The 81316-nt window shown below is 64.2% G+C and carries 66 protein-coding genes; 39 read left to right on the plus strand and 27 right to left on the minus strand.

Annotation, left to right across the window (positions count from 1 at the left end):
• The first annotated feature begins 139 nt into the window (after window positions 1–139).
• Entirely contained in the window at window positions 140–1072 is a 933-nt protein-coding gene (locus ACR65K_RS02975) for a cytochrome b/b6 domain-containing protein (protein WP_440151277.1), read from the plus strand.
• A 7-nt stretch (window positions 1073–1079) separates the two neighbouring features.
• On the opposite strand, the gene ACR65K_RS02980 is transcribed toward ACR65K_RS02975, so the two are convergent.
• From ACR65K_RS02980 to ACR65K_RS02990, 3 genes are all read right to left on the minus strand, one after another.
• Window positions 1080–2504 (minus strand): cryptochrome/photolyase family protein, encoded by a 1425-nt coding sequence (locus tag ACR65K_RS02980; protein WP_440151278.1) that lies wholly within the window; start codon window positions 2502–2504, stop codon window positions 1080–1082.
• Between the two features lie 87 nt (window positions 2505–2591).
• Window positions 2592–3380, minus strand: a complete 789-nt coding sequence (locus ACR65K_RS02985; protein ID WP_056334756.1) for a PspA/IM30 family protein — start codon at window positions 3378–3380, stop codon at window positions 2592–2594.
• A gap of 108 nt (window positions 3381–3488) precedes the next feature.
• Entirely contained in the window at window positions 3489–5540 is a 2052-nt protein-coding gene (locus ACR65K_RS02990) for a TPM domain-containing protein (RefSeq protein WP_440151279.1), read from the minus strand.
• 282 nt (window positions 5541–5822) lie between these two features.
• Here ACR65K_RS02990 and ACR65K_RS02995 point away from each other — a divergent pair, with 282 nt between their 5' ends.
• The 4 genes from ACR65K_RS02995 (at window position 5823) to ACR65K_RS03010 (ending at window position 10198) form a co-directional block, all read left to right on the plus strand.
• A complete protein-coding gene (locus ACR65K_RS02995) occupies window positions 5823–7421 on the plus strand; it encodes a S1C family serine protease (protein ID WP_440151280.1) in 1599 nt (532 codons plus the stop codon).
• Between the two features lie 240 nt (window positions 7422–7661).
• Complete coding sequence (locus ACR65K_RS03000; protein ID WP_440151281.1) at window positions 7662–8453, plus strand: electron transfer flavoprotein subunit beta/FixA family protein; 792 nt, start codon at window positions 7662–7664, stop codon at window positions 8451–8453.
• A gap of 13 nt (window positions 8454–8466) precedes the next feature.
• Window positions 8467–9414, plus strand: a complete 948-nt coding sequence (locus ACR65K_RS03005) for an electron transfer flavoprotein subunit alpha/FixB family protein (protein ID WP_440151282.1) — start codon at window positions 8467–8469, stop codon at window positions 9412–9414.
• Window positions 9415–9418: 4 nt separating this feature from the next.
• The gene (locus ACR65K_RS03010; protein ID WP_440151283.1) at window positions 9419–10198 is read left to right on the plus strand and encodes a PIG-L deacetylase family protein; all 780 of its coding nucleotides are present in this window, start codon (window positions 9419–9421) and stop codon (window positions 10196–10198) included.
• A 92-nt stretch (window positions 10199–10290) separates the two neighbouring features.
• Here the strand turns inward: ACR65K_RS03010 and ACR65K_RS03015 are convergent, their stop codons facing one another.
• The 4 genes from ACR65K_RS03015 to ACR65K_RS03030 form a co-directional block, all read right to left on the minus strand.
• Window positions 10291–11169, minus strand: coding sequence for an anti-sigma factor (locus ACR65K_RS03015; protein WP_440151463.1), 879 nt, complete (start codon window positions 11167–11169; stop codon window positions 10291–10293).
• 10 nt (window positions 11170–11179) lie between these two features.
• Window positions 11180–11788: a sigma-70 family RNA polymerase sigma factor gene (locus tag ACR65K_RS03020; protein WP_056334776.1), complete on the minus strand. Its 609-nt coding sequence runs from the start codon at window positions 11786–11788 to the stop codon at window positions 11180–11182.
• Window positions 11789–12002: 214 nt separating this feature from the next.
• On the minus strand, window positions 12003–12470 hold the full coding sequence (locus ACR65K_RS03025; protein WP_056334779.1) for a tRNA (cytidine(34)-2'-O)-methyltransferase: 468 nt from the start codon (window positions 12468–12470) through the stop codon (window positions 12003–12005).
• A gap of 23 nt (window positions 12471–12493) precedes the next feature.
• Entirely contained in the window at window positions 12494–13441 is a 948-nt protein-coding gene (locus ACR65K_RS03030; protein ID WP_440151284.1) for a J domain-containing protein, read from the minus strand.
• A 207-nt stretch (window positions 13442–13648) separates the two neighbouring features.
• Between ACR65K_RS03030 and ACR65K_RS03035 the strand changes: the two genes are divergently transcribed.
• A complete protein-coding gene (locus ACR65K_RS03035) occupies window positions 13649–14344 on the plus strand; it encodes a hypothetical protein (RefSeq protein ID WP_440151285.1) in 696 nt (231 codons plus the stop codon).
• A gap of 177 nt (window positions 14345–14521) precedes the next feature.
• Here ACR65K_RS03035 and ACR65K_RS03040 read toward each other — a convergent pair whose 3' ends face one another.
• Window positions 14522–14944, minus strand: coding sequence for a hypothetical protein (locus ACR65K_RS03040; RefSeq protein WP_056334784.1), 423 nt, complete (start codon window positions 14942–14944; stop codon window positions 14522–14524).
• Window positions 14945–15038: 94 nt separating this feature from the next.
• Here ACR65K_RS03040 and ACR65K_RS03045 point away from each other — a divergent pair, with 94 nt between their 5' ends.
• The 9 genes from ACR65K_RS03045 to ACR65K_RS03085 all read left to right on the plus strand — a co-directional run bounded on the left by ACR65K_RS03045 (window position 15039) and on the right by ACR65K_RS03085 (window position 25718).
• A complete protein-coding gene (locus tag ACR65K_RS03045; RefSeq protein ID WP_056335507.1) occupies window positions 15039–15704 on the plus strand; it encodes a helix-turn-helix transcriptional regulator in 666 nt (221 codons plus the stop codon).
• Between the two features lie 46 nt (window positions 15705–15750).
• Window positions 15751–16980: a cysteine desulfurase family protein gene (locus ACR65K_RS03050; protein WP_440151286.1), complete on the plus strand. Its 1230-nt coding sequence runs from the start codon at window positions 15751–15753 to the stop codon at window positions 16978–16980.
• A gap of 150 nt (window positions 16981–17130) precedes the next feature.
• Window positions 17131–18264: a tRNA 2-thiouridine(34) synthase MnmA gene (mnmA, locus tag ACR65K_RS03055; protein ID WP_440151287.1), complete on the plus strand. Its 1134-nt coding sequence runs from the start codon at window positions 17131–17133 to the stop codon at window positions 18262–18264.
• 268 nt (window positions 18265–18532) lie between these two features.
• Entirely contained in the window at window positions 18533–20176 is a 1644-nt protein-coding gene (locus tag ACR65K_RS03060) for an ABC transporter substrate-binding protein (protein ID WP_142117026.1), read from the plus strand.
• A gap of 127 nt (window positions 20177–20303) precedes the next feature.
• A complete protein-coding gene (locus ACR65K_RS03065; RefSeq protein WP_440151288.1) occupies window positions 20304–21395 on the plus strand; it encodes an ABC transporter permease in 1092 nt (363 codons plus the stop codon).
• Window position 21396: 1 nt separating this feature from the next.
• Window positions 21397–22413 carry an ABC transporter permease gene (locus ACR65K_RS03070; protein ID WP_056334798.1) on the plus strand — a complete coding sequence of 339 codons (1017 nt, stop codon included), beginning with the start codon at window positions 21397–21399 and terminating at the stop codon, window positions 22411–22413.
• Complete coding sequence (locus ACR65K_RS03075; RefSeq protein ID WP_056334801.1) at window positions 22410–24125, plus strand: ABC transporter ATP-binding protein; 1716 nt, start codon at window positions 22410–22412, stop codon at window positions 24123–24125. Before ACR65K_RS03070 ends, ACR65K_RS03075 begins: the two co-directional genes overlap by 4 nt.
• Before the next feature lie 103 nt (window positions 24126–24228).
• Window positions 24229–24636 carry a chorismate mutase gene (locus ACR65K_RS03080; RefSeq protein WP_056334802.1) on the plus strand — a complete coding sequence of 136 codons (408 nt, stop codon included), beginning with the start codon at window positions 24229–24231 and terminating at the stop codon, window positions 24634–24636.
• 74 nt (window positions 24637–24710) lie between these two features.
• On the plus strand, window positions 24711–25718 hold the full coding sequence (locus ACR65K_RS03085; protein ID WP_056335508.1) for a uroporphyrinogen decarboxylase/cobalamine-independent methonine synthase family protein: 1008 nt from the start codon (window positions 24711–24713) through the stop codon (window positions 25716–25718).
• A 2-nt stretch (window positions 25719–25720) separates the two neighbouring features.
• Here the strand turns inward: ACR65K_RS03085 and ACR65K_RS03090 are convergent, their stop codons facing one another.
• From ACR65K_RS03090 to ACR65K_RS03115, 6 genes are read right to left on the minus strand one after another with little or no spacing between them, the layout of a single operon-like run.
• On the minus strand, window positions 25721–26434 hold the full coding sequence (locus tag ACR65K_RS03090; protein WP_440151289.1) for a DUF4166 domain-containing protein: 714 nt from the start codon (window positions 26432–26434) through the stop codon (window positions 25721–25723).
• 42 nt (window positions 26435–26476) lie between these two features.
• Complete coding sequence (locus tag ACR65K_RS03095) at window positions 26477–27769, minus strand: DUF58 domain-containing protein (RefSeq protein ID WP_440151290.1); 1293 nt, start codon at window positions 27767–27769, stop codon at window positions 26477–26479.
• The gene (locus tag ACR65K_RS03100) at window positions 27769–28764 is read right to left on the minus strand and encodes an AAA family ATPase (protein ID WP_440151291.1); all 996 of its coding nucleotides are present in this window, start codon (window positions 28762–28764) and stop codon (window positions 27769–27771) included. Before ACR65K_RS03100 ends, ACR65K_RS03095 begins: the two co-directional genes overlap by 1 nt.
• A complete protein-coding gene (locus ACR65K_RS03105) occupies window positions 28761–29963 on the minus strand; it encodes a DUF4350 domain-containing protein (protein WP_440151292.1) in 1203 nt (400 codons plus the stop codon). Before ACR65K_RS03105 ends, ACR65K_RS03100 begins: the two co-directional genes overlap by 4 nt.
• The gene (locus tag ACR65K_RS03110) at window positions 29960–30598 is read right to left on the minus strand and encodes a DUF4129 domain-containing protein (RefSeq protein ID WP_440151293.1); all 639 of its coding nucleotides are present in this window, start codon (window positions 30596–30598) and stop codon (window positions 29960–29962) included. The genes ACR65K_RS03105 and ACR65K_RS03110 overlap by 4 nt, the downstream gene beginning before the upstream one ends.
• On the minus strand, window positions 30588–32099 hold the full coding sequence (locus ACR65K_RS03115; protein WP_440151294.1) for a DUF7847 domain-containing protein: 1512 nt from the start codon (window positions 32097–32099) through the stop codon (window positions 30588–30590). Before ACR65K_RS03115 ends, ACR65K_RS03110 begins: the two co-directional genes overlap by 11 nt.
• Before the next feature lie 179 nt (window positions 32100–32278).
• Between ACR65K_RS03115 and mtrA the strand changes: the two genes are divergently transcribed.
• The 7 genes from mtrA (at window position 32279) to secA (ending at window position 42603) form a co-directional block, all read left to right on the plus strand.
• Window positions 32279–32953, plus strand: a complete 675-nt coding sequence (mtrA, locus tag ACR65K_RS03120) for an MtrAB system response regulator MtrA (RefSeq protein ID WP_056334824.1) — start codon at window positions 32279–32281, stop codon at window positions 32951–32953.
• Window positions 32954–33080: 127 nt separating this feature from the next.
• Window positions 33081–34853 (plus strand): MtrAB system histidine kinase MtrB, encoded by a 1773-nt coding sequence (mtrB, locus tag ACR65K_RS03125; protein WP_440151464.1) that lies wholly within the window; start codon window positions 33081–33083, stop codon window positions 34851–34853.
• The gene (locus tag ACR65K_RS03130) at window positions 34850–36565 is read left to right on the plus strand and encodes an LpqB family beta-propeller domain-containing protein (protein WP_440151295.1); all 1716 of its coding nucleotides are present in this window, start codon (window positions 34850–34852) and stop codon (window positions 36563–36565) included. Before mtrB ends, ACR65K_RS03130 begins: the two co-directional genes overlap by 4 nt.
• Window positions 36566–36678: 113 nt before the next feature.
• A complete protein-coding gene (locus ACR65K_RS03135; RefSeq protein WP_440151296.1) occupies window positions 36679–37647 on the plus strand; it encodes a ComF family protein in 969 nt (322 codons plus the stop codon).
• A 144-nt stretch (window positions 37648–37791) separates the two neighbouring features.
• Window positions 37792–38517: a ribosome hibernation-promoting factor, HPF/YfiA family gene (gene hpf / locus ACR65K_RS03140; protein WP_026265659.1), complete on the plus strand. Its 726-nt coding sequence runs from the start codon at window positions 37792–37794 to the stop codon at window positions 38515–38517.
• Between the two features lie 32 nt (window positions 38518–38549).
• Window positions 38550–39761, plus strand: coding sequence for a winged helix-turn-helix domain-containing protein (locus ACR65K_RS03145; protein ID WP_440151297.1), 1212 nt, complete (start codon window positions 38550–38552; stop codon window positions 39759–39761).
• Between the two features lie 100 nt (window positions 39762–39861).
• Window positions 39862–42603, plus strand: a complete 2742-nt coding sequence (secA, locus tag ACR65K_RS03150; protein WP_440151298.1) for a preprotein translocase subunit SecA — start codon at window positions 39862–39864, stop codon at window positions 42601–42603.
• A 156-nt stretch (window positions 42604–42759) separates the two neighbouring features.
• Here secA and ACR65K_RS03155 read toward each other — a convergent pair whose 3' ends face one another.
• Window positions 42760–43263, minus strand: coding sequence for an Rv3235 family protein (locus tag ACR65K_RS03155; RefSeq protein WP_440151299.1), 504 nt, complete (start codon window positions 43261–43263; stop codon window positions 42760–42762).
• A gap of 211 nt (window positions 43264–43474) precedes the next feature.
• Window positions 43475–44383: a LysM peptidoglycan-binding domain-containing protein gene (locus ACR65K_RS03160; RefSeq protein ID WP_440151300.1), complete on the minus strand. Its 909-nt coding sequence runs from the start codon at window positions 44381–44383 to the stop codon at window positions 43475–43477.
• 138 nt (window positions 44384–44521) lie between these two features.
• Between ACR65K_RS03160 and ACR65K_RS03165 the strand changes: the two genes are divergently transcribed.
• The gene (locus ACR65K_RS03165) at window positions 44522–45100 is read left to right on the plus strand and encodes a hypothetical protein (RefSeq protein WP_440151301.1); all 579 of its coding nucleotides are present in this window, start codon (window positions 44522–44524) and stop codon (window positions 45098–45100) included.
• On the opposite strand, the gene ACR65K_RS03170 is transcribed toward ACR65K_RS03165, so the two are convergent.
• The gene (locus ACR65K_RS03170) at window positions 45097–45312 is read right to left on the minus strand and encodes a helix-turn-helix domain-containing protein (RefSeq protein WP_018768505.1); all 216 of its coding nucleotides are present in this window, start codon (window positions 45310–45312) and stop codon (window positions 45097–45099) included. The genes ACR65K_RS03165 and ACR65K_RS03170 overlap by 4 nt on opposite strands.
• A 153-nt stretch (window positions 45313–45465) precedes the next feature.
• Between ACR65K_RS03170 and ACR65K_RS03175 the strand changes: the two genes are divergently transcribed.
• Genes ACR65K_RS03175 through ACR65K_RS03190 form a run of 4 tightly spaced genes read left to right on the plus strand, consistent with a single transcriptional unit; the run spans window position 45466 to window position 53811 of the window.
• On the plus strand, window positions 45466–46107 hold the full coding sequence (locus ACR65K_RS03175; protein WP_440151302.1) for a hypothetical protein: 642 nt from the start codon (window positions 45466–45468) through the stop codon (window positions 46105–46107).
• Window positions 46104–47408, plus strand: a complete 1305-nt coding sequence (locus ACR65K_RS03180) for a CpaE/TadZ family protein (protein ID WP_440151303.1) — start codon at window positions 46104–46106, stop codon at window positions 47406–47408. Before ACR65K_RS03175 ends, ACR65K_RS03180 begins: the two co-directional genes overlap by 4 nt.
• Window positions 47409–47463: 55 nt before the next feature.
• Window positions 47464–52317: an NAD-glutamate dehydrogenase gene (locus ACR65K_RS03185; RefSeq protein ID WP_440151304.1), complete on the plus strand. Its 4854-nt coding sequence runs from the start codon at window positions 47464–47466 to the stop codon at window positions 52315–52317.
• A 27-nt stretch (window positions 52318–52344) separates the two neighbouring features.
• The gene (locus ACR65K_RS03190; RefSeq protein ID WP_440151305.1) at window positions 52345–53811 is read left to right on the plus strand and encodes a sensor histidine kinase; all 1467 of its coding nucleotides are present in this window, start codon (window positions 52345–52347) and stop codon (window positions 53809–53811) included.
• Window positions 53812–53955: 144 nt separating this feature from the next.
• Here the strand turns inward: ACR65K_RS03190 and ACR65K_RS03195 are convergent, their stop codons facing one another.
• Window positions 53956–54204: a WhiB family transcriptional regulator gene (locus ACR65K_RS03195; RefSeq protein WP_015937605.1), complete on the minus strand. Its 249-nt coding sequence runs from the start codon at window positions 54202–54204 to the stop codon at window positions 53956–53958.
• Window positions 54205–54434: 230 nt separating this feature from the next.
• Between ACR65K_RS03195 and ACR65K_RS03200 the strand changes: the two genes are divergently transcribed.
• Window positions 54435–54926, plus strand: a complete 492-nt coding sequence (locus ACR65K_RS03200; protein WP_440151306.1) for a hypothetical protein — start codon at window positions 54435–54437, stop codon at window positions 54924–54926.
• A gap of 55 nt (window positions 54927–54981) precedes the next feature.
• Here the strand turns inward: ACR65K_RS03200 and ACR65K_RS03205 are convergent, their stop codons facing one another.
• Window positions 54982–59067: an FtsK/SpoIIIE domain-containing protein gene (locus ACR65K_RS03205; RefSeq protein ID WP_440151307.1), complete on the minus strand. Its 4086-nt coding sequence runs from the start codon at window positions 59065–59067 to the stop codon at window positions 54982–54984.
• Window positions 59068–59284: 217 nt separating this feature from the next.
• Here ACR65K_RS03205 and glf point away from each other — a divergent pair, with 217 nt between their 5' ends.
• From glf to ACR65K_RS03235, 6 genes are read left to right on the plus strand one after another with little or no spacing between them, the layout of a single operon-like run.
• The gene (gene glf, locus ACR65K_RS03210; RefSeq protein WP_440151308.1) at window positions 59285–60472 is read left to right on the plus strand and encodes a UDP-galactopyranose mutase; all 1188 of its coding nucleotides are present in this window, start codon (window positions 59285–59287) and stop codon (window positions 60470–60472) included.
• Window positions 60469–62460 (plus strand): glycosyltransferase, encoded by a 1992-nt coding sequence (locus tag ACR65K_RS03215; protein ID WP_440151309.1) that lies wholly within the window; start codon window positions 60469–60471, stop codon window positions 62458–62460. Before glf ends, ACR65K_RS03215 begins: the two co-directional genes overlap by 4 nt.
• A complete protein-coding gene (locus tag ACR65K_RS03220; protein ID WP_056334871.1) occupies window positions 62461–63330 on the plus strand; it encodes an ABC transporter permease in 870 nt (289 codons plus the stop codon).
• Between the two features lies 1 nt (window position 63331).
• Window positions 63332–64084, plus strand: coding sequence for an ABC transporter ATP-binding protein (locus ACR65K_RS03225; protein ID WP_056334874.1), 753 nt, complete (start codon window positions 63332–63334; stop codon window positions 64082–64084).
• Between the two features lie 25 nt (window positions 64085–64109).
• Window positions 64110–66149: a DUF6541 family protein gene (locus tag ACR65K_RS03230; RefSeq protein WP_440151310.1), complete on the plus strand. Its 2040-nt coding sequence runs from the start codon at window positions 64110–64112 to the stop codon at window positions 66147–66149.
• A 4-nt stretch (window positions 66150–66153) separates the two neighbouring features.
• Entirely contained in the window at window positions 66154–68058 is a 1905-nt protein-coding gene (locus ACR65K_RS03235) for a DUF6541 family protein (RefSeq protein ID WP_440151311.1), read from the plus strand.
• 265 nt (window positions 68059–68323) lie between these two features.
• Here ACR65K_RS03235 and ACR65K_RS03240 read toward each other — a convergent pair whose 3' ends face one another.
• Window positions 68324–69574: a polysaccharide biosynthesis protein gene (locus ACR65K_RS03240; protein WP_440151312.1), complete on the minus strand. Its 1251-nt coding sequence runs from the start codon at window positions 69572–69574 to the stop codon at window positions 68324–68326.
• 98 nt (window positions 69575–69672) lie between these two features.
• Here ACR65K_RS03240 and ACR65K_RS03245 point away from each other — a divergent pair, with 98 nt between their 5' ends.
• Window positions 69673–70599 (plus strand): glycosyltransferase family 2 protein, encoded by a 927-nt coding sequence (locus ACR65K_RS03245; RefSeq protein ID WP_440151313.1) that lies wholly within the window; start codon window positions 69673–69675, stop codon window positions 70597–70599.
• A gap of 131 nt (window positions 70600–70730) precedes the next feature.
• Here the strand turns inward: ACR65K_RS03245 and ACR65K_RS03250 are convergent, their stop codons facing one another.
• A complete protein-coding gene (locus ACR65K_RS03250) occupies window positions 70731–71651 on the minus strand; it encodes a glycosyltransferase (RefSeq protein ID WP_440151314.1) in 921 nt (306 codons plus the stop codon).
• 128 nt (window positions 71652–71779) lie between these two features.
• Between ACR65K_RS03250 and ACR65K_RS03255 the strand changes: the two genes are divergently transcribed.
• Entirely contained in the window at window positions 71780–72664 is an 885-nt protein-coding gene (locus ACR65K_RS03255) for a glycosyltransferase family 2 protein (protein ID WP_440151315.1), read from the plus strand.
• 229 nt (window positions 72665–72893) lie between these two features.
• Here ACR65K_RS03255 and ACR65K_RS03260 read toward each other — a convergent pair whose 3' ends face one another.
• Complete coding sequence (locus ACR65K_RS03260) at window positions 72894–73637, minus strand: glycosyltransferase (protein ID WP_440151316.1); 744 nt, start codon at window positions 73635–73637, stop codon at window positions 72894–72896.
• 110 nt (window positions 73638–73747) lie between these two features.
• On the opposite strand from ACR65K_RS03260, the gene galE reads away from it, so the two are divergent.
• The gene (galE, locus tag ACR65K_RS03265) at window positions 73748–74770 is read left to right on the plus strand and encodes a UDP-glucose 4-epimerase GalE (RefSeq protein ID WP_440151317.1); all 1023 of its coding nucleotides are present in this window, start codon (window positions 73748–73750) and stop codon (window positions 74768–74770) included.
• Between the two features lie 164 nt (window positions 74771–74934).
• On the opposite strand, the gene ACR65K_RS03270 is transcribed toward galE, so the two are convergent.
• From ACR65K_RS03270 to rfbB, 4 genes are read right to left on the minus strand one after another with little or no spacing between them, the layout of a single operon-like run.
• Complete coding sequence (locus ACR65K_RS03270) at window positions 74935–75348, minus strand: DUF2304 domain-containing protein (protein WP_056334896.1); 414 nt, start codon at window positions 75346–75348, stop codon at window positions 74935–74937.
• 12 nt (window positions 75349–75360) lie between these two features.
• Window positions 75361–76026: a glycosyltransferase family 2 protein gene (locus ACR65K_RS03275; protein ID WP_235565175.1), complete on the minus strand. Its 666-nt coding sequence runs from the start codon at window positions 76024–76026 to the stop codon at window positions 75361–75363.
• A 43-nt stretch (window positions 76027–76069) separates the two neighbouring features.
• On the minus strand, window positions 76070–77497 hold the full coding sequence (locus tag ACR65K_RS03280) for a sugar nucleotide-binding protein (RefSeq protein WP_056334899.1): 1428 nt from the start codon (window positions 77495–77497) through the stop codon (window positions 76070–76072).
• A 3-nt stretch (window positions 77498–77500) separates the two neighbouring features.
• The gene (gene rfbB / locus ACR65K_RS03285) at window positions 77501–78499 is read right to left on the minus strand and encodes a dTDP-glucose 4,6-dehydratase (RefSeq protein ID WP_440151318.1); all 999 of its coding nucleotides are present in this window, start codon (window positions 78497–78499) and stop codon (window positions 77501–77503) included.
• A gap of 210 nt (window positions 78500–78709) precedes the next feature.
• On the opposite strand from rfbB, the gene ACR65K_RS03290 reads away from it, so the two are divergent.
• Window positions 78710–80002 carry a hypothetical protein gene (locus ACR65K_RS03290; RefSeq protein WP_440151319.1) on the plus strand — a complete coding sequence of 431 codons (1293 nt, stop codon included), beginning with the start codon at window positions 78710–78712 and terminating at the stop codon, window positions 80000–80002.
• Window positions 80003–80004: 2 nt separating this feature from the next.
• Window positions 80005–80874: a glucose-1-phosphate thymidylyltransferase RfbA gene (gene rfbA / locus ACR65K_RS03295; RefSeq protein WP_440151320.1), complete on the plus strand. Its 870-nt coding sequence runs from the start codon at window positions 80005–80007 to the stop codon at window positions 80872–80874.
• Window positions 80875–80950: 76 nt separating this feature from the next.
• Here rfbA and ACR65K_RS03300 read toward each other — a convergent pair.
• A partial coding sequence (locus ACR65K_RS03300) for an LGFP repeat-containing protein (RefSeq protein WP_440151321.1) occupies window positions 80951–81316 on the minus strand: 366 nt, incomplete at its 5' end.

The raw sequence follows: 81316 nt of genomic DNA on the forward strand, positions 1-81316 counted from the left end.
ACTTATGAAGGCCCTGACCGGCAGTTACGCCGGTCGGGGCCTTTCTTTTCCTTGGATGCGCACAGTTCCTAGTATTCTCTTTCGGAGAGCCCCGCGATCTGCGGGCCGCCCCAGTCATTCCTGAGAGGTATGTAGTTCGATGGCCACACCCACGAAGAAACCCGGCGCCGCGACGGGCAAGCGGTCCCGGCTTTACTGGGTGGTTCCCGCCGTCCTCGCGGCGCTGGTCCTGGTGGTGCTGGCGGCGCGGCTGCTGGTGGGACTGCCCGCCGTCGCATCCTTTCTCGCGGACTACCCCGGCCAGTCCGCACTGCCGGAGAAAGCCCCGGTGGGCTTTCCCGCCTGGCTGGCCTGGCAGCACTTCCTCAACGCCTTCTTCCTGCTCCTGATCATCCGCACAGGGTGGCAGGTACGCACCACCACACGGCCCAGCGGGCACTGGACCAGGAACAATAAGGGCCTGATCCGCACCCGGAACGCGCCCACCAAGATCACCCTCGAGCTGTGGTTCCACCTGACACTGGATGCCCTCTGGATCCTGAACGGGCTCGTCTTCGCCGTGCTGCTGTTCGCCACCGGGCAATGGATGCGCATCGTCCCCACCAGCTGGGACATCTTCCCCAATGCCCTGTCGGCCGCGCTGCAATACGCCTCGCTGGACTGGCCCACGGAAGACGGTTGGATCAACTACAACGCACTGCAGCAGCTGGCCTACTTCGTGACCGTCTTCATCGCTGCGCCGCTGGCGTTCATCACGGGCCTGAGGATGTCCTCCGTCTGGCCAAAGAAGGCTGCGGGCCTGAACAAGGCCTACCCGATCGAGTGGGCGCGCGCCGTCCACTTCCCGGTGATGATCTACTTCGTGGCCTTCATCGTGGTCCACGTCTTCCTGGTGCTCACCACCGGTGCACTGCGGAACCTGAACCACATGTACGGGGTCAGGGACGACGACGGCTGGTTCGGTTTCTGGGTGTTCCTGGCCTCCGTGGCCGTCATGGTGGCCGCCTGGTTCGCTGCCCGCCCAATCTTCCTGCGGCCCATCGCCTCCCTCATGGGCAAGGTCAGCCGCTAGGGCCGGCTCAGCTGTCCTTGAGCTGCTGGTAGGCAGCCAGCGCGCGTTCCCTGGACTCCGGCAGCTCAACAAGGGGTTCGGGATAGTCCTGAACCCCCGTCTTCCAGGGCTCGTGGATGGATGTGTTGTCCAGGTCAGCGAGCTCAGGGACGAACTCGCGCAGGTAGCGGCCGCCGGCGTCGAATTTTTTGCTTTGGGTGACCGGATTGAAGATCCGATAGTACGGCGAAGCGTCCGCGCCGGAGCCCGCCACCCACTGCCAGTTCGCCGGGTTGCTGGCGGCGTCGGCGTCCACCAGCGTGTCCCAGAACCATTCCTCTCCGACCCGCCAGTCCGTCAGCAGATTCTTGACAAGGAATGAGGCCGCGGCCATCCGCACGCGGTTGTGCATCCAGCCGGTCTGCCAAAGCTGCCGCATCCCGGCATCCACCAAGGGGTAGCCAGTACGGCCCTGCTGCCACGCTTCGAGCTCGCTCCTGCCCGGCTGCTCCCAGGCGAACCGGTCAAATTCGGGCCGGTAGTTGCGGGTGGCCAGTTCCGGGTTGTTGTACAGCAGCTGCCAGCAGAATTCGCGCCAGCCAAGCTCAGACCGGAAGATCCCGACGTCGGCAGGCACGTTTTGCGGATAGCGGCGGCGGATCGCGTACCACACCCGGAACGGGCTGACTTCGCCGAAGCGCAGGTGCGGTGACAGGCGGCTGGTCCCCTCGACCCCGGGCAGGTTCCGCCCAGTTCCGTATTCCCCGGCGGGTCCGTCCAGGAAGTCGTCCAGCCGGTGCTGTGCGCCTTCCTCCCCGGGGGTCCAGGCGGCGGCGAGGCCGCCGCTCCAGTCGGGGGAGGAGGGGAGGAGCCCCCAGCTGTCGAGATCGTCACCTGCCTGGAGGCGGCTTGGTTGCGGGGGTCCCGGGATCACAGCGGAAGGCTCCAGCGGGTCGCGGACCTCCTGGCCTGCAAGGCATGCCCGCCAGAAGGGCGTGAACACCTTGTAGGGCCCGCCGGAGCCGGTCTTCACCGTCCAGGGCTCGAACAGGAGGTTGGCCTGGAAGCTTGACGCCTCCAGACCGCCTTCCGCGGCCCACGCCTTGAGGGCGGCGTCGATGGTTCGCTCGGGCTGGCCATAGCGCCGGTTCCAGAAGAGGTGCGCAGCTCCGGCCTGCGCCGCCACGTCCTTGATCACCTGCCCGGCCGGCCCACGGCGAAGGAGCAGACGTGAGCCGCGGGCTTCAAGGGCGGAGGACAAGGCCTGCAGCGAGTGGTGCAGCCACCATCTGGTTGCGCCTCCCAGCGGCCTGATTCCGGCAGATTCTTCATCCAGGACGTAGACCACCGTCAGCGGCAGGCCCAGCGCGGCGGCGGCGTTCAGGGCCGGGTTGTCGTCCAGGCGAAGGTCGTCGCGGAGCCAGACCAGGGCGGTCTCTTCAAGGGAGGTCATGGCACCACGCTACACACTGTGGACATGGCGATGGCCGGAACCGCGGTCCCGGCCATCGCCATGTTTGCCTGTGGAAGCCAGCTGACTTTAGAGCTTGTCGAAGTCGGCTTCCTCAACGGTCGATTCGGACTGTGCGGCACCGGCGGCACCGAGGGCAGGCTTGGCTCCGCCGGACTTCAACGCGGCGAGCCGGGCCTCGATCTCGGTCTGCTCGCCCAGGTCCTCCAGCTGGTTGAACTGCGCGTCCAGGCTGGATGCTGCAAGTTCCTCCTGGCCGCGGACCTTGGCCTCTTCGCGGCGGATCTTTTCTTCGAAGCGGCCCACTTCGCTGGTGGGATCCATGATGTCGATGCTCTTGATCGCGTCGTGCACCTGGGACTGCGCCGCTGCCGTCTTTGACCGGGCCACCAGTTCGTTGCGCTTGCTGGTCAGCTGGTTGAGCTTGTTCTTCATCTGGTCCAGGCCGGTCTTCAGCTTGTCCACCACCTCGCGCTGGGAGGCGATGCTCGGCTCCGCGCCCTTGGCTTCGTTCTCGGCTGACATCTGCCGCTGCAAGGCCACCTTTGCCAGGTTGTCGAACTTCTCGGCGTCGGCAACGTCGCCGGCCGCGCGGAACTCGTCAGCCTTGCGGGAGGCGGCCAGTGCCTTGTTTCCCCAGTCGCGCGCGTTCTTGACGTCCTCGTTGTAATCGTCTTCCAGCATGCGGAGGTTGCCAATGGTCTGCGCAACGGCGGACTCTGCTTCGGCGATGTTGTTGGTATAGTCGCGGACCATCTGGTCCAGCATCTTCTGCGGATCCTCGGCGTTGTCCAGCAATGTGTTGATGTTCGCCTTTGCCAGCTGCGCGATCCGGCCGAAAATGGACTGCTTAACCATGGTGTTTGCCTTTCGTCCTGCTCTGGGTGAACCACTGGGACCGGTGCACAGTGGTGTACTGCTTCTGTCCGCCCGCCGGGGTTTTCCGGCGTGTTCCGGCGGAAGTTCTTAGAAACTGCCGGAGTCTCCGCCGCCGAAATCGCCGCCGCCGAAGCCGCCGCCGTCCCCGCCGAAGCCACCGCCTCCGCCGCCGTCACCCCAGCCACCGCCGCCACCCCAGCCGCCGTGGCCACCGTTGAGGATGGAGTTGATCAGGATGCCGCCCAGGATGGCACCGCCCAGTCCACCGCCGCCTCCGCCGCCGAACATGCCGCCGCGGCCATAGCCCTGGTTGGCGTAGCCGTCGAAGTGTTCCACGTCGGCCTGGGCCAGTTGGGCCGCCTGCGCTGCCAGGGCGTGCGCCTGCTGTGCGTAGGTGAGCGCGGTGACAGGGTCCGTGCGGGCAATGGACAGCGCATAGTCGAGGTTGCGCTGAGACTCAGCAAGCCTGGTGCGTGCCTCGGTGCCCACCCCGCCGCGGCGGGCCGTGATGTAGTCGGACGTGGCACTGATCTGCGCCTGCGCAGACATGATGGTCTGCTGCAGCGACGCCTGCGCGCGCCGGGCCTGCTCCTGCTGGTCCCGGATCCCGGTCAGGGCCTGGTCCAGGGACTGGTGGGCGGTTTCGACCCGCTGCAGGGTGGCGATGGGGTCGATCTTTCCGCCCTGGATCTCACTCTTGACCTGGGCCAATGCGGCCTCCACCGCGGCCACCGGCCCGGCCAACTCGGCGTGGGCGCCGGACTGGATCATGGCCTTTGCCTGGGCCAGGTCCTGGGAGGTGTCCACCACCGAGGCTTCGAGGCCATTACGGGCCTCGTCGAGGTTGGTGGCCACCTTGGCGATGGCATCGAGGAGAACGTTGGTCTGGTGCAGGCTTTCTTCGGCTGCGCGCACGGCCACTGCTGCAAGGCTGCTCTCGCCCTCACCGAGCTTCTGCTGCGCGGTTTCGGACGCGTTCTGCACGAAGGCCAGGCGCTCCTTGGCCTGGACGATGTTGTCCGATACCTGCGTCAGTGCACTGTCCGCGTACTTGGACCGCATGGTGGCCAGCGACTGCTCCGCGCTGGCGATCTTGGCGTCCGCTTCGCGGGCTCCGGCGTTGACTGCGGCAAGGGCCTGCGGCGCGTTCTTCTCCAGCTCACGCAGCGAGTCGAAGTCAGCCTTCTGCTCCTGGAGGGATGCCAGGGCAGCCTCAGAGCGGCGGATGATCTCGCCCAGCCAGGTCCGTTGCTGCTCCTCCGTGTCCGGAATGTGGTCGTCGAGCTGCTGCTGCAGCTTGAACGACTCCGTCATGTGGGCTTTCGCCTCAGCCAGGGCCTTGGTGAAGTTTCCGACGGCGGAATCGCCGTACTGCGCCTGGGCAAAGCCAAGTTCCTGCTCGCTGGTCTTAATGGCGTCGTCCGCCTCGATCAGCAGGGAACCGCTCTTCCGGCGGAGTTCCTCCACGCTGAGTGACGCCAGCGGGTCCAGCTCGGCGCCCTGGGGCCCGTAGCTTCCGCTGGATGCGTCCTGGCCGGCAGCCTTCTTCCGGCGGTTCCGGTAGTAGAGGTACGCGCCGCCTCCGGCCACCACCACGCCCGCACCTACCAGGACGCCTGCACCGGCGCCGTCACCGGATGACACGTTGCCGCTGCCGCCGCCGGCGGCGTCACCAATGGCGGAGGCAGTATCGATAGCTGCCTGGGCGAAATCGCGCTTGCCGCCAGCGAGGTTGGCGGTGACTGCGTTCTGGCTGATGTTGGCCTGCTTGGACCGGATAGGGCTGTTTGAATTAGTGGCGAAGTTGAACTTGCCGTCATCAACAGCAATTGCCAGGACGGCATCGGCCCTGCCCATGCTCTTCAGCTCAGCTACTTTCTGCGTCCATTGAGCTGGGTCGGTCGGGTTGGTGAAGGTTTTCACCGTGACCACGTACAGGTTGTACTTGTGGTCCTTCAACAGCTTCTGGATGGCGTCCTGGACCTCGCCCTTCCGGCTGCCCAGGACATTGGCGTCATCCACAATGTTGGTGCCCGAGGGGATAGTAACCGGGTTCTCGGCCCATGCGGCGCCGGCGGGTACCGCCAGCAGCCCGGCAAGGCCGATCACGGCGAGGATACGTTTGAACTTTGACCGCATGTGCAACCCTTCAGCACGCCTGACACCGATTCGGGACGAATCAGTCGTCGAATCCAGCAGCGCCCCCACGCTTGGTGTGAAGCCGCAGGTCGCTGTGGCAATTCATCTTGATTCTATGGTGCACCCCACAGCCAGTCCATGCGCCCGAATATGCCGCCAGCGAAACGCTATGCCGGGAGGGCGGCGACCATCGAGGCGTTCAGCAAGCTCTCAGCAAACATCCGAGCTTGTCCCAGCGGCACGGTACATAGTTAATGGCAGACGAGGATGAAAGGAAGTCCCATGACTGAGAATCAAACCCCAGGCCCGGTCCCGGAGGACAGCTCCGCGGGCAGCCGGAACCCGTGGCAGCAGCAGGATCCGCAACGGCAGGACCAGCAGCAGCCCGGAGACCGCCAGGCGGCCACTCAGTATGGGAACAGCGGCGCGGAACAGCAGAGCGGCGCGGCATACCAGAACCACACGGAGCGGCTGGACCAGCCGCAGCCGCGTGAAAACCACACCCAGGAGTTGCCGGGGGCCCCGCGTCCCGTGTACCCGCAGCGCCAGCCGTTCTACGGCCAGTCCGGATACTACGGCCAGCAGCACAACGGCCAGCCCCTGCACGGTGACGCCCACGGCACGCCCAACGGGAGCGTCGGCCTGGCGCCCAACCCCAAGGACGCCCCCCGCCGGAAGGCGAGCTTCGGCGTCGGGACCCTCGTGGCCAGCATCCTCGCAGCAGGCCTCGTCGGCGGCGGCGTGGCCACGGTGGGCTCCGGCGAACTGTTTGGCAACACCGGGTCCAGCACCTCAACCGTCGCCGGCAACAGCCAGCCCGGGACGGTCATCGTCAACAACAAGGACGACGTCAACGCCATCACCGCCGCCGCCGTGAAGGCCTCGCCCAGCGTCGTCACCATCAGTGCCACGAGCGGCAGTTCAGGGGGCACCGGTTCGGGTATCGTCCTTGACGACCAGGGGCACATTCTGACCAACACGCACGTGGTGACCCTCGACGGCCAGACCGCCAACGCCACCCTTGAAATCCGGACCAGCGACGGAAAGGTCCTGCCGGCAAAGCTGGTGGGCACCGACCCCCTGTCCGACCTCGCCGTTATTAAGGTGGACGACACCTCAAGCCTCACCCCTGCCACTCTTGGCGATTCCGGCAAGCTCAACGTGGGGGATACCGCCATCGCCATCGGATCCCCGCTCGGCCTGACCGGAACCGTTACGGACGGCATCGTCTCAACCCTCAACCGGACCATCAGTGTCGCATCGTCTGCGGCACCGGAAGGCGGTGACAACAGCCAGGGCGGCGACCAGGGCTTCCAGTTCGCGCCTCCGGGCGGCGGCCAGAGCCAGCAAAGCGCGGGGGAGGGCTCCATTGCCATCAACGTCATCCAGACTGATGCGGCCATCAACCCCGGCAACTCCGGCGGCGCCCTGGTGAACAGCAAGGGCGAGATCATCGGAGTCAATGTCGCCATCGCCTCCGCGGGATCCGGGACGTCCTCCTCGCAGAGCGGCAACATTGGCGTGGGCTTCAGCATCCCCATCAACCACGCCAAGCGCGTGGCCCAGGAGATCATCGACACCGGCAAGGCCTCGCATGGCCAGCTCGGCGTCAGCGTCAAGCCCAAGTCCACGTCGGGCGCATCCTCTGAATTCTCCGTGGGGGCCGACGTCGCCACCGTTGACCCCAACTCGGCGGCCGGCAAGGCCGGCATCAAGGTCGGTGACGTCATCACCAAGTTCAACGACCTCACCATCGGCGAACCCAACCAGCTGACCGCAGCCGTCCGCGAACAGCCGGCAGGGTCCACCGTGAAGATCACCGTCCAGCGCAGCGGCAAGGAGCAGACGTTCGACGTTACGCTCGGTGCGGCGGCCAGCTGACGTCCGGCAGCGACACAGTGCAGCAATGACGACGGCGGCGTTCCCACCCAAAGGGGGCGCCGCCGTCGTCATGCCGCGTCCCGGTGGCGGCCTGACACAGGGGTTAACGGAAGAGGGCGCGGGGGCGCGCCGATATGGTTAGCTAGGAGCTACCCGCCTGCCGGGCATTCCACGGCCATGACCCACCCGGCTGGCTGTCCACAAGCATGGAAGGCTGCTGTAAACACAGTGGAAGAGACATTGAAGATCGTAGTCCTGGTCAAACATGTACCGGACGCCCAGTTCGACCGCCACCTCAACGGTGCGGGCAACACCGTGGACCGCGACGAAAGCATTCTGTCCGAGCTTGACGAATACGCCCTCGAGGCAGCGCTGCAGCTGGCCGAGGCCAGGGGCGGAAGCAAGGCGGGCAACCAGGTCATCGCCCTCAGCATGGGCCCCTCCGGAGCCGTCAACGCCGTCAAAAAGGCGCTGCAGATGGGCGCCACCGAGGGCGTCCACCTGACCGACGACGCCCTGGAAGGCTCCGACGCCGCAGCCACCTCGCTGGCACTGGCGGCAGCGGTCCGGCACCTTGGCGGCGTGGACCTGGTCCTCACCGGCATGGCCTCCACCGACGGCGAAACGTCGCTGGTCCCCGCACAGCTGGCCGAACGGCTCGGGCTGCCCCAGGTGACCTTTGCCTCCACCCTGGAGGTCGACGGCGGCCGGCTGACCGCACGGCGCGACGCCGACACCTCCTCGGAGACCGTCGAGGCGCCGCTGCCCGCCGTCGTATCCGTGACGGACCAGGTCAACGAGCCCCGGTACCCCAACTTCAAGGGAATCATCGCGGCCAAGCGCAAGAGCATCACTACGGTGTCCCTGGCCGACATCGGCGTCGACCCCGCCCAGGTGGGCTTCGCCGGGTCCTGGACCAGCGTGGGCAGCGCCGAACAGCGGCCGCCCCGGACCGCAGGCACCATCATCACCGACGAGGGCGACGCCGGCATCAAGCTGGTTGACTTCCTGGCCGCCCAGAAGCTGCTCTAAGAGGGACATCGACATGGCAAAAGTACTGGTATTCATCGACAACCCGGGCGCCTCGCTCAAGAAGAGCAGCCTTGAACTGCTGACCCTGGCGCGCTCCCTGGGCGGAAGCACCGTGGCGCTCAATGGGGATCTTTCCGACGGCGTGGCCGCCACCTTCGCCGAGTATGGCGTGGAAAGCATCCTGCGCCCGTCGGCCCAGGACCTGGATGACTTCCTGGTAGCACCCAAGGCCGCCTACGTGGCCGCCGCGGCCGAGGCCAGCGGCGCCGGCATCGTGCTGCTGGACAACTCGCCGGAAGGCAAGGAGATCGCCGCACGCGTGGGGATCCGGTTGAACGCAGGAGTGATCACGGACGTCGTTGCCGTAGACCCCGACGGCACTGCTCACAAGTCCGTCCTGGCCGGCTCCTACAACACCGCCTGCAGGGCCACCACTGCAGTTTCCGTGCTGACCCTGAAGGCCAACAACGTCATCCCGGAACCTGCCCCTGCACCCACCACCCCGGAATCGGCCACCGTGGAGGTCCCCGCCGTGGCTGCAGCCGCCCGGATCACGGCTCGCGAGCAGAAGGTGGCCAGCGGCCGGCCCGACCTGACGGACGCACGGATCGTGGTTGCCGGCGGACGCGGCATGGATGGCGACTTCGGCCCCGTAGAGGAGCTGGCCGATGCCCTCGGGGCCGCCGTGGGCGCCTCCCGCGCCGCCACGGACGCGGGCTGGATCAGCCACGATGCCCAGGTGGGGCAGACGGGCAAGACCGTTTCCCCGCAGTTGTACATCTCCGCGGGGATCTCCGGCGCCATCCAGCAGAAAGCCGGGATGCAGACATCCCAGGTCATCGTCGCCGTCAACAAGGACGCCGAGTCCCCGGTCTTCGAAATAGCGGACTTCGGGATCATCGGTGACGTCTTCGATGTCCTTCCCCAGGCTGCGGCCGAGATCAAGAAGCGAAAAGGCTGAACCGTTGACTGCCTCCCTCGGGCAGGCAGGGAGCCCGTTCAACCCGGAAATACACCGGGTTGGGCGGGTGCTCTGTTTTGCGGCCCACCCTGACGACATCGACTTCGGCGCCGCCGGCACCATTGCCGCCTGGACGGCGGCCGGCGTGGAGGTCAGCTACTGCATCATGACCGACGGCGACGCGGGCGGCTTCGACCCCGCCCACCGCGCGGACATCATCGCCATGCGCGACGCCGAGCAGCGCCGCGCCGCGGAACTCGTGGGCGTCACCGATATCCACTACCTCCACCAGAGGGACGGGTACCTCGAGCCCTCGCACGAGGTGATGAAAGCGGTGGTGCGGCTGATCCGCGAACTCCGTCCCGACGTCGTCCTCGCCATGCATCCGGAACGGAACTGGCAGCGGATCCAAAAGAGCCATCCCGACCACCTCGCCGTAGGGGAAGCCGTAACCCGCGCCGTGTATCCGGCGCTCGAGAACCCGTTCGCCTACCCGGAGCTGGCCGAAGCCGGCCTGGCAGCCTACAAGCTGCCCTGGCTGTGGCTGTACGCCGGACCGGAGGAACGGGAAAACCACTTCGTGGACGTCACCGCCCATGTGGACGCAAAGCTGTCGGCCATCCACGTCCACGTCAGCCAGCACCCTGACGTGGACGCCATGGAAGCCACGGTCCGGCAAGGTATGCAGCTCAATGCTGCCCGGGCCGGGCTGCCGGACGGGCGCAGCGCGGAAGCCTTCCATGTGGTGGCGGTCAACGGGCCCGGGACGATCGCGGGTTTCTAGGGCAGCAAAGCGCCCCCGGTTCCTTCCATGGGAAGGGGCCGGGGGCGCTTTTTTCACTTGCCGGCCGCGTTGGTGCCGGTGTTGCCGCCGCGTCAGGCTCCCAGCGGGGCTGCCGCCACAGTGGGCAGCGTGGGCGCCGTGGACCCGCCGGCCGGCTCAACGGTGATCCCCAGTGAGGCGGCCGAATGGATTCCCTGAACCACCGCGGGCTTGGACAGGGCCTGTTCGTCCATAAGCCCCTGCGACACCGGTGCGGAGCCGTCCTTGGGGATCAGCCACATCTGGTAGACCTTGCCGGCCGGAGGAGCGGGCACGTCGCTCATCTTCACCACGGCTGCGTCCTCCGACGCTGAAATCAGGAGGGTGGCCTTGCCGCCCCCCACAACATTCACGGATGCCTCACGCAGGTCCCCGGCCCTGGCCACCTGGTTGACGGGATCGTTCTGGTCCGCCATGTAGGCGCCCACACCAACACCGCCCAGGGCGATGGCTGCGGCCGCCGCCACGCCGATGAGCCAGCGCCGGGCGCCGGACGGGCCGCGCCGTTCCTCCCGGCGCTTGCGGGCCTGCGCCAGTTCGTCACGGGCGTCCGGCCCGCCAGGGGTAATGTGAAGCGGTGTTGGAGCGCTGCTTCCGGCTGGTGCCGGCGCGCCTCCACCGGGCAGTCTGTCCTGCCCGGGGAACTGGGCAGGAAGCTGTGCGATGATCCGGTCAAACAGGTCCGACGGCGGTGCCTCCTCCACCCGGAAGGTGCGGGCCAGCGCCTCCCGGGACTGCCGGACGCGCTCGAAGAAGGCCTGGCGTTCCGCTTCCGGGGCCGCGGAGATATAGAGGTCAATGGCATCGCGTTCCTGGTCCGTGACCGCATCCAGGGCGTACAACTCGGCCAGGTCCACGGCGCGGCCTGAAGCCAGGTCCATTGCGACAGTGTCGCCGAAGGAACTCGAACCGCCGTTGCGGGCTTCATCCATTCCGCTCATCTCAACTCACCCCCAAACAGGTCTTCAATCGGATCAGTCCATCGCGGATGCGGGACTTGATGGTGGGCACCGCTGCATTCAGCCGTTCCGCGACCTCCCGGTAGGTGAGGCCGCCGTAGTAGGCCAGGCGCACGGATTCCTGCTGTGTTTCGGTCAGCGTCCCCAGGCAGCGGACCACAGCCTCAGCTTCCAGCCGGCTGCCCACTTCGTCGGACACGCTGTCGTGGTCGATGTCCTGCGTACTGGCCCCGTACCTGGCTTCCCTGTCGGTGGAAGACTGTGAGGACCGGACCTTGTCCACAGCCCGCCGGTGCGAGATGGTCATCAGCCAGGACAGCGGGCTCCCTGCCTGCGGATCGAACTTCGCCGCGTTCTGCCAGACCTGCAGGAAGACTTCCTGCGTGGTGTCCTCGCTGAGTTCGGGATCGATCAGGACGCGCCGTGCCATGCCGAAGACCCTGCGGGAGGTCAGCTGGTAAAACTCTGCAAAGGCCGCCTGGTCCCCGCGGGCAATGCCCGCCAGCAGGACCGAGAGGCGTTGGCTGAGGTCTGCAGGTGGGTCAGTCACCGCGGCGGAGCCCTCGGAATTTGGCGCGTTGGGAGTTTCCATTAATTCCAAGCATAAGTCTCCGGGCGGGGATTCCTCAGCAGTGCCGTTCCGGCTGCGGCCTGCCTGCCTGGATCCTGCCTCCAGTAGTGTCACCTGCCGCTCCTTGCTCCGCTCGAATGTCCTCAAGAGTCATTCGATGCCGGAGCGGGGGCGGATGGGACAGCGGGTGAAGAATTTGCGCGGCCGGGTGGAACCGGTCCCGGTGAGGGGTTTCCTAAAGCCTGGCCCCGGCAAAGCCCTGCTGGCGCCAGGCCTCGTAGACGGCAATCGAGGCGGCGTTGGCGAGGTTCAGCGAACGAAGGGCCGGCAGCATGGGCAGGCGCACGGTGGCGGTCACGTGGGGATCGGTTTTCAGCTCTTCCGGGAGTCCCACCGATTCACGGCCGAACATCAGGACGTCGCCGGGGCGGTAGGTGATGTCGGTGTAGCTGGTGGTGCCGTCCGAGGTGAAGGCGTAGACGCGTTCGGGCTGAAGGTGCTGCCAGGCGTCGTCGATCGACTTGTGCACGGTGACGACGGCGAGGTCATGGTAATCGAGGCCTGCCCGGCGGAGTTTTGCGTCGGAGAAGTCGAAGCCCAGGGGTTCCACGAGGTGCAGTTCTGCGCCGGTGATGGCGGCAAGGCGGATGGCATTGCCGGTATTGCCGGGGATTTCTGGGGCATGGAATAGGATGCGGAACACCTCCCCATCCTAGCCATCCATGCTCAGTGCATGCCGCGCAGCAGCCTGGCGAGGACCGGGACGTTCACCGTGTTGGGGGCCGGGCCTGATGCCAGGAATTCCTTCAAGCCGCGAACCATGCCCGCCGCGTTGACGATTTGCACAGTCTCCAGCGCGCCCGCGGGACGCCGGTGGTGGTCGATCACGGGCTCATGGAGGTTGCCGTCCGGGCTGTGCACCACAGTCCAGCCGGTGACATTCAGTTCAGGGAAGATGTCCTGCATGGCCCACACCACCCGTGCGAGCTGCGGAGGCGCCACCGCGCGGCCGCCGTGGTTGAGCGTCCGGCCGTCCCAGGCATAGGCGCCCTTGGGCAGGAGCATGGAGTTCACCAGGGCCAGCCGGTAGCCGGACAGGACCGCGTGGTCGATGTGATTGTTGTCAGCGGGCGACTGCAGGCCGTTGATGAGCCGGGCGGCCGGAATGTTCGGCAGCACCTGCCGGGTCAGCAGCTGCACGGTGCGCATTTCGCGCTGGATGCGGGCTTCGGCGCCAAAGATCCCCCGTTTCCGCGGCATGCCATGCACCTGTTGGCGCGCTTGGGCAAGGGGAATAAGCGGGACGTCGGAGTTCTCTGTCCCGTACGGCGGAACGTAGACCGGCGGGTCTCCCGCAGTGTTCCTGCCGTTGTCCGGCCTGCGGACGGTGGCAGAAGCCCGGCTTCCGGCGGCGGGCGCATCAAAGTGGGCGCCGTCGTCGGCCGGCATGTCGCGTACCGGACCGGCGCCGTAGGTGCGGTCGTAGGCTTTCCGGCGCTGTGGATCGATGAGGGTCTCGTAGGCAGCGGTCACGCGGCGGAAGGTTGCAGCATCGCCCCCGTGGTCCGGGTGGGCCGTCCTGGCAGCGCGCCGGTAAGCCACCTTGATTTCCTTGTCGGTGGCGGTGACGGCCACGCGAAGGACCTGGTAGTGGGAGCTGCTGCTCTCAGTCAAGATGTTCCTTTTCTTGATGCGCGGCTTCTTCAAATTCTCCGCAGGGGAAGGAAAGTGCCCGCCCAGTTTAGCCAGCACAGTCCGGCCGGCACGGAAGGCGGCCTGCCGTAACAACGAATGCCCTGGGCTTCCGGGTTCCCGGGGGATGCCGTCTAGACTCGTGCTGCGCGGCCGGACAGCGGCGGCGGGGGGTGCAACGGAGTGGAGATGGATATGCCGACGACGGCGGGGCGGGCCGGAAGGGCAGGGAACCGGGCGGTGCTGCTCGCCGCTGCCGGCCTGGGTTCGGTGCTGCTGGTCGCCTGCAGCGTGGACGTGCGGGATCCTTCCGTGACTGCGGCTCCTGCCGGCACGCCCGTTGTATCCACGCCCACCATCACACCGGGATACGACGCCGCGGCAGTGGCGGGACGGGACCTGCCCTTTGCCGCCGGCGGCACCCTGGCGCCCGGGGTGCCGGTAGGCATTTCGGATGGGCTGAAAGACGCACCTGGCTGGAAGCTGGTAAAGGAGAACGTGTCGGGCGCCAGCCAGTTCGCCAAAGCCGATGGGTGCCTTGTCGCCGCGAGGGTCAGTGCAGGGCAGGGTCCGCTGGTACGCGGTGGGGACCGGGAATCGTCCGTCGCACTGTTCCAGTACCTTGATGCCACCATCCAGCCCTCGTATCTGAAGACGGACACATTGCAGTGGGGCGGTACCCCTGATGCTCCCGGGAAGAACGTGGAAGTGCTGGCCCTTGAGCAGTCAGCTCCCGGCGGACGGTCCACTGCGGTGTTGGCAAGGGTTTTTGGGGCCGCGCAATCCTCGGCCTATATATCGGTGTCCTGCCCGGATCCGGCAACGCTTGCTTCCGCCCGCGGTGACGTGGTCCGCTACCTGCCATTGCTGCCGCCGTCTGCTTGAGGCTGCGCATGTTGCGGGCGGCTTCCTCGGCGCCGGGATCCCTTTGCAGAATCCCCGGTTTTCTAGGTCCGCGCGCGCAAAACCGCCGGCGGCTGGAGGGCTCAGCTGCCGGCGGGTCTTTGTGCAGTTAACGCCAGGCGCCGCATCGAGGGCAGCGCCGGGCGAATTCCCGCGAGATCACGCAGCGGCTCGGCTGTTTTCCATCGACAGGCGGTTAAGGGCCAGCGCGCCCACCAGCAGACCGAAGTCCCGCAGGGCCACGTCGTAGAAACTCCCGAGCAGCAGCAGGTTGATGATGATCCCTGCTAGCCAGGCCGCCACCAGCAGCGAGCCGTATTTCGGCCGGACCGCCACGACGATGCCGGCGATGATCTCCACAACGCCCACGATGTACATGAAGGTCTGGGGCGCCAGTGGTACGACGGCGGTGGCCTGGGGCGCCAGGTACACGGTCCAGTCAGTGAGGATGTTGGTGAACTTGTCCAAACCGAAAAGGATCGGTGCGACGGTAAAGACAGTGCGCAGCAGCAGGAACGCCTGCCTGGCCGCCGGCATGGCTGTTGCTGCGTTCCGGGCCTGCACTGCCGACGTTGATTTCATGGTGTTCTCCTTCTAAAAGTAGGTATGCCAATTTTAGAAAGGCAAGGTTCTATAATCAATAGATCCTGACTTTGGATTTGGATTGGTGGACATCATGTACCGACTTCCATGGGCTGACAGGATTGCTGCCGTAGCCTCGCTGACGGATGGCAAGAGGCTGCAGCTTTTCGAACTGGTGGCCGCAGCGCCAGGACCGCTGGGGCGGGACGAAGTGGCCGAGGCTACAGGCATGCCCCGCAGTACCGTCTCCTTTCATCTGGACAGACTGGTGCAGGACGGCTTGCTGGCCGTGGAGTTCCACAAGCCGGCCGGGAGAGCAGGGCCGGGGTCCGGCCGCCCCGCCAAGATGTACCGGCCGGTGGGAAGCGAGGTCAACGCGTCAGTACCGGACCGGAACTATGACCTCGCCGGGGAACTCATGGCGGCGGCGATCGAAACCTCCCAGGCCGGCGGCGCCCCCGTCGGTGAATCGCTCCGTGCGGCCGCCTTCCGGAAAGGCCGGGAGCTGGCAGAAGCAGCCGGCGGCCTGGAGGAATTCCTGGCCGAAGCCGGCTACCAGCCGGAGCAGGACGGTGAAGGCGGTTACCTGCTTCCCAACTGCCCGTTCCACCGGCTCTCACGGTCGCATGCGGCAGTGGTATGCGACATGAACGGCGCCTTCCTGCGTGGGGCCGCGGTGGGCTGTGGCAGTGCGGAAGAGCGCGTTGCCCCGGCTGCCGGGCCCGGTCATTGCTGCGCGAGGATCACCGCCGGGGACTGAGGGCTCCCGCCGAGGACGCAGCGGCAGGCCGCGATAGAATTGGGGGATGCCCGCGTACCTTGACCATGCCGCCACTACTCCGCTTTCGGCTGCGGCGCTCGCCGCCCTGACGCGTGAACTGGCGCGCACTGGCAACCCGTCCTCGCTGCATGGCTCCGGACGCCGGGCCCGCCGCGCCGTCGAGGATGCGCGCGAGGTCATCGCCGCGGCCGCAGGAGCCCATCCCTCGGAGGTCATTTTCACCTCCGGAGGCACAGAATCGGACAACCTTGCGGTAAAGGGCATGTACTGGTCCCGTGTGGCGGAAGACCCAAAGCGGCGCCGCATCCTCTGCTCCGCCGTCGAACATCACGCGGTGCTGGACACCGTGGAATGGCTTGAACGCCACGAAGGCGCTGAAGTGACCTGGCTGCCCGTGGACAGCGATGGCATCCTGGACCTCGACGCCCTCGAGGCCGAGCTTTCCCGGGACCCCGGCGCCGTAGCCCTGGTGACCGTGATGTGGGCCAACAACGAGGTGGGCACCATCCAGCCCATCCGCCGCGTGGTTGAACTGGCCCATGCCGCCGGCGTCCCGGTGCACTCGGACGCCGTCCAGGCTTTCGGATCGGTGCCGGTGGACTTCCGGGATTCGGGCCTGGATGCCATGTCCATCTCCGGACACAAGATCGGCGGCCCGGTGGGAGTGGGCGCACTCCTGCTGGGGCGTGCGGTCAAGCTGACACCGGTGCAGCACGGCGGCGGGCAGGAACGTGACGTCCGCTCCGGCACCCTGGACACGGCCTCCATCGCTGCCTTCGCTGCCGCCGCAGAGGCTGTCACCGCCGGATTGCAGACTGAAGCGGCACGGATCGCCGCACTTCGCGACCGCCTCATCGCGGGCGTCAGTGAACGCGTCCCGGAAGCGATCCTTCGCGGTGCACCGGGCGGCGGCCGGTTGCCGGGCAATGCGCATTTCACCTTCCCGGGCTGTGAGGGGGACTCGCTGCTGTTCCTCCTTGACCTGGCCGGCGTCGAATCTTCCACCGGTTCGGCCTGCACTGCCGGCGTGCCGCGGCCATCCCATGTGCTGCTGGCCATGGGCCTGGACGAGGAGGCAGCGCGCGGAGCCCAGCGGTTCAGCCTGGGGCACGCGTCCACCGAGGCCGATGTCGATGCCCTGCTCGGAGCGCTGCCGGAGGCTTATGCGCGGGCACGCCAGGCCGGCATGGCCGGACACGAGTCCTCGATCCAGACAGCGGGAACCGTGGCGCGGCAGGCGCTGCGCGGGGTGTGAAGGCGCCGGCCCGTTTCCTTTACGCCTGGCGCATTTGTATCCGGATCGCCGATTTGCCTGCCGCCGTAGAATAGATAGGCGAAGATCGTTTCCGTCGCCGGCATGTGAAGCCCGGCCCCGGAAGACACTGTCCCTCAACAGAAAGCCAGCATGCGAGTACTAGCAGCCATGAGCGGCGGAGTGGACTCCGCTGTTGCCGCCGCCCGCGCGGTGGAGGCCGGGCACGACGTCGTCGGCGTCCACCTTGCCCTTTCGCGCATGCCCGGCACCCTGCGCACGGGCAGCCGCGGCTGCTGCACCATCGAGGATTCCCGGGACGCCTGGCGTGCCTGCGACGTGCTGGGCATCCCGTACTACGTGTGGGATTTTTCCGAGCGCTTCAAGGAAGACGTCGTCCAGGACTTCATCGATGAATACGCAGCCGGCAGGACGCCCAACCCCTGCATGCGCTGCAACGAACGCATCAAGTTCGCCGCCCTGCTGGAGAAGGCCATTGCCCTGGGCTTTGACGCCGTATGCACCGGCCACTACGCCAAGGTGATCGAAGACTCCGACGGCAACCGGGAGCTGCACCGCGCCGCGGACTGGGCCAAGGACCAGAGCTATGTACTTGGCGTCCTAACGCACGAACAGCTCAAGCACTCCATGTTCCCGCTGGCCGATACCCCGTCCAAGGCCGAGGTGCGTGCAGAAGCGGAGCGGCGGGGCCTGTCCGTGGCCAACAAGCCTGACAGCCATGACATCTGCTTCATTCCCGACGGCGATACAGCAGGTTGGCTTGCCGAGAAGATCGACATGACCAGCGGCGACATCGTGGATGAGACCGGCGCGAAGGTGGGGGAGCACCCCGGCGCCAACGCATTCACTGTCGGGCAGCGGCGCGGGCTCAAGCTCGGAACTCCTGCTGCCGACGGCAAGCCCCGGTTCGTCCTGGAAATCCGGCCCAAGGAAAACAAGGTGGTGGTGGGTCCCGAGGCGCTGCTGGCGATCGACGAGATCCGCGGCATAAAGGTTTCCTGGGCGGGACTTCCCATCGCCGAAGTGGAAACCGGAACTGAATTCGACTGCCACGCGCAGGTGCGCGCCCATGGGGATCCGGTTCCGGCCACCGCCTGGGTGGAGTCCGCCACCGACGGCGCAGCAGGAAACCAGTTGGTGGTCCGGCTGGCGACGCCCCTGCGGGGGGTGGCCCCCGGCCAGACGGTTGTGCTGTACCAGGGCAGCCGGGTACTGGGCCAGGCCACCATCGACGCCGCCCGCTCGCTCCAGCGCGCCGCGCTTTAACCCGTAGCACCAAAGCACCGTCCCGGTTAACGCCGTGGCGGTGCTTTGGCGTGCAGCGGGTTCTTTTGAGGCGGGCTGCCTGCACCCGGCGTCCGCTCAGTGGGCGGGGGTACCAAAGAAATAAATTTTGTGTTTCAACTCACAGAATTGACCGTCCTGAGGGCTGACTCTCTGATTGAATCTAGGGATCAGCACTGCGCGCCGGAGCAGGGGCCACATATGCCCATGCGTCCGGCACGCACGTACTCATCGGACAGAAAGTTCACAGATGATCAAGAGCACAACGGCCCTGCACCGCGCCATCGCGCTGGCAGGCATCTCCGCCCTGGCCCTGACAGCCTGCACCGGGCCATCGGGCGGCGGAGGCGGCGGAACGTCCACCGGCGGCAGCGCCGGCGGCGGTGCCATCACATTCGGAACAACGGACAAGGTCGTAACCCTCGACCCCGCCGGCTCCTATGACGCAGGTTCCTTCCTGGTGATGAACCAGGTGTACCCCTTCCTGATGAACTCCAAGCCCGGTGCGGCCGAGGTCAGCCCGGACATCGCGGAATCGGCCTCCTTCACGACGCCCACAGAGTTCACCGTCAAGCTGAAACCCAACCTGAAGTTTGCCAACGGCCACGCACTGACTGCCTCGGACGTGAAGTTTTCCTACGACCGTGTGGTGAAGATCAACGACCCCAACGGACCCTCGTCCCTGCTGTCCAACCTCAAATCCGTCGAGGCCAAGGATGACACCACGGTGGTGTTCACCCTAAAGGCCGGCAACGACCAGGTGTTCCCCAGCGTCCTGGGCACCAACACGGGCCCGATCATCGATGAGGAGGTCTTCCCGGCCGACAAGGTGATGAGCGATGAGGATATCGTTTCCGGCAAGCCCTTCGCCGGCCCCTACACCATCGATTCCTACAAGAAGAACGAACTCGTCAGCCTCAAGAGCAACCCGGACTACAGCGGGCTGCTGGGCAAACCCTCCAATGACAGCGCCGTCATCAAGTACTACGCCGACTCCAACAACCTGAAGCTGGACGTCCAGGGCGGCAATATCGATGTTGCCGGCCGCAGCCTGACAGCAACCGACGCCGCCGACCTGGAGAAGGACTCCAAGGTCAAGGTCTACAAGGGCCCGGGTGGCGAGCTCCGGTACATCGTCTTCAACTTCGACACGATGCCCTTCGGCGCCAAGACGCCCGAAGCCAACCCCGCCAAGGCCCTTGCAGTGCGGCAGGCCATGGCTGACATCGTCGACCGCCAGGCCATCTCCGACCAGGTGTACAAGGGGACCTACGTGCCCGCATACTCGGTGGTCCCGGACGGCCTTCCCGGCGCAACCCAGCCGATGAAGGAAATGTACGGGGACGGCAGCGGCAAACCGAGCCTGGACAAGGCCAAGAAGGTCCTGGCAGACGCCGGAGTCACCGGTCCGGTCAACCTGAAGCTGCAGTACAACCCGGACCACTACGGCAAGTCCTCCGGTGACGAATACGCCATGGTCAAGGAACAGCTGGAGAAGTCAGGCCTGTTCACCGTGGACCTGCAGTCCACCGAATGGGTGACGTACTCCAAGGCCCGGACCGCAGACGCCTACCCGGTCTACCAGCTGGGCTGGTTCCCGGACTACTCCGACGCCGACAACTACCTCACGCCGTTCTTCATCCCCGGCAACTTCCTGAAGAACCACTACGAGAACCCGACCGTCACGGACCTGGTCCAGAAGCAGCTCACCACGCCTGACAAGACCGAACGCCAGAAACTGCTTGGCGACGTCCAGTCCGCGGTGGCCAAGGACCTTTCCACCCTGCCGCTCCTCCAGGGCTCCCAGCTGCTGGTGGCCGGGAAGGACATCAAGGGCGTCGAGAAGACCCTTGATCCCTCCTTCAAGACACGCCTTGGCGTCCTGTCCAGGTAAGCACTCCACCCCCATCGGGCTCTGACGGGCCGGAGGCGGGACGCCGCAACGGCGTCCCGCCTTTTGCCGGTCATCAGCCAGCACCGAGGGGACTGCTGGCTCCCGGTCACCACGAATCCAGGTACCGATGACAACTTTGATTGACGCGCCGCCCACTGACGCGGACGCACTCCTACCACCCAGGAAAAAGCAGGGAGGCGGAGGACTGGGCCAGTACATCCTGGTCCGTTTCCTGCTGATCTTCCCAACCATCCTCATCCTGGTCACCATGGTGTTCTTCCTCATGCGGATCACAGGCGACCCCATCACAGCCGCCATGGGCGGCCGGCTGCCTCCTGACCAGCTGCAGCAACGCATCCACGCTGCCGGCTACGACCGGCCGCTGATCGTGCAGTACTTCGAATACCTGGGCCAGCTGGCCACGGGTAACTTCGGCACCACCCTCTCGGACAACCGCAAGGTCACCGAGATGCTCACCACCTACGGTTCCGCCACGCTGGAGCTGTCCATCAACGCCCTCATCATCGCGCTGCTGGTAGGCATCCCGCTCGGCATGATCGCGGCCCAGCGCCGTGACCACCTGCCGGACGCCCTGCTCCGGGTCCTGGCCATCCTGTTCTACGCCACCCCGGTCTTCTTCGCCGGCATGCTGCTTAAACTGGTGTTCTCTGTGTGGCTGGGCTGGCTTCCGGTGGCCGGCCGCGCGGGGACAAGGACGGAACTGTCCCTCACCGCGCTGGAGGCGCCCACCGGCATCTACTGGCTGGATGCCCTGCGCAGCGGGAACATAGATGCCTTCAGCGACGTGATGTCCCACGCGGTCCTCCCGGCGGTGGCCCTGGGCTTCCTGACGGCAGGCGTCTTCCTGCGCCTGGTCCGGACCAACGTCATCGGCACCCTCGGCAAGGATTACGTCGAGGCAGGCCGTTCGCGCGGCGTCAGCGAGTTCCGGCTGGTGACCAAGCACGCCTACAAGCCGGCGCTGATCCCCATCATCACCGTGATGGGCCTGCAGATCGCCGTGATGCTCGGCGGCGCGGTGCTCACAGAGAAGACATTTGAGTGGAAGGGCCTCGGGTTCCAGCTGGCCAATTACCTCACGGCGCGCGACTTCGTGGCGGTCCAGGGCATTGTGGTGCTGCTGGCCGTCATCGTCGCCGTCACCAACTTCATCGTGGATATCATCGCCGCGCTGATCGACCCCCGCGTGAGGTACTGACATGACTGCAGAGACACCCCTGGAACCGGTCGCCAACCCGCGGGCCCCCTTCTTCCGGCGGCTGCCAGTGGTTTCCCACTTCAACAAGAGCGTCGGCCTGCAGCGCTTCATGCTGGTGGTGGGGCTCGTCCTCACCGGCATCTTCCTGCTCACCGCACTGACGGCACCGCTGCTGGCACCCTATGGCTTCGCGCAACTGTCGGATGCCGACGGGAGCTTCCCCACCCAGCAGGCACCCGGCGGCAAGCACCTCCTCGGCACCACCGTGGGCGGGTATGACGTACTGTCGCGCGTGATCTGGGGCACGCAGACAGCGCTGCTGGTCATCATCGTGGCCGTGGTCCTCTCCATCTTCGCCGGCGTCATCCTCGGCCTGGTGAGCGGCTACATCGGCGGATGGCTGGACCGGATCCTGGTCGTGGTGGCGGACGCGATCTACGCCTTCCCCTCGCTGCTCGTCGCAATCGTCATGGCAATCGTCATCAGCGGCGGTCAGTCCAGCCTGCTGGGCGGGATCCTGGCCGCCGCCATCTCCATCACGGTGGTGTTCATCCCGCAGTACTTCCGGGTGATCCGTGCCGAGACCATCCGCCTCAAAGCCGAACCCTTCGTCGAATCGGCCAAGGTGGTTGGTGCGTCCAACATCCGCATCATGACCCGGCACATCTACCGCAACGCCACCCGGACACTGCCGCTGATCTTCACGCTGAACGCGTCCGAATCCATCCTGACGCTGGCAGGCCTCGGTTTCCTCGGTTTCGGCATCGAGCCAAGTTCGGCTGCCGAATGGGGCTTTGACCTGAACAAGGCGCTCGCGGACACCACGTCAGGTATCTGGTGGACCGGCCTGTTCCCGGGCATCGCCATCGTCTGGACAGTCCTCGGGCTGACGCTGGTGGGGGAAAGCATCAACGACTTGAACGATCCGCGCCTCCGCGGCCGCAGGCGGACCGGTGGCGGCAGTTCACCAGCACCAGTGACCACCGAGGCCCTCGGCGCAGAAGTGAGGACGTCATGACCATCAACATTGATCCTTCGCCCAACCAAGGCACTGACAGCGGCCGGCGGGTTCTTGACATCAACCACCTCAAGGTCACGTTCGCCACCGACGTCGGTGATGTCCCGGCAGTGAAGGACGTCAGCCTCGACGTCAGGAAAGGCGAGGTCCTGGCCATCGTGGGCGAGTCAGGCTCGGGTAAGACGGTGACCGCCAAAACCATCCTGGGTTTGCTGCCCGAAACCGCCAGCAGCTCCGGCACGGTCCTGATCAACGGCGCCGACGTCATCAGCGTGAGCGCCGCCAGGCTGCGCCAGATCCGCGGCCGGGACGTCGCCATGGTGTTCCAGGAACCGTCCACCGCGCTGAACCCGGTGTTCACGGTGGGCTGGCAAATCGCGGAGGGCATCCGCGCCCATGCGGCCAGCGAGGGCGCTAAGCGCGTTTCGAAGAAGGAAGCCAAAGCGCGGGCCATCGACGCGCTCCGAAAAGTGGGGATCCCTGATCCCGAACACCGCGTCAACTACTACCCGCACCAGTTTTCAGGCGGGCAAAAGCAGCGTGTGGTGATCGCCGCGGCGCTGGCCCTGAACCCTGGACTCATTGTGGCCGACGAGCCCACCACCGCCCTGGACGTCACAGTCCAGGCCGAGATCCTGGAGCTGCTGCGGGACCTGCGCGACAAGTACGGAACATCGATCGTCCTGATCACTCACAACATGGGCGTGGTGGCTGACCTGGCGGACCGCGTGGTGGTGATGTACCAGGGCGACATTGTGGAGGAGGCCGCGGCGAAGACCTTGTTCGCTGAACCTCGGCAGGAGTACACCCGCAACCTCCTTGCTGCCGTGCCGCACCTGGGCCGCAACTCGGCGTCGGAGGGCCTTACCGAACGGCCCCACCAGGACGAGGAAATCCTGGTAGCTGCCGACAACCTGGTGATCGAGTATCCGGGACGGCTCGGCACGCCCGCGTTCAAAGCCGTGGATGGGGTCAGCTTCACCTTGTCCAGGGGTGAAGTGTTCGGTCTGGTCGGTGAATCGGGATCCGGCAAGACCACCATCGGGAGGGCCATCGCCGGGCTTAACCGGACTACCGGGGGGAGCCTCAAAGTGCTGGGCTATGAGATGCTCAACCTTCGGGAACGCACCTTCAAGCCGCTCCGGAAGGACATCGGCTTCGTGTTCCAGGACCCGGCCGCGTCGTTCAACCCGCAGCTGACCATTGGCGAGTGCATCGCCGAGCCGATGCTCATCCATACCAGGCCAAGCGATGCCCAGGCGCGCAAACGCGTCGGTGAGCTGCTGGAATCCGTCCAGTTGCCGGCCTCGTACGCGGGCCGGTATCCGCACGAACTGTCCGGCGGCCAACGGCAGCGGGCGTCACTGGCGCGGGCGTTGAGCCTGAACCCCCGGCTGCTGATAGCGGACGAGCCGACGTCGGCCCTGGACGTTTCGGTCCAGGCAAAGGTCCTCGAGCTGTTCCGGGACATCCAGGAGGAGTTTGGATTCGGCTGCCTGTTCATCAGCCACGATCTGGCCGTGGTGGACATCCTGTCCTCCTGGGTGGGCGTCCTGTACAAAGGCAAGATGGTGGAGCAGGGGATCGGCAGCCAGATCATGGGAAACCCGCAGCATGACTACACGCGCCGGCTGATCGCCTCCCTGCCCGTGCCTGACCCGGCCGAACAGGCCAAACGGCGGGAGGAGCACCGGGCGCTCCTGGGAATCTGACCCCGGAGGACAACTTCCCGCTGTGAAGCGCCGGAGCCGGCGAACGGCCGGCACCGGCGCTTCACACCCGCGTCGATTCCATCGGCTCCCATAGACTGGAACCATGACGCAGCACAACCCCACCTCTCCCGGCTCCGACGATTTTGATCCATCCGCCAGCTCACTGGCAGGCCACGTGGACGATTCGGTGATGGCTGAACTGCTGTCCATCCGTTCCAGCATCGACAACATCGATGCCACCCTGGTGTACCTCCTCGCCGAGCGCTTCAAGGCAACGCAAAAAGTGGGCTTCCTGAAGGCAACGCACCGCCTCCCGGCCGGTGATCCGGGACGTGAAGCGGCCCAGATTGCACGGCTGCGCCGCCTCGCCGAGGACGCCCACCTTGACCCGGCATTCGCGGAGAAGTTCCTCAACTTCATCATCGGCGAGGTCATCCGCCATCACGAGGCCATCGCCGAAGACCACCAGGCCTCGTCCGGCCAGCAGCCGCAGACCTCCGCACTGGCGTGAGCCGGGAACAGCACCAACCGGATCCTGGCCGGCGTCCGGCCGTTGCCCCTGTCAAGGAAGCCGCAGCCAAGGAAGTGACGGCCACCGGCCTGGGTCCATGGCCCGGCGATGACCCGCTCGAAGCCGCCCGGATCATCCGTGGCGAACTGGGCAGTCCGCATCTGCCATTCCTTGCCGAACTGCCTGACCGTGGCGTGGGTTCGGACGCCGTGGGCCGCACCGCCGCGCTGCTGGAAGAGCTGGCGGTGGATGTCCAGCCATACGGATGGCGGCTGGTTGACCGCCCCGGCAAGGACATGCAACGGGCAGCGTCTGCACTGTCCACCGACCTGAACGTCCTCGCCGATGTGGCCGGAGCCGAGGACGTATCCGCCGGTGAACTGAAGGTGCAGCTGGTGGGGCCGCTCAGCCTGGCCGCCGGCCTGCATCTGCATAATGGGGAGCGCGCGTTGCTGGATCACGGTGCCCGCCGGGATGTTGCGGCGTCCCTCGCCGCCGGAGTGGGCAGTTATCTTCGCCGGGTGGCTGCCGCGGTCCCGGGTGCCCGCCTGGTGGTCCAGGTGGACGAGCCCGATGTCGCCGCCGTGCTGGCCGGAACCATACCCACGTCCAGCGGATACCGTACCCTCCGCGCCGTGCCGGGATCGGAAGCACGCGAGTCCTGGCGCCTGGTCCTGGATGCCCTGCGCTCTGCCGGTGCAGCCGAGGTAGTCGTGTCATGCCCTGAAATCGAAGCGCCGATCGAGTTGGTGCTGGCAGCCGGTGCGGACGGCATCGCGCTGCCTCTTAAGGCATTGACAAACCGGCAGTGGGAGCATGTTGCCGCCGCGGTGGAGGGAGGCAAACAGTTTTGGGCGGGTGCGCTGGACGTGCCTGCCGCCGGTTCGCTGCCCCGGGTTGCCGACTGCGTTCAATCGGTATGGCGTCCATGGCGCCAGCTGGGTCTTCCGCCGTCGCTGCTTGGCGCCATCCGGGTGACCCCGGCAGCCGGACTGGCAGAGCACTCACCGGCACAGGCCACTGCCGTCCTGGGCAGGCTTAACCAGGTGGCCGACGGCCTGAACCAACAGGCGCTGGGATAGGGCTACACCCTGTTCTCCCAGCGGTCCGGCTGGGCGTAGCGGGGCAGGTAGCTTTGGGCGGAGCTTCCGCCGGTATAGGGGCGGAGCCGGTAATCAAAGGCTCCGGCGTACACCAGGACCAGTCCGATTTGGGGCTGGATGACCTTCACCTGGATGCGGTGCCGGCCGTTGCTGCCCTCAGCAGGATCCCACCACTGTTCGGCGTAGGCTTTGGCGTCCAGGGCTGCCGGAAGCGGGACCCGGAGCGGGCCAAGGAAAAGCCGCGATGCCTCTGACACGCCGCGCAGCTTACCTTCCGCAGTCACGCTCAAGTTAAGGTCGGTCACCAGCCGCCGGTAGCGTCCAACGTAGTCCACCAGCTGGGTGCTGCCACCCCGGTTGGTGGCGCTGGTGGTGTCCTGGAAAAGTCGCGTGCGTTCCGGGAAACGGATCTCCCGGCGGGCCGTGAGGCTGGATCGGCCGAACGGATCCTGGTGCGCGTGGTTCTCGATCCGGAACGGGACGTTTTCCCCATACTCGGGGAAAAAGGCCTCTTCACCCCCGGTGAGCCGCAGCAAAGGGCGCAGCCAGCGCTGGCGGCAGCCCACGACGTCGAACGTTCCTTCCCCTACGCCGTACTGCCCGGATCCCGGGACCAGCGAGAAGTACTCCTGCAGTTCCGGCTGCAGCCGGGAGAATTCCCCGCCCAGGGCCTGCTGGTAGATCGGGACGTTCATGGGTGGACCTCCTGTTGGCTGTGGAATGACTGCCTTTGGGTTTCACAATCTACCGGCAGCCTTGAGCCTGATGTACATGTCAGCAAGCCTTGGCGGCAAGTCGTGTGGCTCGGCATCCACCACTTCCACCCCGTAGCGGCGCAGCTCGGCCGTCACCGCTGCCCGCTGGAGGAGGGCCCGCTCCGCCGCAGCCGCGCGGTACACCGCAGTGGCATCGTTGCGGTCGCGCAGCATGGCGCCGAGCTGGGGATCACGGACGGCCGCCACCACCACCACGTGCTGGCTTGCCAGCCGTTCCGCCGCGGGCAGCAGGCCTTCTTCCGGCGCCCCGCTGTCCAGCGACGTCAGCAGCACCACGAGGGACCGGTGTGCCGAAACCGCGCGCACCTCCCCGGGGACCGCAGCCCAATCCATCTCAATCAGCTCGGCCTCAAGGGGCGCCATGGCCTGGACCAGCCGGCCTAGGATAGTGCCCTGCCCGGCAGAGGCGGCCCGCGCCCTGGTCCTGCGGTCGAATGCCACAAAGTCCACGCGGTCGCCACCCCGTTCGGCCAGGACTCCCAGAAGGAGCGCAGCCTCGATCCCGGTGTCTAGGCGGGTTTCGTCCAGGATCCTCGCTGCGGCGGTACGGGATGTATCCAGGACCATCACCAGGCGGCGGTCCCGTTCCGGGCGCCAGGTCCGGACCACGACGGTGGAGCGCCGGGCGGTGGCGCGCCAGTCGATGGAGCGCACGTCGTCGCCGCGGACGTAATCCCGCAGCGAATCGAACTCGGTGCCGGCGCCGCGGATCTGGACGGCCGCCTTCCCGTCGAGTTCGCGCAGCTTCCGCAGCTTTGACGGGAGGTGGCGCCGGGAGTGGAAAGGCGGCAGCACCCGCACCGAGCCCGGACACTCGATGGTCCGCTGGCGGGCTGCCAGTCGCAACGGGCCAAAGGACCGTAACGTCACATGCGGTGCGGCGAGGTCGCCCCGCCGGACCGGCCGGAGCCGGACGGCAAACCGCCTGCCTTCGCCCGCCGGGACGTCCATGTCCTGGACGGGGTTCAGGGCACCGGCGGAGGGTTGCCACCCGTCCCTGAACGTTCCCCGAAGCCGCCTGGTGCCGCCGTTATGGAACGTAAGTACCGCCTCCACCGCATTGTTGAGCGTGACGTTCTCCGGTTCGGCACGCGTCACAGTGACGTGCCGGAGGGACCCCGCGAAAAGCAGTTCGGCACTCAACAACGCCACGAGCAGGGCGATCGTAGCTACTAATGTCAGCCATCCGGGGAACAGCAGTACCGGGACAAGGCCCAGCAGCACCACCGCCACGAAGCGACCGGAAATGGCCATTAGCGCGGAACGGGGACGGAAGCGAGGATGCTGCCCAGGACGTCGTCCACACTGACCCCGTCCATCTGGGCTTCGGGCTGCAGCGCCACCCGGTGCCGCAGGCAGGGAAGGGCCAGCGCCTTGACATCGTCCGGGGTGACGAAAGGCCGGCCGGAGAGCCAGGCCCACGCCCTTGAAGTGTTGAGCAGGGCAGTGGCCCCACGGGGTGAGACGCCAAGCTGGAATGACGGAGCTGAACGGGTGGCGCGCACCAGATCAACGATGTAGCCGATGATTTCCGGTTCCACCGCTACCCGGGCCACTGCCTCCCGTGCCCGTTCCAGGTCCTCCGCGCCGGCCACCGCCCGGACGCCGGCTGCTGCCAGATCCCGTGGGTCGAACCCCGCTGCGTGGCGGCGGATGACCTCGATCTCCTCCCCGCGCCCGGGCAGCGGCATGGTGAGCTTGAGCAGGAACCGGTCCAGCTGGGCCTCCGGCAGGGGATAGGTCCCCTCGTACTCCACCGGATTCTGCGTGGCCGCCACCAGGAACGGCGCCGGCAGCCGCCGGGACACGCCGTCCACGGACACCTGCCGCTCCTCCATGGCTTCCAGGAGCGAGGCCTGGGTCTTCGGAGGGGTCCGGTTGATCTCGTCCGCCAGCAGGAGGTTGGTGAAGACCGGTCCCTCCCGGAAGCTGAACTCTGAGGTGTGCGAGTCGTAGACCAGCGAGCCGGTGACATCGCCCGGCATGAGGTCGGGGGTGAACTGCACGCGCTTGGTGTCCAGGGTCAGCGCTGAGGACAGTGCCCGGACCAGCAGGGTCTTCGCAACCCCGGGGACGCCTTCCAGCAGCACATGCCCCTGGGAAAGGAGGGCAATGAGGAGGCCGGTGACGGTGGCGTCCTGTCCCACCACCGCCTTGGCCACCTCCCGCCGGACAGCAAGCAGCGCCTGCCGTGCGCCGTCGTCGTCCATCGGGTTAAGGACCTGCTGGCCACTGCTCTGTTCGCTCATCGGGTCTTGACCTCTTTCTCGAGTTTGTCCAGTGCCTGTGACCAGGCAACCAGCCGGGCCTCGCTTGCGGGGCGTTCGTTGATCAGGGCCCGGATTTCGGCGGCATCCCGGTCCAGTAGCCGGGCCGCCGCGGAGATCGTTTCCTCAGCTGTGGCGGCCGGGCCCATCCGCAGCTTCCCGGAAAGCCGCACCAGCAGCCCGGCCCGAAGGTTGTCGCGGGCCCGATCAATTGCGCGGGAGTCCTGGTACAGCCGGGCGCGTCCCTCCGCCGTCTCAACCGCTTTGACCACCACCGGCAACGGCTCGAATACCAGGGGGCCATGGCGGCGGCCCCGCCACGCGACGGCTGTTGCGGCGACCAGGAGCAGCCAGGGGCCCAGGAAGCGGGCCCAGTCCGGGGCAAGGTCATCGAGGGTTTCGCCGGTTCCGCTGCCTGCTGCATCCGCGATCGAGGGCAGGTACCAGACCAGGTCCGGCGAGGAGCCGAGCATCCTGATTGCAAGCGCCGCGTTTCCCAGTTCGTCCAGCCTTTCATTGCCCAGCACTGCCGTGCTGCCCAGCACGGCCAGGCGGCCGTCGCTGCTGATGGCAAGCATCCCGGCGGTTCCTGCTGCCCGGAAGCAGGACATCCCGCCGTCGTACACAAATGCTCCTTGCCCGGTGACCTGCCCTGCAGCCTCTGCATCAGGGTGGGAACATCCGGGGTCAAGGACCTGGAAGGCGTCGGGGACAACGCCTGCCTGGCGGATGCCTGTGTCCATCGCCGTCAGGGTCTCCAGGCGGGGGGAAACCACCACCACGCGCTCCGCCTCCGCTTTCAGGAGGCTCAACTGCTGCGCATCCAGGATGCCGTTCCTGTCGTAGAGCAGGAGCGTGGGGGAGGAGCCGGCGCGCAGGTCCTCCAGCGCTGCGTCGAACCGGTCCGGGCTGTGGACGGAAACCCCGTGCCGGCCCAGGATCTGCCCCAAGGCCCTGGCTCCGTTTGGCCCGGCATTGTGGACCGAGAGGGAAACGGCGTCACCCTTGGGAGCCAGTTGCGTGCCCACGACCAGCGCCAGCGCCGCGGCCACCACCACTCCCGCTGCCGCCACGCCACGGTGCCGCCGCAGCCAGCCCGGGATTGTCCGGCCACCAGGCGTGGACCCGGTGGCTTCATCAGCGTTCCGGCGCTTTTCGCCGGCGGTGGGAAGCCCGGTCATGGCAGCGCCACCCCGGTGCCGGCGGTAGCGGGCTTCATGGCGTCCAGGACGGTGTCAAGCTCCACGATCTCCTGGTAGTCCCGGCCGCCCGCCACGCCGTTTCCATAGCGGATCCCGTCGAAAGTGGCCGCTGCCCGGGACAGGCGAACGGATTCGCTGCTGAAGGGAACGGACAAGGCCCGGGCGGCTTCATCAGCGGTCCTGCCTGGCTGCGGGTCCAGCACGCCCCGGTCCTCCGCCCGCCGGACCACCGCACGGAAACGGTCGACGACGGCGTCCCCCCACTTTCCGCCCGCGGCCGCGGCTTCCGCGCGTTTCCGGTAGTCCGCTGCGGCCAGGGCGGTTTCCCTTTCGAAGACGTCCTTGGCCTGCCGGACCCGCGCGTTCCGCCGGGGGCGGGCCAGGATGATGGCAGCCGCGATGATGGCGGCAACGACGAGGGCGATGACGGGGCTGGGCACCGGCGCAGCGTCCCCCGGGGAGCCGTCCAGGGACTGCAGCCAGTCCAGGAAGTTCCGCCACAGGCTGTCCAGCCATGACGGGGCGGCGTCCCGGTACTCCTGCTTGGACAGTTCCTCCGCCGCCCAGCGCCGGGCCTCCCCGGCGCCGGGGATCACGGGTGGTTCAGCGGCCATGGGGCCATGCTCCCGGCGCCGCTCCGTATCCGGGGTACGGTGTGCTCCCGCCCTGGGCATTCCGGCCCGGGATGCCGCCAGGATCCGCCCCGGTTTCCAGTTCGCGCAGCAGGGCGATGTCCAGCCCGTCCCGGCGCATCCGCAGGTCCATGTAAAGCAATGCCATGACCGAAGTTTGGAATGCGTAGCCCACCGCACCCACCAAGGCGCCGACGATCGCAGTGATGATGCCGACGGCCACGGCCAGCGAGGCCTGCTGCCCGCTGCCGCCGTGTGGCGAGACGACCCCCGACAGGACCGAGGACAGGATGCTTGCGGGGATCAGGACCACCTGCGTGATGACGGCGACCAGGATTCCAACAGTCAGGGTGATACCGAGGATGCGCCACCAGTTGGCCCTGGTCAGCCCCCACGAACGGCGAAGCCCGGCAAGAGCGCCCAGCTCTTCGATGACGACGGCGGCGGGCGCCACCATGAGCTTGACCGCCACCCAGAGGAACACGGCGACGAAGCCCATCATCAGCGGGATGACCAGCAGTGCGCCCGCGCCACGGACATTGGAGAACAGGAGCACGACGACGGCGAAGAAAAGCGCCATCGTGGCTATGGCCGCTGCAACCAGCACCGCCGCCAGCCTGACCAGCGCCCCGACCCGTGACCGCACCAGCGACAACATGCGCCGGAAGCCGGTGGGCCGGTTGAGGACTGACCGGGCCACGGGAACCACCATGGCGCCCTGGAGGACAACGGTGATGAATACGGACAGGATGGACAGCAGGACAAAGCCAGCCATCAGCCCGATCCCCAGGGACGCTATGTCGGCGTTGCTTGCGGTCTCCGCCCAGGCCTCGATGGATCCCGATGACGTCGCGAGGAATCCTGTGAGCACCGCCGCGAGGATTGCCGACAGGGACTGCGCCAGGAGGCCGGCGCCGAGCATCGCTTTGGCATTGCGCCGAATGGCCTGGAAGGAGCCGTCCAGGATCTCCCCGAACATCAACGGACGCAACGGGATGATCCCGGGCTTGGGCGGAGCTGAATACCGGGGCCGCTGGGATGGCCAGGCTCCGTAGGAACCGCCGGGATACGGGGAGCCGTTGTAGCGCGGCCCGTCATAGGGGGACCCGCCGTTGGGCTGGCCGCTGTATCCCGGGCTGCCATGGTACTGAAGGCCGGAGGGGGCACCACCGTAATACTGGCCGCCATCAGCTTGCCCGCCGGCCGCCTGCCCGCCGTAGGGGGATGAGCCGGGGTACGGGTTTCCCGGGTATGGACCACTCACATTTGGGTGCTGTCCGGACTGCTGCCACCCGGGTGGTTGCTGCCTGGCCTGTGGTTCCTGCCCCGGGATTGCCTGCCGCCCTGCGGGCGGCACCCACGGCTGTTCCCGGGCGGACGGTGCCGGCGGCGGGCCGCCCGCAGCGGCCGGCCCGCCGTCGTCGTTTCCAGCTCCTGCCGGTTCCTGCCCCGGCTCCTGGGGCTGCGACTCCTGTGGTGACACTGATTCCTCCCCCAATACCAGTCCGCCTGCCCGTGCCTGGCCGGCGGCCCCAAAGGGGCGCACCGGCCACTCGGAGCATGACCCCAAGACTATAGTTCCGGCGTCGGACGGCCTAGTGTCCCGCCATGCCGGAAGCCGCTCAACAGGACAAACCCATCCCGATAAGGGAATATATAGCTATGAAGGCACGCATTCTGGTGGTAGATGATGACGAAGCGCTGGCCGAGATGATTGGAATTGTCCTCCGTAATGACGGCTTCGAGCCGGTCTTTTGCGCTGACGGCGCCCAGGCACTGGACGTCTTCCGGTCCTCGCGGCCGGACCTGGTCCTGCTCGACCTCATGCTTCCCGGTATGGATGGCATCGAGGTCTGCCGCCAGATCCGCGCTGAGTCGGACGTGCCCATCGTCATGCTGACCGCCAAGTCCGATACCTCCGACGTCGTCCGCGGACTGGAATCCGGTGCCGATGACTACGTGCCAAAACCCTTCAAGCCCGCCGAGTTGGTGGCACGCGTGCGGGCACGCCTTCGCCCGGGGGACCAGAAGGCCCCCGAAACGCTTCGCATCGCGGACATCACCATCGACGTTGCCGGGCACACCGTCAGCCGGGGCAATGAGCGGATCTCCCTGACGCCGCTGGAGTTCGACCTCCTGGTGGCGCTGGCCCGCAAGCCCTGGCAGGTGTTCACCCGCGAACTGCTGCTGGAGCAGGTCTGGGGCTACCGCCACGCCGCCGACACCCGCTTGGTCAACGTCCATGTCCAGCGCCTGCGGTCCAAGATCGAGCAGGACCCGGAAGCCCCGGAAGTCGTATTGACGGTGCGTGGTGTCGGCTACAAAGCAGGGGTCTGACCCCGCCGCGCAGGACGGGCAACCGGATCAGCGCGCAACCCCGGAGTCCCCGGATGCCGTGCAGCAGGACGGTGCCGCCCAGGGCGCGCCGGAAGCCGCTGAGGCTGCTGCCCCCGGACTCCGGCATGTGGCCTTCCGGGCAAGGATCTGGCAGCGGCGCGCCCTCATCGTGGCGCTGCGGGTGGCGAGGCTCGTCCGGACGGGAGTCCGTCGCTTCCTCCCCGGGCTGAGGTACCTTGGGCGGGCCCTGCAGCGGCGCTGGCGCCGTTCACTGCAGTTCCGCACGGTCCTCACCACACTGATGCTGGCCGTGCTTTCCTTCGCCGTGGTGGGCGCCTATCTGTCCAACCAGATCGCCAACAACCTGTTCCAGGAGCGGCTGACGCAGGCGGAGTCCGAGACACGTTACAACGTCAAGCAGGTCCAGGAGACGTTCGACGGCGCCCAGGTCACCGACCAGTCCAGCGTCATCACCCTGGTCTACGACACCCTGAACGCGGTGGAAGGCCGGGGCTCCGTAATCCAGCGCCGGTATGTATTTGAGGCGATGCCGGAGCAGACCAAGCCCCGGAACCGTTGGGTTGAGTCGCGGGCTTCGGACCAATTGACGGTCAGCGTGATTCCGCCGGAGCTGCGCAAGGCCGTCCAGCAGTCGGGGAAGGACCAATACTGGGCTTCCACTGTCATCCCCGTGGGCACCGAGGACCGGCCGGGGATTGCCGTGGGAAACAAGGTGACCTTTAACGGCACCGTTTACGAGCTTTACCTGATTTACGACCTGAATACAGCGCAGCAGACGCTCAACGAAATCCAAAGCGTCCTCTGGGCCGGCGGCGCGGTACTGGTCCTCCTGATCGGCGCCGTCGCCTGGTACGTCACCCGGAATGTGGTGAGCCCTGTCAGCCATGCCGCCATGGTGTCGGAGAAGCTTGCGGCCGGGCAGCTGCAGGAGCGCATGGTGGTCAGGGGCGAGGACGAGGTGGCCCGTCTTGGCGCCTCCTTCAACCACATGGCCGCCAGCCTCCAGGAGCAGATCACCCAGCTGGCAACGCTCTCGCAGATGCAGCAGCGTTTTGTGTCTGATGTTTCACACGAGCTGCGGACTCCGCTGACCACTGTCCGCATGGCGGCAGAGGTCCTGTATGACGCCCGTGACGACTTCGACCCCATCAACAAGCGGTCCGCCGAGCTGCTGTACAACCAGGTGGAGCGTTTCCAGTCCCTCCTCTCCGACCTCCTGGAAATCAGCCGCTTCGACGCCGGCGTGGCCGTTCTGGATGCTGAACCTGAAGACCTCCTCCAGGTCATTGCGCACGTCATTGAAGGCGCTGCTCCGGTGGCGGCGGAATACGGGTCTGAGATCATCTACTCCGCTCCGGGGGACGCCGTGATTGTGGAAATGGACGCCCGGCGGATCGACAGGATTTTGCGCAACCTGATCCTGAACGCAGTAGAGCACGGTGAGGGCAAACCGGTGACCGTCACCGTCGCGGTGAACGAAACGGCCGTGGGCGTCGCGGTAAGGGACCACGGCATCGGAATGGACCCGGCACAGGCTGCGCGGGTTTTCGACAGGTTCTGGCGCGCCGATCCTGCCCGGGCACGCACCACAGGAGGAAGCGGGTTGGGTTTGTCCATCGCCATGGAGGACACGAAGCTGCACCACGGCTGGCTGCAGGCCTGGGGAAGGAAGGGCGACGGCGCCAACTTCCGCCTGACCCTTCCCCTGCGGCAGGACGAAGTCGTCACCGAGTCGCCACTGCAGCTGGAACCAAAGGACGTCACCAATCCGGGTGCGCCGGGAAGCGTTCCCATGGATCAGGACCACAAGAACATGCTGGTGCTGCAGGCGGGAGCGGCCCGGCCCGCTCCCTCGCCGGCACCTGAGGAGGCACCATGAGGTCCAGCGGACGCCAGGCGAAGTACCCGGCGGCACTGCTTGCCCTGCTCATCGTCCTCCTGTCAGGATGTGCACGGATCCCCACCTCCGGTCCAGTGGGAAAAAGCAGCGAAAGCAGCGCCGGCAACGTCAGCGCCCCCGTGTTCCTTCCGGCAGCGCCCCAGCCGGGCGCGTCGCCGGAGACCATCATCGACTATTTCTACCGGGCCGGCAGCGGCTACGAGGACGACTATGCGGTGGCCCGCCAGTACCTGACCCAGGCGTCGGCCGTGTCCTGGAAACCGGACAAACGCGCGCTGGTATACCGGGAGGCGCGCGTTGTCCCCACCGGGACTGAAAACGTCTTCAACTATGAACTTGATGTCTCCTACACAGTGGACGCCGACGGCATCGCCACCCAATCTCCGCCGGGAACCGTGGAACGCATCCCGGTAACGGTGACCCAGGTGGATGGAGAATGGCGGATCTCTGGCATTCCGGATGGGACTGCCATTGCCGAAGAAACGTTCAAGGTGATCTACGGTGCCTACCCCATCTACTTCTACGACCCCACCTTCACCTACGCCATTCCCGACGTCCGCTGGTTCCTGAAGAACAAGACCGTCAAAGCCATGACCAGCGCACTGCTGGCCGGGCCGGCTCCATACCTGCGTGGCGCCGTCGCCAGTGCCTTCCCCTCAGGGATCAAGCTGGCCCGCGAATCCGTGCCGGTGGTGTCCGGGGCGGCCCAGGTGGACCTGACGGCGAAGGAACTGACGGAAACCTCCGCGGAGGACCGCCTTCGCATGCAGATGCAGCTGACCCTGACATTCCGCAGCCAGCCCGACGTCGTCAACGTTGAGCTGCGGGCTAACCAGGACCTGGTACGCGTCGAGGACGACGGGTCCGTTCTTCCACCGGTGCTGGACAAGACCGTGCCGTCGCGCCAGATCGCCATCAGCGGCAACGAACTGGTGCGGTACGAAAACAACCGCGTCTCGCCGCTGCCCGACATGCAGCCGGTGTCCGCGCTCAACCCCCGCTATCCCGCGGAATCCCCGGTGTCTCAGACGGCCGCCTTCCTCAATGACGGCCGCACCACGCTGTACAGCATCAGCCCGGGCCAGCCCGCCCGAGCCCTCACCACCCGGAGTACCCTCAGCCGGCCGACCTTCAGTATCAACGACTGGGTGTGGACGGCTGGACCCGGTGCCACAGGAGCCACGGAAGTCGTGGCTTTCCATCCCGCCGGCGTCGCAGAGGGTGCCGCCGTCCCGACCGTGACGCTGGCACCTTCCTGGCTTGCCGGCCGGACAGTCAAGGAATTCCGCGTCTCGCGCGACGGCGTACGCGCCCTGGTCATCTCCGAACAAAACGGGAAGTCCAAGGTGCAGGTAACGGGTGTAATCCGCGCCGTCGACGGCACGCCGCGGGAACTGACCGCCCCCATAACCCTGGTAGCCGCCACCGACCCCGACCAAGGGGTCTGGGTCAATGGCACTACCGTTGCCGTCATGAAGGGGGCTGCCGGCTCCAATGTCACCCCTGAGCTGTTGTCGCTCACGTCCGGACAGCCGCAACAGCTTGCCCCGTGGCCAGGGCTGGTAGCCATCAGCGCGGGAAATGGCGTCGACGACATCTACGTCCAGTCAGGGGAGGGGATCTTCCAGCGCCTGGGAAATGGCTGGTCCCCGCAAATCAAGGGCCCCACCGACCCGGCGTTCCCTGGCTGACGCTCCGCCAAGGCTGCGGCGGACGGTGCTTCCGCTGTCCGCGTGGCCCCGCTTTATCCACATAGCCACGCCCGGGCCTCCTTCCCGGAACGGTACGGGACGACAGTGGGACAGTGAATAATCTATTCGGCAGGACCGGCGAAGCCGCTTCCGGGCATCAGGAGACCCGGGGGACAGATCCGGACCTTGAACCACCCCCGCCCTGGGCAGCGCTGCACCGGGGTGAACACGAGGCCCGCCTCCTGCGCCTCAACGATTGGCTGGCGGTCGCCCTGGTGGACCTGCTCGCTTTGGCTGTCCCGGTGGACTGTGTGTGTTGCGGGGCCGAGGACAGCACCTTGTGCCCACCCTGTGCCGGCCGCATCCGCCGGCTGACCAGGCAGCCGTTCCGGGCGGAAAGCGGAGCTCCCGCCCTCATGGATGTCGCCGGGACCATTATGCTTCCCGTTGTGGCAGCGGGCGTGTATCGGGACGAGCTGGCGCAGGGACTTCTGTCGTTCAAGCGGCACGGCCAGAAGCAGCTTGGCAGGAGCCTTGGCCGGGCGCTCGCGGGGGGAGTCAGGGCGGCAGTCCCGGATGGCAATGGCTTCCTGCTGATCCCCGTCCCCACCAGCACGGCGGCCTACGTCAAGCGGGGGTTCAGCCCGGTCCACCTGCTCCTGAAAGAGGCGGTTCGGCAGCTTCCAGGCGTCGGCGTCGCGGACGTGCTGGCCAAAACAGCCGCGCCGGGCCCCTTGCTGCCGGGCATTCATGGATCGGGCGGCAGGAATGGTGCTTCCGGCCAAAAGGGATTGGGGAGGGGAGCCCGCTCGCAGCGCGTCCGGGGGTCGATGCGGGTCAAGCGCGGGGCGCGCGCACGGGTCGCAGGGCGCGCGTGCATCATCGTCGACGACGTCCTGACAACCGGTGCCACGGTCGGTGAAGCAGCCCGGGCACTGCACTTTGCCGGCGCCAAGGTGAGGGGCGCCGTCGTGCTGGCCGCGACACGCCCACCCGACACCAAGGACCCGGGCGCCATGGCCGCCGGCCCGCCCGGGAACCACCATGACTTAGAAAAAAATAAACCGGGAAAGGATGAATAACAGGTGGCTATGAACTAACGTCGGTGGTGGGTACCAAGAACAGAATGTACCTTTCGATGGCGGCTCGGAGAGGGGCTCGACTGTCAGACAGCCCGGCCCAGGGAAGCGCCGCCGTCGTGTCACCGAAGTCATTTGGAGGGCACCATGGAGTTTATGATCAGCGGACGAAATCTGACAGTTTCAGACCGGTTCCGCGAATATGCCGGGGAAAAGATCGCGAAAATCGAGTCGCTGGGTGACAAGGTCCAGCGGGTCGACGCGAAAGTCTCCAAGGAGACCAATGCCCGGCAGACCGGCGACCAGCTGACAGTTGAAGTGACAGTCCTGGGCCGCGGACCCGTAATCCGTGCCGAAGCGAGCGCCGCAGACAAATTTGCCGCCTTTGACCTCGCGTATAACAAACTGCTTGAGCGGCTCCGGCGGGCCAAGGACCGCAAGAAGGTCCACCATGGCCGCCACACTCCCAAGGCCGTCCGTGAGGCCACCGCCTCACTTGAGCCCGCCAGCGCCCACGAACCGCTGTATCTTGAGGCCAACCACCGGAATGAAGCGGTGGCAGCCCCGGAAGACAAATCCCCGTACGATGTCGACAACGACATCCCGGCTGGAAACTCGCCGGTACTGATCCGGCGCAAGGTCTTTCCCGCTGCGTCCCTCTCACTTGACGATGCAGTAGACAACATGGAGCTTGTCGGCCACGACTTCTACCTCTTCGTGGACAAGGCGACCAACACGCCCTCCGTCGTATACCGCCGGCGCGGCTGGACCTACGGGGTCATCACGCTGGACCATGAATGCGAGCCGGGAGACACCGTGGTGGAGGAAAAGATCCTCGCCTACCGTTCCGATGACGCCGCCGCCAACGCCTAGGGTGGATAAAACCAACATCAGAGAGGACTGAATTGTCGGCAACGCTGAGCCTTGACCAGGCACGGCGGATCGCACTGGCAGCGCAGGGACTCCATAAAGGACGGCCCACCGGCCCCGTGACAGCACGGGCGGTGGGCCGTACTTTTGCCCGCCTCCAACTCGTCCAGATCGATTCCGTGAACGTCCTGGTCCGCAGCCACTTCCTGCCCTTCTACTCCCGCCTTGGCAATTACGACCGGGACATATTGCAGCGCATGTCCGCCAAACATCCCCGGCGCATGCTGGAGTACTGGGCACACGAGGCGAGCTACATCCGGCCGGAGCATTACCCGGACCTGCTTTTATGGCAGAAGCGGTCCTGGGTGGGCGCCTCGCGGCTGGACCCGGGGCTCCGCAACGACGTCGCAGCCCGGATCCTTGCAGTCCTGGCCAGGTCCCGACCCATGACGGCCTCCGAATTGACCGCCCATATCGGCCATGTCGAGGAAAAACAGACCACCAACTGGGGGTGGAACTGGAACGCAGTGAAACGGGTCCTGGAACACCTCTTCGAAGAGGGGCTGGTATCGGCTGCCTCCAGAACCGGGCAATTCGAGCGCAGGTACACGCTGACCTCCAAAGTCCTCCCTTATCCAGCCCCGCCGGCGGGGGAAGCGGATCCAACAACTGCGCTGCAGCGGCTGACTGAAGCGGCTGCCCGGGCGCACGGAATCGGAAGCATCCGGTGCTTCGCCGACTACTTCCGAACTCCCGTCAAGGCAACGGCGCTGGCCGTGGCTCACCTCGTGAAGCAAGGCACGCTGGAACCGGTCAACGTCGCGGGCTGGAAGCGGGAGGTCTACCGGCATGCGGAGGCAGCCCTGCCCCGGCGGGCCACCGGCCGCGCGCTGCTGAGCCCGTTCGATTCCCTGGTCTTTGAACGCCGGCGCCTCCTGGAACTGTTCGGCTTCCATTACCGGATCGAGATCTACACCCCGGAGCCGAAACGGCGGTTCGGCTACTACGTCCTGCCTTTCCTGCTGCGCGACAGGATCGTGGCGCGGGTTGACTTGAAAGCGGACCGCGCGGGCGGCCGGCTGCTCGTGAGATGCGCCTTTGCCGAGCCGGACGCACCGGCGGACACCGCCGTCGAACTCGCTGCCGAACTGAAGCTGATGGGCCAGTGGCTTGGCCTGCCTGACGTGGAAGTGGGACCGGAGGGAGACCTCGCTGCCCGGCTGGCACAGGAACTGGCGCGCCCGTAAGGAGTATCCGCTCTCAGGGAAAAGGGGGCACCGGCCGCGTGTCTCTCCCGTAGACTGAACACGCCAGAATTCGGCGGCATCAGACTGGGAGCATCTTCACGTGGCATCACTTATCGAAAAAATTCTCCGCACGGGTGACAAGAAAACACTCCGGCAGCTGAGGAACTATGCCGATTCCATCAACGCCCTCGAAGACTCATTCAAGACCTTTACAGACGCCGAGCTGCGCGAGGAGACTGACCGCCTCCGCGAACGCCACCGGGACGGCGAAAAACTCGACGACCTGCTTCCGGAGGCGTTTGCCGCTGTACGGGAAGCCTCTTCCCGGACACTGGGGATGCGTCACTTCGATGTTCAGCTGATGGGTGGCGCTGCCCTGCATCTGGGGAACATCGCTGAAATGAAGACCGGTGAAGGCAAGACCCTGGTGGCGACCGCTCCCGCCTACCTGAACGCCCTCACCGGCAAGGGCGTCCACGTGGTCACCGTCAACGATTACCTGGCCGAATACCAGTCCGAACTCATGGGCCGCGTGTACCGCTTCCTCGGCCTGACCAGCGGCGTCATCCTCGCCAACCAGGACCCGGCAGTGCGCCGCCAGCAGTACGCAGCCGACATCACGTATGGAACCAACAACGAGTTCGGGTTCGATTACCTGCGCGACAACATGGCGTGGGACCGGAACGAACTGGTCCAGCGCGGCCACAACTTCGCCATCGTCGACGAAGTGGACTCCATCCTGATCGATGAGGCGCGTACGCCGCTGATCATCTCCGGCCCTGCCCAGGGCGACACCAACCGCTGGTACAGCGAATTCGCCAAAGTGGTGCTCAGGCTGCAGCCCGAGAAGGACTACGAAGTCGACGAAAAGAAGCGCACCGTTGGCGTACTGGAGAGCGGAATCGAAAAGGTCGAGGACTACCTCGGCATCTCCAACCTGTACGAATCCGCAAACACCCCGCTGATCGGGTTCCTGAACAACGCCATCAAGGCCAAGGAGCTGTTCAAGCGGGACAAGGACTACGTCATCCTGGACGGCGAAGTCCTGATCGTTGACGAGCACACCGGCCGCATCCTTGCCGGGCGCCGCTACAACGAAGGCATGCACCAGGCGATCGAGGCCAAGGAAGGCGTCGAGATCAAGGCGGAAAACCAGACCCTGGCCACCGTCACCCTGCAGAACTACTTCCGCATGTACGACAAGCTTTCCGGCATGACCGGCACCGCCGAGACTGAGGCAGCCGAGTTCATGAGCACCTACAAGCTGGGCGTGGTGGCCATCCCCACCAACCGTGATATGCAGCGGATCGACCAGCCGGACCTTGTGTTCAAGAACGAGGTTGTAAAGTTCGACGCCGTGGTGCGGGACATCGCCGAACGGCATGAAAAGGGCCAGCCCGTCCTGGTGGGTACCACCAGCGTGGAGAAGAGCGAGTACCTGTCGAAGCTGCTGGCCAAGGAAGGCATCCGGCACGAGGTCCTGAACGCCAAGAACCACGCCCGGGAAGCTGCGATTGTTGCCCAGGCCGGCCGGAAGGGCGCAGTCACCGTGGCCACCAACATGGCCGGCCGCGGCACGGACATCATGCTGGGTGGCAACGCCGAGTTCACCGCAGTCGCCGAGCTCGCCAGGCGTGGGCTGGACCCTGAGGAGAACTCGGAAGAATACGAGGCAGCCTGGCCTGCGGCGTTTGAAGCTGCCAAGCAGTCCGTAAAGGATGAACACGAGGAAGTTCTGGACCTCGGAGGCCTCTATGTCCTGGGCACGGAACGGCACGAATCACGCCGTATCGACAACCAGCTCCGCGGGCGTTCCGGCCGACAGGGCGACCCCGGCGAGTCCCGGTTCTACCTCTCGCTCACCGATGACCTCATGCGGCTCTTCAACTCGGGGGCTGCCGAACGGCTGATGAACAGCTCGGTTCCCGATGACGTCGCACTGGAATCCAAACTTGTCTCCCGTGCCATTGCCTCCGCACAGGGACAGGTGGAAGGCCGGAACGCCGAGCAGCGCAAGAACGTGCTGAAGTACGACGACGTCCTCAACCGCCAGCGCGAAGCGATCTACAGCGACCGCCGCCGCATCCTGGAGGGTGACGACCTGCACGAGAAGGTGCAGTTCTTCATCGAAGACACCATAACGGCACTGATCGACGCTGCAACCGTGGAAGGCAACGGCGATGACTGGGACTTCCACCAGCTGTGGACGAACCTCAAGACCCTCTACCCGGTCAGCGTCACGCCTGAAGACATCATCGAGGAAGCCGGCGGCAAGTCCAGGGTCACGGTTGAGCTGCTGAAGGAAGAGATTCTCTCTGACGCGCGCCTGGTGTACCAGGCCCGCGAGGAGGTCATCGGTTCCGAGAGCATGCGGGAGCTCGAGCGCAGGGTGGTCCTTTCCGTCATTGGCCGCAAATGGCAGGAACACCTTTACGAAATGGACTACCTGAAGGAAGGCATCGGCCTGCGCGCCATGGCACAGCGCGATCCGCTGGTGGAGTACCAGCGCGAGGGTTTCGCCATGTTCCAGACCATGATGGAAGCCATCCGTGAGGAAAGCGTAGGGTTCCTCTACAACCTCGAGGTGGAAGTCACCCCTGCCCAGGATGTCGTAGTACAGGATGCTGCGGGCGGACACACCGAGCACGTTGACCCTCAGGTCCATGCCGCGGGCCTTGAAGCCCCTGAGAAGCCGGCGCAGCTGCAGTACACGGCTCCCAGTGAAAGCGGCGGAACCCAGACCCGGGTGGAAACCCGGGCAGGAGGCGGACGCTCCGGCAACCCTGCCAAGGCAGCTGCCCAGGATGCGGCCAAACGCCCCGCGAAAAAGAAGAAGCGCTAGCAGAACAGCTGTAGGTAACCCGCCGGCAGCGGCAAACAAGGCAGGGGCGCACGCGTCCCTGCCTTTTTTGCATTTCGCTGCCTGTCTGCATAGTGCCCGCTCCGCATCTGGCCTGCCACGGCTTCTAATCCGTCCGGTCTTTTTCCAAGGGGAGCGTCAGCCGATGACAAGTTCGACGATCCGCCACACCTGCTTGCTGCGTTCAAGGCGGACAGCGACGGCGCGGGCCCGCACATCATCCACCACCACGGCGCTGGCCTCAAAGATTCCGTCGGCTACCTCGCAGACACGTACGGAGCGGACTGTTGAATTCCTATGCAGCCTGGCCAGTGAGGGATTGCCGGTCCTGGTGAGTTCGCGCCTGATCAGGGCCGCCCGGTGCTGCAGCGATGCAAGGCAGCGCGGATCCAGGCGCCGCGCCAACTGGTGGATGGGACGTATTCCGGCCAGGACTTCCATGGATGCCTGGACCGTCCCCCGGATAATGGCCCTCACTTCCGCGGCTTCACTCACGGGCCGGAGGGATGGCGGGTTTGCCCCGTGAGGCTGGGCCGCAGGGGGTGCCGCCGGTACTGGCTGGGGCTTGATGGGGCTGCTCTTCGCTTGCCTGGCCTTTGCGGCCAGCCCTTCAACGGCGCGGACGGGTGTCACTGCTGTCATGGTGTTCCCCCTGGTTGGATTCGCTTGTAACTCGGCCGGCCGTTGCTTCGACTGACTTTTGCTTGGATTGTCTGTTGGATTGGTTCGATTGGTTCGATTGCTTTGGCGGGTGCCGGGGCCTCGCCGGCCGGGCAGGGTGGGCGATGTCAGGTGGCATCGGCTGCTGGTCCGGCCTTCGGAGCGGCTGCTGGCCGGCGGGGAGGGGCAGCGGCTACGGAACTGCCGGCGCGTGGAGTATCTGGCCCGGCAGCAGGACGTCCGGGCTCCCGCCGATCACTGCACGGTTCGCTGCAAACCACCGTGGCCATTCAAGGGCGACGTCGACGTCCGATGCCTCCGGTCCCAGATGGGCACCGACGATGTCCCACAGGGTGTCGCCCGCGAGTACGGTCACTTCTATCGTCTGGCCACCCCTGTCGATGGCTGCGGTGTCACTGCGACCCAACCTGGGGTTGGCCGCGGTCCTGGCATCCGGTGCGGCCAGCAGGCCCGGTTCCACCACTGGGGGAGCCGGCTGCCATCCGGGGCTGGGCCCGGTAAGGGCTGGTGGGGTGCCCGGTTCCGACCCCGGCGAAAGGCCTACGCTGCCTGCTGGCGGTACTTCATGCGGAAGTCGCTGGTTTTGGACCTGTTCGCCACCGGGGCTGTTTCTGGCGGTGGGCTGCGGAACATTGGGGCGGGCAACCGTGCTTGATGGGGCGGAGGACGCCGTTTGTGCCTGTGTTGGTGTCCACTCGGGCCCAGGCGTGCTTATTACCCCCGCATTGGCGGCGACACCTGTCACGAGGTGCAGTGAGAGTGCGGCAACCACTGCCCGCTGCATAAAAGCCGGTGAAAGGCTTCGCGCGGCCGCCGCGGCCCGGCGTCGTCCCAGGCGCTCCAACAAAACGGAAGCAGAGGCACTCAGGATTGAGACAGCCCACCAGAGCAGAAGGGCAATGCCTGCAACGGCTGTTGCCCCGCCCAGGAGGATATCCACCGATTCGCCTTGGTGCCGCGCACTGGATTGCTGCCACTGGGACAGCAGGCCCAACGCGAAGACGCAGAGCAGGATGCCAAGCATCAGCAGGGCCAGCGCCATACCTGCATCCCACCACCTGATCTTGGCCGAATGAGCCATTACTACCCCTTTGATGTCGTTTGATGTCGTTTGTTACTGCGTGCATCAGTCTGAACCCGTTCCATGGGATTTGTCCATACGCTGGAATGAAAAAGAATGCGCATTGACGGGCGTGGCCGAGGACCCTACTCTGGCGGAATGCGCTGGGATGCACTCTTCAATGACATGGAAAGCCAGCTTGCGGAGGCAGACCGGCTGACGCTCGAGACCGAGGTCAACGAGCGGACCCGGGCTGAGATGGTGAGCCTGCCCCTTGAGGACAGGCTGCGCGCGGCGGTGGGTTGCCGGATCAGCGTCCAGCTCAGTTGCGGCGATATGGTGCGTGGTGAACTGACGCATGCGGGAGCGGATGCGCTGGTACTGAATGACGATCAGAACCAGGTGCTCATTCCGTATGCGGCCGCAATGCGTTACGTGGGCCTGGGCAGGCAGACGCGGGAAGAGAACTCACAGGTGCGTCGCTCAATAGGCCTCGCGCACGCCCTGCGGGGCCTGGCCCGCGACCGGGCGGAGGTCTCGGTAACGATCTGTGGCGCTGCCGGAGCCGTGCGGCTGGCCGGCGTCATTGACCGGGTAGGCAGGGACTACATCGACTTGGCCGCGGTGGTTCCCGGCGAGCCGCGGCGGAATCGCAGCGTGGCCCAGGTTTCAGCCATACCCTTCACGGCGCTGGCAATGATCAGGTCCCAGAAAACCGATGCGGGCCAAATGGGTTAGACGCTTTTGGAGCGCGACTCCTGGATCATGCGGCTGGCCTCGGCGTAGCGCTCCTCGATGTACTGCTCCAACATCTTCTCTTCGACCCGCCATTGCCCGCGCCCGCCCACCTGGATGGCCTTCAGTTCACCACTGCGAACCAGGGCATAGGCGGCAGGGGAGTTGATCTGGAGCTGTTCCGCGACGTCCGCGAGTGTGAGGAACCTGGGCATGCATTCATTTTGCCATCAAGTGGTTCAGTTTGTTGCTCTTATCCACAGATTGGCGGCATTTAAACAAATGACTTTTGTTCCCCGGGGCTTGCAGTAACAATGAGGAAGTCCGGCCGGCGTGGGCAGGTCCGGTGTACCCAGGGGGAGAACGGTATGGTTCCTGATTCAAGTGCCACTGCAGCACGGCTAAAGCGTCCATCATGGAAGGACCCCCGGCTGCTGGTGGGAGTGCTCCTGGTCCTGGTATCAGTTGCCGGAGTCATCTTCCTTGTGGGCAGTGCAGACCGGACCACAGAGGTCTTCGCCGCGCGGGACGGTATCGCAGTGGGCGAGCGCCTGACGCCGGAGAATGTTGTCCGTGCCAAGGTCCGGCTGGGCGACACTGAACAGCAGTACATCACCGCCGAGGCCGGCTTGCCCCAGGACGTTGTCGCCGTGCAAAGGATTGGGAAGGACCAACTGGTCCCCAGGGCAAGCCTTGGGCAGGTGGATCGACTGGACCGGAAGCCTGTAGCCCTCAACCTCGAGCAGACTTTGCCCTCACAGGCAGTTGCCGGTGCCCGGGTTGATGTCTGGGTGGCACAGCCGGATGCGAAGAATGGATTCAGCGAGCCCAGGTTGATCCTTCCCGGAGCGGAAATCGCAGAGGTCACCACCGGATCCACAGCCCTTGGATCGTCAAAGACCACCGTGTTGATGGTGCTGGTGGAGGACAAGCAAATGCCTGCTTTGCTTGGCGCGCAGGCAAACGAGGCGAAAATATCCGTGGTGTGGAACCCGGGTGGCGCCCGATGAGCATCCCCGTTGTCACCGTAGGCCAGAGCCGTGAGGACCTGGTAGGTGGCCTTGAAAGACTCCACGGCCCGGTCACCGTGGTTCGACGGTGTGCGGAACTTCCCGAGCTGCTTGCCGCCTGCCAGAGTGGGCTGGCAAGGGCAGCTGTCGTGGCCGAGGGGTCCGAGGGGCTGAGCGCTTCCCTGGTCGACCGTTTGGGAGCTGTTGGCGTGGCAATCGTCGCCCTGACTGATAATGCGGAGGAGGCAGCCCGGCTCCACAGGATCGGTGTCGTCCCGGCGCTGACAGGGGTTGAGTCGGCTGAGCTTTCGGACAGGATCGCCGACGCCGTCGCCCAGTTGACGGGCAGGCTTCGTCCGGCCAGCCTCAGCTCGCCGGCCGATACCGGGGCTGCGCTGGCAACAGATCCCGTTGTGCCTGAACTGGACACGGAGGGGTCCGGAGCCGGGGAGCTGATCGTTGTCTGGGGTCCCGCCGGATCCCCGGGGCGGACAACCGTTGCGGTGAACATTGCCGGTGAGATGGCAGCTGATGGCCGGGCGGTCCTGTTGGTCGACGCCGACACGTACGGCGCCAGTGTGGCGGCAGTGTTGGGTCTCCTGGACGAGTCAGCAGGGCTTGCCCAGGCGTGCAGGCTTGCTGACCAGGGGCTGCTGGACGCGGACGCGCTGCGTAAGGTGGCCGCCACGGTCGCCACCACAGCCGGGACATTCCGGGTGCTGACTGGCATAACCCGCGCCGATCGGTGGACTGAGCTCCGTGCGCCTGCCTTGGCGCTGGTGCTTGAGCGGGCGCGGCAGATCGTGGACGTTGTGGTGGTGGATGCGGGCTTTTGTCTTGAGGCGGATGAGGAACTGAGCTTTGACACCATGGCGCCGCGGCGGAATGCGGCCACATTGCGCCCGCTGGAACTGGCTGACACCGTCTATGCCGTGGGAGCTGCTGATCCTGTGGGCGTACCGCGGATGGTCCGTGCACTTGCCGAACTGGAAGGAGCGGTCCCGCAGGTGTCGCCCACCGTCATCATGAACAAGGTGCGTTCCTCCTCCGTTGGAAGGGAGCCGGAGCGCCAACTGCGGGATGCCTGGGAAAGGTATGGCCCCGCCTCCGGACTTAAGGCGTTCCTGCCGTACGACCCCGCAGCCGCAGACGCAGCCCTCCTGGCAGGATCATTGCTGCTCGAAGCGTCCCCCGGCTCGACCCTTCGGCATGCCATCCGCGAGCTCGTTTGTGCACCCGACCAGCGAAAAGCGAAATCATCTGTATTTTCTTCCACACCGAGGCGAAGAGCAAAGGACTAGGCTCGCCATAAGAGCTGCAAAGGTGCGGCGAATATCTCTGATGGAGGCGTTGTTGATGTCGTCTGGATCCAGTGTGGAGGACCAGCCCCTTTCCATTGAAGGCCTTGAAGGTTTCATGGGGGACTACTACCAGCACCTGGCTGAGGAGGATGCCCGAAGCTACTCCCGGGACGTATTGGAGTCCCGGGCCGGTGAGCACAGGCGGACAGCGTCCGTACGGCAGCCCGGGCAGGCAAAGATCTCGATCGTGGACGAAGAGGACAGCAGCGTCATTTTCGTCGTCACCGACGACATGCCGTTCCTTGTCGACTCCGTGAATGCAGAACTTGTCCGGCAGCACGCCGCCATCAAGCTTGTGGTGCACCCTCTTTTCGTAGCAACCCGGAACCGGGAAACAGGCGAACTGGTCAAGGTCAACAGGGTCCCCGCGCACTTGGGCATTTCAAGCGGCGACACGGCGGCAATGCCAAACCTTTCCCATCTCATTGCCCAGGGCGAAAACGCCTCGCACATGGAGTCGTGGATCGCCGTCGAAATCCAACGCGTCCCGGACGACGTCAAAGTGTCGCTGCTTGAGGGACTTACCCGCGTCCTGAAAGACGTGCGGGCAGCCGTCGAGGACTGGCCCAAGATGCGCCAAAAGGCCCGAGAAATTGCGGAAAGCCTGGACCAGGTGGCCCATCCGGCGCAGATTGCCGAACTGCGGCAGGCCAAGGACCTGCTGCGGTGGCTCGACGACGGGAACTTCACGTTCCTGGGCTACCGCGAATACGACCTGCTCAACGTTGACGGCGAAGACGTCCTCGAACTGCGCGAAGACAGCGGTCTCGGGCTTTTGCGCGCCGCCGCCGACTCCCCCCACATCCAGCACCTCACCGACACCGGCCGGAAAAAGGCGCGGGAAAAGCGCGCTCTTGTCATCACCAAGGCCAACTCACGGTCCACGGTGCACCGCTCGGCCTACCTGGACTACATCGGCGTCAAAAGCTTCGACGCCGCGGGTAATGTCAACGGTGAGCGCCGCTTCATTGGACTCTTTGCCACCAGTGCCTACGCCGGCTCCGTCCTGGATATTCCCATCGTCCGCGAGAAGGTGGACGCCGTGCTGCAGAGCGCAGGGTTTCCGCCGGACTCGCACTCGGGCAAGGATCTCCTGGGAATCCTGGAGACCTACCCCCGTGACGAGCTCTTCCAGATCGAAATTCCCGACCTCGCCGCCACCGCGCTGGGAATCCAGAAGCTGCAGGAACGGCGGCGCACGCGCCTGTTCCTGAGGCCGGACATCTACGGCCGGTTCATGTCCGCCGTCGTCTACCTGCCCCGCGACCGCTACACCACCAACGTCAGGCTGCGGATCGAACAGGAACTGAGGGAAACGTTCCAGGCGGTCTCAATCGACTACGAAGCCCGCATGACGGAGTCGGCGCTCGCCCGGCTGTTCTTCCGCATCCGGCTGCCCAAGGACGCCGACGTCAGCCATGTCAACACCGACGAGCTGGAAAAGCGGCTGGTCCGGGCCGCACGGTCATGGAGTGAAGGTATTGCCCAAGTCCTGCGGGAAGGGCGGGATCCCGCCGAAGCAAAGGAACTGGCCGCTACCTGGGCCGAGGCGTTCCCTGCCAGCTACCGGGTGGACTACGAAGTAGAGGACGCGCTTGAGGATATAGCGCGTTTTGAAAAGTACGGGGCCGCCGCCGAGCGGAAGACCGGGGAGCGGCAGGACCGTCCCGGTGTGCACGTGTACCTTCCGGAAGGCGCCGGCGCTACCCTCGAAGAGGATGCCCGGGTCAAGCTCTACATGCTGGAGCCCAAGAGCCTGAGCCAGATTTTGCCGTATTTCCATAACCTCGGACTCGAGGTCCTGGATGAACGGCCCTTTGAAATCGAAACAGCAGACCGCCGCGACTTCTTCCTTTACGATCTTGGACTGAAGTACCCGGCCGGGGTGGACCCCGTCTCCACGGGAGAGCTCCTTGCCGAATCCTTCGGCGCGGCTGTCACGGGCGCTGCAGAATCGGACAGCTTTGACCGGCTGGTGCTGAGGGAGGGCCTGCAGTGGCGGCAGATCACTGTCCTGCGAGCCTACGCGCGCTACATGCGCCAGATGGGCAACAGCAGCTCGTTCGGCTTCATGGCGGACACGCTCCTCGCAAACGCCGACGTGACACGAGGTCTCACGGCACTCTTTGCCGCCCGCTTTGATCCGGCCCTGAGCGATGAAGACCGGTCCGAGGCCCAGGAGTCCGTGCGCCAGGAGCTGGCAGCGTCCATCGAGAAGGTGGCAACGCTGGATGCCGACCGCGTGCTGCGCACCTTCGTCAACCTCATTGAGGCCACCCTTCGCACCAACTTCTACCAGGACAAGCCGCACCTGAGCTTCAAGCTGAACCCCGCGCAGATCGAAGGCCTCCCCTTCCCGCGGCCCATGTTCGAAATCTGGGTCTACTCCCCGCGCGTTGAGGGTGTGCACCTCCGGTTTGGCAAGGTGGCCCGTGGCGGGCTGCGCTGGTCCGACCGGCGGGAGGATTTCCGGACAGAGGTCCTGGGCCTGGTAAAGGCGCAGACGGTCAAGAACGCCGTCATCGTGCCCACCGGCGCCAAGGGCGGGTTCTTCGCCAAGCAGCTTCCCGATCCCTCCATGGACCGCGCGGCCTGGATGGCTGAAGGCGTGGAAAGTTACAAGACATTCATTCGCGGACTGCTGGACCTTACTGACAACCTCCTCACTGAAGGCGACGGCGAGCGGCTTGTGCCGCCGTCGAACGTTGTCAGGCATGACGACGACGACTCCTACCTTGTGGTCGCGGCGGACAAGGGAACGGCTACTTTTTCCGACATTGCCAACGGCCTCTCCGCGGAGTACGGCTTCTGGCTTGGTGACGCCTTCGCCTCCGGCGGCTCCGTGGGTTACGACCACAAGGCCATGGGCATCACGGCACGCGGAGCCTGGGAATCCGTCAAGCGCCACTTCAGTGAACTGGACCTGGATACCCAGACCGAGCCGTTCACCGTGGTGGGCGTGGGGGACATGTCCGGCGACGTATTCGGCAACGGGATGCTCCTGTCCCGGCACATCCGGCTGCTCGCAGCATTCGACCACCGGCACATCTTCCTGGACCCCAACCCCGACGAGGAATCCTCGTTTGCGGAGCGGCAGAGACTGTTCGAGCTGCCCAGGTCTTCCTGGGACGATTACGACAAGTCCCTGATCAGCGAAGGCGGCGGAGTCTTCGTCCGGCAGGCAAAATCCATCCCGGTGTCCACCCAGGTGCAGGCCGCACTGGGGCTCCCGGCGGAGACTACTGAACTCAGCCCTCCGGATCTGCTGCGTGCCATCCTGCTGGCACCTGCAGACCTGCTCTACAACGGCGGGATCGGGACCTACGTCAAGGCGAGCTCCGAGTCCAACGCGTCCGTGGGCGACAAGGCCAACGACGCGATCCGCGTCAACGGCCGGGACCTGCGCGTCAAGGTGGTGGGCGAGGGCGGAAACCTGGGCATGACCCAGCGCGGCCGCATCGAGGCAGCTTTGCAGGGCGTCATTCTCAATACCGACGCCATCGACAACTCCGCCGGCGTCGACTGCTCCGACCACGAAGTGAACATCAAGATCTTCGTTGACCGGATGGTCGCTGCGGGCAAGCTGCCCGCTGAGGATCGGGCTGACTTCCTCGCCTCCATGACCGATGAGGTGGGGCGGCTGGTCCTCGAAGACAACATCGACCAGAACATCCTGCTGCTCAACGACCGGACCCGGGTGGCGGAGTGGAGCCCGAGCTACGAGCGGCTCATGGACTGGCTGGAGAAGAGCGCCGATTTGAACCGGGACCTGGAGGCGTTGCCCACCACGGCGATGCTGCGGGACCGGCTGCAGCAGGGGCAGGGTCTGACGTCACCGGAGCTTTCGGTGCTGGCCGCCTATGCCAAGATCGAGCTGGCAACGGCGCTGCGCGACAGCGACCTTGCCGATGACCCATGGTTCCGGCAGACGCTCCGTTCATACTTCCCGCACCAGCTGCGCGAACGCTTTGACGCGGAGCTGGACACCCACCCGCTGCGCCGCGAGATCATCGCCACGGTGGTGGCGAACGACATGATCAACCTTGGGGGGATCACCTTCGCCTTCCGGGTCATGGAGGAGACGTCGGCCAGCGAGGTGGCCGTCGCCAAGGCGTTCGTGGCCCTGCGCGAGGTATATGAACTGGACGCGATGGTGGGCGAGTTGAACAGCCTGCCTGCCTCGTTCCCCACGGAGCACTGGAGCACGGTCCACCTGGACATCCGCCGGCTTTTGGACCGGGCCGTCCGCTGGTTGCTGAGCCAGGAGAGCGTTTCACGTCCCATCGCCGATGTGGTGGCCGAGTTCAAGCCGCTCATGGATCCGATGCGGGCCCGGCTGCTGGACTACCTGCGCGGCGACGACCGGGAACGGGTGGCGGAGTGGCTGGCGAAGGGCCGCGAGTGGCAACTCCCCGAAGGCCTTGCCCTGCGCTGGGCCGAGTTGTTCGAAAGCTTTGTCCTGCTGGACATTGCCAAGATTGCCCGGACCCGGAAAGACCCGGTGGAGCAGATAGCCGCGGTCTACTACACGGTGTTCAACCGTTTCCACGCCGACTCGCTGTTGGAGCGGATCAGCAGCCTGCCGCGCCAGGACCGGTGGCAGGCACTGGCCCGGGCTGCCTTGCGCGACGATCTGTACTCGACCGTGTCGGACATGACGACGGCGGTGCTGGACGCTACGGCCGCCGCCGACTCGCCGGATGCACGGCTCAAGGACTGGGAAGCACAAAATGCCGAGCAGTTGGGCAGGGCAAAGAGCATGTTCGACGAGGTGAACGCACTGGAGGCCGACGACATGGCCTCACTGTCGGTAGCATTGAGGCTCTTGAGGTCAATCGTCCGACGCTAGCAATCCGGCGTCGCAAATGGAGGTGCAGTGGCAATCTTTACGGACCCCATCAGGGAACATGCTGATTTCGGGCCGGGCGATGCCGAATGGCTGCACCTCCTGGTGGGGGACTGGCAGATGGTCGCGGACCTGGCGTTCGCCGACCTGGCGCTCTGGTTCCCCCACCCGGAGCTTGGCTATATCGCACTGGCCCACGTCCGGCCTTCCACCACGCACACCGCGTTCCACAGCGACTTTGTGGGAGAGGGAATCCGCTCCGACCTGCAGCCGCTCGTGGAAAAGGCATGGAACTCGCGGTCCATCGAGCGGTCCAGTGAGACGAACTGGAACAGCGAGATGGCGTTGCGGGTGGAGGCGGTTCCCATGGTCCGCAATGGCCGGACCCTTGCGGTGGTCACCACCCACATGGACCTCTCCAGCTCCCGGATGCCGTCGCGGCTGGAGTTGACCTACCGCCAGTGCGCCTATGACCTCCTGCGGATGGGCACGTTGGGGTTGTGGCCGGACTTCGCCTCACCCACCGGGTCCCGCCGCGGTGCCCCCCGTGTGGGCGACGGCCTGATCAGGCTGGATGCCGATGGCGTGGTGCAGTATGCCAGTCCCAATGGGGTTTCGGCCTTCCGGCGACTGGGTGACGGCGAATCCCTGGAAGGCCGCTCCCTGGCCGAGGTGACCGCCGGCCTGCTCAAGGACCGGCGCATGGTCGATGAGACCCTGCCGCTCGTGGTCACCGGACGCATGCCATGGCGCAGCGAGATCGAGTCCCGCGGGGTCAGCCTGTCCCTGCGGGCCATACCGCTGCGGGACGAGCAGCAGCGGTTCGGGGCCCTGGTTCTTTGCCGCGACGTCTCCGAGCTTCGCCGGCGCGAGATGGAACTGGTGACCAAGGACGCCACCATCCGGGAGATCCACCACCGGGTCAAGAACAATCTCCAGACCGTAGCTGCCCTCCTGCGGATGCAGTCCAGGCGCATGGTCAGCGACGAAGCGAAGCAGGGCCTGGAGCAGGCGATGCGGCGTGTGGCCACGATCGCGCTGGTCCACGAAACCTTGTCTCAGGGCCTAACGCAGAGCGTTGATTTCGACGAACTGATCGGGCGCCAGTTCCGGCTTTCTGCCGAAGTGGCTTCCCCCTCCCAGCAAGTCAGGACGGAACGCTCCGGTACATTCGGCGAGCTGCCCAGTGATCTCGCCACCCCGCTGGCCCTCGTCATTAATGAACTGGTCACCAACGCGGTGGAGCATGGACTTGAGGGGCGGGCGGGAACAGTCTGGCTTGTTGCCGACCGGTCTGAGGGGGATGACGGCGAAGAGCTGACAGTGACCATCGCCGACGACGGAGTGGGGCTTCCACATACTCCGCACGTTGAGGGCCTCGGGCTTCAGATTGTGCGGACACTCGTCACCAGCGAGTTGGGCGGGACCATCACTTGGGAGCGCCGCGATGGCGGCGGGACCGACGTTAAGATCCGGCTCAGCCTGGCGGGGAAGTAGGCGGTACCGGTTGGGCCTGAGGGCCGGCCGGCCTGGGGAGTACAACAAGCAGAGGCCCCTGGACGATCCAACGTGGATCGTCCAGGGGCCTCTGTCATGGGGTTGCTTGGACCCGGGCGTGCGGCCGGGCGGTGCGGGGCCTATCTAGGAGGCGCGGCGTGCCCGGGCGGCGCGCCGCTTGAGTGCGCGGCGCTCGTCTTCGCTCATGCCGCCCCAGACGCCGGCATCCTGGCCGGACTCAAGGGCCCACTGCAGGCAGGTGTCCACTACGGGGCACCGGCGGCAGACACTCTTGGCTTCCTCGATCTGCAGGAGGGCCGGTCCCGTATTCCCGACGGGGAAGAACAGTTCCGGGTCCTTCTCGAGGCACGCTGCGCGGTTACGCCAATCCATGCTGATCAGTTGCTCCATTTCTGGGAAAAGCCCTTTGTGAAATTATTCACTAGTGGCTACAAAGGAAAAGGGCCCTCTGGGCCCCCTTGGTCATCTTCATCAAGCCTGTCATGTTAACGCGGTGTAAACAAGGGGTAATAACGCTTGATATCCGTCGAAACCTGAGCGATGCATCACAGTGGCAGCTCCCGCCCTCACCAGTGTCCGACTATGTCGGGTAGGGTGCCAGTGTGTCAAGACCCCCGGTAAACCCAGCAGGTGCCCCAGCTTCTCCTGACGAGCCCCGGAACGGTCCTGGAGAACGTTCCCCTGACGGAGGCTCGGAGACCGTTCCGGCGGCGGCCAAGGTGGTGGCGCTTATCGCTGCTGCGGAGGCGGCTGCCCTCCTGGTTGCGGCCGGCTGGTACGCCTATGAGCTGCTCAGCGGGAGCCCCGTGCTGTCGTTCTGGGGTGCCGTCTTCACCTTGGGCCTCCTGCTGGCGTTTTCCGCCTGGCTGTTTGCAGTGTCAGTCTTTCTCTACCGGGGCTATCGATGGACCCGGGCGGCTGCGCTGGTGGCCCAGTTATTCGTTGTGACCGTGGGAGTACCTCCCATCACCAGCGGACTGATGCTTGCCGGGCTTGCCATGGTGGTCCCCGCCGTCATTGCCATTGTTCTCCTGTTCTCCAACAGGGTGATCAACCATGCCTCGCGGACAGGAAGTGCACCCCCTGCTCTTTGACCTGCCCGATGCCTTGCCGGCCAGCCCGTGTACGTTCGACGCGGTCGAGGCGTGCTTACACTGAGGCCCCCGACCACGCCACCTGAAGGGGACAGGAGCGCCCGCCTGAGATGAGGACGCCACGTCCCGGCGGGGGTTGGGCCTCAACGTCAAACCTGACCCCAAACAGGTCGCCGTCAGCCATTGAACGTGGACCCAGCAGAAGCCCGGCTCCGGCAGCCCGTGCGTTCATGACCAGCGGAACGCGCTGGAAGAGCAACGGGCTGTAAGCAGCGGTGACCACCAGGGAATGGCCCAAGGCGTTCAACTGCTCCAGAGCGTTCAGCGCAGGCGGGGCAAGCTGGTCGACGTCGTCCACCAGCAGCACGGTCTTCGGCGGCAGTCTGCCGCCCTCCGCCTGCACCAGCAGGTCCTTCCAAAAATCTCCCGTGGCCTCTGCCGGCATGGGAGAGGTGCACCACTGTTGCGCCGGGTTGAGTGCCGCCAGTGCGAGCAGGGTATTGCTTTTGCCGCTTCCCGGGTTGCCAAGAATTACGGCGACGCCGCGGCCGGGCAACCGCAGGGACGCTGGAGCGGGCTCATCGCCGGCAACTCCCAGGAAGTCGTCGCTCTGCCAGCGGTGCGGTTCCGGGATTTCGGAACGCCCTGCCCCATCCGCTCCATCCTTCCCGGGAAAGCGTTGCACCGCCGGGTGCCGCAGCCCTGCCTCCTCCATGAACGCTGCCACCTGCCCCACGGTGATTTTCGCGGGGAGCGGTTCAACACGGAAGGGCGGCGATGCGGCCGGTGGATATTGGGACCCGCTTCCAGCTGCGGCAGGGCGCCGGATCGGGTTGCGGTAGAACTGGCAAGCAATCGGGCCGCCACCCGCCACAGGACCGAAGGCTGCCGCCCTGCCGCGTACGGCGGGCATGGCAGGCACCCGGGGCCACATCGCCCGGCTTTCCTCACTGGAACCGGCGGGAAAGAAGAATCGGTTGGGAATGGCGCCAAAGAACCTGGCCGTTACAAGCTCGCGCTCCCCATGGACCACAACCGTAATACCTGCCCTGGCGCCGTCCCTGACGAGGTCCTGAACCAGATCCTCCGCCCAGGCCAGCGGTCCGGACCGGAAAGCCGACACCCAGGAGCCCCAGCCGACGATCACGAGAATGAGTGGTACCTGCCCGGAGGCGGGCTGGCCCAGCCGCTGCCCCAGATCACGGACAAGCCGCTCCAGAATACGGACTCCGCGACGGAGGTCGTGGAGTCCGGCATGCGCGCCCACCCGGGCCTCACCTGCAACCGGGCAAAAACTCCCGGCGGAGTCCAGGAAATAGAAGTGGGCCTGGTCGGGGCCGGCCATCAGTTTAAGGACGGCCACTTCCAGGGCCGATCCGGCTCCGGATGCGGGGCTGCCAATGAATGCTGCGTGGCCGTGGCTGGCAGGGCTCCAAACAAGGGGCTCAAGCTTTTGTTTCTCGGGCACGTCCATCAGGCCAAGACGCACCTGCCCCGCCGGCGTTTCGGGTTCCAGGGACAGGGGCGGCGGGCCTCCTGAATTCATGGTTTGCCCGTCCCGTGAGGGCTCTTCCAGTGCATCCGGCAGGGGAGGAGCCACGGGCCTTCTCGGCACGGCCTGTTGCTGCGCAGTGCACAGGCTTTTCACCAGTGCAGCCAGCGGTTCCACTGCCTGCGCAGGGGTGGGTATGGAGGCCCGGCCACCGCCGGGGCCGCCTCCCTGGCGGGCAAGGTAATCCGTTGTCCGGTGGACGGTAACGGCGATTGGCTGTATGCCTCCGGCAGCGGACGACAGGGACGCCGTCTGGAACTCGCCGGCCGCTTCCGTTCCGCGTGCCAGGAAGGCGCGGCCGGGAGTAGCAACACTGATGGCCGCGGCGTCTTTGGAGTTGACGATGTCCACGGATTCCATGTCGGACTGCACTCGGAGGGCGATGCTTGAAGTGACGTTTGCGCGGATGTCAGCTGTTAAAGCTCCCTGCGGTCTCTGCGTGGCCATGATCAAGTGGATGCCCAGCGACCTGCCGATTGACGCTATCCGCAGCAGCTCGCGGAGAACTTCCGGCGCATCGTCAACCAGCATCCTGAACTCATCAATGACGATGACCAAGTGGGGGAGTACGAAATCTCTGGCCGCCGCAGTGGAGCGGTATGTGGAGAGATCAGGGACACGGGCCGCGGCGAGGCACCGCTCCCGGAGCCGTACTTCTGCCCGAAGCGACCTCAGTGTTCGATCCAGTTCGTCGGCGGCAAGGTCTGTTTGCAGTCCCACGCAATGAACCAGGCTGCTCAGCGGATCAAGACCTGAACCGCCCTTGAAGTCGATGAAGTAGAAGTTGACCCGGTCCGGCGGGTAGGTCAGGGCGAGCGCGAGGGCCAGGCTCCGGAGCAGTTCCGACTTCCCTGAGCCTGTTGTGCCCGCCACCAGCAGATGGGGGCCGTCGGCGAGTAGGTCCAGGACCTTCGTTCCGGAGGTGCTCACCCCCACGGGTACGGGCAGCCCCTCAATCCTGGCGCTGGAGTTCCAGCGCTCAGCGGTGGCGGCGGGCGTCAGGGGCAGGACTTCGTCCAGGCTGCATGCAGCGGGAAGGCCGCTTCGCTGTTCTTTGTCCTGGTGCCGGCAGCCTGCCAGGCGTCGGCAGAAAGCGGTGAACACCTCGGCCGGCACCAGGTCCGGGACAAACACAATCTCCCGGTGGTTCTGCACCAGCGTTGACCTGCGCTCGGACAGGAAGATATCCGGTGCGGGTGATTCCCTGTCCTCAGGCAGGAAATGAAGAACCTGCCACCCCCTCTGCAGCGCTGCTTCACGCACCGCCTGTTCAGCCGCAGCTGCGGCGCTGTCCCCCCGAATCAACAGGACGCCGCGCTCGCAGCCCTGTTGATGGCAGCTGTTCAGGACATGAAGGACGGCATTCAGCGTGGCAGCCAGCGTCACTTTGGGTAAATACCGGGCTGCGAGGGGAAGGGCTCCCGGCGGGCCATAGACGAGGACCTGCACATTGCCCGAGCGCGGGTAGCCCGCCAGTTGCATGAGACAGCAACGGAGGCTGCCATCGATGGCAAAGCTGGGGCCGCCGATTATGGTGAGCGCGCGGGCAGGGTCGAGCACGACAGGGACGGTTCCCGCCGTTGGGACTGTCCCGGCCGGGCCAGCCGGTTCCACTTTGATATTGGCTGGCTGTTCTCCCTGGCCCAGCCGCAACCATACTTCCTGGCCCGGGGAGCCCGCACTCGGCATCCCTTTGGCCTTCTGGGCTGCCAAGGCGACGATGGACAGCGGAGGGGCGCACCGCCGTCGGCGTTCCCTGTCGTCCGCAACAGCTGAGGCCACAGCGGCTGACAGTGCCCGCCTCTGCCGCCGCCCGCTGGCAGCGGGCACCAGGGCCGCAAATACCGAAGCCGCGGAAAAGGCAAGGAACATCCACGTTCCTGTGAGAACGGCCAGCAGCACTCCCAGGGCCAGTGGGAGGACTGCGGTCAGAAGGATCAGCGTTCGACTTCCTGCGTCAGGACGACCGGGAACCACGATCGGTTCAGCCACCGGCTTTCCGGCATCCGCCAGGACTTTCCCCGGCACATCTGCAAATACCAGAGACAGGTTTGACTGACCGCATCTTATGGTCGAGTCCGTCGAAACGATGGCGCTCCGTATCTTTTCACCGTCCACGTACGTGCCGTTGGCACTGTCCAGGTCAACCAACATGATTTTCGTGTCAGTAACAACAAGACGCGCATGTTCGCGGGACAGCTCCGGGTCGGAGATGACAATCCGCGTGCCGCTTCGGCCGATGGTGTAAGTGCCACGCCGTAACGGCACGACAGTTCCCGCTGCTGCCCCGCTGTCGATGGCGAGGACCAGGGGAGGGGACGCATCAGCACTGGGCTGGCGCCGCAGCCGTCGGCCCGAAGGGGCGGTGCCGCCGTCGACGAGGATCGCCGCCTCCACGAGCGGCGGCACGCCGAGGACCAGAGACCGCAGATCCTTCCCATCCACCGTGACCGCGCCCACGTCGAACTTCTGGACCAACTGCTCATGAATGACGTGGCCCGCCGCGCCGGCGGGTGCATCAATGGACAGCTCCACGGGCGGCTGGGGACGTGACCCGGGGCCGCCAACCAGCGTGCAATTAAGCGTCATGACTTGTCGATTCCTTCGTGCATGTAGCTACACGCTAGACACCGGACGCAACGCTTGGCGTTGGCTTCTACGCCTATGTGGATAACGGCTGACGCCAGCCTGTGGGCCGGGTCACAGGGGGCATGCGGATTCGACGGGTCGTACGCTCCCTCGGGTAGGGTAGAGCAGCAGACAAATGCGTAACATTGCGCTGCCCGCATTCGAACCAGGAGATTTTGTGACCGCTGACCTCGTCATCGTAGGGTCTGGCTTTTTCGGCCTGACAATCGCAGAACAGGCCGCCACTGAGCTCGGCTTGAAGGTCGTCGTCATCGACCGGCGCCACCACATCGGGGGCAACGCCTACAGCGAAAGGGAAGAGCAGACCGGGATCGAGATCCACCGGTACGGTGCCCACCTTTTCCATACCTCGAATGAGAGGGTGTGGGAGTACGTCAACAGGTTCACCACTTTCACGAACTATGTGCATAAGGTTTATGGCGTCCATAAGGGCGAGGTCTATTCGCTGCCGATTAACCTTGCCACCATCAACCAGTTCTTCCGGGCGAACCTCACACCTGGCCAGGCCAGGGAGCTCATCCAGGAGCAGGCGGGGGAACTGGCGGGAACGGACCCCCAGAACCTGAACGACAAGGGCATCCAGCTGATTGGCCGGCCACTGTACGAGGCTTTTATCAAGCACTACACCGGCAAGCAGTGGCAGACGGATCCCAAGGACCTGCCGGCCGGCATCATCTCCAGGCTTCCCGTGCGTTACAACTATGACAACCGGTACTTTAATGACAAGTACGAGGGCCTGCCCACCGACGGCTATACCGCGTGGATCGAAAAGATGGCGGAGCACCCGAATATCGAGGTCCGCCTGAATACAGACTTCTTTGACGAATCGCACGAGTACAGCAAGAACAAAGTTGTGGGCAACATTCCCGTGGTCTACACGGGGCCCGTGGACCGGTACTTCGATTACACGGAGGGCGACCTTTCCTGGCGCACCATCGACTTTGAGGAAGAAGTCCTGGACATGGAGGACTTCCAGGGCACCTCTGTCGTCAACTACAACGACGACGACGTCCCCTACACCCGTGTCATCGAACCGCGCCACTTCCACCCTGAGCGCGACTACCAGACCGAAAAGACGGTCATTATGCGCGAATTCTCACGCTTCGCGGAAAAGGGCGATGAACCTTACTACCCGGTTAACACCTCGACGGACCGGGAGCGGCTGCTCAAATACCGCGACCTCGCCGCGGCCGAAAAAGACGTTCTGTTCGGCGGCCGGTTGGGCACCTACAAGTACCTGGACATGCACATGGCGATCGGATCCGCGCTGAGCATGTTCGATAACAAGATCAAGCCGCATTTTGAAAGCGGAGTAAAGCTGGAAAGTGGAGGCGTGGACGCATGACTGCACCTGAAGAGTCATCCTCATGGAGCGCTCTTCAGAGAGTGATCCTCCCGTCCCCCGACCAGACGGACACCATCCCGCTGTACGTGGATGCAGGTCCCGCAAGCGGCATCCGTCTGCGTGAGAATGACGAGCTCGCCCGTACGCCGAAGCTGCCTGAAGAAAAGCTCCAGATGTTCAGTTCCGGAAGCCGCCAAGCACGGTTTGAGGATCTGCTTTCAAGGCAGTCCATGCGTGTTCGGTCCGGTGAACAGATTTCCTTCGGAACATACTTCAATGCGTTTCCGGCCAGCTATTGGCGGCGCTGGACCTCAGTGCGTGACATCCGGCTTGTGGTCAAGACGTCAGGGACCGGCGCCGTCACCGTCTACAAGTCGAATGCCCGCGGCTCAGTGCAGCGGGTCGATGGTCAGCACGTCGATGGAGAAGCAACCTCCGTCTTCGAACTCTCACTCAAGCCCTTCGGTGACGGTGGGTGGTACTGGTTCGATCTTGCGGCCAGTTCCACGGACCTGGTCCTGCAAAGCGGTCAGTGGGAGACCTTTGAGGCGCCCCGTGGCAGTGGCCAGGTGACATTGGAAATCACCACAATGAACAAGCCTGACTTTTGCCTGAATAATGCTCGAATCCTCGCGGAAAATCCGGAGGCCCTTGCAAACGTCAAGGAAATCCTGATCGTGGACCAGGGCACCAGCAAGGTGGAGGACCAGGAAGGATTTACCGAGGTTGAAACTTCCCTGGGAGGCAGGCTGCGCATCATTAACCAGCCGAATCTCGGCGGTTCGGGCGGTTTCGCGCGTGGCATGTACGAGTCTGTGGAGAACGGCAGCGACTACGTCCTGCTCCTTGACGACGACATTCTCATGGAGCCCGAAAGCATCGGCCGAATGCTGACCTTCGCCGACCGGTGCCGCACTCCCGCGATCATCGGCGGGCATATGTTCGACCTCTACAACCGCAGCGTGCTGCATACCTTCGGAGAGGTCGTGGACCCGTTCCGCATCGTGCCCGCACAGCCGCATGCGGACATGGAGCTCCGCCACGACTTCGGCGTCGCCAACCTTCGGCAGACAGCGTGGCTGCACCGGCGAGTGGATGTCGATTACAACGGCTGGTGGATGTGCTTGATCCCTACAAAAGTGATCAAGGAAATCGGTCTGTCTCTGCCGCTCTTCATTAAGTGGGATGACGCCGAATATGGCCTTCGCGCCAAGGAAGCCGGCTACCCTACGGTTTCCCTTCCCGGTGCGGCTGTTTGGCACGTCTCGTGGGCAGACAAGGATGACATGGTCGGCTGGCAAGCCTACTTCCACGAACGCAACCGACTGGTCACAACCCTGATCCATAGTCCTTACCCAAAGGGCGGCCGCGTTCTTCGTGAATCAGTGCAGGCGGACGTAAAGCACCTCGTGTCAATGCAGTACTTCACGCAGCATGGCAGGATTGAAGCGCTCCGGGACATTTTCAAGGGACCCGCGGAACTGCACGGGGCGCTTGCTTCGAAGCTGCCGGAAATCAATGCGCTGAAAGCCCGCTACTCCGACGCCCAGCTCAAGGAAAATGTCGATGACTTTCCGGCTCCCAAGTTGGGCCGGGGCCCCATGAGCGGGGCTCCTATCGGCATGCCCGCCAAGAAGGAGCTGGTGTCGTGGGGGATCAAGACAGTGTCCCGGCAATTGGTTAAGAGCCCGGCACCGGAGAACGCAGAGCGGCCCCAAGGCTTCCTGGCACACCGCGACAACCGCTGGTTCAGGCTTGCCCACTACGACAGTGTCATCGTCTCGAATGCTGAGGGGACCGGTGCGTCCTGGTACAAACGGGACCCCAAGAAACTCAAGTCCATGTTGGCGGAGGCCAGTCGACTGCATTTGCGGCTGTTCCGCGATTGGGACAAGCTGGCTGAGCAGTACCGGACCGCCGTCCCGGAAATCACCTCAATCGAGGCCTGGAAGAAGACCTTTGGCCTGGATGTCAGGAACGGAAACTAGATGGCCGGGATGGGTGACGGGTTCGTCAGGCCCGGAAGTGGCCGCGGCCTGCTGGATGTATACGGTGACCGCTTCCTGTTGAAGCTGCTGGTGCGCAAGGAGATCAAGATCCGCTACCGCGGGTCGGTACTTGGGCTGCTGTGGTCGTATGTAAAGCCGCTCATGCAGTTCTTGATCTACTTCATCGCGCTTGGCATCTTCCTCAATCTCGAGCACGGAACGCCCAATTATGCGATTTACCTGTTCGCCGGCATAGTTCTCGTCAACTTCTTTACCGAGGCTTTGTCCAACTCGACGCGGTCCATCGTCGACAACCGGGACCTCATCAGGAAGATCTATCTGCCGAGGGAGCTTTTCCCCGTCGCAACCGTTTGGGTCTCTGCGGCCCATTTCCTGCCGCAATTGATCGTGCTGATTGCTGCGTGTCTCATCGTGGGCTGGGCTCCGTCAGTGCTGCAGCTGGCCGCAGTTGTTCTGATCTTCATCATGGTTTCCGTGCTCGCCACTGGGCTGGGGCTGATGTTTGGTGCCGTCAACGTTTACTTCCGCGACTCGGAGAACATCGTTGACATGATCGTCATGGTGGTCACTTGGGCATCACCGGTGTTGTATGTCTGGTCGATGGTGGAGCGTGTGATGGGGCCCTGGTACTGGGTATACCAGCTGAACCCCATGACAACTGCCGTTGAGGTATTCCACTGGGCTTTTTGGGAGCCCACGCTCAAGGCCGACCAGGTTGTCAGCGGCACGCTTCCCCCTGATCTGTTTACCCTCTGGCTGCCGGTGTCGATGCTCGTGACCCTAGGGGTGCTTTTCCTGGGGCAGTTGACGTTCCGCCGGCTTTCCGTCCACTTTGCCCAGGAGCTCTGAGATGACTTCGCTCAGCCCCGTCGCCATCAGTTGTGTTGGCGTCCGTAAGCAATTCGTCCTGCGGCATACCCGCTCCCTCAAAGAGGCTTTGGTGTGGCTCGTGAAGGGCCGGAAAGGCGACCTGTCCAAAAAATTCCTGGCACTGAATGACGTGTCCCTTGAAGTGCGAAAAGGTGAAACCGTCGCACTCCTTGGGCTCAACGGCTCAGGCAAGTCCACACTGCTTAAACTGATCTCCGGGGTACTGCAGCCAGACGGCGGCAGCGTTCGAACCCGTGGAAGGGTAGCCGGGCTCATCGAAGTAGGAGCCGGCTTCCACCACGACCTCAGCGGCCGGGACAACGTCTACCTCAATGGTGCCATTCTGGGCATGTCCGAGAAGCAGATAGACGACATGTTTGACTCGATCGTGGAATTCTCCGAAATTGGAGAATTCATCGACACCGAGGTCAAATTCTACTCATCGGGTATGTACTTGCGGCTGGCCTTTTCCATCGCAGTCCATACCGATCCCGAAGTCTTCCTGATCGATGAAATTCTCGCCGTTGGTGATGAGCCGTTCCAGCGGAAGTGCATCGCCAAGATCAAAGAACTGGCTGAGAAGGGCAAGACCCTCTTCGTTGTGAGCCATGATCTCGACCTGGTGGCCACGATTTGTGAGCGCGGAGTCCTGCTCGAGCACGGCAAGGTGGTCATGGACGGCGAAGTGCACGAGGTCGTTGGGGAACTCCGCGGCCGGAGCCTGGAAGCATGACCCCATTCATGTGTGAGGAAGCCATATGTTGACGTGGCTTCCCGCAGTCCCGTCGCTCCTTGTTGCCTTCGCCATTGTTTTTGTCCCGGGTGCTCTCCTCGGATGGGGACTTCGGCTTCGGGGGATTACGCTCTATGCGTTGGCACCGCTGTTCACGACTACGATAGTGGCCGTCGGTCCTATCCTTTTCCAGTTGCTTGGCCTTCGTTGGGACAAGAACGGCTTCATGATCACCGCACTGGTCTCCGCCGCTGCGGCGGCAGTGGTGGGCCGACTGGTCGGGAGCACGCCGTCAGACTTTCGCGGCGGCTACCAGAGGCGCATACGAACAGACATTATCGGTCTGGGTTTGGGAGCAGTCGTGGCTGCCATCCAATTCATGCGCATGTTTGGACAACCACAACATATCTCGCAGACTGCGGACAACATCTTCCACTTGAACGCCATCCGCTACATCGTGGAGACAGGCTCCGGCTCGTCCTTGCAGTTGGGTGGAATGACGGGAATTCCTTTCTACCCCGCAGCCTGGCACACACTGGGTGCCTTGATTGTTGAATTTGCTGGCGTATCCGTCCCGGTTGCAGTCTCCTCCCTATGCATTGTCACGGCGGCAGCAGTCTGGCCCGCAGCCGTACTCCTCCTTGCCAGACAGGTGTGCCCCAGATCGCCGAGGGTCGGTGTCCTGGCCGGCCTGGTCGCTGCCTCCTTCCCCGCCCAGCCGATTCTTCTGGCCATGTGGGGTGTTTTGTACCCCAATCTCTACTCAACAGCCTTGTTGCCGCTCGTCCTTGCCCTGCTCGTGCGGATGCTCGGTTTCTCGTCGGACCGCAAGGGCCAATTTGAGGGAATTGCTCTCCTCTGCCTCATCGTCGGTGCACCCGGCATCGCGCTGGCTCATCCCGGTGCCGTTATGGCACTGATCGCCATGGGTTGGCCGCTGGTGATCATGGCACATCGACGTGCGGCCCAACGCTTTCTGGCCCGGATGCCCGAGCGGCGTGCGAGGGCCATCGTCGTGGTGGTCCTGGTTTTGGCCGGCGCGGCTACCGTTGCCTTATGGGGCGCGCTTCGGCCAGAGGCCGTGGACTCCATCGGCCCCCCCGTTCAATCCCTGGCACAGGCTCTGGGGCAAATATTTCTCGGGGCACCGATGGGAGGTGCTGTCGGATTATTCATCGCGGCGGGCCTTCTTGGTGGGCTTGTTATCGTGACAAGGGTGGCCAGGCTGCGTTGGCTCCTGGCCTTGTTTGGGATAACAGCGTTCCTGTTTATCGCTGTTTCCTCTTTTGATCGCGTGCCGTTCCGCGAGTACATCACAGGCGTTTGGTACAACGATGCGTTCCGCGTTGCAGCTCTCTTGCCTGTCGTCATGGCGCCGATTGTTCTCGTTGGATTCGACTGGTTCCTGGTGCGCGCAATGCGGTTGGTGGGTAAGGCCATGCACGGGGGACCAGCCGAACGCCGACTCCTGCGCGTTGCAGCACTGGCTGGCCGTCTTCAGTCCCCGCGGATGTCCCTCCAGTCCGTAGTTTTGATCGTTTTCGTATTCCTCTTCGCTGCCGAGAGCCAGCTGGGAAATATGAGGATGGCCGTATGGGATGCACAGAACGGATATAACCAGACCAACCAGTCCGAGCTCCTAAGTACCGACGAAGAACGCCTGCTCATGCGCGTTGCTGCGCACGTTCCGAAAGACGCCGTGATTGCGGCTAATCCATGGACAGGAGCTTCACTCGTCTACGCCTACACGGGTCGACGCACGCCAGAACTGCACACGTTGTCCACGGTGAACGACGACATGAGGACGGTAGACGCAAAGCTGCGTGAAGCCCGACGGGATCCACAGGTCTGCGGAGCAGTTGACCGCCTCAACGTGGGATACGTGCTCGATTTTGGAACCAGGGAGTTCCGTAATTTCAGGCACGAGAACTATGACGGTCTTCTGGGACTGGACAGAGCGGGCGTTGCGCACGTCATTGATCAGGAAGGCGGCGCGCGTCTACTGAAGCTTGACGTCTGCGGCGGCGCCGATTCGGCAATGGCGAAAAAAGAACAGGGGCAGTGAGAAAGTGGAGTGGTTGTCCGCTTCGGCGGCTGCATTAGCGGCTCTTGCCGTGCTATTTCTTCCGGGGCTCGTGATGGGCTGGACATGGAAGGTTCGCGGGCTAGGGCTGCTGGTGGCTGCTCCTTTGCTGAGCGTGTCCGTCGTCGCAGTTTCAGCGGTGGCGCTCGGTCTTTGTGGAATTCCGTGGGGTGGCCCCCAATTTTTCGGCTCCGCGCTGATTGCCTGCGTCATCGTGAGTGTTGCCCGTGTCCTGGTGCCGTCCGGTGCACTCAAGGTCCAGGGAAACTGGCCGCGACATTCAACAGCCGGTATCGGACTAGGCGCCCTCCTGGTTGCTGCCACGCTGGTGGCAGCCTGGGGACATCCCGGAGCGTTTTCCCAGACAATTGACGATGTATTTCACCTGAATGCCCTGACATGGATAAAGGAAACAGGGTCAGCTTCCAGTCTCACGCTGGGGCAGTTGAACGGATCCGCCTTCTATCCAGCGGCTTGGCACGGCGTCGTCAGTCTCACCATGGCACTCAGCGGCCAGGCTGCGCCGATTGCCATCTTTGCCGTGTCCGCCGTTATCGCCACGGCAATTTGGGTGCCAGGCTGCATATATCTCTGCCGCCATCTGCTCGGGGCATCCGGTCTTCTTCCTGTGGTCTCTGGTGTGGCTTCCGGTGCCTTCGCTGCCTTTCCGCTGCTCCTTTTGGATTTTGGCGTGTTGTACCCGAACCATCTGGCAGTAGCCATGCTGCCAGGGGCGCTGGGCCTCATGGTTCAACTGCTCCGGGTCTCCGCAGTTCCTGACTTGGTTCCCTCCTCGGCAGCCCTGTTGCTCTGCCTTGGCCTACCGGGACTGGCTCTCGCCCATCCGAGCGCGCTGCATTCCCTCGTTGCTTTCACATGGCCGGTGTTCCTGGTATTCCTGTGGAGGAAATGGATTGACGCGGCAGGAATGCGCGGCCGCGGTTATCTGGTCGTTGGTGCCGGGGCTGCCATGGCGTTCACGCTGGTGCTCTGGAGGTTCGTTCGTCCGGATCCGTCGTCATACTGGAACCCCGTTGAGATGCGCGCGCAGGCCATTGGGGAAGCCATCATGGTGGCACCACTTGGACAGGCGTCCACACCAATCATCGCGGTGTTCATGCTGATGGGGCTTTTCTACCTCATTAGGACACCGGAAAGGCGCTGGGTAGCAGGTTTGTTTGCCGTTGGGGCATACCTGTTTGTCAATGTGGCATCGATCGATGCGCTTCCATTCCGGAGAACGGTTGCAGGCCCTTGGTACGCGGACCCGTACAGGCTGGCCGCCCTGCTCCCGCTTGCAGCAGTGCCGGTAGTTTCCTGGGCGATCATCGCGCTCACCAGCAGGCTGCAGCCGGCACTCGCGTGGAAGGGCAGACGCTTCCGCAGTGCTTCGGTTGCCGGGCTTCTTGTACTCGTCTTCCTGATAGGGCAGGCATCAAACATCCTGCATCAGGTTTACTCGGCCCAGGACAAGTACTCCCTCACGGAAGCGTCACCCCTCCTGAGCCGCGATGAAAAAGAGCTTTTGGACGAGCTGCCGTCTCTGGTTCCCGACGGCGAGGTCCTTGCGGGGAATCCTTGGACTGGGACCGCCCTCGCTTACACGTTCGGCGCACGGAAGACTCTGCAACTTCATATGTTGTCGGCTACCCCCGCCGACGTGGATATCGTCAACAGGAAGCTTGACGATGCGCGGTGGGACCCGAGAGTGTGCGGCGCCGTCAACAGGCTCGGCCTCCGGTATGTCCTGGACTTTGGCAAAGACGAAATCGGCGGCGGAAGCCACCCATATGACGGCCTTTTGGGGCTCGATACGAAGGGTGTTGCAGAAGTAGTGCGGCAGTCCGGAGGGGCACGGCTGCTGCGTGTTACGGCTTGTGCTGATTCGTAGGCTTCCTGCCCAGGGCGTTACCGGCCTGCCGACCGAGACAGGACCTGGGAAGCCCACGCTTCGGGTGCAGGGTGGAGAAAGCACGCGGATGCCAGCTTGTAAGGACAACCCCTGCAAGCCCGCGGCCGTCGCGCGGCCTCTTCGGTGCAGGACCAGAGTTCCCGATTAGCAGTGTGGACCGGCAGCGACGGCGCCCGTCAGGTCAGATGGTCGCAAGCGTCCACTGCGTGCAGTTGAGCACCGAAGGGAACGATTCGTGCATCCATCACGCCGCACTGGGTGTCGTGATCTTCTGCCGGCCCAGCTGCCGGCGCAGGGCATCAGCCTGGTAAGCCAGGACGACCAACTCGGAAACAACAACTGCCCATGCCACGGTCCAGGCGTCAAGGAAGTATGCGGCTGCGAGAATGAGAGGAACTCCCGCCAGAGCGCCGAGAACAGTGGAACTGGCCAGGGCCTTTGACTGATTCATGGCGACCAAGCAGGCCAGGCCGATGATCTGCGTGCAGGCCACGACCGTGAACATGAGGCCGAATGGCAGCGCTTGGGTCATAGTCAGCTTGAGTTCGCCGTGTGAGAGCATGGCGGCTATGGTCGGCGTGGCAACCGTAATCACTGCACCGCCCAAGAGCCCAATCAAAGGCCCAATAAATGCTGCCCGCCGGGCACGATGAGCGACGGTGTCCGGTCCTCCTTCAGGGACCCAGCCTTGAATAACCTGCAGCACAGGAGAGAAGGCTACGAGGCCGAACCTGAACAGCTTGTCTCCCATGGCGTACAGAGGGGTGGCGGAGGGCGCCAGCGCAGAGACAGCGAGGAGAGGCAAGGTGACGTAGAGGCTGGTTGTCCCAGCGGTAATCACGCCATGACGCTGCGGAGCCAGGCGCGCCAACGCTGCCCTTAGCCCCAAAGGGACTTTAGTGTTGGCGGGAAGTCCCCGGAGGATTACTGCGCTGGAGAGGAGCACCCCCACGGCAGTGAGGACAGCCAATGCAATGAGGAAATGGGCGAGCTCCCCGGTGATGTTGAGCACCAGGAAACCAACCAGGACCCCGGTCATCTGGGGGAGGGCATCCAGCAGAAAGAGCCGGGCGGGACGAGCTTCGCCGATGAAGTACCAGGTTGCCCCGAGGAAGGGTAGCAGATAGGCAACAGATCCCGCGACCACCACGCCGACGCCGGCGGGTGAAATCAAGAGCATCACTACGATCATTATTGGAAGCGTGAAGATGAACAGGTAGGCCCTGGATACCAGCGATTCCAGGTACATGGCCGGCCTTGCATCCCGCGGCATGCTGGCAACTGTCGCCGCGCCAGTGGTTCCCCAACCGAAGGCAACGAGAACGCCAAAAAGGATGGCACCTGTCTGGATAACGGCTAGGCTGCCCCATGCTTGGGCGCTGGTCCGGCCGATAATCAGGGGTACAGTAACCAGGCTCACAACAGTTGACGCCCCAACCGTTGCGGCGAAGCTGATCAGGCGTCGAATGTGGGTAGATCCTGCTCTGATGGACACGGGGCTCCTGTTCGAGGGGGACCTTACGATTCTAGGCGACGGGCTGAAGGGCTCAGTCCGATAGACTGCTGGGACTGGCCCCGCACTTAGGAGATGCATTGACGTTTGCGGCCGTTGTCGTTTCTTACAACCGAATCAACCTTTTAGAAAAGTGCCTTGTCGCGCTTGAGTCCCAGACCGAACCGCTGGATGAGATCATCGTGATCGAGAACGGTTCAACTGATGGGAGTGCGGACTACGTCCGAAAAAACCATCCGAACGTGACCCTCTTCGAGACCGGCAAGAATCTGGGCGGCGCAGGCGGTTTCGCTTGGGGCCTCGACATTGCCATGGCCAAAGGCCACGAGGCGGCCTGGCTGATGGATGACGACGCCGAACCGGAGCTGGATGCCTTCGCTCCCTTGAAGGCGGCGTTCCGGGGAATTGAACCCAGCCCCTCAGTTCTCGCTTCCTTGGTGACGCACGGACGCGATGTCTTTAACACCCGCAACCCCCCGGTCATCACAGCTGATGCCAAGCGGCATATGGATGCGAACGCCGCCGGCGGCGTGGCCATCGACACCGCCACCTTTGTTGGAGTGCTGGTTAACCTGGACCTCGCGAGGGAGACGCATCTTCCCTTCGTCGACTTCTTCATCTGGATCGACGATTCCGAGTACACGCACCGACTGTCCCGTATGGGGCTTGCCATGACCGTGCCTGCGAGCATGGTCAACCATCCCGTTGCCAAGGGAACGACGGCCGATATGGGGCCCCGTCTCTACTACCACATCCGCAACAGCCTGTGGTACCTGCGCGAGAAGGACACCGACCGGAACTCGAAGATCGTCAACCTGGGAGGGTTGGCTATCCAAACTCTGGAACAGGCCGGCAAGGCCGAGCACAAGCTCGGATGGGCATCAGCGGCGGCCCGCGGCTGGTTCCACGGAGCTGCCCGGAGGCCCAGGCGAATTGCGCCGGGTGGCTTGGTGAAGACCCTCTCGCGCGACAGCCGGGAAGCCCTTGGAATCCACGCGCTCGACTAAGCGCGGTCCTTAGCGCTGCCGCGAATGGTGCCCGTGGGCAGGTGGGCCCGGATTGTACGGATGAATAGCTATAGCTCCGCACAACCGGGCCTGTCTGCGCGGGACGAAGTCCGCCGGACTGCTCAGCGTTTTCAGGAGGGTGACAGATGATCCTGTATGTCGGCCGGGATCCGTCCCTGCCGGCCCAACAGGCCATCCCGGATCCCTAGAACAATGGCCTTGAGCAGGAGCATCCGGTTCGGCCCGTAAGTGATGCGTATCAGATGGAAGATGCTTTCAAGCGCCACACGCTTCAGGATCCACGCCGGCTGGCTTAACAGGTATGTTCGTGTCAATCGAACGCTGTTGCGGGCCATGTAGTAAACGCGGAACGGGGCGTGATAGTAGACATTAAGCTCACGTCCGGCGATCTTGACGCGAAGACCAAGCACTTTCATTGGGCGCGCTTGCCCAAGGGTGTGCGAGAGGTCACAGCCGTCGCCCGTGATCAGGCTATAGCCGTGCTGGCGCAGACGGGCTGTGAATTCTGAGTCGACCGCGTCGATAAAGAGCGACTCGTCGAGGAGGCCCACGTGATCCAGCGCGCTGGTGGAAATAAGCGTGCCTGACTGCATTGGGTCGAAGCCCTGCCCGAATTCATCATTGCCGGGAAGCATGTCTATGCGCGTCCCGTTATGCGTCTCTGGTGTGACTGCGCCCACTTTGATGCCAGCCCGCTTGGCGCGTTCCGCGGTCGTCTGCGCATTGGCGATGAAGCCGTCGCCGATCTCCGAATCCTGGTCGAGCGTTAACACCCAGGCGGGATCCCATAATGCCCGGGCATGCTGTATCCCAGCGTTGAGGGCGGCCGCAATTCCTTTGTTCTCCTCCAACCTTATGACCTGGGCCATGTCCTCCAGTAGTTCAAAGGTGGCCTCGTCTGGAGAGGGTGAGCCGTCGTCGACAACGACAACCTTGTCCACCTGCCGCCGGAGCCTCCGAACCCGCTCAATGACCTCAGGGGGAGGGTTGAAAAGTGACAGTACGGCGACGACGGAGTCCTGCTGCGACAATGAATTTCCTTCCGGGAGCCTGGAACTCTGGCTGTTCGCTTCAGTCTATCGAGGGATGCGGTCCCGCTCCGTCCGGTACCATGGTCAGGCGCCGTCTGGTGCAACAACGATGGTGGGAGGATCTCTCTATGGCCGTAGTCGACGTCATGCTGCCCTATTACGGGGACGTGGGACTTATGAAGAAAGCTGCCAACAGCGTCATGGCTCAGCAATTCCAGGACTGGCGGCTACGGGTCTTCGATGACGGCTATCCGAGCACGGAGCCAGAAGAGTTTTTCGCCGGCATTGATGATCCGCGGGTGTCCTACCAAAAAAACGGTGAAAATCTCGGTGCCAACGGAAACTACCGCAAGGCACTGGCGCAGGCCGACGCCCCAATTGTGGTCATTATGGGGGCAGACGACATCATGCTGCCGAACTACCTCGATGTCGTCGTTCGCTCTTTCGAGGCCCACCCTGAAGCTGCAATCGTCCAGCCGGGTGTTCAGGTCATCGATGAGAACGGTGCGGCCGTCAACCCGCTGGTTGACCGCGTGAAGAAGGCGTGCGCACCGCAGGCGACATCGCCACTGGTCCTCGCCAATGAGGACTTGGCTGCAAGCCTGCTGCGTGCCAACTGGACCTATTTTCCGTCTCTGGCATGGCGGTCTGAGGTTGTGCAGGAGATTGGGTTCACTGAGGGCCTGGATGTCGTCCAGGACCTGGCCATGCTCCTCGACGTCGCAGCCCGCGGAGGTGCGCTTGTCGTCGATCCGGAGCTCGCGTTCCTGTACCGTCGTCATTCCGCGTCCGACTCCTCGGTAAGGGCTCTTGACGGACGTCGGTTTGAAGAAGAGCGTCGCTTCTTTCAGGATCAGGCGGAACGATTCAGGGCCCGCGGCTGGTCCAAGGCTGCCCGCGCCGCCACTACCCACCTAATGAGCAGGCTCAACGCTGCATCCCTTGTGGGTAAGGGCATTGCGTCCGGCAATAGCACTGCGGTACAAAAGCTTCTCAAGCACGTTGTAGCTTGATCTTGTAGCAGCCAAGGATGTGGAGGGGTGGTGCCGGGAGGTACCGCCCCTCCACTTTTTCTTCGCGTGGCGGCTGGATTATGAAGCTCTGCGTACCGGCCAACCTGCGGAGGGTTGACAGGACCGCGGCTGAAACCCTCTTGAAGCAGATGGCGCACGCCGCCCGACACCAGTGCCGCCCTTAGGAGCCGCCACGGGCAGTGGGAACAGGGGCGTCAGTGGGGGGTATCTAAACGGACTGCAGCGCTTTGCTCCGGCGGACTGCCTCAACAAATGCTTTGCTCAGCATCCAGCGGGACTTGAGAATGGTCGGGATGCCCCGGAAAGTCTTAGGCGTGGTGTTGTTTGCGTGGAGGCGGCGGCTGAGGGTTTCGCGTTCGAGGTGCGCCATTGTTCCTCTGACGTTGGCGAGCATAGCAAGCCATTGGTCGTGGGTTTCGTAGAGGAACGGGGGGAAGGGCAGGCTGCTTTGAATGAAGGTGCGGCGGAAGGCCATGGCGCAGCCGTAGTAGGGGATAACACCGATCCAGAGTCGGATGAGGTTCCGGATCCTGTGGCCGCCCGTGCCCTCTTTGAGTCGGAGTTGCTCAAGTTTGCGGGGCGAACCTTCGAAATAGCTGAAATTTGAGGCCACTGCTTCGGCGTTCTCAAGTGCCCGGATGAGGGCTTCTACGCGTCCGGGGAGCCAGAGGTCGTCCTGGTCAGAGAGCATGACGACCTCTCCGGTGCTGAGTTGGAGGGCTTTTTCGAAGTTGCGGACGTATCCGAGGTTTTCTTCATTGAAGTGCGCTTTGACGCGGGGGTCATGAAGGTTGGTAAGCCACTCCCGGGTGCCGTCGGTGGATCCGTCGTCGACGATGATCACTTCGTCATGGTCGGTTAGTTGCGCGAGGATGGAATCCAGTTGTTCGTGAATGTGCTGGGCGCCATTGTAGGCGGCCATGCAAACGGATACGACCGGTCGTGTGGGCATGCATATTCTCCGAACGGCTTGGATGCGGGGCGTCACCCATCATAGCAACGGCCCAGTCGGCGGTCGTGCCGGATTGAACGTGTGCGGCTTTGTGCCGATAGCCTGAAGGTATGAAGATTATGGTTACCGGCGGGGCGGGCTTCATCGGCTCGCATACTGTTTTGCAGTTACTTGAGCACGGGCACGAGGTCATGGTTTATGACAACTTGAGTAACGCCAGCCCGGTGTCCCTCGAAAGGGTGCAGGAGCTTGGCGGCGCACCAGTACAAATGCGCACAGCAGATCTTCTGGACGCGCGTGCGCTCGAAGCGGCTGTGGGGGAGTTCCGGCCTGACGCGGTAATCCATTTCGCTGGGTTGAAGGCCGTGGGGGAGTCCGCCCAGATGCCGTACGAGTACTACATGAACAATGTGGTGGGCACCCTTAATCTGGTGGCTGCCCTGAAGAAGCATGGTGTCGAACGGCTGGTGTTCAGTTCGTCGGCGACTGTCTACGACCCTCAGAACCCATTGCCGTTGCTGGAAGACATGCGCCGTTGCGCAACGAACCCCTACGGGCGCACGAAGCAGCAGATCGAAGAAATCCTGGAGGACATATCAGCTGCGGACCCATCGCTGCGCATCGCGGTCCTACGGTACTTTAATCCGGCTGGCGCACACGCTTCAGGACGGATTGGCGAGGATCCCGTGGGGACACCGAACAATCTCCTGCCATTCGTAGCGCAGGTCGCTGTGGGGATGCGGCCGGTGGTGCGAGTGTTCGGCGATGACTACGACACGCCGGATGGGACAGGGGTACGGGACTACATCCACGTGGTTGACCTTGCCGGTGGGCACCTGGCCGCGCTGCGGTATCTGGACAGCAACGCAGGGTTGTTCACCTGGAACCTGGGTACAGGCCAGGGGACATCCGTACTGGAGGTCATTGATGCCTTCTCCCAGGTCACAGGCCGTCCAGTGCCGTATGAGATCGTCGGCCGTCGGCCGGGCGATGTTGCGGTAAGCCTGGCCGACCCCTCCAAAGCCCTCCGGGATCTTGGGTGGAAGGCTGAACGCTCCTTTGAATCCATGTGTGCAGACCATTGGCGGTGGCAGGAATCCAATCCCTCCGGCTACACCGCCCGGTCCTTGTAGCCGGTCATGGGGTCCTTCCCCCAGTTGGGACGCCGTTTAGGGTTGGAGTCTGTGTGACTGCTTCCAAGGGCAACAACACCAGATAACCCAACTAAAGCCCGAGGGCCTGAGCCCGGTGCGATACCGTGCTCAGGCCCTCGGGGTGGGAAGGTCCTTGTTGGCCTTCAGCGCTCAGTGCTGGTGGCTCCGGTCGGCTGCTGATGAGTGACTGGCGCCTGCAGGCGCGGACGGTCGTCCTCCAGCCAAGGGCGCGCGGCTTCGTCAAGCGCCATGCGCCTCGCCAGCAGCGTCAGCGCGAACTCTGACTGCCGGAACCGCTGGTACGTCGTTGACATGAACACGAAGAAACAGAAAATCAAGGCATAGAGCACCAAGTCCGTGCCGCGACCAATCCCAAGGAACTGTGCCACGCGAGTGAGCAGGTCGGGGAGGAAGATCGAGATCGCGGCCGCGAACGCGAACACCACAAGCAATAGCCGCCGGATTGCCAGGTGCCGTGAGTTCGAGCCTCCCCGCATCAGGGCGAGCGACACAAAAATCACTGCGATAACCAGAACAAGCTGGACTATGAAGATCAAGGGTTTGCCCTCCTATTTAAAGAACAGGTCGGCGACAATATTCACCGAATTAAGCAGGGACTGGCCTTTCGCCTTGGAGTAGTCCGTGTAGATGATGTGTACGGGATGCTCTACGTATCGGACCTTGAACGCCGCCAACTGGTGGACCAGCTCTGACGCGTGGGCCATGCGGTTCTGTTTGAGACTGATGCGGCTGGCCACATCCCGGCCCAGCACCCGCAGGCCGTTGTGGGCGTCGGTCAGGTCCAGCCCGGTTGAAAGCTTCATCTGCAACGCAGCCACCTTCAACACGATCCGCTTCATGGCAGTCAGCTTCGTCCTGGAGTCCAAGAACCTCGAACCAAGCACAACATCCAGCGATTCCGTGCGCAAACGCTCTACCATCGCAGCCGCATCTTCAACGCGGTGTTGCCCATCGGCGTCGAACGTGACGATGGAGTCGGTTTGAGGGTCCTGCAGGGCGTACTCGATACCTGTTTGAAGTGACGCACCCTGGCCAAGGTTCACAGGATGCTCCACCACTACAGCGCCCGCGTTCCGGGCCACAACCACAGAACCATCACGGCTGCCGTCGTCAACACACACTACGTTCGGGAATGTTCCCAAAAGACCTTCGATGACCTTGCCAACAACGGTTGCCTCGTTGTACATCGGAATGACAACCCACGTCTTACTCACCGCACTATCCTCTCACAATCAGACACACACGGACGCGCCACAGTCACCGGACACTTGATGAAGACAGCGGCAGCGAACGCAGCCGCTGTAGCTGGTCAGCCGGAGAGAAACCTGCTGATTTGATTCGTGAGAGGTCGAGGACACTGTTGAGGGGACGCGGCGCTGCAGCCTTACCTGAGAAGTATTCCTCTGTGCTCACGCCGGTTATGGCGTCCCGCGGAGCACCGCAGGCTTCGTACACAGCGGCCGCAATGGCTGCCCAGGACATGGGTTCGCCATCGTTGGACAGGTTGTAGGTGCCGTACGGCGCGCCAGTGGCCAGGAGGTGCTTGATTCCTGCGGCGATGTCCTCAGTAAAGCTGAGCCGGCCGATCTGGTCGTTCACCACCGAAGGTTCTACGCCGCGCCCTGCGAGTGTTGCCATTGTGCGCACAAAGTTATTGCCCTCTCCGATCACCCAGCTGGTACGGACGATGTAGTGCCTCGGCACGACGCTCACGGCCGCGTCGCCTGCTGCCTTCGTCTGGCCATAGACACCGAGCGGGCAGACGGGATCTTCCTCGGTGTAGGCGGATGATTTTGTGCCGTCGAAAACGTAGTCCGAGGAGACGTGGACGAGAGTCAGATTATTTTCGACGGCGATACGCGCCAGGCGCCCCACTCCTGTGACGTTCGCGTCCCATGCCGCCTTGCGGCCCTCAGGTGTTTCCGCGCTGTCAACGGCGGTATACGCCGCAGCATTGATGATGGTGGAGTAGTTCTTCCAGTTGACTTGCGCGCCGGCGTCCTCGGAAGCGAGGTCAAACATGTCCCGGGTAGCGAACTCCACTGACGCGTCGCCATCGTAGGCTTCCTGCAGCGCCTTGCCGAGTTGGCCATTTGCACCGAGGACGAGGGTCTTCCTTTGCGGCATCGGCCTCACATCTGCCAGGCGGGGGTGTGCCTTGTCCTTGTCGGACAGCTCCGCCTGATCCAGCGGGACAGGCCACGGAATGGAAACAGTCTCGTCGGCAAGGTTCAGGAAGGTGTACTGCCCCTGCGCGTCAGCTGACCAGTGATCGTTGACGAGGTACGTATAGGCGGTGTTGTCCTCGAGGGTCTGAAAGGCGTTGCCGACGCCGCGGGGGATAAATATGGCTTGGCTGGCATCGAGTTCCGCCGTGAAGACCGCACCGAACGAGGGTCCTTCCCGAAGGTCAACCCAGGCGCCGAAGATCCGGCCTGTCGCCACCGAGATGAACTTGTCCCACGGCTCAGCGTGGATGCCGCGCGTAGTGCCTGCCTTCTCGTTGAACGAGATGTTGTTCTGGACGGGTCTAAAGTCGGGCAGGCCGAGGGCTGCCATCTTTTCGCGCTGCCAGTTTTCCTTGAACCACCCCCGGTTGTCGCCGTGGACCGGGAGGTCGTAAAGCACCACGCCCGGGATCGGGGTTTGCCGGGAGGACAGCGGCTTTGAGAACTGTATGGACATGTTCTACTGGCCCTGTTCCCTGTACTTTGCTTCCGTCAGTGCCTTTTGGGGCCTCCACCAGTCTTCGTTGTCCCGATACCAGGCAATGGTGTCCTCTATCCCGGCATCGAAGTTGGAGAACTGTGGTTCCCAGCCGAGTTCCTGGCGGAGCTTGGTGGAGTCGATGGCATACCGCAGGTCGTGGCCAGCCCGGTCCACTACGTGGTCGTACGCATCGGGCGACTGGCCCATGTGCTTGAGGATCAGTTCGACGACGTCCTTGTTGTTCTTCTCCCCGTCAGCACCGATCAGGTACGTCTCCCCAATCCTGCCCTTGGCAATAATGGCCAGGACGGCGGAGGAGTGGTCGTTTGCGTGGATCCAGTCGCGGACGTTCTCACCTTTGCCATAAAGCTTGGGGCGGATCCCGTCGATCACGTTGGTGATCTGGCGCGGGATGAATTTCTCGACGTGTTGGTACGGACCGTAATTGTTGGAGCAGTTGCTGATAGTGGCCCGCAGACCGAAGGACCGCACCCAGGCGCGGACCAACAGGTCAGAGCCGGCTTTAGTCGACGAGTAGGGGCTGGAGGGGTTGTACGGCGTCTGCTCGGTGAACCGTTCGGGGTCATCCAGCTCCAGATCGCCGTAGACCTCGTCGGTGGAGATGTGGTGGAAGCGCTTGTTGTGTTTCCGGGCTGCCTCAATCAGCGTATACGTGCCGATGATGTTGGTATCGAGGAACGGGCGCGGGTCATGCAGGGAGTTGTCGTTGTGGGATTCAGCTGCGTAGTGCACCACAACATCAGTGTCAGCTACCAGTCGGTCCACCAGGTCAGCGTCGGCGATATCGCCTTGGACAAAGTTGAAGCGCTCCTCCGGCAGCCCCTTGAGGGATTCAAGGTTTCCGGCGTAGGTCAGCTTGTCCAGAACGGTGACATTGTCATCAGTGTTTTCAAGAACGTAGTGGACAAAATTGGAACCAATGAAGCCGGCGCCGCCGGTAACGAGGAGTCGTTGCATGATTCAAGATCGTAGCCGATAGGGTTTGAACATTGTTTGAATGAAGGGATCTCCGACGTGAACTTGCCGGCTGGCCAACTGCGTCCACCGCGGATTGTCGATGACTCGGAGCCCCCCAGCGTGCCACGGACGCTCCTTCAATTACTCGCTTCATCCCGGAAAAGACTTTTCGCGTGCGCTGCAGCTGTTTTCGGAGCTGCAGCTCTGGCCTTGGCCGCCTGGATCAGGCTTCCCGGGCTCACCAACGGGACCCTCTGGGCCGAGGACGGCGGGATTTTCCTGCGTCAGGCGATGGACAGCCGCTTCCTGAATGGCGTCATGGACCCGTATGACGGATATCTCCACCTTCTTCCCAGGCTTCTGGCACATCTGGCACTGCGAACCGGACCCCTTGAAGCGTACGCCGAGCGGATCTCCTGGTTGTCCTGCGCTTGCGTCGGGCTTGTGGGTGTCGCGGTGTTTTTCCTCAGCCGGCCTTATGTGTCACGTGTTGGCGGACGCCTGCTGCTGGCCGTGATTCCGGCACTCTTGCCCATCGGACCGCTCGAGGTACTTGGTAACACAGCCAACCTGCATTGGTACATGCTGTGGCTGGTGCCGTGGCTTTTGATCCATCCTGCCCGCACCCTTGCCTTCAACGCAGGCCTTGCCGCTTTGGCCTTCGTGGCCGCGTCGACGGAGATCCAAACAGTTCTTTTCGTTCCGCTGGTCGTTCTGGCGGTTCGCACGCATCGTCAATGGGGCGGCTCCGTCGGACTGCTTCTCGGTTTGGCCATGCAGTTCATTACCTACGCAAGCTTCCCGAGGTCTGTCTCGAAAGATGCGGTGCCATGGGACCTTGGCATGGTCCTCATCGGCTGGCTTACGCAGGGAGGCATGTCGAATATTGAAAGTTCAGCATCCAGCGTAGGGGTGGCCTGGACCTACTTTGGCGGGGCCCTGCTGATAATTCCCGTCGCACTCTTGCTCACACCTGTGGTCGCTGGCGCCGCGAAAGGCCGCGAGACCCTGCTGGCCGTCGTGGCGTTCGTCGGGGTTTCCGCGGCGCTTTGGTTTGCCGCTCAAGTTTTTAACAACCGTCCGTTCATGGCATATTCGTCCTTTACGGATGAAGAGTGGCTGAAGTTTGATTTCCTGCGCTACGCCGCTGCGCCGGCCATGTTTGCTCTTGGAGCACTGGCCATCGCTACGGGCGGTTTTCGATGGAGCCAGGAGACGCAAGGTATCCCCGGCACGATTGGGTCCACGCGACGCGTCCTCCGCTGGGAGACGATCTGCTCAACTGTCATTATCACAATTCTTGCTTTCGGCTACTTCCCACCCACCAGTGCCCGCGCTGACGGTCCGTCCTGGCGAGAACAGATCACAGGTGGGCGGGCGGCGTGCGCGGCCGACCCGCGGCTCGCTGAAGTACCGGCGTTCGTGGCACCTCGTGGCTGGGGATTGGAGCGAGTAGCGATATCGTGTAACCGGTTGCGAACCAACGACAACGAAAGAAGGTGAGCGTGCGAGGAATTATTCTCGCCGGCGGTACGGGATCGAGGCTCCACCCGATCACGCTTGGTGTCAGCAAACAACTTGTTCCGGTTTACGACAAGCCGATGATCTACTACCCGCTTTCGACCCTGATTCTTGCGGGTATACGGGATATCCTGATAATTACCACTCCGCACGACGCCGAACAGTTCCAGCGCCTCTTGGGAGATGGTTCGCAGTTCGGTGTAAACCTGAGTTACATCCAGCAGCCCTCTCCTGATGGCTTGGCGCAGGCATTCATTCTGGGTGCGGAGCACATAGGAAGTGAGCCCGTTGCGCTGGTTCTCGGCGACAACATCTTTTATGGTCCGGGCATGGGTACCCAGCTGCGCCGCTTCGAAAACATCGACGGAGGGGCCGTCTTCGGCTACTGGGTCGCCGACCCCACGGCCTACGGCGTTGTCGAGTTCGACGCCGAGGGCAAGGCAATTTCCCTCGAGGAGAAGCCTGAAAGCCCGAAGAGCCACTACGCCGTTCCCGGTCTGTACTTCTACGACAACGATGTTGTCGACATCGCCAAGAATCTCAAGCCCTCACCGCGCGGGGAGCTCGAGATCACCGACGTTAACCGGACCTACCTGGAGCGAGGCAAGCTGCAGGTGGAAATCCTGCCCCGCGGCACTGCTTGGCTTGACACTGGAACGTTCAACGATCTTAACGACGCTTCGAATTTCGTTCGCACCACGGAAAACCGCCAGGGCCTGAAGATCGGCGCCCCGGAAGAAATTGCATGGAGATTGGGCTTTCTCACCGATGATGAGTTGCGCGAGCGCGCCACTCCTCTGATCAAGAGCGGCTATGGCCAGTATTTGATCGACTTGCTCGAGCACGGCGCATAGGCACCTGTGCGCACAAGCCGACGGCGGGTCCGCTTCACTTGCGGGACCCGCCGTCGGCGTTTTCTTTCCACTTGCCTTACTGACGAATGATCCTGGCGCCAGCAGCTGCGGTCCAGTCAATCCGACCTCCCTGGAAGGGCTGGGAGCAGCTCTGACGGTCCGCAGCGCAGGTAACGGGTCCGGTCGGGTAGCCGAGGATACCGCCTTCGAAGCCGGTGGTTTTCCAGGCGTCGCGGATGGGTCCGTTGGGTGAGATCTGGGCGCCTGTGGCGGTGGACCAGAGGATGGCTCCGTTTTGGAAGTTCTGGTAGCAGCCGCCGTTTTTCAGGCCGCAGGTGAGCGGTCCGGTCGGGTATGCGAGGGTGCCGCCTTCGAAGCCGGTGGTTTTCCAGGCGTCGCGGATGGGTCCGTTGGGTGAGATCTGGGCGCCTGTGGCGGTGGA

It is taken from the genome of Arthrobacter sp. SAFR-179 (assembly GCF_059414945.1).

What these genes read in the sequence shown, in the direction of transcription:
- ACR65K_RS03195 (WP_015937605.1), bottom strand. Translation starts at nt 54,204, where the DNA reads ATGGATTGGCGTAACCGCGCAGCGTGCCTCGAGAAGGACCCGGAACTG.
- rfbB (WP_440151318.1), bottom strand. Translation starts at nt 78,499, where the DNA reads ATGCAACGACTCCTCGTTACCGGCGGCGCCGGCTTCATTGGTTCCAAT.
- ACR65K_RS03215 (WP_440151309.1), top strand. Translation starts at nt 60,469, where the DNA reads ATGACTGCACCTGAAGAGTCATCCTCATGGAGCGCTCTTCAGAGAGTG.
- hpf (WP_026265659.1), top strand. Translation starts at nt 37,792, where the DNA reads ATGGAGTTTATGATCAGCGGACGAAATCTGACAGTTTCAGACCGGTTC.
- ACR65K_RS02975 (WP_440151277.1), top strand. Translation starts at nt 140, where the DNA reads ATGGCCACACCCACGAAGAAACCCGGCGCCGCGACGGGCAAGCGGTCC.
- ACR65K_RS03185 (WP_440151304.1), top strand. Translation starts at nt 47,464, where the DNA reads ATGTCGTCTGGATCCAGTGTGGAGGACCAGCCCCTTTCCATTGAAGGC.
- ACR65K_RS03180 (WP_440151303.1), top strand. Translation starts at nt 46,104, where the DNA reads ATGAGCATCCCCGTTGTCACCGTAGGCCAGAGCCGTGAGGACCTGGTA.
- ACR65K_RS03080 (WP_056334802.1), top strand. Translation starts at nt 24,229, where the DNA reads ATGACGCAGCACAACCCCACCTCTCCCGGCTCCGACGATTTTGATCCA.
- mnmA (WP_440151287.1), top strand. Translation starts at nt 17,131, where the DNA reads ATGCGAGTACTAGCAGCCATGAGCGGCGGAGTGGACTCCGCTGTTGCC.
- ACR65K_RS03220 (WP_056334871.1), top strand. Translation starts at nt 62,461, where the DNA reads ATGGCCGGGATGGGTGACGGGTTCGTCAGGCCCGGAAGTGGCCGCGGC.
- ACR65K_RS03015 (WP_440151463.1), bottom strand. Translation starts at nt 11,169, where the DNA reads ATGGATGAAGCCCGCAACGGCGGTTCGAGTTCCTTCGGCGACACTGTC.
- ACR65K_RS03075 (WP_056334801.1), top strand. Translation starts at nt 22,410, where the DNA reads ATGACCATCAACATTGATCCTTCGCCCAACCAAGGCACTGACAGCGGC.
- ACR65K_RS03280 (WP_056334899.1), bottom strand. Translation starts at nt 77,497, where the DNA reads ATGTCCATACAGTTCTCAAAGCCGCTGTCCTCCCGGCAAACCCCGATC.
- ACR65K_RS03100 (WP_440151291.1), bottom strand. Translation starts at nt 28,764, where the DNA reads ATGAGCGAACAGAGCAGTGGCCAGCAGGTCCTTAACCCGATGGACGAC.
- ACR65K_RS03090 (WP_440151289.1), bottom strand. Translation starts at nt 26,434, where the DNA reads ATGAACGTCCCGATCTACCAGCAGGCCCTGGGCGGGGAATTCTCCCGG.
- ACR65K_RS03110 (WP_440151293.1), bottom strand. Translation starts at nt 30,598, where the DNA reads ATGGCCGCTGAACCACCCGTGATCCCCGGCGCCGGGGAGGCCCGGCGC.
- ACR65K_RS02990 (WP_440151279.1), bottom strand. Translation starts at nt 5,540, where the DNA reads ATGCGGTCAAAGTTCAAACGTATCCTCGCCGTGATCGGCCTTGCCGGG.
- galE (WP_440151317.1), top strand. Translation starts at nt 73,748, where the DNA reads ATGAAGATTATGGTTACCGGCGGGGCGGGCTTCATCGGCTCGCATACT.
- ACR65K_RS03170 (WP_018768505.1), bottom strand. Translation starts at nt 45,312, where the DNA reads ATGCCCAGGTTCCTCACACTCGCGGACGTCGCGGAACAGCTCCAGATC.
- ACR65K_RS03105 (WP_440151292.1), bottom strand. Translation starts at nt 29,963, where the DNA reads ATGACCGGGCTTCCCACCGCCGGCGAAAAGCGCCGGAACGCTGATGAA.
- ACR65K_RS03040 (WP_056334784.1), bottom strand. Translation starts at nt 14,944, where the DNA reads ATGAAATCAACGTCGGCAGTGCAGGCCCGGAACGCAGCAACAGCCATG.
- ACR65K_RS03155 (WP_440151299.1), bottom strand. Translation starts at nt 43,263, where the DNA reads ATGACAGCAGTGACACCCGTCCGCGCCGTTGAAGGGCTGGCCGCAAAG.
- ACR65K_RS03130 (WP_440151295.1), top strand. Translation starts at nt 34,850, where the DNA reads ATGAGGTCCAGCGGACGCCAGGCGAAGTACCCGGCGGCACTGCTTGCC.
- ACR65K_RS03260 (WP_440151316.1), bottom strand. Translation starts at nt 73,637, where the DNA reads ATGCCCACACGACCGGTCGTATCCGTTTGCATGGCCGCCTACAATGGC.
- ACR65K_RS03255 (WP_440151315.1), top strand. Translation starts at nt 71,780, where the DNA reads ATGGCCGTAGTCGACGTCATGCTGCCCTATTACGGGGACGTGGGACTT.
- ACR65K_RS03095 (WP_440151290.1), bottom strand. Translation starts at nt 27,769, where the DNA reads ATGGCCATTTCCGGTCGCTTCGTGGCGGTGGTGCTGCTGGGCCTTGTC.
- ACR65K_RS03165 (WP_440151301.1), top strand. Translation starts at nt 44,522, where the DNA reads ATGCGCTGGGATGCACTCTTCAATGACATGGAAAGCCAGCTTGCGGAG.
- ACR65K_RS03205 (WP_440151307.1), bottom strand. Translation starts at nt 59,067, where the DNA reads ATGACGCTTAATTGCACGCTGGTTGGCGGCCCCGGGTCACGTCCCCAG.
- ACR65K_RS03020 (WP_056334776.1), bottom strand. Translation starts at nt 11,788, where the DNA reads ATGGAAACTCCCAACGCGCCAAATTCCGAGGGCTCCGCCGCGGTGACT.
- ACR65K_RS03070 (WP_056334798.1), top strand. Translation starts at nt 21,397, where the DNA reads ATGACTGCAGAGACACCCCTGGAACCGGTCGCCAACCCGCGGGCCCCC.
- ACR65K_RS03065 (WP_440151288.1), top strand. Translation starts at nt 20,304, where the DNA reads ATGACAACTTTGATTGACGCGCCGCCCACTGACGCGGACGCACTCCTA.
- ACR65K_RS02980 (WP_440151278.1), bottom strand. Translation starts at nt 2,504, where the DNA reads ATGACCTCCCTTGAAGAGACCGCCCTGGTCTGGCTCCGCGACGACCTT.
- mtrA (WP_056334824.1), top strand. Translation starts at nt 32,279, where the DNA reads ATGAAGGCACGCATTCTGGTGGTAGATGATGACGAAGCGCTGGCCGAG.
- ACR65K_RS03160 (WP_440151300.1), bottom strand. Translation starts at nt 44,383, where the DNA reads ATGGCTCATTCGGCCAAGATCAGGTGGTGGGATGCAGGTATGGCGCTG.
- ACR65K_RS03005 (WP_440151282.1), top strand. Translation starts at nt 8,467, where the DNA reads ATGGCAAAAGTACTGGTATTCATCGACAACCCGGGCGCCTCGCTCAAG.
- ACR65K_RS02995 (WP_440151280.1), top strand. Translation starts at nt 5,823, where the DNA reads ATGACTGAGAATCAAACCCCAGGCCCGGTCCCGGAGGACAGCTCCGCG.
- ACR65K_RS03060 (WP_142117026.1), top strand. Translation starts at nt 18,533, where the DNA reads ATGATCAAGAGCACAACGGCCCTGCACCGCGCCATCGCGCTGGCAGGC.
- ACR65K_RS03050 (WP_440151286.1), top strand. Translation starts at nt 15,751, where the DNA reads ATGCCCGCGTACCTTGACCATGCCGCCACTACTCCGCTTTCGGCTGCG.
- ACR65K_RS02985 (WP_056334756.1), bottom strand. Translation starts at nt 3,380, where the DNA reads ATGGTTAAGCAGTCCATTTTCGGCCGGATCGCGCAGCTGGCAAAGGCG.
- ACR65K_RS03045 (WP_056335507.1), top strand. Translation starts at nt 15,039, where the DNA reads ATGTACCGACTTCCATGGGCTGACAGGATTGCTGCCGTAGCCTCGCTG.
- ACR65K_RS03230 (WP_440151310.1), top strand. Translation starts at nt 64,110, where the DNA reads ATGTTGACGTGGCTTCCCGCAGTCCCGTCGCTCCTTGTTGCCTTCGCC.
- ACR65K_RS03175 (WP_440151302.1), top strand. Translation starts at nt 45,466, where the DNA reads ATGGTTCCTGATTCAAGTGCCACTGCAGCACGGCTAAAGCGTCCATCA.
- ACR65K_RS03225 (WP_056334874.1), top strand. Translation starts at nt 63,332, where the DNA reads ATGACTTCGCTCAGCCCCGTCGCCATCAGTTGTGTTGGCGTCCGTAAG.
- ACR65K_RS03035 (WP_440151285.1), top strand. Translation starts at nt 13,649, where the DNA reads ATGGATATGCCGACGACGGCGGGGCGGGCCGGAAGGGCAGGGAACCGG.